94 protein-coding genes and 2 tRNA genes are annotated in these 94,789 nt (G+C 32.2%); 28 read left to right on the forward strand and 68 right to left on the reverse strand.

Going from position 1 to position 94,789, the window contains the following annotated elements:
* The first annotated feature begins 217 nt into the window (after positions 1-217).
* From thrS to rplT, 4 genes are all read left to right on the forward strand, one after another.
* Positions 218-2,155: a threonine--tRNA ligase gene (gene thrS / locus ACXAFS_RS14415; protein ID WP_475307830.1), complete on the forward strand. Its 1,938-nt coding sequence runs from the start codon at positions 218-220 to the stop codon at positions 2,153-2,155.
* Between the two features lie 36 nt (positions 2,156-2,191).
* Positions 2,192-2,743: a translation initiation factor IF-3 gene (gene infC, locus ACXAFS_RS14420; RefSeq protein ID WP_138434731.1), complete on the forward strand. Its 552-nt coding sequence runs from the start codon at positions 2,192-2,194 to the stop codon at positions 2,741-2,743.
* 66 nt (positions 2,744-2,809) lie between these two features.
* Positions 2,810-3,007, forward strand: a complete 198-nt coding sequence (gene rpmI, locus ACXAFS_RS14425) for a 50S ribosomal protein L35 (protein WP_431110892.1) — start codon at positions 2,810-2,812, stop codon at positions 3,005-3,007.
* 104 nt (positions 3,008-3,111) lie between these two features.
* Positions 3,112-3,456 carry a 50S ribosomal protein L20 gene (gene rplT / locus ACXAFS_RS14430; RefSeq protein WP_475307832.1) on the forward strand — a complete coding sequence of 115 codons (345 nt, stop codon included), beginning with the start codon at positions 3,112-3,114 and terminating at the stop codon, positions 3,454-3,456.
* Positions 3,457-3,537: 81 nt separating this feature from the next.
* Here rplT and ACXAFS_RS14435 read toward each other — a convergent pair whose 3' ends face one another.
* From ACXAFS_RS14435 to tgt, 11 genes are all read right to left on the reverse strand, one after another.
* Positions 3,538-3,960 (reverse strand): secondary thiamine-phosphate synthase enzyme YjbQ, encoded by a 423-nt coding sequence (locus tag ACXAFS_RS14435; protein WP_475307833.1) that lies wholly within the window; start codon positions 3,958-3,960, stop codon positions 3,538-3,540.
* A gap of 6 nt (positions 3,961-3,966) precedes the next feature.
* On the reverse strand, positions 3,967-4,245 hold the full coding sequence (locus tag ACXAFS_RS14440; RefSeq protein WP_475307834.1) for an EF-hand domain-containing protein: 279 nt from the start codon (positions 4,243-4,245) through the stop codon (positions 3,967-3,969).
* Between the two features lie 56 nt (positions 4,246-4,301).
* Positions 4,302-5,486, reverse strand: a complete 1,185-nt coding sequence (locus tag ACXAFS_RS14445; protein WP_475307950.1) for an asparagine synthetase B — start codon at positions 5,484-5,486, stop codon at positions 4,302-4,304.
* Positions 5,487-5,632: 146 nt separating this feature from the next.
* The gene (locus tag ACXAFS_RS14450) at positions 5,633-6,358 is read right to left on the reverse strand and encodes a sulfotransferase-like domain-containing protein (protein WP_475307836.1); all 726 of its coding nucleotides are present in this window, start codon (positions 6,356-6,358) and stop codon (positions 5,633-5,635) included.
* A complete protein-coding gene (locus ACXAFS_RS14455; RefSeq protein ID WP_475307837.1) occupies positions 6,351-7,268 on the reverse strand; it encodes an aminotransferase class IV in 918 nt (305 codons plus the stop codon). The genes ACXAFS_RS14450 and ACXAFS_RS14455 overlap by 8 nt, the downstream gene beginning before the upstream one ends.
* Before the next feature lie 61 nt (positions 7,269-7,329).
* Positions 7,330-8,364 carry an AI-2E family transporter gene (locus ACXAFS_RS14460; protein WP_475307838.1) on the reverse strand — a complete coding sequence of 345 codons (1,035 nt, stop codon included), beginning with the start codon at positions 8,362-8,364 and terminating at the stop codon, positions 7,330-7,332.
* Positions 8,365-8,436: 72 nt separating this feature from the next.
* Positions 8,437-9,966: a replicative DNA helicase gene (dnaB, locus tag ACXAFS_RS14465; RefSeq protein ID WP_475307840.1), complete on the reverse strand. Its 1,530-nt coding sequence runs from the start codon at positions 9,964-9,966 to the stop codon at positions 8,437-8,439.
* A 169-nt stretch (positions 9,967-10,135) separates the two neighbouring features.
* Positions 10,136-11,089 (reverse strand): acetyl-CoA carboxylase carboxyltransferase subunit alpha, encoded by a 954-nt coding sequence (locus ACXAFS_RS14470; RefSeq protein WP_475307841.1) that lies wholly within the window; start codon positions 11,087-11,089, stop codon positions 10,136-10,138.
* A 49-nt stretch (positions 11,090-11,138) separates the two neighbouring features.
* Positions 11,139-12,047 (reverse strand): DMT family transporter, encoded by a 909-nt coding sequence (locus tag ACXAFS_RS14475; RefSeq protein WP_475307842.1) that lies wholly within the window; start codon positions 12,045-12,047, stop codon positions 11,139-11,141.
* A complete protein-coding gene (locus ACXAFS_RS14480) occupies positions 12,034-13,110 on the reverse strand; it encodes an LptF/LptG family permease (protein ID WP_475307844.1) in 1,077 nt (358 codons plus the stop codon). The genes ACXAFS_RS14475 and ACXAFS_RS14480 overlap by 14 nt, the downstream gene beginning before the upstream one ends.
* Before the next feature lie 3 nt (positions 13,111-13,113).
* Positions 13,114-14,244, reverse strand: a complete 1,131-nt coding sequence (gene tgt, locus ACXAFS_RS14485; protein WP_475307846.1) for a tRNA guanosine(34) transglycosylase Tgt — start codon at positions 14,242-14,244, stop codon at positions 13,114-13,116.
* 166 nt (positions 14,245-14,410) lie between these two features.
* Between tgt and ACXAFS_RS14490 the strand changes: the two genes are divergently transcribed.
* The 3 genes from ACXAFS_RS14490 (at position 14,411) to ACXAFS_RS14500 (ending at position 16,880) form a co-directional block, all read left to right on the forward strand.
* Positions 14,411-15,256: a transketolase gene (locus tag ACXAFS_RS14490; RefSeq protein ID WP_475307848.1), complete on the forward strand. Its 846-nt coding sequence runs from the start codon at positions 14,411-14,413 to the stop codon at positions 15,254-15,256.
* 19 nt (positions 15,257-15,275) lie between these two features.
* On the forward strand, positions 15,276-16,229 hold the full coding sequence (locus ACXAFS_RS14495) for a transketolase family protein (RefSeq protein WP_475307849.1): 954 nt from the start codon (positions 15,276-15,278) through the stop codon (positions 16,227-16,229).
* Between the two features lie 63 nt (positions 16,230-16,292).
* Positions 16,293-16,880, forward strand: a complete 588-nt coding sequence (locus tag ACXAFS_RS14500; RefSeq protein ID WP_475307951.1) for an outer membrane beta-barrel protein — start codon at positions 16,293-16,295, stop codon at positions 16,878-16,880.
* An 84-nt stretch (positions 16,881-16,964) separates the two neighbouring features.
* Here the strand turns inward: ACXAFS_RS14500 and ACXAFS_RS14505 are convergent, their stop codons facing one another.
* Positions 16,965-18,005, reverse strand: a complete 1,041-nt coding sequence (locus ACXAFS_RS14505; protein WP_475307851.1) for an FKBP-type peptidyl-prolyl cis-trans isomerase — start codon at positions 18,003-18,005, stop codon at positions 16,965-16,967.
* Between the two features lie 133 nt (positions 18,006-18,138).
* Between ACXAFS_RS14505 and ACXAFS_RS14510 the strand changes: the two genes are divergently transcribed.
* The 3 genes from ACXAFS_RS14510 to ACXAFS_RS14520 are packed head-to-tail and all read left to right on the forward strand — an operon-like array spanning position 18,139 to position 19,647.
* On the forward strand, positions 18,139-18,513 hold the full coding sequence (locus ACXAFS_RS14510; RefSeq protein ID WP_475307852.1) for an RNA-binding S4 domain-containing protein: 375 nt from the start codon (positions 18,139-18,141) through the stop codon (positions 18,511-18,513).
* Positions 18,500-19,090, forward strand: a complete 591-nt coding sequence (locus tag ACXAFS_RS14515) for a methyltransferase domain-containing protein (protein ID WP_475307853.1) — start codon at positions 18,500-18,502, stop codon at positions 19,088-19,090. The genes ACXAFS_RS14510 and ACXAFS_RS14515 overlap by 14 nt, the downstream gene beginning before the upstream one ends.
* Before the next feature lie 53 nt (positions 19,091-19,143).
* A complete protein-coding gene (locus ACXAFS_RS14520; protein ID WP_475307854.1) occupies positions 19,144-19,647 on the forward strand; it encodes a phosphoribosyltransferase family protein in 504 nt (167 codons plus the stop codon).
* Here the strand turns inward: ACXAFS_RS14520 and ACXAFS_RS14525 are convergent.
* Positions 19,639-20,160, reverse strand: a complete 522-nt coding sequence (locus ACXAFS_RS14525) for a shikimate kinase (protein ID WP_475307856.1) — start codon at positions 20,158-20,160, stop codon at positions 19,639-19,641. The two genes, ACXAFS_RS14520 and ACXAFS_RS14525, sit on opposite strands and share 9 nt — an antisense overlap.
* Positions 20,161-20,291: 131 nt before the next feature.
* Between ACXAFS_RS14525 and ACXAFS_RS14530 the strand changes: the two genes are divergently transcribed.
* The 6 genes from ACXAFS_RS14530 to ACXAFS_RS14555 all read left to right on the forward strand — a co-directional run bounded on the left by ACXAFS_RS14530 (position 20,292) and on the right by ACXAFS_RS14555 (position 24,336).
* Positions 20,292-20,364 (forward strand) — tRNA-Lys (locus ACXAFS_RS14530).
* 52 nt (positions 20,365-20,416) lie between these two features.
* Positions 20,417-20,501: transfer RNA gene (locus ACXAFS_RS14535), tRNA-Leu, on the forward strand.
* A gap of 141 nt (positions 20,502-20,642) precedes the next feature.
* Positions 20,643-21,545, forward strand: coding sequence for a MerR family transcriptional regulator (locus ACXAFS_RS14540; protein WP_475307857.1), 903 nt, complete (start codon positions 20,643-20,645; stop codon positions 21,543-21,545).
* On the forward strand, positions 21,545-22,999 hold the full coding sequence (locus ACXAFS_RS14545; RefSeq protein ID WP_475307858.1) for a phytoene desaturase family protein: 1,455 nt from the start codon (positions 21,545-21,547) through the stop codon (positions 22,997-22,999). The genes ACXAFS_RS14540 and ACXAFS_RS14545 overlap by 1 nt, the downstream gene beginning before the upstream one ends.
* Before the next feature lie 32 nt (positions 23,000-23,031).
* A complete protein-coding gene (locus ACXAFS_RS14550) occupies positions 23,032-23,871 on the forward strand; it encodes a phytoene/squalene synthase family protein (protein ID WP_475307860.1) in 840 nt (279 codons plus the stop codon).
* A gap of 18 nt (positions 23,872-23,889) precedes the next feature.
* Positions 23,890-24,336 (forward strand): sterol desaturase family protein, encoded by a 447-nt coding sequence (locus tag ACXAFS_RS14555; protein WP_475307861.1) that lies wholly within the window; start codon positions 23,890-23,892, stop codon positions 24,334-24,336.
* On the opposite strand, the gene ACXAFS_RS14560 is transcribed toward ACXAFS_RS14555, so the two are convergent.
* The 7 genes from ACXAFS_RS14560 to ACXAFS_RS14590 form a co-directional block, all read right to left on the reverse strand.
* A complete protein-coding gene (locus tag ACXAFS_RS14560) occupies positions 24,337-24,810 on the reverse strand; it encodes a TlpA family protein disulfide reductase (protein WP_475307863.1) in 474 nt (157 codons plus the stop codon).
* Between the two features lie 101 nt (positions 24,811-24,911).
* On the reverse strand, positions 24,912-25,583 hold the full coding sequence (locus ACXAFS_RS14565; protein ID WP_475307864.1) for a Crp/Fnr family transcriptional regulator: 672 nt from the start codon (positions 25,581-25,583) through the stop codon (positions 24,912-24,914).
* A 127-nt stretch (positions 25,584-25,710) separates the two neighbouring features.
* Positions 25,711-27,978 (reverse strand): aconitate hydratase, encoded by a 2,268-nt coding sequence (locus tag ACXAFS_RS14570; RefSeq protein ID WP_475307865.1) that lies wholly within the window; start codon positions 27,976-27,978, stop codon positions 25,711-25,713.
* 249 nt (positions 27,979-28,227) lie between these two features.
* Positions 28,228-29,181, reverse strand: coding sequence for an AAA family ATPase (locus tag ACXAFS_RS14575; protein WP_475307867.1), 954 nt, complete (start codon positions 29,179-29,181; stop codon positions 28,228-28,230).
* Positions 29,182-29,184: 3 nt separating this feature from the next.
* A complete protein-coding gene (locus tag ACXAFS_RS14580; protein WP_475307868.1) occupies positions 29,185-30,648 on the reverse strand; it encodes a peptidylprolyl isomerase in 1,464 nt (487 codons plus the stop codon).
* Positions 30,596-31,447 carry a peptidyl-prolyl cis-trans isomerase gene (locus ACXAFS_RS14585; protein ID WP_475307869.1) on the reverse strand — a complete coding sequence of 284 codons (852 nt, stop codon included), beginning with the start codon at positions 31,445-31,447 and terminating at the stop codon, positions 30,596-30,598. The genes ACXAFS_RS14580 and ACXAFS_RS14585 overlap by 53 nt, the downstream gene beginning before the upstream one ends.
* 6 nt (positions 31,448-31,453) lie before the next feature.
* Positions 31,454-33,400, reverse strand: coding sequence for a peptidylprolyl isomerase (locus ACXAFS_RS14590; RefSeq protein WP_475307871.1), 1,947 nt, complete (start codon positions 33,398-33,400; stop codon positions 31,454-31,456).
* A gap of 236 nt (positions 33,401-33,636) precedes the next feature.
* On the opposite strand from ACXAFS_RS14590, the gene ACXAFS_RS14595 reads away from it, so the two are divergent.
* Positions 33,637-34,092, forward strand: coding sequence for an SRPBCC family protein (locus ACXAFS_RS14595; protein WP_475307872.1), 456 nt, complete (start codon positions 33,637-33,639; stop codon positions 34,090-34,092).
* Positions 34,085-34,324 (forward strand): hypothetical protein, encoded by a 240-nt coding sequence (locus tag ACXAFS_RS14600; protein ID WP_475307873.1) that lies wholly within the window; start codon positions 34,085-34,087, stop codon positions 34,322-34,324. The genes ACXAFS_RS14595 and ACXAFS_RS14600 overlap by 8 nt, the downstream gene beginning before the upstream one ends.
* A gap of 47 nt (positions 34,325-34,371) precedes the next feature.
* Here ACXAFS_RS14600 and ACXAFS_RS14605 read toward each other — a convergent pair whose 3' ends face one another.
* A complete protein-coding gene (locus ACXAFS_RS14605) occupies positions 34,372-35,511 on the reverse strand; it encodes a lycopene cyclase family protein (RefSeq protein ID WP_475307875.1) in 1,140 nt (379 codons plus the stop codon).
* A gap of 90 nt (positions 35,512-35,601) precedes the next feature.
* Positions 35,602-36,534 carry a peptidylprolyl isomerase gene (locus tag ACXAFS_RS14610; protein ID WP_475307876.1) on the reverse strand — a complete coding sequence of 311 codons (933 nt, stop codon included), beginning with the start codon at positions 36,532-36,534 and terminating at the stop codon, positions 35,602-35,604.
* 149 nt (positions 36,535-36,683) lie between these two features.
* On the opposite strand from ACXAFS_RS14610, the gene ACXAFS_RS14615 reads away from it, so the two are divergent.
* Positions 36,684-37,109 (forward strand): hypothetical protein, encoded by a 426-nt coding sequence (locus tag ACXAFS_RS14615; RefSeq protein WP_475307878.1) that lies wholly within the window; start codon positions 36,684-36,686, stop codon positions 37,107-37,109.
* Between the two features lie 20 nt (positions 37,110-37,129).
* Here the strand turns inward: ACXAFS_RS14615 and ACXAFS_RS14620 are convergent, their stop codons facing one another.
* From ACXAFS_RS14620 to recQ, 9 genes are all read right to left on the reverse strand, one after another.
* Positions 37,130-37,513: a VOC family protein gene (locus ACXAFS_RS14620; protein WP_475307879.1), complete on the reverse strand. Its 384-nt coding sequence runs from the start codon at positions 37,511-37,513 to the stop codon at positions 37,130-37,132.
* Positions 37,514-37,882 (reverse strand): DUF1428 domain-containing protein, encoded by a 369-nt coding sequence (locus tag ACXAFS_RS14625; protein WP_475307880.1) that lies wholly within the window; start codon positions 37,880-37,882, stop codon positions 37,514-37,516. It lies immediately after the preceding gene.
* Positions 37,883-37,916: 34 nt separating this feature from the next.
* On the reverse strand, positions 37,917-38,618 hold the full coding sequence (locus tag ACXAFS_RS14630; RefSeq protein ID WP_475307882.1) for a hypothetical protein: 702 nt from the start codon (positions 38,616-38,618) through the stop codon (positions 37,917-37,919).
* Positions 38,619-38,748: 130 nt separating this feature from the next.
* On the reverse strand, positions 38,749-39,144 hold the full coding sequence (locus ACXAFS_RS14635; RefSeq protein ID WP_475307883.1) for a HEAT repeat domain-containing protein: 396 nt from the start codon (positions 39,142-39,144) through the stop codon (positions 38,749-38,751).
* 547 nt (positions 39,145-39,691) lie between these two features.
* Positions 39,692-40,249: a hypothetical protein gene (locus ACXAFS_RS14640; RefSeq protein WP_475307884.1), complete on the reverse strand. Its 558-nt coding sequence runs from the start codon at positions 40,247-40,249 to the stop codon at positions 39,692-39,694.
* Positions 40,250-40,414: 165 nt separating this feature from the next.
* The gene (locus tag ACXAFS_RS14645; protein WP_475307886.1) at positions 40,415-41,032 is read right to left on the reverse strand and encodes a hypothetical protein; all 618 of its coding nucleotides are present in this window, start codon (positions 41,030-41,032) and stop codon (positions 40,415-40,417) included.
* A gap of 164 nt (positions 41,033-41,196) precedes the next feature.
* On the reverse strand, positions 41,197-41,898 hold the full coding sequence (locus tag ACXAFS_RS14650; RefSeq protein ID WP_475307887.1) for a hypothetical protein: 702 nt from the start codon (positions 41,896-41,898) through the stop codon (positions 41,197-41,199).
* 170 nt (positions 41,899-42,068) lie between these two features.
* Entirely contained in the window at positions 42,069-43,658 is a 1,590-nt protein-coding gene (locus tag ACXAFS_RS14655) for an HAD-IB family phosphatase (protein ID WP_475307888.1), read from the reverse strand.
* A gap of 168 nt (positions 43,659-43,826) precedes the next feature.
* A complete protein-coding gene (gene recQ, locus ACXAFS_RS14660) occupies positions 43,827-46,028 on the reverse strand; it encodes a DNA helicase RecQ (RefSeq protein ID WP_475307890.1) in 2,202 nt (733 codons plus the stop codon).
* A 216-nt stretch (positions 46,029-46,244) separates the two neighbouring features.
* Between recQ and ACXAFS_RS14665 the strand changes: the two genes are divergently transcribed.
* The 4 genes from ACXAFS_RS14665 (at position 46,245) to lptB (ending at position 49,188) form a co-directional block, all read left to right on the forward strand.
* Entirely contained in the window at positions 46,245-47,210 is a 966-nt protein-coding gene (locus ACXAFS_RS14665; RefSeq protein ID WP_475307891.1) for a KpsF/GutQ family sugar-phosphate isomerase, read from the forward strand.
* The gene (gene tatC, locus ACXAFS_RS14670; RefSeq protein WP_475307892.1) at positions 47,210-48,034 is read left to right on the forward strand and encodes a twin-arginine translocase subunit TatC; all 825 of its coding nucleotides are present in this window, start codon (positions 47,210-47,212) and stop codon (positions 48,032-48,034) included. Before ACXAFS_RS14665 ends, tatC begins: the two co-directional genes overlap by 1 nt.
* Entirely contained in the window at positions 48,027-48,374 is a 348-nt protein-coding gene (locus ACXAFS_RS14675; RefSeq protein ID WP_475307894.1) for a carboxymuconolactone decarboxylase family protein, read from the forward strand. Before tatC ends, ACXAFS_RS14675 begins: the two co-directional genes overlap by 8 nt.
* A 73-nt stretch (positions 48,375-48,447) precedes the next feature.
* Positions 48,448-49,188, forward strand: a complete 741-nt coding sequence (lptB, locus tag ACXAFS_RS14680; RefSeq protein WP_475307895.1) for an LPS export ABC transporter ATP-binding protein — start codon at positions 48,448-48,450, stop codon at positions 49,186-49,188.
* Between the two features lies 1 nt (position 49,189).
* Here the strand turns inward: lptB and ACXAFS_RS14685 are convergent, their stop codons facing one another.
* From ACXAFS_RS14685 to ACXAFS_RS14695, 3 genes are read right to left on the reverse strand one after another with little or no spacing between them, the layout of a single operon-like run.
* Complete coding sequence (locus tag ACXAFS_RS14685; RefSeq protein ID WP_475307897.1) at positions 49,190-49,501, reverse strand: hypothetical protein; 312 nt, start codon at positions 49,499-49,501, stop codon at positions 49,190-49,192.
* The gene (locus ACXAFS_RS14690) at positions 49,498-50,307 is read right to left on the reverse strand and encodes a TerC family protein (RefSeq protein ID WP_475307898.1); all 810 of its coding nucleotides are present in this window, start codon (positions 50,305-50,307) and stop codon (positions 49,498-49,500) included. Before ACXAFS_RS14690 ends, ACXAFS_RS14685 begins: the two co-directional genes overlap by 4 nt.
* 20 nt (positions 50,308-50,327) lie before the next feature.
* Positions 50,328-51,086 carry a CDP-alcohol phosphatidyltransferase family protein gene (locus tag ACXAFS_RS14695; RefSeq protein WP_475307900.1) on the reverse strand — a complete coding sequence of 253 codons (759 nt, stop codon included), beginning with the start codon at positions 51,084-51,086 and terminating at the stop codon, positions 50,328-50,330.
* Between the two features lie 143 nt (positions 51,087-51,229).
* Here ACXAFS_RS14695 and ACXAFS_RS14700 point away from each other — a divergent pair, with 143 nt between their 5' ends.
* Both ACXAFS_RS14700 and ACXAFS_RS14705 read left to right on the forward strand, forming a co-directional pair.
* Complete coding sequence (locus ACXAFS_RS14700) at positions 51,230-52,300, forward strand: putative type IX sorting system protein PorV2 (RefSeq protein ID WP_475307901.1); 1,071 nt, start codon at positions 51,230-51,232, stop codon at positions 52,298-52,300.
* Positions 52,301-52,313: 13 nt separating this feature from the next.
* Complete coding sequence (locus ACXAFS_RS14705; protein WP_475307903.1) at positions 52,314-53,477, forward strand: lipoprotein N-acyltransferase Lnb domain-containing protein; 1,164 nt, start codon at positions 52,314-52,316, stop codon at positions 53,475-53,477.
* A gap of 2 nt (positions 53,478-53,479) precedes the next feature.
* Here the strand turns inward: ACXAFS_RS14705 and ACXAFS_RS14710 are convergent, their stop codons facing one another.
* The 34 genes from ACXAFS_RS14710 to ACXAFS_RS14875 all read right to left on the reverse strand — a co-directional run bounded on the left by ACXAFS_RS14710 (position 53,480) and on the right by ACXAFS_RS14875 (position 91,111).
* Positions 53,480-54,874: a sugar transferase gene (locus tag ACXAFS_RS14710; protein WP_475307904.1), complete on the reverse strand. Its 1,395-nt coding sequence runs from the start codon at positions 54,872-54,874 to the stop codon at positions 53,480-53,482.
* Between the two features lie 54 nt (positions 54,875-54,928).
* A complete protein-coding gene (locus ACXAFS_RS14715) occupies positions 54,929-55,939 on the reverse strand; it encodes a glycosyltransferase family 4 protein (RefSeq protein WP_475307906.1) in 1,011 nt (336 codons plus the stop codon).
* A complete protein-coding gene (locus ACXAFS_RS14720; RefSeq protein WP_475307907.1) occupies positions 55,899-57,254 on the reverse strand; it encodes an O-antigen ligase family protein in 1,356 nt (451 codons plus the stop codon). Before ACXAFS_RS14720 ends, ACXAFS_RS14715 begins: the two co-directional genes overlap by 41 nt.
* A gap of 61 nt (positions 57,255-57,315) precedes the next feature.
* Complete coding sequence (locus tag ACXAFS_RS14725) at positions 57,316-58,056, reverse strand: transglutaminase-like domain-containing protein (RefSeq protein WP_475307908.1); 741 nt, start codon at positions 58,054-58,056, stop codon at positions 57,316-57,318.
* A 190-nt stretch (positions 58,057-58,246) separates the two neighbouring features.
* Positions 58,247-59,377, reverse strand: coding sequence for a glycosyltransferase (locus ACXAFS_RS14730; protein ID WP_475307910.1), 1,131 nt, complete (start codon positions 59,375-59,377; stop codon positions 58,247-58,249).
* On the reverse strand, positions 59,374-60,477 hold the full coding sequence (locus tag ACXAFS_RS14735) for a glycosyltransferase family 4 protein (protein ID WP_475307911.1): 1,104 nt from the start codon (positions 60,475-60,477) through the stop codon (positions 59,374-59,376). The genes ACXAFS_RS14730 and ACXAFS_RS14735 overlap by 4 nt, the downstream gene beginning before the upstream one ends.
* Complete coding sequence (locus ACXAFS_RS14740; protein ID WP_475307912.1) at positions 60,477-61,802, reverse strand: glycosyltransferase family 2 protein; 1,326 nt, start codon at positions 61,800-61,802, stop codon at positions 60,477-60,479. Before ACXAFS_RS14740 ends, ACXAFS_RS14735 begins: the two co-directional genes overlap by 1 nt.
* Positions 61,803-61,809: 7 nt before the next feature.
* Complete coding sequence (locus ACXAFS_RS14745) at positions 61,810-62,628, reverse strand: FkbM family methyltransferase (RefSeq protein ID WP_475307914.1); 819 nt, start codon at positions 62,626-62,628, stop codon at positions 61,810-61,812.
* A gap of 41 nt (positions 62,629-62,669) precedes the next feature.
* Entirely contained in the window at positions 62,670-63,407 is a 738-nt protein-coding gene (locus ACXAFS_RS14750) for a class I SAM-dependent methyltransferase (protein ID WP_475307915.1), read from the reverse strand.
* A gap of 44 nt (positions 63,408-63,451) precedes the next feature.
* Complete coding sequence (locus tag ACXAFS_RS14755) at positions 63,452-64,648, reverse strand: glycosyltransferase family 4 protein (RefSeq protein ID WP_475307916.1); 1,197 nt, start codon at positions 64,646-64,648, stop codon at positions 63,452-63,454.
* Positions 64,642-65,814, reverse strand: a complete 1,173-nt coding sequence (locus ACXAFS_RS14760; protein WP_475307918.1) for a glycosyltransferase family 4 protein — start codon at positions 65,812-65,814, stop codon at positions 64,642-64,644. Before ACXAFS_RS14760 ends, ACXAFS_RS14755 begins: the two co-directional genes overlap by 7 nt.
* Before the next feature lie 9 nt (positions 65,815-65,823).
* Positions 65,824-66,714 (reverse strand): hypothetical protein, encoded by an 891-nt coding sequence (locus ACXAFS_RS14765; protein ID WP_475307919.1) that lies wholly within the window; start codon positions 66,712-66,714, stop codon positions 65,824-65,826.
* Between the two features lie 3 nt (positions 66,715-66,717).
* Positions 66,718-68,145 carry an MBOAT family O-acyltransferase gene (locus tag ACXAFS_RS14770; RefSeq protein ID WP_475307920.1) on the reverse strand — a complete coding sequence of 476 codons (1,428 nt, stop codon included), beginning with the start codon at positions 68,143-68,145 and terminating at the stop codon, positions 66,718-66,720.
* An 11-nt stretch (positions 68,146-68,156) separates the two neighbouring features.
* A complete protein-coding gene (locus ACXAFS_RS14775; RefSeq protein WP_475307921.1) occupies positions 68,157-69,011 on the reverse strand; it encodes a sulfotransferase family protein in 855 nt (284 codons plus the stop codon).
* Positions 69,001-70,101, reverse strand: coding sequence for a glycosyltransferase family 4 protein (locus ACXAFS_RS14780; RefSeq protein WP_475307923.1), 1,101 nt, complete (start codon positions 70,099-70,101; stop codon positions 69,001-69,003). Before ACXAFS_RS14780 ends, ACXAFS_RS14775 begins: the two co-directional genes overlap by 11 nt.
* Positions 70,094-70,681, reverse strand: coding sequence for a serine acetyltransferase (locus ACXAFS_RS14785; RefSeq protein ID WP_475307924.1), 588 nt, complete (start codon positions 70,679-70,681; stop codon positions 70,094-70,096). The genes ACXAFS_RS14780 and ACXAFS_RS14785 overlap by 8 nt, the downstream gene beginning before the upstream one ends.
* A gap of 6 nt (positions 70,682-70,687) precedes the next feature.
* Positions 70,688-71,674, reverse strand: coding sequence for a glycosyltransferase family 2 protein (locus ACXAFS_RS14790; protein WP_475307925.1), 987 nt, complete (start codon positions 71,672-71,674; stop codon positions 70,688-70,690).
* A complete protein-coding gene (locus ACXAFS_RS14795; protein ID WP_475307926.1) occupies positions 71,671-73,062 on the reverse strand; it encodes an asparagine synthase-related protein in 1,392 nt (463 codons plus the stop codon). Before ACXAFS_RS14795 ends, ACXAFS_RS14790 begins: the two co-directional genes overlap by 4 nt.
* 84 nt (positions 73,063-73,146) lie before the next feature.
* On the reverse strand, positions 73,147-74,970 hold the full coding sequence (gene asnB / locus ACXAFS_RS14800) for an asparagine synthase (glutamine-hydrolyzing) (protein ID WP_475307928.1): 1,824 nt from the start codon (positions 74,968-74,970) through the stop codon (positions 73,147-73,149).
* 3 nt (positions 74,971-74,973) lie between these two features.
* On the reverse strand, positions 74,974-75,723 hold the full coding sequence (locus ACXAFS_RS14805; RefSeq protein ID WP_475307929.1) for a methyltransferase domain-containing protein: 750 nt from the start codon (positions 75,721-75,723) through the stop codon (positions 74,974-74,976).
* 28 nt (positions 75,724-75,751) lie between these two features.
* A complete protein-coding gene (locus ACXAFS_RS14810) occupies positions 75,752-76,666 on the reverse strand; it encodes a glycosyltransferase family 2 protein (protein ID WP_475307930.1) in 915 nt (304 codons plus the stop codon).
* A gap of 37 nt (positions 76,667-76,703) precedes the next feature.
* The gene (locus tag ACXAFS_RS14815) at positions 76,704-77,711 is read right to left on the reverse strand and encodes a glycosyltransferase (RefSeq protein WP_475307932.1); all 1,008 of its coding nucleotides are present in this window, start codon (positions 77,709-77,711) and stop codon (positions 76,704-76,706) included.
* 12 nt (positions 77,712-77,723) lie between these two features.
* On the reverse strand, positions 77,724-78,737 hold the full coding sequence (locus tag ACXAFS_RS14820; RefSeq protein WP_475307933.1) for a glycosyltransferase family 2 protein: 1,014 nt from the start codon (positions 78,735-78,737) through the stop codon (positions 77,724-77,726).
* A 69-nt stretch (positions 78,738-78,806) separates the two neighbouring features.
* On the reverse strand, positions 78,807-79,550 hold the full coding sequence (locus tag ACXAFS_RS14825) for a dTDP-4-amino-4,6-dideoxyglucose formyltransferase (RefSeq protein ID WP_475307934.1): 744 nt from the start codon (positions 79,548-79,550) through the stop codon (positions 78,807-78,809).
* A complete protein-coding gene (locus ACXAFS_RS14830; protein WP_475307935.1) occupies positions 79,543-80,616 on the reverse strand; it encodes a DegT/DnrJ/EryC1/StrS family aminotransferase in 1,074 nt (357 codons plus the stop codon). Before ACXAFS_RS14830 ends, ACXAFS_RS14825 begins: the two co-directional genes overlap by 8 nt.
* 49 nt (positions 80,617-80,665) lie before the next feature.
* Positions 80,666-81,895 carry a TDP-N-acetylfucosamine:lipid II N-acetylfucosaminyltransferase family protein gene (locus ACXAFS_RS14835; protein WP_475307937.1) on the reverse strand — a complete coding sequence of 410 codons (1,230 nt, stop codon included), beginning with the start codon at positions 81,893-81,895 and terminating at the stop codon, positions 80,666-80,668.
* Positions 81,895-82,680, reverse strand: a complete 786-nt coding sequence (locus ACXAFS_RS14840; protein ID WP_475307938.1) for a sulfotransferase domain-containing protein — start codon at positions 82,678-82,680, stop codon at positions 81,895-81,897. The genes ACXAFS_RS14835 and ACXAFS_RS14840 overlap by 1 nt, the downstream gene beginning before the upstream one ends.
* A gap of 5 nt (positions 82,681-82,685) precedes the next feature.
* The gene (locus tag ACXAFS_RS14845) at positions 82,686-83,975 is read right to left on the reverse strand and encodes an ABC transporter ATP-binding protein (RefSeq protein WP_475307939.1); all 1,290 of its coding nucleotides are present in this window, start codon (positions 83,973-83,975) and stop codon (positions 82,686-82,688) included.
* 4 nt (positions 83,976-83,979) lie between these two features.
* Complete coding sequence (locus tag ACXAFS_RS14850) at positions 83,980-84,846, reverse strand: ABC transporter permease (protein WP_475307941.1); 867 nt, start codon at positions 84,844-84,846, stop codon at positions 83,980-83,982.
* Positions 84,847-84,925: 79 nt separating this feature from the next.
* Entirely contained in the window at positions 84,926-85,903 is a 978-nt protein-coding gene (locus ACXAFS_RS14855; protein WP_475307952.1) for an SDR family oxidoreductase, read from the reverse strand.
* Positions 85,904-85,925: 22 nt separating this feature from the next.
* A complete protein-coding gene (locus ACXAFS_RS14860; protein ID WP_475307942.1) occupies positions 85,926-87,221 on the reverse strand; it encodes a nucleotide sugar dehydrogenase in 1,296 nt (431 codons plus the stop codon).
* On the reverse strand, positions 87,218-87,808 hold the full coding sequence (locus tag ACXAFS_RS14865) for a sugar transferase (RefSeq protein WP_475307943.1): 591 nt from the start codon (positions 87,806-87,808) through the stop codon (positions 87,218-87,220). The genes ACXAFS_RS14860 and ACXAFS_RS14865 overlap by 4 nt, the downstream gene beginning before the upstream one ends.
* 19 nt (positions 87,809-87,827) lie before the next feature.
* Positions 87,828-90,311 carry an exopolysaccharide transport family protein gene (locus tag ACXAFS_RS14870; protein WP_475307944.1) on the reverse strand — a complete coding sequence of 828 codons (2,484 nt, stop codon included), beginning with the start codon at positions 90,309-90,311 and terminating at the stop codon, positions 87,828-87,830.
* Positions 90,308-91,111, reverse strand: coding sequence for a polysaccharide biosynthesis/export family protein (locus ACXAFS_RS14875; RefSeq protein WP_475307946.1), 804 nt, complete (start codon positions 91,109-91,111; stop codon positions 90,308-90,310). The genes ACXAFS_RS14870 and ACXAFS_RS14875 overlap by 4 nt, the downstream gene beginning before the upstream one ends.
* A 102-nt stretch (positions 91,112-91,213) precedes the next feature.
* Between ACXAFS_RS14875 and ACXAFS_RS14880 the strand changes: the two genes are divergently transcribed.
* From ACXAFS_RS14880 to ACXAFS_RS14890, 3 genes are all read left to right on the forward strand, one after another.
* Positions 91,214-93,076: an ABC-F family ATP-binding cassette domain-containing protein gene (locus ACXAFS_RS14880; RefSeq protein ID WP_475307947.1), complete on the forward strand. Its 1,863-nt coding sequence runs from the start codon at positions 91,214-91,216 to the stop codon at positions 93,074-93,076.
* 83 nt (positions 93,077-93,159) lie between these two features.
* Positions 93,160-93,924: an O-methyltransferase gene (locus ACXAFS_RS14885; RefSeq protein WP_475307948.1), complete on the forward strand. Its 765-nt coding sequence runs from the start codon at positions 93,160-93,162 to the stop codon at positions 93,922-93,924.
* 88 nt (positions 93,925-94,012) lie between these two features.
* On the forward strand, positions 94,013-94,699 hold the full coding sequence (locus ACXAFS_RS14890) for an ABC transporter ATP-binding protein (RefSeq protein ID WP_138434655.1): 687 nt from the start codon (positions 94,013-94,015) through the stop codon (positions 94,697-94,699).
* The last annotated feature ends 90 nt before the right edge of the window (positions 94,700-94,789 follow it).

The following is a 94,789-nucleotide window of genomic DNA, read 5'->3' on the forward strand; positions in this document are numbered from 1 at the left end:
AATGAACATACCCAAACTCGTCGCATTGTGTCCGTTTAGGGGCTGCAAATATAAAACCCTTTTACTTACAACCAAATACTTTTTAACCTTTTATTGAAGAAATTTTTAATGAACTATATTTCAACATATTACATCAAGTTTAATTTTATTAAAAACTTCACTTTGTCCTTTATATATATAGGTATATCTTTGTGGGCTAAATTCATATAAATAAATAATGATTAAAATTACTCTACCTGATGGTTCGGTTAGATCTTTTGATAAAGATGTAACTCCTTATGAAGTGGCTGTAGATATTAGCGAAGGTTTTGCGCGTAATGTTATTTCAGCAAAATTCAATAATAATATTGTTGAAACCACCACTCCATTAACCACTGATGGTAGTCTTACTCTATATACATGGAGAGATGATGAAGGCAAGAAAGCTTTTTGGCATTCATCAGCCCATGTTTTGGCACAAGCGCTAGAAGAACTTTACCCTAATGTAAAACTTTGGGTTGGGCCAGCTATTGACAATGGATTTTATTACGATGTAGATCTAGGTGAGGATTCAATTTCAGAAAAAGATTTTAAGAGCATTGAAAATAAAATAATAGAAATAGCTCGCGGTAAACATGATTTTAAAATGCGTAACGTTTCTAAAGCTGAAGCTATTTCTTATTATAAAGGTAAAAATGAATATAAAGTTGATTTAATCGAAAACCTTGAAGACGGCTCTATAAGTTTCTGTGATCACTCTAGTTTTACAGATTTGTGTCGTGGTGGACATATTCCCAATACTGGTATCATTAAGGCTGTGAAAATATTAAGTGTTGCTGGTGCTTATTATAAAGGTGATGAAAACGAAAAACAATTAACTAGAGTTTATGGTATTTCGTTTCCAAAACAAAAAGAATTAACCGAATACCTTCACTTATTAGAAGAAGCAAAGAAAAGAGATCATAGAAAACTTGGAAAAGAACTAGAACTTTTCACTTTTTCTCAAAAAGTCGGTCAAGGTCTTCCACTATGGCTTCCTAAGGGTGCTGCTTTACGTGAAAGATTAGAAAACTTTCTAAAGGCTGCTCAGAAAAAAGCTGGTTATGAAATGGTCGTTACACCTCATATTGGCAATAAAGACTTATACGTAACTTCAGGTCATTTTGCTAAATATGGCGAAGATAGTTTTCAGCCCATAAACACTCCTGCTGAAGGTGAAGAATTTCTATTAAAACCAATGAATTGCCCACATCATTGTGAGATTTATAATAATAGACCTTATTCATATAAGGAATTACCTAAAAGATTCGCTGAATTTGGCACAGTATATAGATATGAACAAAGTGGTGAGCTTCATGGTTTAACTCGTGTAAGAGGATTTACCCAAGATGATGCACATATTTTTTGTACGCCAGATCAACTAGATGCTGAATTTAAAGAAGTTATAGATTTGGTTCTATATGTATTTGGCTCTTTGGGATTTGAAAACTTTACTGCTCAAGTATCATTAAGGGATCCTGAGAAACCTGAAAAATACATTGGTAGTGAAGAAAACTGGGAAAAAGCTGAACAAGCCATCTTAAATGCGGCTAAGGACAAAGGCCTAAATTATGTAGTAGAAACAGGTGAGGCTGCCTTTTATGGTCCAAAACTAGACTTTATGGTTAAAGATGCATTAGGTCGTCAATGGCAACTGGGTACTATACAAGTGGATTATAACCTCCCCGAGCGTTTTGACTTAACGTATAAGGGTAGCGATAACGAGCTACATAGACCAGTAATGATACATAGAGCGCCATTTGGTAGTATGGAAAGATTTGTCGCTATTTTGCTAGAACATACAGGTGGAAATTTCCCTCTTTGGCTTATGCCAGAGCAGGTTATGATACTGTCTGTAAGCGAGAAATATGAAAAATACGCCGAAAAAGTTTTAAATTTGCTAGAAAATAACGAAATTCGCGCCCTCGTAGACAATAGAAATGAAACTGTAGGAAAGAAAATTAGAGAAGCAGAAATGCAAAAATTTCCTTACATTATAGTTGTTGGCGAGCAAGAACAAAATGATAATACTATTACTGTTAGACAACATGGAGGGGAAGATCTTGGCACAATAAGTGTTAGTGAATTTTCCGAAATGATTAATAAGAAAATAAAGGAAAGCCTAAAAAGCTTTTAAATAATAAAGTTTAATTAAAAAATATAAGCCATAGCAATACGTAGAAACAGAAGGAGTTACAACAGACGAGAAGCCCAAGAGGACAAACATCGTATAAATTCTAAAATTAGAACCGAAGAAGTTCGAGTTGTAGGAGAAAATGTCGAAGTAGGCATTTACCCTATCAAAAAAGCATTATCCATGGCTGACGAACAAGGATTAGATCTTGTTGAGATTTCGCCAAATGCAAATCCTCCTGTTTGTAAGATTATGGATTATAAAAAGTTTCTTTACGAACAAAAGAAACGTGAAAAGGCTTTAAAAGCAAAAGCTTCTAAAGTTGTTGTAAAAGAAATTCGTTTTGGTCCTCAAACAGATGATCATGATTATGAATTTAAAAAGAAGCATGCTATAAAGTTCTTACAAGATGGAGCAAAGCTAAAAGCCTTTGTATTCTTTAAAGGACGATCAATAGTATTTAAGGAGCAAGGACAAATCTTATTATTAAGATTAGCGCAGGATCTTGAAGAGTATGGTAAAGTAGAGCAAATGCCTAAACTTGAAGGTAAGCGGATGATTATGTTCATTGCACCCAAAAAAGTAAAATAAAATACAACCTTAGCAATAGCTTTGGTGGATAAAATAAGCGAAACGTAAAATTAAAACTAGGACAAAATGCCTAAAATGAAAACAAAATCGAGTGCTAAGAAACGTTTCAAACTAACTGGCACTGGTAAGATTAAAAGAAAGCACGCTTTTAAGAGTCACATCTTAACAAAGAAGTCTAAAAAGCGTAAGCTTGCGTTAACTCATGATACAGTAGTACATAAGGCTGACGAAGATAATATTAAAACAATGTTACGTTTAAAGTAACAACGTTTTAATCGGTTAAAACAATTTATAAACCCTGGAGTTAGGCAAAATTATTTAGCAAGTACCACTATTTGGTCGCCTACTACAAAAAACAATTAAAAGAAATGCCAAGATCAGTAAATTCAGTTGCAAAGAGAGCTAGAAGAAAAAAGGTTCTTAAGCAAGCAAAAGGATACTGGGGAAGACGTAAAAACGTCTGGACAGTAGCAAAAAATGCGGTTGACAAAGCGATGCAATATTCGTATAGAGACCGTAGAAACAAAAAAAGAACATTCCGCGCGTTATGGATTATGCGTATTAATGCAGGTGCAAGACAACACGGAATGAGCTATTCTAAGTTTATGGGTAAACTTAAAGCTAACAATATCGAATTGAACCGTAAGGTTCTTGCAGATTTAGCGATGAACCACCCAGATGCTTTTGAAGCAATAGTAAACAAAGTAAAGTAAGGCTTTTAGCCAAATTAATAACAACATTTCGCTTAAAAAAATCCGACTCTCACGAGTCGGATTTTTTGTTTGTCTATTATTCTAATTTCCAAAGGCGGTTATTACCAATTCCCTTCCTGAAGCATAATCTCTATGTTCACAAAGGTAAATGCCTTGCCAAATGCCCATGTTTAGTTTACCATTGGTAATTGGTATTTGTACTGAATTTCCCATCAAAGATGCTTTTATGTGTGCTGGCATATCGTCTGGTCCTTCAAAGGTGTGTTTATAATACGGCTGATTTTCGGGTACCATTTTATTAATATGGCTTTCAAAATCTAATCTTACTGTTTTGTCTGCATTTTCATTAATGGTTAAACTTGCGGAAGTATGCTTAATAAAAACTTGTAGTTGTCCTATTCTTATCTCTTCTATTTCAGGAATTACATTTATTACTTTCGAAGTAATGAGATGAAACCCTCTTGGGTAGGCTTCTAGTCTGATTTCTTTTTGAAAGAATTTCATTGGATTTTATTTTGAACCATTTGAAATTTCGTCAATTGCAAACTTGAATTCTGTCCAATCTATCAACTCATCTCCATCTTTATCATAACCCTCAATGAGCTTTGATGACACAATTCCTCTTAGAAAACCACTTATCTCTGCTTGCTTCAACAATGTTTTAATCTCATTTTTTGACAATTTTCCATCTCCATCTTCATCAAAAAAAGCAAATGCTTCTTCTGGTGTTTTAAAGTGATTTGTTATTAGAATCTGAATCTTATTAAGTATTTGTTCTTTTGTAGACATTTTAAATCTTTTTGAAAATTGATTATCGTTAACTTGGATTAATAAATAAATTAGAATTACGTCTTCTGCTTCTTCTTCTTAGCAGCAGGAAAAAGTACATTATTTAATATCAACCTATAACCAGGTGATGTTGGGTGTAAATCGAGTTCTGTTTTAGGGTCTCCTACTCTATGGGTATAATCTTCTGGGTCGTGGCCTCCGTAGAATGTAAAAAATCCTTTACCCTTAATTCCGTGAATGTATTTTGCTTCACCATTAGTTCTATTTTCTCCCATCACTAATACGTTAGATTTTATTTCATCTCTTGTAAAAGATGTCGTTTGTCCCATAAAACCTTTTACTAAAGATGTGTGATTTTGTGTTAGCATCGTAGGAATAGGATCCCATTTTGCTGAATATTCCATTAACGAAAAATAATCAGTTTTAAAAGGTATTTGACGTTTTGATGTCATATCTATGGAAGAAAACTCATAAACGTTAGGACTTCTTTCTAGCACATAGTCCTTAAACGCAAAGGTTTTTGAGTAATCTATTTTATTCTGATATCCTGGATCGCTTCCATCGCCATCAAACATAGGTTCGCAAATATCTACACCTTCTGCTGACAAAGCTATATCAAAGCTATCGGTTGCAGAACACATTGCAAACATAAAACCTCCGCCTACAACGTAATCTCTAATCTTTAAGGCAACGGCTAATTTTGCTTCTGACACCTTATCATAACCTAGTTTTTCTGCTAACTCTTCGGCATTTCTCTTTTCTTCAATATACCAAGCTGCAGAACGGTAGGTTCTGTAAAATTTCCCATACTGACCTGTAAAATCTTCGTGATGTAAGTGCAGCCAATCATACAATAACAATTCGTCATTCAAAACTTCTTCATCGTAAATAGTTTCATAAGGAATTTCAGCATAGGTTAAGACCATAGTTACCGCATCATCCCAAGGTTGCTTTCCATAAGGTGTATAGACTGCAATCTTCGGTGCCTTTTCTAACACAACAGCTTCTTGATTTACTGCAGGACTTGCTATTTCATCCAAGATTTCTTTTGCTTTGGTGTCTGAAATCACTTCAAAAGATACACCTCTTATCTGACATTCGCGCTGAATGATTTCTGCATCAGGTAACAAAAATGAACCTCCTCTATAGTTCAAAAGCCAATTTACTTTGAGTTCGCGCTCCAACGTCCAATAGGTAACTCCATAAGCTTTGAGATGATTTTCTTGAGACTCGGCATCCATTGGAATTAATATATATGAAGCGTATGCATTAACACTGAGAAACAGTGCAATTAATATGAAAGTTAATTTTTTCAAGTTCATAGATTTAAAACGAAATATAACCAATTTTTAGTCTTTCTAGTCTTATTTTATCATTCTTTTAAGAGCTAAATTGTGTACTCCATCAGACGATTATAGTGAGGTAAACATTGGTCTAAGAGCGCATTTAGATGTGTTGGAAAAGCTTCTGTTTTGGGTTTATATTTTTGAAATCCACTCGATTTATGAACGTTTTGATACCAATAATCTGCCCAAACACCATCTTCTTCTCGTTTTTGTGGTTTCCAGGATAACATTGATTTTTCGAATGGAATGTCTGCAAATTCGCATAACTTCCTTAGTGTATCTTCAGGATTTTGAAGGACCTGTTTAGAATTTATAACCTTGAAAGGAATGTTTTGACTTTCAAAATAATTTAAAAGATTTATATGAAGTTGATAACCTACATCATCAATTGTAGGATTATGAATCACTTTATCAAAGGATGGTAACATATCTACAGGATCTCTGGTTAAAATAATATTGATGGTATCTTTCATAAAAGAACGATCTATATCTAAAAGATGATGCGTCATTTGTTTGAAAAATAAGACTGGCTTTTCAGTATTATTCAACATCATTTCTACCACCTTTTCTCCATCAGATTCCATTGTATTTATAATCTCGTCTGCACCTGGATGGTAAGTATTTGCTTCAGGATGATGCTTTAAATAGTAAGCATAAAGTGGTTCATCAAACACTTTTGTATCCTTACGTTGTGCAAAAGAATACATCAGTGCCGTGGATATATTTCTTGGTCCAGACCACAGACATATACGCTTTATATTATCCATTGGCTACTGTTTTTTGGATTAACTTTTCATACAAATCGCTAAGTTTTCTAGTCATTTTTCCATACTTACCCTCTCCTATTTGTCGACCATCGATTTTTGTAACAGGCGTTAAACCGCCGAAAGTTCCTGTAACAAAAGCCTCGTCTGCTCCATAAACATCAAACAAAGAAAAATCTTTTTCAAAGCAAGGTATATTATTGGCATTGCAAACGTCTATAACCTTAGCTCTGGTAATGCCATTCATACAATACTTGCTTGTAGATGTCCATACTTCGCCATTTTTAATCATAAAAAAATTAGTAGCATTACAAGTGGCTACAAATCCATTAATATCTAGCATTAAAGCTTCATCAGCACCTGCTTCAATCGCCTGAATGAGTGCCTGAACTTCGTGAAGCTTACTATGGCAATTTAACCTTGGGTCTAGATAATCTGGCGAACCTCTTCTAATGGTACTTGTAAATAAAGTAATTCCTTTCTCTTTAGATACTTTTGAAGCTTTTTTATACTCAGGAATAATCACCACATTTGGTCCAGAAATAGTTAATCTTGGATCTTGAGATGGTGTTTTTTTAATGCCACGCGTTACCATAATCCTAACGTGCACGTCATCTTTCATACTATTAGCATTAAGTGTGTCCCAAACTTTTTGGGTTAACTCTTTTTTAGTAAATGGTAATACCATACCAACCGTTTTTGCAGATTGCCACAAACGATTAAAATGATCTTCAATAAATACCAGAACGCCGTCGTGTAAGCGTAAAGCTTCCCACACACCATCACCTACTAAATAACCACTATCAAAAACAGAAATTTTAGCTTCGTTTCTCGGGAAGAGCTCTTCATTAATGGAAATAAGTATAGTATCATTTCTAGAATCTTCTTGTGCATTGTGCGTACCGTGAACCATAATTTTTAGTTTATGGTATGAAGATACTTAAAAATTACAACGCTAAAAACGCTTAAAAACCTTAATCTAATTTTGTCTCATTGCCAGAAAGAAGACTCGCAATGACCTTAGTACTAGGGAATTGTTCTAAGATAATCTTTATAAAAACAGTTATAGGAATAGCCATTATAAGCCCTGGAATTCCCCAAAGAAATCCCCAAAACATCAACATAACTAAAACTGCAATGATATTTATTGAAAAAGATTTTCCCATAAAAATTGGTTCTAAAATGGCACCAAAAACAACTTGAACCATTGTAATGGAAACTATAAAAAAGAGTAATGTACTTGTTGGTTCTAATTCTACAAATGCGAAAATTGAAAGCAGAATTACTGAAATAAAAGAACCTACCATTTGTACAAAGTTTATGGCAAAGGCAAACAAGCCCCAAAAAATTGGAAAACTCACATCAAAAAACACACACATTAAGCCAGTAAACAATCCTGTTAAGGCACTAACCAAAAATTTCACTTTTATAAATTTAATCAAGTCCTTTTCAATCTTCATAAAAGCTTTTACAGAAGTGTGTTTTTGTTTTAACAATGTGTTATTAAGCAGATTATGCACATTGATAGACTCACCTAACCAAAGTACAACAAAGAACGCTGTCATTAATAATGTGGTAAAAAAGGTTCGTAAAAAACCGAATGTAGAGCCTAAATTTTCTTTTTCAAAAAACTGTGCTAGTATATTTTTATCTTGTTCAAATTCAATGCCGAAACTATTAGATAAATAGACTTTTAAATCTGCAATCTTCTCTTCAGCCTTTGGAAAAAAATCTGATTTAGTTGCCAAAATTTCCTTACTAGATAACTGTATCAATTCTACACCCAAATAGACACAGGCAGATACCAAAAGCAGAACAACTATTATGCTTAAAAATTTTGGAACTTTTCTTCTTCCTAATTGACGCATTAGCGGTAAAAATAATAACGCAATGAACATCGAAAATATCAATGGAATAAATATAAAAGAAAGCACTTTAAGCAAATAAAATACTAATGGTATAACGATGATTAACAACAGAATATTAGTTGTACGTCTTTGATCTAACATGAGGCAATTTCTTCTTAAATAGCGAAGCGTAAATATAGGTTAAAAAAGAGGCTTAATACTTATAAAATGATGTTAAAAAGGAACTCCATCATCTTCTGGATCATCAAACGCATCACTTGCAGATGGAAAACTATCTGGCTTAAAGGTATCGTCATTAGCAGCCGCATTTAACTTAGATTGAAACTCGAAAGGTGTATCAAAATCATCCAAGTTATCAAACTTACCAAGATGACCAATAAACTTAAGTCTTATATTTTCTAAACCACCATTTCTGTGCTTAGCTACAATAAATTCTCCCTGACCCTCAGTTGGCGAGCGCTCTTCATCATCCCACTCATCAATTTTATAATATTCTGGTCTGTAGATAAACGATACAATATCTGCGTCTTGCTCAATTGCTCCAGATTCACGTAAATCTGATAATAAAGGTCTTTTACTTCCACCACGTGTCTCAACAGCACGCGATAACTGAGACAATGCAATTACAGGAACATTAAGTTCTTTTGCCAATGCTTTGAGGTTACGAGAAATCATCGAAATTTCTTGCTCACGATTACCTCCTTTTTGACTACCACCAGCTGTCATTAACTGCAGATAATCTATCATTATCATTTTAATACCGTACTGCGATGCTAGACGACGTGCCTTTGCTCTTAAATCGAAGATTGATAAAGAAGGTGTGTCATCTATATATAATGGTGCCTTTTCTAAGGTTTTTACTTTAACGTTTAGTTGTTCCCATTCGTGTTTTTCTAACTTACCTGTTCTCAATTTTTCTGAAGACAATCCGGTTTCACTAGATATTAAACGTGTGATTAACTGCACAGAAGACATCTCTAAAGAAAAGAAAGCTACAGGTGTATTAAAATCTACTGCTATATTACGCGCCATGGTCAGCGTTAAGGCCGTTTTTCCCATACCAGGACGAGCAGCAACAATAATTAAATCACTTGGTTGCCAACCTGAAGTTAATTTATCTAACTTATCAAAACCAGTAGGTATTCCACTTAAACCTTCCTTGTTTGATATCTCCTCAATCTTCTTTTTTGCTTGAATTACTAAGCTCTGTGCTGTCTCTGTCGACTTTTTAACGTTACCTTGAGTAACTTCATAGAGTTTAGCTTCTGCATTATCCAAAAGGTCAAAAACATCTTTAGTTTCGTCATAGGCTTCTTCAATAATTTCGTTAGAAATCTTGATTAAACTACGTTGAATATATTTTTGAAGTATGATACGTGCATGAAACTCAATATGTGCAGATGATGACACACGTTGGGTTAATGAAATGAGGTAAAAATCGCCACCGACCAAATCTAATTTTTCATCTTTCTTTAACTGAGACGAAACGGTTAATAAGTCAATAGGCTCACTGTTTTCAAATAATTTGAAAATAGCTTCGAAGATATATTTATGAGCATCTTTATAAAAAGCATCTGGACTTAAAATATCAATAACCTCATCAACACCTTTTTTGTCAATCATCATTGCACCAAGCACAACTTCCTCTAAATCAATTGCTTGAGGTGGTATTTTACCTTTCTCTAAGCTTATGATTGTGCTTTTATCGACTTTGTAACCTTGTATTGGGTTGGGTTGTTTCATAAGTAACAAAAGTAGTTAAATAGTGCTGACGAACTATGACTAATGTCAGCTTCAATCTTAACAGTTCTTCAACAATTTAACTGTTAATAACTTGATTATATTGTTAATAGCGCCAAAAAAAACCGAAGATTCAACTTCAGTTTTTTTTAGTTGCTTATGTTTGTTGGTATTAGTCTTTATAGACTCCCATTTCATCGTATTTTGCCATACGTTGTTTTACTAATTCTTTTGGTGATAAGTTTTTAAGTTCATCATAAGACTTTACAATAGCATCTCTCACTGCAAAGAATGTTTTTTCTCTATCTGTATGTGCTCCACCAAGTGGTTCTTTAATAATTTGGTCTACAAGTTTCATACGCTTCATATCCTTAGCAGTTAGCTTTAAGGCTTCAGCTGCCTGTTCTTTATACTCCCAACTTCTCCATAAAATTGAAGAACACGATTCTGGTGAAATTACAGAGTACCAAGTATTTTCTAGCATCATTACCTTATCACCTACTCCAATTCCTAAAGCTCCACCAGAAGCTCCTTCACCTATAATAATTGTTATAATAGGGACTTTTAAACGAGACATTTCTAATATGTTTCTTGCGATAGCTTCACCTTGCCCTCTTTCTTCAGCTTCTAAACCTGGATAAGCACCAGGAGTATCTATTAAGGTAACCACAGGAATTCCGAACTTTTCAGCAGATTTCATAAGACGTAGCGCCTTACGATAACCTTCTGGATTAGACATTCCGAAGTTTCTATATTGTCTGGTTTTGGTATTGTAACCTTTTTGTTGACCTATAAACATATAGGTTTGGTCACCTATCTTACCCAAACCACCAATCATGGCCTTATCATCCTTAACATTTCTATCACCATGTAATTCTAAAAAAGAATCTCCACAAAGCGCTTTGATATGATCTAAAGTGTAAGGTCGGTTTGGGTGACGAGACAACTGAACACGTTGCCAGGCCGATAGATTTTTATAGATTTCTTTTTTGGTTTCAGCGAGTTTTTTTTCAATCTGCTTACAGGTTTCTGTAACATCTACATCGCTCTCTTTCCCGATAATTTGACATTTATCAAGTTGCTCTTCTAGTTCTTTTATGGGTAATTCAAACTCTAAATATTCCATACAATTTGAAGTTAGATTTTAGTTAGTTAAGTTTACAAATATACAAACTTCAATTGTTAACAGGCATCTTTTTTCGTTTTCGAGCTTTAATGTTTTTTAATATAGCATCTAAGAGTACTGTTACTATTATTAGAGCGGCACCAAGATAAAACTGAGACGACATCTGTTCGGTTTCAGGAAAAAGAAATAGTGCTAATAATATGCCATAAATCGGCTCTAAGTTATACGTTAATATTACAGTAAAAGGGCTAATGTACCTCATTACTTCTACAGCTCCAATAAATGCATATGCTGTACAAACTGAAGCGAGAATAAAAATATAAATCCAGTCCATTTTAGAAAGTGTGAAAAAACTCTCATTAAAATGAATGCCAGAAAAATGTATAAATAGACTCAAAAACAAAACACCACTTATAAACTCATAAAATGAGATAACCGTTGCGTTGTATCTCTCTATAAAGCGTCCATTAACAACAGCAAACAAAGTCGAAAAAAGTGCAGATAGTAAACCTAATATAATACCGTTGATATATTTTAGTTCGCTACTAGTAATTAAAAACACACCTAGAACTACTATCAATCCAAAACCTATTTCATAAACTAAAATGCGTCTTTTAAAAAAAATAGGTTCTATGAAAGAAGCGAAAAAAGCACCTGAAGAAAACATAGCCAATGCAATTGAGATATTTGATTGCTTTATAGATTCAAAAAAAGTAATCCAATGTAACGCTATAATGACTCCAGCTACAGAAAATTTAAGAATGGTTTTTCTACTTACCCTTATATTAAGTTTTATGATTTTTATATAGATAAACATTAGTACAGTAGCAATTGCCATTCTGTACCACACAATTGCGGTTGCACCTGTGGATATTTCTTTACCAAGTATTGCTGTAAAACCAGCTATAAAAACCAGAAAATGTAAATGAAGATAATCCTTTAATCTAGCGTTTGGCATTCTGCAGAAGGTATACAGCTAAAATACCAAATATAAAGTTAGGAAACCACACAGCTATTACAGGTGAAAAATGTGATTGCTCAGCCATAACACCAAAAATCTTATCAAAAAAAACATAAATCATTGCAATAGCAATACCAAAAGCTAGGTTAACTCCCATACCACCTCTACGTTTTACTGATGATACAGCAACTGCTATAATTGTTAATATGAAAATTGAAACAGGTAAACTCCATTTTTTTAATTTAACCACTTCATATCTACCTATATTTTTTGATCCTTTCTTTTTTTCTGACTCGATAAATCTTAGAAGTTCTCCATAAGATTTTGTTTCGGCTGCATACTCTAAAGGAGTTAAATCTTCAAGTTCAAAAGAAAAAACGGTGTCCTTTCTCCTTACTTTTTCTATAGTTTCAATACCGTTTTCAAAAGTTCGTTTTATATAGGTTGTTAATCTATAACTACTATCCTTCTCGATAAATCTGATATTATCAGCAAAGATTTTATACTTTAATTCATTGCCCTCAAAATGCTCATAGGTAAAGTTACTTCCTGTCTTACTCTTTGGCGAAAAACTACTAACATAAATGTAATCGTTATCACTAATTTGCTGATATACGTCTCTTGTTTCTTGTATTTTTTTATGCTTTTTAAGGTATTTATACTTAAACTCGTTAAATCCTTGGCTGGCAATTGGTGCCAAATACATCCCTAAAAACAATGCTACACCTGAAACAATAGTGGCACCTATTAAATACGGTCTTAAAAATCTAGAAAATGAAACACCAGAACTAAGAAAGGCAACTATCTCTGTATTATTAGCCAACTTGGAAGTAAACCAAATAACAGACAAAAAAAGAAAAAGAGGAAATAACAAATTCGCAAAATAAACCGTAAAATCTACGTAGTACGCTGTAACTTCACCAAACGGTGCTTTGTTTTCCAAAATTTTACCAACCTTTTCTGCTAAATCTACTGTAATACCAATAGGGATAAACAGTAACAACATCATTAAAAATGTTAACAAATAACGCTTTAGTATGTACCAATCTAGGATTTTCACTTACTATAATCTTTTATCCATTTGTTTAACCATTTTTCCTTTCCATGCTTTAAAATCACCCTCTATAATATGCTTTCTTGCTTCTCTTACCAACCATAAATAAAAGCCTAAATTATGAATAGTAGCTATTTGCTTTCCTAATAATTCATTTACAGAGAATAAATGTTTTAGATATGCCTTACTGTACTCAGTATCTACGAAGGTAATTCCCATTTCATCAATTGGCGAAAAATCCTCAGCCCATTTTTTATTTTTAATATTAATTGTACCATGTGCAGTAAATAGCATACCATTTCTGGCATTTCTTGTAGGCATTACACAATCAAACATATCTACACCTAACGCAATATTTTCTAAAATATTGATTGGTGTACCAACTCCCATCAAATAACGAGGCTTATCCTCTGGTAAGATATCACAAACTACTTCGGTCATCGCATACATTTCTTCTGCCGGTTCACCTACCGATAAACCACCTATTGCATTTCCTTGTGCTCCAGCATTTGCAATATATTCTGCTGATTGAATTCTTAGATCTTTGTATGTACTTCCTTGCACTATTGGAAAAAATGTTTGCTCGTAGCCATACTTAAAAGGTACTTTATCCAGATGTGTTAGACATCGTTCTAACCAACGATGCGTCATATGCATAGATCGTTTAGCATAATTATAATCACATGGATAAGGTGTACATTCATCAAAAGCCATTATAATATCAGCACCTATAGATCGTTGAATCTCCATTACATTTTCTGGAGTAAATACATGGTAGCTACCATCAATATGGGATTTAAACTTTACACCTTCTTCTTTAATCTTTCTATTTGCAGATAAAGAATACACTTGGTAACCTCCGGAATCAGTTAAAATATTTCTATCCCAATTCATAAACTTATGCAGTCCTCCTGCCTGTTCTAAAATAGGTGTTTTCGGTCGTAGGTATAAATGGTAGGTATTACCTAAAATTATATCTGGATTAATATCATTTTTTAATTCGCGCTGATGTACACCTTTAACTGTACCCACAGTTCCTACAGGCATAAATATTGGTGTTTCAATTGCTCCATGATCTGTTGTAATAACACCAGCTCTTGCCTTAGTTTCTTTATCTTTTGATAAGCGATTAAATTTCATAAATATAAGTCTGGTGGCAAATATAAATAACTCAAATACATTGGCATCTTAATTAAATTCAAAAATTGTTAGCAATTCATTAAAATCGTTAATAAGTGGCTCTATTCAACTTTTGAATGCGACTTGTAAAAAGTTATTTTTGCAGCATTAATTTAAGCTAAAAAATATGTCTAATATTCAACAATTAGAAGATTTAACTACTCAAGTTCGTAGAGATATTCTACGTATGGTACACAAGGTAAATTCTGGCCATCCAGGCGGATCATTAGGTTGCGCAGAATTTTTCGTATGCCTTTATAAAGAAATAATGGAAACCAAAGAAGATTTTGATATGGATGGCATTGGTGAAGATTTATTTTTCCTATCCAATGGTCATATCTCACCAGTTTATTACAGTGTACTTGCAAGAGCAGGATATTTTCCTATTGAAGAATTAAACACGTTTAGATTAATAGACTCCAGATTACAAGGTCACCCAACAACTCATGAAGGTTTACCAGGTATAAGAATTGCATCTGGTTCTTTGGGTCAAGGTATGTCTGTTGCTATTGGTGCTGCAGAAACAAAAAAATTAAACAACGACAACCATATTGTTTATAGTCTTCATGGCGATGGAGAATTACAAGAAGGACAAAACTGGGAAGCAATTATGTATGCTGCCGGAAACAAAGTAGATAATCTTATAGCAACTGTAGATCTTAATGGTCAACAAATTGATGGTTCTACAGATAATGTTTTACCAATGGGTAACATTAAAGCCAAATTTGAAGCTTTTGGTTGGGAGGTTGTAGAAATTGAAGATGGTAATAATATTGAAGCCATTTTAGAAGGTATGGCAACGGCCAAATCACTTTCTGGAAAAGGCAAACCTATTTGTGTTTTACTAAAAACAGTAATGGGTAATGGTGTAGACTTCATGATGCATACACATGCATGGCATGGCAAGGCACCAAATGACGAGCAATTAGCAAATGGATTAGCTCAAAACGCAGAAACTTTAGGAGACTATTAATCAGCAATCAAAACAAAGAATGAAAACATATACAAACACAGGAAATAAAGATACACGCTCTGGTTTTGGAGCTGGTTTAACAGAGTTAGGGCAAACAAATGAAAACGTTGTTGCACTTTGTGCTGATCTAACAGGATCTCTTAAAATGGATGAATTTAAAGCCAATCATCCAGAACGATTTTTTCAAGTAGGTATTGCAGAAGCTAATATGATTGGTATGGCTGCAGGTATGACAATTGGTGGTAAAATTCCGTTTACAGGCACCTTCGCTAACTTTTCTACTGGTAGAGTTTATGACCAAATTCGTCAAAGTGTTGCTTACTCTCATAAAAATGTAAAGATATGTGCTTCACATGCTGGTGTTACATTGGGTGAAGATGGAGCTACACATCAAATTCTAGAAGATATAGGATTAATGAAAATGTTACCAGGAATGACTGTAATTAACACTTGTGATTACAACCAGACTAAAGCAGCAACTCTGGCTATAGCAAAACATCATGGTCCTGTATATTTAAGATTTGGTCGTCCTAAAGTACCTAATTTTACACCAGAAAATGGTGAGTTTGAAATTGGGAAAGCTGTAAAACTTATCGACGGAAACGATGTTACCATAGTAGCAACAGGTCACCTGGTTTGGGAAGCTTTAGAAGCTGCAAAAGCACTCAATGAAAATGGTATTACTGCAGAAGTTATAAATATTCATACTATCAAACCATTAGACGATAAAGCTATTTTAGAATCCGTAGCTAAAACAGGTTGCATTGTTACTGCCGAAGAACACAACTACTTAGGTGGTCTTGGTGAAAGTGTTGCAAGAGTTCTAGCTCAACACAACCCTACTCCTCAAGAATTTGTTGCAACTAAAGATACCTTTGGTGAGTCCGGTACTCCTTCTCAACTTATGGATAAGTATGGATTAAATAGTTCTGCTATCCAAGAAGCAGTGAAAAAAGTCCTAAAAAGAAAATAACTTCATTTTGGCAACGTTTTTGATATTAGATACCTAATCTTAAAAACGAACATTATGAAAAATTTGAAAAAAACAGCATTTTTTGCTGTAGTTCTGGCATTTATTGGTTTTAGTGCTAATGCTCAAAAAGGAAGCGCCTTTGGATTTAAAGGTGGTTTAAATTATAGTGCCAACGGAGATTATTTTGAATCTATTGGTGATAATGCTAAAAATCCTGATCGAAATATTGGCTATCATATTGGGTTATTTGGTAAAATTGGAGACCAACTATACTTTAGACCAGAATTAGTTTATACAGCTACTAAAAGCGATTATGATAGTAATGCCTTCAATGTTAAAAAAATCGATGCACCACTTTTAGTTGGTATTAAAGTTTTAGGGCCAGTTAGTGTCTTTGGAGGCCCATCTTTACAATACATACTAGATACTGATTTTGAAGGTATTGATATTAACAATGTTGAAGATGACTTTTCTGTGGGTCTTAACTTTGGCATTGGACTCAATTTTAATAAAATTGGAATAGATCTCAGATACGAGCGTGGCTTTAATGATAATGAGGCTACATTCATTAATAATAACATTACAACAGATTTGAGCAGGATAGACACGAGACCAGATCAATTGATACTTAGTCTTTCAATAGCCATTTAAATAAGAAATTACTTTTACATCCAATTAAAAAAAGCCGCTAATTAGCGGCTTTTTGTTGTTTTATTATTGTCTGGTTAGGAAAAATTACCCTTCCTCTTCTTCGTTATAATTCACAGCAATATCCTCTTGCAAATAATCTGCAACACCATTATTATCAGAATCTACTACCTTCACGGTATTAATTGTAATGATTCCGTTGGCTTCTGATCTGCTCACTTCATATTCACCTTCTTCTAGGACAGGCTCTTCTTCATTGATATTTGTATCTACTGTATAGGTAATTGACATCAATTCATCAATAGTATTAACTCCATCATTATCATCATCTACATCTACATAGTTAGGTGCTGAGTCTTCATCTGTATCATCTTCTAGAACGTCAAAGTTAACATCTAAGTCTTCAATATAAGATGGTATACCATCACCGTCGTGATCAACTTCTTCGTATTGCAGCAATTCAAACTTAAAAATTAAATTGGAATAAGAAGTTAACGTACCAGAAGCAGTACCTGAGAAATAAGCTAAACCTGAAGGCAAAAACATCATTCCTAAACCATAGTTATTATACTCTACTATACCGTTATTTAAAGCGAAATCACTAGAAGTTGAAAATTGAGGCAAAATCAATTGCCAACCTCTAATCACACCACCAGAAAACCCAACACCTTGCATTAAAAGTTCAACCGGAGTTACAACATTGTCAAAAGTCTCACCAGATTCAACTAATAAACCTTCATATCTTACTCTAACCTGATCTGTAAACCTTGGCGAATCACCACCACCTTGATTTAATCGTAAAACATAAAAATCGTAATCGGTTTCTTCATATGTAGTATTATGCGTCTCTACGGCATCTATTAATAGAGTATGGTCAGCAGGTACAACACCATCCTCCCCTAGTTCTGTAATAATAATATCTGTATACTTATGATTTGTACCAGAAAGAAAAAAACCTGAGTTATAATAATGTGTAGACAGGTAATCTATTAGTGAATCACTATCGGCAATTTGTTGTTCTCCTCTATCTCTCACCTCTACATCAGGTACACTAACATCATCATCTTTACAAGAGATAAATGTAACTGACACTAAAAGAAAGTAAAGTATATATTTTATTGAATTCATAATGTAATTATTATTTTGATAAAATTAACCACAAACCTTATCAAGTGTTCATTATTGCATTTATATGTGGCGCAAGATACATTAAATTAATATTTTTATGCCAAAACCTTAACGTAGATTTTAGTTAAAATATATGCGAATAGACAAATATCTTTGGTGTGTACGTTATTATAAAACTCGAAGCATAGCAACCCAAGCTTGTAAAAAAGGACAGGTAAAACTAAATGGCACTGTAGCAAAGCCATCTAGAGAGGTTTACCCAACTGATGAAATAGAATTAAGAAAAGATCAGATTAGCTATAAATTAATAGTTAATGATCTACCCCCAAACCGTGTAGGTGCAAAACTTGTAGACATATATAGAACAGATACTACTCCAAAAGAAGCTTTTGCAGCTAAAGAGCTCTTAAAATACAGTAAAGATTACTACCGTAAAAAAGGAACAGGAAGACCAACTAAAAAAGATAGACGAGATATAGATAACTTTTATGACGATGGAGAAGAATAAGTTTGACAGAGCATATTGGGAACACAGATACGAAGAGAATAAAACTGGTTGGAACATTGGTTACGCATCACCTCCAATAAAAGAATATATTGAGCAATTAGCAGATAAATCCGTAACTATCTTAATACCAGGTGCTGGTAATAGTTATGAAGCCGAGCTATTATGGAACAACGAATTTTCTAACACTTTTATTTTAGATATTGCTAAACAACCGTTAATGAATTTAAAAAACAGAGTTGAAAATTTTCCTAGTGACCAATTACTCCATCAGGATTTTTTTGAACTCAACAAAAAGTTCGATCTTATTATTGAGCAAACTTTTTTCTGCGCACTAAATCCTGATTTAAGGAATCAATATGTAGAAAAAATGTACCAACTATTAAAACCTAATGGCAAACTAGTTGGTTTGCTTTTTGATTTTCCATTAATAGAATCCGGTCCACCTTTTGGCGGAAGTGTTGAAGAATATAAATCCATCTTTAGCAAATACTTTAAAATTAACACACTAGAACGCGCAACAAATTCAATAAAAGAAAGACAAGGTAAAGAACTGTTTTTTATCTTTGAACGACTTTAATTTAATCATTAATTGATTCTTTGCATTTCTAATCAAAACTTAAACGGCACACTATGGCACTTACTAAAAATACCATTCTAAGTCATAAGGAAATTGAGCATAAGATAAGACGTATTGCTTACCAGATTTATGAAAGTAATGTAAACGAATCGGAAATTGTAATTGCTGGTATTGAAAGTAATGGTTACACCTTAGCCAAAAAAATTAAATTACAACTCGATAAGATTTCTGATATTGATTCTACGCTTTGCAAGGTTACTGTTGACAAAAATGAACCAACTAACCCAATTAAAACATCTATAAAGACTGAAGACTATACAAATAAGTCTATTGTCTTAATTGACGATGTTTTAAACTCTGGCAGTACATTAATTTATGGCATTAAGCATTTTTTAGATGTCCCATTAAAGCAATTTAAAACTGCTGTATTAGTAAACCGAAATCATAAAAAATTCCCAGTAAAAGCGGATTTTAAGGGTATTTCCTTATCCACTTCATTATTTGAACATGTACATGTGAACCTTTCTAAGCAACCTTACGAAGCCTACTTAGATTAAAGACATAAGAATTTCTTCAACTATATCTTTTTTAGATTTATTGTCAGCAACAATTATGTTTGTGGCTTGGTTATAATACTGAGTGCGCTCAAAAAGATGTTTGCCTATAAATTCTAGAAGTTCTTCCTCTTTTTTTAAATGACTAATTAATGGTCTATTCTCCTTTTCTTTAAATAATCGTTCGGTAAGAATTGGTAAAGACAATTTTAAATAAAATAAACAAACTTTAGATTCATTTAAAAGAACGTTTAGATTATTTCCATAACAAGGTGTTCCGCCACCTAAAGCTAAAACAATATTATTTTTTGAACTTAAAATATCATTTAAATAGAATGCCTCCTTCTTTCTAAAATAAATCTCACCCTTAGTCTTAAATAACTCACTAATCGTGGTACTTTCTTTACTGGAAATATACTCATCTAAGTCTAAAAAATTGTAATTCAATACAGTAGCTAAATTCTTACCAATTGTAGACTTACCAGAACCCATATATCCCATTAAAACAACTATCATAAGACTTAAATAATTAAAAATTAGGCACCAAACTTAATCAAAATAAAAAAACAAAAATTTAAATAAAAAAAGTATTGTTTTATTAATTAAACCTTTTATATTTGCACCCTCATTTAAGAGAACATCTTAATGACCGGGTAGCTCAGTTGGTAGAGCATCTCCCTTTTAAGGAGAGGGTCCTGGGTTCGAGCCCCAGCCCGGTCACAAAAGTTAAGCTATAATGCTTAACTTTTTTTTTATATTTACTTTTCATTTTGCGCACGTGGCGGAATTGGTAGACGCGCTGGCTTGAGGGGCCAGTGACCGTTTAGGTCGTGGAAGTTCGAGTCTTCTCGTGCGCACAACTTCACTTTATACTTCTAATTTGTTAATTGTTTTTTAGGCACTTCAGCTATTAACAATAATTTTTTACTTAATTTTTGTTAATTCTGATTAAACTATCAGTTTAAATCTTATTTTTGTTTAAACATTTTTAATAAAAAATGAACAATATTAAAAGTCAATTCAGTATTAAAGACTTAGAAAATCTTACAGGAATTAAAGCGCACACTATTAGAATATGGGAAAAGCGCTATAATTTGTTACAACCAAAACGTACTGATACCAATATAAGATATTACGATTTGGCAAGCTTTCAAAAGCTACTAAATGTAAGTTATTTAAATAACAATGGATATAAGATTTCTAAAATTGCAACACTTGCTGAAGAACAGATTCCCGTATTGGTTAGAGAGATTGCTGCAGAGAGTAATTTAGAAAGTCATGCTATCAATGCATTTAAACTATCTATGTTAAATTTTGACCAGGCATTATTTTATAAAACTTATAATTCACTTTTAACCGAAAAAGATTTTGAAACAGTTTTCTATGATATTTTCATTCCACTGTTAACCGAAATAGGCTTACTATGGCAAACTGATACAATTACGCCAGCTCACGAGCATTTTTTAACATCATTGATACGTCAAAAGATACTGATAAACACGGAAAAAGCACAATCCAAACAATTAAACAAATCTAATAAAACGTTTGTGCTTTATTTACCTGAAAATGAAATCCACGAATTAGGTTTACTGTTCATCAATCATCAGCTAGTTAGTAAAGGTTATCAATCTATTTTGTTAGGAATGAGTGTCCCGTTAGAAAGTTTAGCCGACCTTAAAAATTATTACGAAGAGCTTGTTTATGTTTCATATTTTACTGTAAAGCCTGAAAAAAACGATATAGAGCAATACATTGAGGATTTTGACAAATTATTGATTAAAGACTCAAATACAAAACTTTGGATTTTAGGTCAAATGCTGAACGCCTTAGACTTAGATAAATTACCTAAAGGCGTATCAGCATTTAAAAGTATAAAATCCTTAACAACAAGCCTCGAGTAATGAGTAAAACAATATCTATAATAGGTTCAGGTTTTTCTTCGCTATCAGCATCATGCTATTTAGCAAAAGCCGGTTATGACGTATCTATTTTTGAAAAAAATGACACTGTAGGCGGAAGAGCAAGACAACTTATTAAGGATGGTTTTACTTTCGACATCGGACCAAGTTGGTATTGGATGCCAGATATTTTTGAAAAGTTTTTTAACGATTTTGGTAAAAGCACAAACGATTATTATGCGCTTGATAAATTAAGTCCTGCTTATAAAATTTTCTTTTCAGATGAAGTCATAACAATAGGTGATCATATGGATCAAATCTGTGAAGAATTTGAACGTATTGAATCTGGGAGTTCCAAACCACTCCGCAAATTCATTGCTCAAGCACAAGACCATTACGATATAGCAATTAACAAGGTGGTTTTAAAACCAGGAATTTCACCATTTGAATTGGTAACAAAAGATACTGTAACAAGAGTTGATCGTTTTTTTAAAACAATAAGCTCGGAGGTTAGGAAAAATTTTAAAAATCCTAAGCTTATTTCAACTTTAGAATTTCCAGTTTTGTTTTTGGGTGCAAAGCCGAGTCAGACACCTTCTTTTTATAGTTTCATGAATTTTGCAGACTTTGGTTTAGGCACATGGCACCCTAAAGGAGGTATGTACGAGATTATCAAAGCCATGAAAAGCCTAGCAGAAAGTTTAGGAGTTAAAATAAACACTAACAGTACTATTGAAAAGATAAATGTTGAAAATGGGAAAACGAGGGGTATAACAGCTAATGGTAATTTCATAGCATCAGACATTGTACTGAGTGGTGCTGATTACCATCATTCTGAAACTTTATTAGATAAAAGCTACAGACAATACTCTGAGAATTATTGGGAGAAACGCACTTTCGCGCCTTCTTCTCTACTCTTCTATGTAGGTTTCAATAAAAAATTAAAAGATATAGAACATCATAATTTATTCTTTGATACTGACTTTGAAAATCATGCAGAAGATATTTATGATGACCCTAAATGGCCTGAAAATCCATTATTTTATGTTAACTTCCCTTCGGTTACAGATAAAAGTATGGCACCAGATGGTTGCGAAACAGGTTTTTTTCTTATACCAATTGCTCCTGGACTAGAGGACACACCACAATTAAGAGAGCAATATTTTGATATAATCATTAATCGTTTTGAGAACCTAACACATCAAAAGGTAAAAGAGAGTATCCTATTTAAAGAATCATTTTGTGTAAAGGATTTTATCCGCGAATACAATTCATATAAAGGTAATGCCTATGGCATGGCAAATACCTTAAGACAAACTGCATTTTTAAGACCAAAGTTAAAAAGCAAAAAAGTAGATGGATTATACTTTACAGGACAATTAACAGTTCCTGGTCCTGGTGTACCACCATCTCTAATATCAGGAAAATTAGTTTCAGAACTAATCCAAAAAAAATGAAGTTTAACCGCTAAGAAAAAGACATTATTATCATGAAATCAATTTTTGACAACGTTTCTAAAAGCTGTAGTAAGCTCGTTACCAATGCTTACAGCACTTCATTCTCTATGGCGACAAAAATGCTATCTGACAGTATTAGACAAGATATTTATAATATATATGGATTTGTTCGTTTTGCTGATGAAATAGTAGACTCATTTCATGATTATGATAAAGAAAAACTCTTTAATAATTTTGAAGCTGATTTAGAAGCTGCCTTAACAGATAAAATTAGCTTAAACCCGATCCTAAACTCTTTTCAGGAGACGTACCATAAATACAACATAGACAAACACTTAGTAGACGCATTTATGAGTAGTATGCGATTAGATTTGCATAAAAAAGACTATCTCACTGAAGATGAATATAAAGCCTACATATATGGCTCTGCAGATGTTGTAGGTTTAATGTGTTTAAAAGTTTTTGTTAAAGGTGATAACGAGAAATATGAAGACTTAAAAGATTCTGCTATGAGCTTAGGTTCAGCGTTTCAAAAGGTTAATTTTTTAAGAGATTTAAAAGCAGATTTTGAAGATTTGAGCCGAACATACTTCCCAAACACAGATTTAAACCATTTAGATGAAGCTTCTAAAAAATCAATAATAGATGATATTGAGAGCGATTTTTCTAAGGGTTTACAAGGTATAAAACGCTTACCTTTAGAAGCTCGTTTTGGTGTATTTATGGCCTATCGTTATTACAACAAGTTATTACAAAAGCTTAAGAATACACCTGCTTTAGAAATAAAGTCTGCGAGAATACGAGTACCAAACTATAAAAAAATTGAGTTACTGACTCGTAGTTACGTAAAATATCATTTAAATTTATTATAACCTATAACCCAAAAAATTATGCAAACTGTTTATTGGATTTTAATCTTCTTAGGAACATTTTTTATAATGGAGTTTAATGCTTGGTTTACCCATAAGTATATTATGCACGGATTTTTATGGAGTTTACACAAAGACCACCATCACAAAGACCACGATAGTTGGTTTGAGCGCAATGATGTCTTCTTCATATTTTATGCAGTAGTAAGCATGGTATGTTTTTATTTATGGAATTACGAAGATATATGGTACACCTTACCTATTGGTTTAGGTATTTTGTTTTATGGTATCGCGTACTTCGTAGTACATGATATATTTATTCACCAACGATTTAAATGGCTAAGAAATATTGACAATAAATATGCGAGAGGTGTTAGACGTGCCCACAAAATACACCACAAACATCTAGGAAAAGATCATGGCGAAAACTTTGGAATGCTAATAGTACCGTTTAAATATTTTAAATAATTACTCTTTTAGTAGTTGGTCTAATTGGCTTCTAACATTAGCACTGTTCCAATCCACAGCACCAGATTCGTCAATTACAATTTCACCTTTTTTATTAATAATAAAGGTTCTGGGAATTGATTTTGTTTTTAATTCCTCAGGATTATTGTTTAATGGATTAAAAACTTCAAACGTATAGTTTTCTTTTGCCTTAAAACTTTTAACAACATCAAAACTGTCGTTGGTAACAAAGAGAAAATTCACTTCATCTTTATAATCATCATACAATGCTTGAAGACTCGGCATCTCTGCTATACATGGTGGGCACCATGTAGCCCAAAAGTTCACAAGTACAACTTCACCTTTAGTAGATTGAAAATCTATGGTTGTATTATTATCTGACCGTAACTTCCAATCATTGTAAGCTACTTCAACTCTTTCATCACTATCTATAAGTGTTGATTGATTTATATAACTTAAACCTTTATGTAGCAAAACTTGAATAGGTTGCCTTGTTTGTGGAATTATCAATAGCAAAATTATCACTAAAAAGATAATGTTGCTTTTTTTAAAACGTCTTTTCATTATCCACAAAGTTAAGCTGAAGTACTGAAAATTCTAATTTGTCGACGGTTAAAATCAATAACATCTGCTTCTTTAAGTTCGTTCATTAAGATATTTAATGTCGGACGAGAAATACCTATTAATGATGCAATATCCTTTTGAGTATACGGATGATTGATGACATGGTCTCCTGTTTTTTCACAATCGTATCCATAATCTGTGCATAATTCGTTTAAAAATTCGAGCAATCTTGTTTTTGAATCTTTAAATAATAATAATTGAAGCCTTCTTTCTAGCTTTTTAAATTTAAAGCCTATAAACTTATAGATTCTCAAACTAAATGTCTTATTATCTCGCATTAAATCGTGCATGGTATCAACACCTACAGGACAGATAGATGTATTATTGTCTAAGGATTGTGCAAACTCTTCTCGCTTTCTTTCACCTAAAATTGCTTTTTCTCCAAACAATTCTCCTTTTGTTAATATAGCTTTTACTACCTCATTTCCACTTTCAGTATAATATCCTATTTTAACTTTACCATTTTCTATCAAATAAACCTTATTAGATGTATCATCTTGAAAATAGATATAATCTTCTTTTCCATATTGATCAAAGGTGTGACATGCTTTATATTGCTTGAATTTGTGTGGGCAAAGAAGTTTAAATAGATTAACATCTTCAAAAAACCAGAAAGCTTTCATAACAGGATAGTTTTAATTGAGTTTAACAGTAAAGTCGTATAATCCTATAACACCTTTCATTATAGAATAAAAAAACTCTCAGCTAACAACTGAGAGTTTTCAATTTATCTATTAAGGTTTAAACTTGTTAAGCGTTTTGTTTCTTAATTAAATTAAGTGCAGAACCTTCTTTATACCATTCAATTTGTGCATTATTATAAGTGTGGTTTAAAGCAATAACATCCTTAGAACCATCTGCGTGCACAACCTCAACATGTAATTGTTTGTCTGGTGCAAACTCGTTTAAATCTAAGAAGTTAAATGTATCATCCTCTTGAATTAAATCATAGTCTGACTCATTAGCAAAAGTAAGACCTAACATACCTTGTTTCTTAAGATTTGTTTCGTGGATACGAGCAAAAGACTTTACAATTACAGCAGCAACACCTAAATGTCTAGGCTGCATCGCAGCATGCTCTCTAGAAGATCCTTCACCGTAATTATGGTCTCCTACAACCACAGACCAAATACCATTCTTCTTGTATTCTCTCTGTGTGTCAGGAACTCCACCAAACTCACCTGTCAATTGATTCTTAACAAAGTTAGTCTTTTTGTTAAAAGCATTTACAGCTCCTATTAGCGTATTATTAGCAATGTTATCTAAATGACCTCTAAAACGCAACCAAGGACCAGCCATAGAAATATGGTCGGTAGTACATTTACCGAATGCCTTAATCAATAATTTAGCACCTGTAATAGAATCACCAATAGGCTCAAAAGGTGTTAATAATTGTAATCTTTCAGAATCTGGCTTCACAGTAACTTCTACTCCGCTTCCATCCGCAACAGGCTCTAAGTATCCGTTTTCTTTTACATCAAAACCTTTAGGTGGTAATTCCCATCCTGTTGGCTCATCTAACATTACTTCTTCTCCATTCTCATTGATTAAAGTATCAGTCATTGGATTGAAATCTAATCGACCTGCAATAGCAACAGCAGCTACCATTTCTGGAGATGCAACGAAAGCATGTGTATTTGGATTGCCATCTGCACGTTTAGCAAAGTTTCTATTAAATGAGTGAACTATACTATTCTTAGGTGCATTCTTAGGATCACTATATCTAGCCCATTGCCCAATACACGGACCACATGCATTAGTAAATATCTTAGCGTCTAATTTTTCAAAAACTTCAAGAATTCCATCACGCTCAGCAGTGTAACGCACTTGTTCAGAACCTGGGTTAATACCAAATTCTGCTTTAGTTTTTAATCCTTTGTCTAGAGCTTGTTGTGCAATTGAAGATGCTCTTGATAAATCTTCATAAGACGAGTTAGTACAAGAACCTATAAGTCCCCATTCTACCTCTAAAGGCCATTCATTTGCTGTAGCTTTTTCAGTCATTTCTTTACCAGCTGGAGTCGATAAATCTGGAGTAAAAGGACCATTTAATAATGGACTTAACTCAGAAAGATTAATATCAATAACCTGATCAAAATACTGCTCAGGATTTGCATATACCTCAGCATCAGCAGTAAGATATTCTTTAATCTTATTAGCTTCGTCAGCTACATCTGCTCTATCTGTAGCACGTAAGTAACGTTCCATAGAATCATCATATCCAAAAGTAGATGTTGTAGCACCTATCTCTGCACCCATGTTACAAATAGTTCCTTTACCTGTACAAGACATAGATAAAGCACCAGGACCGAAATATTCAACGATAGCACCAGTACCACCTTTAACAGTTAATATTTCTGCTACTTTAAGAATAACATCTTTTGGTGCTGTCCATCCAGAGAGTTTTCCTGTTAATCTTACACCAATTAATTTTGGAAATTTAAGCTCCCAAGCCATACCTGCCATAACATCTACAGCATCTGCACCACCTACACCAATAGCAACCATACCAAGTCCACCAGCATTAACTGTGTGCGAGTCTGTACCAATCATCATACCACCAGGAAAAGCATAATTTTCCAATACAACTTGATGTATGATACCTGCACCTGGTTTCCAGAAACCAATACCATATTTATTAGATACAGATTCTAAGAAATTAAATACCTCACTACTAGTGTCATTTGCATGTTTTAAATCTGTAGCTGCACCGTCTTTTGCTTGAATTAAGTGGTCACAATGTACAGTCGTTGGAACTGCAACTTTTGGCTTACCTGCTTGCATAAACTGAAGTAATGCCATTTGTGCAGTTGCATCTTGACAAGCTACTCTATCTGGGGCAAAATCTACATAATCCTTACCTCTAGTAAACGCTTTTGTAGGTTTTCCATCCCAAAGATGAGCGTATAATATTTTTTCTGAAAGTGTTAATGGTTTTCCAACAATCTCTCTTGCCGCATCTACGCGATCTGTCATGTTAGCATAAACCTTTTTTATCATATCAATGTCAAAAGCCATAAAGTATATTTAAAGGTTGATAATTATTTTATTTAAAGTGTCACAAAATTACAAAATAGTAGTCATTTTTAAAAATATGTAAAGAAATCCTCAAAACACTGAAAATAAATCACGAAAAGTTATTTTTTACGTATATTATTCTAAATATTAACAGCTTAATTGTTGTTTGTTTAAAAAATTAACAATTAGGCTTATTTAGAATAATTCTGAATTTATTAGGCTAGTGAGGTGTTTTAAAAAAAGAAGAAATTAAAAAAGACTCTCAATGATTTTTTCATCACTTACACCCTCTGCTTCTGCTTTGTAATTTTTAATAATTCTATGTCTTAAAATACCAATAGCTACAGCTTGAATATCTTCAATGTCTGGAGAAAACTTCCCTTTTGTAGCTGCATGCGTTTTAGCTGCTAGAATTAAATTTTGGGATGCGCGAGGACCTGCTCCCCAATCTACAAACTCTTTTACGATATCAGCGGCAGTGTCTTCATTTGGTCTAGTCTTAGCGACTAAAGAAACAGCGTATTCAATAACATTATCAGCTACAGGAATACGACGTATTACGTTTTGAAAGTCTATAATTTCCTGAGCAGAAAACAAAGCATTAACAGTAGTTTGGATATCTGTAGTTGTTGCTTTTACAACCTCAACCTCTTCTTTAAAAGATGGGTATTGCAATCTGATTGCAAACATAAATCGGTCTAACTGTGCTTCTGGCAAAGGATACGTACCTTCTTGCTCTATTGGGTTTTGTGTTGCTAACACAAAGTATGGTAAGCTTAATTTGTATTGATGACCTGCAACTGTTACAGCACGCTCTTGCATAGCTTCTAAAAGTGCAGCTTGCGTTTTTGGTGGTGTTCTGTTAATCTCGTCCGCTAAAATAATATTAGCAAAGATTGGCCCTTTAATGAATTTAAAACGTCGATCTTCATCTAAAATTTCACTACCAAGTATATCACTAGGCATTAAATCTGGTGTAAACTGAATACGTTTAAAATCTAAACCAAGTGTTTGTGCAATGGTATTAACCATTAAGGTTTTTGCTAAACCAGGCACACCTATTAATAATGAATGTCCACCAGAGAAAATAGATATTAAAATTTGGTCTACAACATCTTCCTGACCAATAATCACTTTAGCTATTTCCTGCTTTAGTGATTTGTATTTATTTACGAAGTTTTCGATTACAGCAACATCAGACATAGACTATTGAATTTTTAACCAATTACTCTGATACTCACAGTCTCTATATTCGCCGTTAATCTTTACATAGGTTTGTTCAATCACTTCTTTCTGCCATTTTTCGATTGCTCTTACTTGTTTATCCTGTAGTGCTAATTCTTTAATCTTCAAATAATCTCTTGCAAAATCTGCCTCGTGATCGTCTATACGGTCAGTTACAGTCATTATTTTGAACTTAATATTATTTATACGGTCTTCATCTTGAATCACTTCACTTACCTCACCATCTTTCAAACCTTGTATTTGGGTATACATTTCTGTATCCATTTTTGTCAACTCAAAATTAAAATCTTGAGTTGTTGGATTTGTTAAACGACCACCTTCAAACTTAGTTTCTTCTTCGTCACTAAATTCTAAAGCCGCATCTGCAAAAGACAGTTTACCACTAACTATTAAGTCTCTTACTTTTTCAATTTTTTCTTGTGCTTTTTCAATAGTTTCAGGTGTTAGCTCTGGTCGTAGTAAGATATGTCTAACCTGATATTCTTGACCTCTAATTTTTTCTAGATAAATGATGTGGAATCCAAAATCTGTCTCAAATGGTTCAGAGATTTCTCCTTCTTGTAGATTAAAGGCAACATCTCTGAATTCTTTTACCATTCTAGGTTGTTTTCTGTTCATAGCTGGTAATAAACCACCATTATTTTTAGACCCAGAATCTTCTGAATAAAAAAGCGCTTTGGTAGCAAACTTAGCACCATTTTCTTCTACATCTTTCTTAAATCCCTTAAGCCTATCTATTACAGCTTGTTTTGCTTCTTCAGTTACTTCTGGCACTACAACAATTTGAGCCACTTTTAACTCTGTACCAAAAGTTGGTCTTTCATCTTTTGGGATTTCATTAAAAAACGTTCTAACTTCTTCTGGTGTTACCTCAACTTCACCAATAACTTTTTTTCGCATTTCCTGTTCGAGATAACCATTTTTGTTAATCTCATACATCTCATCTCTTAAAGCCTGTTCAGAATCTTTTTTGTAGTATTTTATTAACCAATCCATATCTTGTCTAGATTGCGCTAGAATACCTTCTATCTGCTGATCAACAAGTGATTTGATATATAACTCATTAACCATAATACTATCTTGAATAGCTTGGTGCGCATATAACTTTTTCTCTAAAAGAAGTCCAAAAAGTTCGCAACGCGTTACTCCACTCAAATCGGCTCCTTGCGCTTCTAACTGAGCAATTTCACGATCTAAATCAGATTCTAAAACGACATAGTCACCAACAACGGCCGCTACACCATCTGCTTTTATTCTAGTAGTATTAACTACCGAGTCTTTTGCTTTTTCCTTAACAGTCTTAACCTCATCAGGAATTATCTCTTGTGCACCAATAGTGCCAACATACAGAAAACAACAAAGACTTAAAGCCTTAGTTATAGATTTGAAATTTATTGTTCTTAATTGCATCTTTTGAAATATCATTTTCTAGTTGTTTAATAAGCTCTAGTTTACGCTTATTAATTACAATTTGTTTTATTGATTTATTGACGTACTCTAATGGTGCATAATCATTCTGCAAACGTATGTCATTAACGTGCATCAAATATAGGTTTATTGAATCTTTGAGCTGTAAGAAATTAGATTTTTTTAACAGTTGGTCTTTACTTTCTTGAGTTACTACAGGAACTTTGTCTACCACCTGACTAAATTTAACCCAAATAGAGTCATTAAGAGAAAACGACTTAAACTGCATAGATATTGAATCTAAGTAACGTTTATCCTTAGCCTCATATCGTCTGAACCTTTTCTTAATTGTATCTAAATCTATTGGGTTGAGCGGAAGACTAATATATCGTAATTGTAGTAAATCATCATTAAGCTTGAATGACTCCTTATTAGCTTCATAAAAAACCTCTGCTTCATCTGCATTAACTAAAGTGTCTATATTCTTTTTCACCAAAGCTTCTAAATAGGCTTTAGTATATAAATCACTTTTATACTGGTTTACTAGTTTAGAAAACTCTTTTTGTTTTTCTTCGGATAGATTAAGTAACGCTCCATCCATTAACAACAGTTGTCTTGCCCAACGGTTTATATAACCGTTAACGATTACTATACTATCTTCCTTACTTGTACCTTCAGGAACTAAATCTTCAATATCTTCTTTGTATAAATATGTCTCATTAACTCTTGCAATAGGCTCTCTATCATCCGCCTTTTTAAAAAAATCGCAGCTGAAAGAAAACAAACAAACAGTTAATATAAAGAACGCTTTTTTCAAGAAAATTTATTGATTATTGATTTTTGCTTTTACTCTTTCTAGAGCCTTTTCGTTAACCTCAACTTTAAAACGCTCATGAAGAACATTAATCCAATTAGCCTCAATTTCTGCCTGGTAATCGTTAATAACATTACCCTTAGCCTCATCTAGCGTTTTGTTTCCAGCTGGCAATACAGACTTAATATCTATAACATGAAACGCTTCATTGTGCTTATATATTTCTGATACACCTTGTTCTATTTTAAGATTAGCCGGAAGCTTAGGATTGTTTGCATTAAAAACACCTTTGGTAAATATGATGTTTTTCTGAGAGTCTGTGTCTAACACTTTTCTAATATCTTCCTCAGACTTCCCCTTTTTCATCATCTTTAAGGCTTTTTTTGCAGCGTCCTCGTTTGCAGCAGTTGCTATTACTACATCAACTCTATCATCCCATTGGTATTTAGCTTTGTGCTTTTGATAATATGCTTCTAAACCAACAGAATCTTTTGATGCTTTGTTCCAGATTTCTTTCTCCATTAAATCAAACAACAATAATCCATCTCTATATTCCTTTAGGATATTTGCAAAGTCTTCATTCTCTGACTCTAGGTTATCTTCTCTGTACTGTAGAATTGATTTTTCAAAAAACTTATCAAATTCTTTATCTATAATTACAGAAAAATCACCCTTTTTATTAGCGTAAGCACGCTGAGCAGACATAAGATGACGACCAAACTCGTTGTAGGTAAATGATCGGTTACCAATTGTAAAGACTGTCTTATCCGTTTCAAATTCTTCTGGCAATCTCCAAGAGCGTGTAAAATAATTACCGTCTAAAAGTGTTTCAAAATATCCTTTAGCTTCAGGATTGTATGAAATTTGGTAACGCTTTTTTAACTCATCTACCATTGATTCATTAATGAGCTGAGACCTAGAATCTCTTTTAACTTTCGACTCTATTGCTGGTTTTAGTTCTTCAAAAGATTGGATTGGCTTAAGCTCTATACGCTTTACAATATGCCAACCATATTCTGACTTAAAAGGCTTACTAACATCACCATCGTTTGGTAAAGCAAAGGCTTCATCTTCAAAAATTGTTGAACTTAACTGACCACTTTTAAAAGGCGATAACTTACCACCATTTCTTGCAGAACTTTTATCATCTGAGAATTGCTTCGCCAAAGACTCAAACTTTTCACCTTGTTGTAATTTTTTATAAATATCATTGATGCGCTCCTCTGGATCTAAAAGCGAATCTTTTTGCTGTAAGGCAATCATTATATGAGCAGCAGTAATAGTCCCTCTGGAAGGACGCTTATCGTTAACCTTTACAACATGGTAACCAAACTGTGTTCTAAACGGCATTGAGATTTCTCCCTTTGGAGTATTGTAAGCCGCTGTTTCAAAATCGTAAACCATTTTAAATGCAGAGAAGTAACCCAAATCCTCAAGAAAGATAGTTTGTCCGTTATGCACATCAGCTTTTACAGCATCAAAACCTTCTTTTAGCACACGCTCTCTTAACTTTAAAACCTGATTGTAGACTCCCAAAGTATCTTTTACATTACCATCTAAACGTACCAATACATGCGACGCGTTAACATCAAAACTATTACGCTCGTACGCCTCTTTTACTAAAGCATCTGTAACTTTATTTTCAGCAAGATAATTTTTTGTCAATTGCTTCTTGTACCTCAAAAACTCTCGTTGATACTTGGTATCCTCATCTAGTTTAAGACGTTTTGCTTCTTTGAGCTTTAGTTGGTATTCAGTAAACAACTTTAAATAGCCATCAACATCTTTTTGACTTTCATCTTTTACTAAATCTAAATTCTTATTGTAAACTCTTAAAAATTCTGAAGTCATTACAGGTTCACCATCTACTTTTAGCAACACTTCATCTTTTTCTTGAGCAAACGATACATTTAGTGCTAGTAAAACTAAGAGCAAGCATTTAAATCTAGGTTTCATGTTTATTAAATTTTCTTCGTTAAATTTTCACATTTACATTATATAAATGCCTCAATTTAGAGGTTGAGCAAAAATAACATAAATCACTTATTTTACAAGTTATAGCAATATCTTAATTTATTAATATCAACTGTTCGAAAAAAGTTGATTACATCTTGTAAATAGGTAGAAACGTCGATAAATTAAACTTAGTATTACTGCTTTTATCTATCTTTAAAATTATTGTAAGATTCTAGATGAAATATACAACTGAAATTATCATTGAAAAACCTTTAGAGGAAGTAGCAAAAAAAATGGACTCTGCTGAGAACATGAAACATTGGCAAGAAGGTTTAATTAGTGCCGAACATATTTCTGGTACACCAGGTGAATTTGGTGCTAAAATGAAACTAAACTACGATTTTGGAAAACGTAAAATGGAACTCATTGAAACCATTACCAAACAAGACTTCCCAAAAGAATTTCATGCTACATATACTACCAAAGGAGTTAGAAATATTCAGCAAAATTACTTTGAAAGCACACCTGAAGGCCACACAAAGTGGATAAGCAAAAATGAGTTTCAACCAACTAACTTTATGATGAATGCCATGCTCTTTTTAATGCCAGGCGCTTTTAAGAAACAGACTAAGAAATACATGACCAATTTTAAAAACTTTGCCGAAAAAGGTACTTCTGTTTCTAATGCGTAAATTAAAATTGATATGGGATTTTAGAGGTCCTGCAAGTAAAAAAACTGCCGAACATCATTTGATACACCTTAAAGAGTATATTATGATGAATAACTTAGATATTACTATAACTGGTGTCGATATTATAAGCGAAATGCACCATATAGCGTTTATAGTGGTTGATGAGTCAGAAATGAAACCACTTAGAGATGCACTAAAACCACATAGAGGACAAGTTTATTCAGATACCTAGATAATCTTAGACTTTTAGATTGATTAGATTATTAAAATTCTATAGAGTTAAAATAGGCGTTTAAAAAAGGCTTGAATAAATCGTTTTGGAGGTACAGACAGAATAATCTTTAAATCTTCTATCCATGTAGATTCTTCATCAAGAAACTTAAAGATAGTCTTTACATCTGCTTTTTTAAACATGGACGCAAACAAGGCTACACCTTCTTCATTATGATTGGCCAACACATCTAAAAAGATTAAATCATAAAACCAAAATTTTGATTTAATGTTAAATGCAAAAAGATAACTTTCTTGCTTTAAAAACATTATAAGTTCTTTAGTTTTTTTTGACGTATTTCTAAAGGTATATCCAGTACTTGCTTTAGTCCAACCACCAGCTGTGCCTATATTTAAAATATGCCTAGAATTTAATTCTGAAAATTTAAAAGAGGTCATCGGTATAGACCCTTTTTCTTTTTCTACAACTTTATAATTGGTAATGTTTTTTTTCTTTAAATAATCAACTATAGCATTCTCATAATCATCAAGTTGCAATAAATCTTTAGAAAATAAGGTGTATTCAAATAATGCAGTTTTTTTATCTACTGGCAACACGTACATAAAACGTGTATTGCCGTTTTGAGGCACTGTAAAATCCATAAAAATTGCTGTAGAATCATCAAAAACAGCATCTTCAGTTTTCACAAACCAGCCAACAAAATGTTGCTGAAGTACAGGATACTTTTTTTGATTAACATACAGATTTGCATCAAGTATACTATTAAAAAGTTTAGAAGCCACATAGCTCCCGTTAATGGTTATGATTTGTACGCAATCATTAAGCTCAGTGAAATTGACAACTTCATCATTTATAAAAGTAATATTGTCTTTTTTTTCAATTTTTTGCCAAAGTGAATTATAAAAATCTTCACTTCGTATCATTTTATATTGATATGGTACTATTTCTATTTCCTCTTTATAATTATCACTTCCAAAATAGATTTTAGACCAGGTTTTGGTAAGTATATTATCCCATTCTCCTTCACCATTTTCCCAAAAGCACCAAGTTCTATCGTTACCTTTTTGCTTTTCTTTATCAATAATCAAAATCGATTTATCATCAAAAAAAGTATCTGAAGCCATACGATAAGCCAACATAAGACCTGAAGCACCTGCACCCAAAATGATGTAATCGTAGTTTGTCATTTTAAAAAATTGAAAACGCTAAGTTAATAAACATAAAAAAGTCCCACTATTTAAGTGAGACTTTTAATTATTTAAAATCTGAAATACGTCTTATTTCGTATCCATTAATTCAACATCAAAAACCAATGTAGCGTTTGGTGGAATTACACCTCCTGCACCAGCAGCACCATATCCTAAGTCGCTAGGAATTACCAAACGAGCCTTATCACCAACACTTAATAAACAGATACCTTCGTCCCAACCAGGAATAACCTGACCAACACCAACTTGAAAATCTAAAGGAGAATTTCTCTTGTATGAGGAATCGAACACAGTACCATCTGCCAACTGACCTTTGTAGTGTACAGATACCATATTGCCTTTTTCAGCTTTTTTACCATTACCTTTTTGAATGATCTTGTAACGCAATCCTGAAGCAGTTTCTTCAAAACCTGCAGCTAACTTGTCTAACTCTGCTCTTGCAGCTTCACGCTCTGCAGCAATACGTTTTTCGCGCTCACCTTCAAAAGTTCTAAATGCTTCAATAGCATTAAATTTTTCAGCAGCATCACCTACTCTTACAATCTCTAAGCTTTCTATTTTATCACCTTGCGCTACAGCGTCAACAACATCTTGTCCTTCTACTACATTGCCAAAAACGGTATGCTTACCATCTAACCAAGGGGTTTCAACATGCGTAATGAAGAACTGGCTACCGTTAGTACCAGGACCAGCATTTGCCATAGATAGTTTACCTGGCGCATCGTGTTTTAAATCTGGATGAATTTCGTCATCAAATTTATAACCAGGATTTCCTGTACCAGTACCTAATGGACAACCTCCTTGAATCATAAAATCTGGAATAACTCTATGAAAGTTTAAACCATCATAGTAAGGTGTGCCTTGAGGTTTTGCAGAGTTTTCTAAGTTACCTTCTGCTAAAGCCACAAAGTTACCTACTGTTCCTGGTGTTTTTTCGAATTCTAAATTGACTAAGATTTCACCTTTTGAGGTGTTGAATTTTGCGTATAATCCGTCTTGCATTGTTTTTTCTTTTGTTTAAGGCTGCAAAGATACGAAGTAAAGTTGGAAGTGTGAAGTGTGAAGTGTGAAGTGTGAAGTGTGAAGTTGGAAGTGTTATGTCAAATTTGGGATTTAAATAATTAAACCTAGTTTTGCCAAAATTTAATTTTATGGGTTTTTCACTTTCTAAACTATTTAATAAAACTGAAACTACCAAAGATACTATTGATGCTATTATTGCTTCTGTAGAACATGAGGCTTATGGTGTTTCTGAAAGTAATGTCCTTTTTTCTGGACTTAACGAATTGGGTGGCTATTTCTTTTTTCAGACTATAATTGTAGGTACACTAAATGTTAAATGTAAAAATGGCGCTACACTTACATTCAAAGGAAAGAATTTTGAATTATCCCTAAACTCGGATTCTCTAGAGTTTGAATCTCATCATACCGAAGTAAAAGGACGTTATGTTACTAATATTGATTTTCAGATTGAAGAAAGTGATATTAAAAAATTGCAAAACGCTACTTTATCTGAAATTATATTGAAGGTTAAAAAGCACGAGCTTTTGTTTACGAAGTACAACTCTGAGAAGTAGTCTGAACTTCGATAGGCATTTTAGACATCGTTATTAACCTCTATCCAATAGCCATCTGGATCTTGAAAGTAAACTTGTTTTACACCATCGTTTCTTATGTAGTCTTTGTTAGGTGTATCTTTCCAGTCGGAATACTCAATATTTAGTGTTTCTAAATGGTTTACAAATTCCTTAAAACCTGTTGTTGCTAATGCAAAATGCACGGCTTTATTGGTCTTTATTTCTGCATTAGGTCTCGGAATTAAATGCAGCTGTGTACTGTCTGTGAGTTGAAGCCATCTGGTTTTAGAGTTTGAGGCTGTATTTTTTATTTCCTTTAATTGAAATACCTCTTGATAAAACGCTACGGAATGATTGACGTCTTTTACTGAAAGTGCAATATGATTGAAAGAGAATGCATTCATCTAAACAAGGGATTTAAAACCACCATACAACATTCTACTGGCATCGAAAATTAATTTTTCAGGCTTGATTAAAGGTGCTACCAACGTTGTCATTCTTGGGTCTTTTGGTACCATTTGGTTTGCCATGTCTCGTACTTCTTTTGAAGGAAACACAACCCAACCGAATACAATATCTTCATCTTCTTTGGCATTTATGGCTTCTGTAAAGGATTTAGTGCCTTCCAAGTGCATATCGTCGCCAACAAATTCGTGATAGGCTATGGCTCCGTATTCTTTCCAGATTGCTGCAACTTGCTGTGCTACCTTTTGGTATTCATCTATATGAATCTTTGGTATAGGAAATACGAAACCATCGATGTAGTTTTTCATAGTTTTTATTTTAATGAGTTAGTAAAATTTGTCACTAACACGTACACATACTAACAGTTACTGTTTTTAATTGGTTATGCTCTTTTAAAAGTTCTAAGATTTTGGAATTTCTTTCTTTACAAATGTTTTGAATTTGTTCCTCATAAAATTCATCATTCTCATTATCACTATTTAATTCGGACTCCTTCTCTTTTATCTTAGACTCAGCATCTTTAATTATGTGTGTAATCTTATCTTGTATTTCTTTAGAAATATTATCTGTTGTATGAATAAACGTATCGTAGGTGCACATTTCGTCAAAGTCTGAATAGCTTGCAATTGGTTTTGAGTTCATCCAAACTTGATCATTAGCTTCATAATCTCCTACAATTTGGATTGCGTAAGATGCTGTAATTAAATCGATAATCTCTACTGTTTTAATTTCATCTATTTTAATTTCTACAGGATTAATTAACTTGTAAAGTGTTATTTCTTGATAAGGATACTCTAAGCGTTCTGTATAATAGCCATATTCACCAGGTTCGTATGTAAATTGATTGAACAAAAAAGATTTAGGGTCGTTTTCAAGTTGTTGTTTGTATTGGAGCGTATTATTACTGTGAGCAATGTATTTATAGCCAGTTATTTGCTGTCCACCTTTTAGTTCTATTGTAAACTTTGCGTGTACACCATTGTATTCTGCAAAAGCAAAAATTGGAAATACACTAATTATTAATATTAGGATGAGTTTTTTCATTTTGGATTTAAAATTGTTGCCATTCGTATACTTAAAAAACATAACTAACTCAGATAGGGAACAACACTAGATTGTGACTAGGGTTTCAGCTGCTATGAATAACATACATCTTAAGTTTACAAAATATTTACTAATCAAATATTTTATTGAATTCATCTTCATTTATCAAACCCAAATTCAGTAAAGTCATTGAGTAATATGGTTCATATTTTTTAATATCCGTTTTGCTTTTCAGCTTTTCGAGTAAAGGCAATAACCTCTCATTTTCTTTAAAGTTAGTCAATCGTTTTAATCCAGCCATCACAACTCCAGAGTCATTGTCATTCAGAATAGCGTATTCGAGTATTTCAAAAGCTTTCTGGTTTCCAGTATCTCCAAGTATCATTATATCCTTGATTCTGCTGTCAGCATTCTTAGATTTGAACTTTTCCAAACCAGTTAATTCAGGCTTTTTAGTATTCAAACCTGTTTTGCTTGGTGCAGTCTCTGTATTCTTAATTCCAAAAATTTTTTTCAGTATACTCATATCACTTGATTTTAAAAATAATTATAATTAAAGGAAATAAAGTCAGAATCAATAAATTCCCTATTCCTGGGGAAAAGTCCTGAATCGGAAATGATAATGAAAATATTGCTCCAAAAAAATAAAGCATTGAGACAACTAAATTCAAAATCAGAAGTGTATTTCTCAAAATAGTTTTTTTGGTGAGCTGAAATCCTATTGTAAAAACGAGAATTGGTAGATAAAAGAAAAGCAGGTCAAATTCTTTAAAAACAAAATTTGGTCTCCAATGTAATTCCTCCGTTTCATATTGATGCCCAAAAGAGTAAGAGTAGGGAACGACTAAAATCAGAAATACGATAATATTTAAAATGCAAACAGTTTTGTTTTTCTTTATGTAATTCCAGATTTTGTTTGTCATTTCATATTATAGCAACGGTCTCGGCTATGATTTCGTTGCGGAAAAATCCGCAGGATTCTTTCCGCCGTAGCCGAAAGATAGCAAATTTGCGTTGAATTCCGATAAGGAATTCAACCGCAATGAATTATAGCCATTGTTGTGCGTTCGTTTTTATTTATAATACTTAATCAAATCATCATCTTTAGTGTCGTGTTTTTCATATATGATTTGACCTAAAGAATCATCAGAAATATATGATATCCATTTAAACCTACATTTGTTACACATGTAAAGTTTCGGCATGTAATAATTATCATTTATGACTCCTATTTCTTTTAAATTTTTGACTTCTGGGCATTTGTTAAATTGTGAAAGAAGTTGGCATTTACAGTCTGAATTTTCTGTTTCTTTTACTTCTTGATATTCAATATCTTGAATCAACTTTATAAGTTGTCCAGTCAGTAATCTTTTATTTACCTTAACGTAAAGCTTTCCATTAATTGGCAGATTTTCAAATCTACTTCGATATGATTCAATAACTGAGTAAATTTCACCAAAGTCAAATCGTTCTTTTTTATATTCTTCATGAATAAAATTATTGAAGTTGTATTTTAATTCTGCCCATTTCTTGGATTGTTCAATCATTTCCATCTTATTGAATGCAATCCAATCGTAAATCAAAAATTGATTCAAGTTGATTTTAATTTTATCTAAGAATAGGTTCTTCAAAGCTTATTTGGGGTTTATGTAAATGACGCACAACGGTCTCGGCTATGAGTAGTTGCGTGGTTTAGCGGTTAATTTTGCAAGTACACACCAAACTGAAAATCCGCGAGGATTTTCAGAAGTAGGTGAAAACAAGCAATTACTTATAGCCATTGTTGGGCGTAGTTTTTATTCTTTTAATTGTATTACTATTCCACCAAATCTAGCTTCTTCTGCATAATATTCTTTTCCATTAATATAGCACGATTCAGATTCATATTTTTCTTTTTGTTCCGTTCCGGCATAGTATCCTTGACATCCATATCCGCCCATTTCTGTGTTAAAAAACTCAACAATTCTACCATTTAAATCAGCAGTTTTTGAATAACACTTTCCGCAAATTGATTTCGGGTATCTTTGTTGAAATCCTCTTTCTGTACCACAGTTTGGGCAAAACTGTTTAAACTTAATGGATTCATTACGTTTAAACTTATTTGATTCGTCCATATCAGCACGAATAAGAAAATTGTCCCAGTCAATTATTTTCCAGTATTCGTCATTGTCAAACTCCATTTTTTTCCTTAACTCATTAGTCTTGGTAATAATTAAAGGTTCTAATTCAGAGATGCGAGAATCAATATTTTTGATTCTAAAAGGCGAATATTTCAAATACCATTTATTCTCTTTTGTAATAAATTCCCAAAACTCATTAGATGAATTAAAATCCTTAACATCTAAATCAAAGTCTGAATCGACTCCTTTATCTGAGTTTTTATTCAAGCCAAAAAGTTTAGATATAAAATTCATTTAGATTTTTGTTTTCAAATTACGCCCAACGGTCTCGTATAACCGTCAGTTACGGGTTAATATGCGTTAATTTTCGGTTTAGAACTGACGTTAGCAATTCCGAGTGGATTCGGACGTAGTCGAATCCGCCGTAATTGCGGTTATACATTGTTGTATGCCGTTTTTTATTTATAATAATAATACCAGTTACTGTCATAATTCGTGTCAAAATTCTCTTTACTATCCAAAAAAACAGAATAAAAATCTTTCTTAAAATATCCAAATTCGTCATACTTTTTCAATATGTCAAAATATAGTTCGTTCCATTTTTTATGTAATTCAGAATCTTGATATTTCTTTAGTTGCTCATCTGTATATAAAAAGATTGTTGCACTATTAAATCTTCTATTAATCATCCATATTTCAGGATTATTTATTTCTGATTTCAGTTTTTTAATTTCTTCATCAGGTATGTTTTTGTTGGCCTCATCTTTTGCAATCGTTTCAAAGTCTGAGAAATAAACAAATAAATTGTTTGTTTTATAAGTCAGTCCAAGAAGTTTTTTAATCCAATTCGGCTTGTTTTTTAATTCATAATTTGAAATTATTTCTCCAAATTTTTTCGCAATTTCATTTTGTTTGGTTTTGTCAAAATTATAAGTCCGATTGTCCATAAATTTCCCTTTGTCTTTTGCGTATTCTAGACATACTTGTATTCGAGGTTGAGATTTATTTTTATGGATATGGTCAAATATTATATTTAGAGTTTTGACTTCATATTTTTGGTCAATCCATTTAGCAAGTGGTTCAAATTCTTCTTTTATTTTTGAAATCCCTTGCTTTATTTTCTTGGTTGATTTATAATCTTTGTCAGAGGTAAATATCATTTTTCTTTAGTGCGAAATGCTTTTCTCAAATGGCATACAACGGTCTCGGCTATGAGTAGTTGCGTGGTTTAGCACTTAACTTAGCAAGTACACACCAAACTGAAAATCCGCGAGGATTTTCAGAAGTAGGCGAGAACAAGCAATTACTTATAGCCATTGTTGTGAGCAGTTTAAACAAATTTTAAAATTTCAGTCATATTATTCAACTTAGGAATAAAATCCAACCACCTTACATTGTCATAAGCGTTTACATAGGAAGGATTGACACATAGGGTTCTGGCACCAGATTCATATGCCCAAATGTCATTAATTGAATTACCTACAAATAATACTTCATAAGGCGAAATGTTTTCTTTACGAATGATATCTTTTATATATGTTGCTTTCCCTTTAAAGTCATAATTAGTGCCTATTATATCTGCAAGAGAACCAGACCTGTCGAAATAAAAATTATTTGCTGAAATTCCTCTAAAATAAGAAGCTAAATCTCCAATTTTTAATTTTATAAGCTCTTCTATTGAACCAGAAAGTATATAAATTTTTATGTTTTTTTTACTTAAAGTTTCTACCAAGTCTTTTAGACCTGGAATTAAAGAAATTTTATTTGACACTTCGTGTAATTGGTCTATATGCAAAGATTTCTCTTTAAATTTTTGCAAGGTAATTTGGCACCATTCACTATGGCTTATTTCATTTCTTATGAATTGTTTGTGATATTTCCCACATTCTTTAGAACTATAACCTAGATGATTCCATATCAGTTCCCACGTTGTTTCATTTCTTTTGGATTCTGTTAAAGTACCATCAAAGTCTAATACAACAACTTTTGTTTCCAAAGATTCAGGTAAATTTCTGACTTTATTCCTTACAGTTTTTCTTTTATAATTGTGATAGTATTCAATTAAATTTGAAGCAAAATCGTCTTCAGTTTTAATATTTGATGTTATATCTTCAAAACTACATTTCAAGGATGTGCAAAGTTTTTTTAAGTCTTCTTTATTTATTGTGTTAAATTCTTTGTAGTCAAAATCTGTGTTTTGAAGATTGAATCTTTCAAGATTACAAAGGGTTTTATAAGGAATGCCTGTTTCTCTTGAAATAGTAGTCAGTTTTTGACCTTGATTTGTTCTTCTTTTATAAAAAAGTTTAAATGGATTTATGTAATATGTTTGCGGTATTTTTTCTAGCAATTGTCTTTGCTCATCTATTAACGATTTTAACAAACCAGATAATTGTATTTTCAGCCAATCAATAATTTCATTGGTATATTGAAATTCTCTTACAAAATTGTTTTTCTTTTCACTTAAAATTTCATCAATCAAGTAAAAAATATTGATGTTGTCGATTGATTTGTATTTAATGTCTTTGTTTTTCCGATTATTAGTAAATAATCTATATTCAGAATAAACATTTTTATCAATAAAGATGAAGATTGGGATGTTTTTCGATTTGGCTCTTAAATATTCTTTTTTCGTAATAGAATTATACTTAATTATTTGTTTTTGGCGTGTTTTTTTATTGATAACTCCTTCACTCGGTGGTGACCCATATCTACCTCCAATTATTAAGGTAAAAATAGTTGCTTTTTCAACTTCATTATAGCAAGCAACATCTACGTTTTTATACCAATCGAATGAAATAGAACCTCGTTCAAATAATATTGGTTCCATATGATTCTCTTCAAAGTAATTTTTTAATTGCTCCCTTGTATCTTTTAAATCGACATATGTTGAACTAATAAAGACTCTTGTTTTTGCCATAATTGAGTAGAATTAAATAATTCTTAAAATGCTTTTTTATTGGAATATCACTTTTATTCTTAGAGTTTCATAAAATTGCTCACAACTAGTTATATGAGTACAAAAATTCCCTTTATCACACAAAATTCATGGGATAAAAGGAACTTTGTTCATTTACAAAATGTATATTTAATTCGCTACTTCGCTAATAAACTTAATGCGATACAAGCGTAATTCTTCATCGTCATAGTCACCATCAAACTCTTCAATAGCATCAGAGATTTTATCGCTTTCAGAGTCCATAAAATAGTCGTGGATTTCTTCTTGCTGATCTTCGTCTAATAAATCATCGATATAGTAACTAATATTTAGTTTAGTACCAGAATATACGATAGATTCCATTTCTTTAATAAATTCTGGCATTTCCATACCTTTTGCAGAGGCAATGTCATCTAATGGTAATTTTCTATCCACATTTTGGATAATATAAAGCTTAAGTGCAGAGTTAGAACCTGTGGATTTTACGACCATATCGTCTGGTCTGGTAATATCATTTTCTTCTACATAGTCTGCTATAAGATTTACAAAATCTTTACCATACTTTTTGGCCTTACTTTCTCCTACTCCATGTACATTAGACAGTTCTTCTATATTAATAGGATATTTTAATGCCATATCTTCTAAGGAAGGGTCTTGGAAAATAACAAATGGTGGCACACCAAGCTTCTTAGCATTACGCTTACGCAAATCTTTAAGCATCTTCATTAACTGCTCGTCTGCAACTGCTCCACCACCTTTAGAGTTAGTTATAATACCATCGTTAGATTCTTCATCGTACACATGGTCTTCTGCCATCATAAACGACTGAGGACTCTTTAAAAAGTCTTTACCTTCATCGCTAAGCCGCAAAACACCATAGGTTTCAATATCTTTCTTTAAAAGACCTGCAACAATCACTTGACGAATAAGCGCCATCCAAAAACGATCTTCCTTGTCTTTACCAATACCAAAAAACGGTTGCGTATCCGTTTTATGAGAAGAAATTAAGGCGTTAGATTTACCAATTATTACTTGTACCAAATCTTTGGCTTTGTACTTTTCATTGGTCTTATCAACTGTATCTAACAATATTTTTACCTCATCTTGAGCTTCTACCTGCTTTTTAGGATTACGAACATTGTCGTCCATATCTCCACCTTCACCAGTCTCATTATCAAACTCTTCACCAAAATAGTGCAAAATAAATTTTCGTCTAGACATGGAAGTCTCTGCAAATGCGACAACTTCTTGCAACAAAGCATGACCAATTTCTTGTTCGGCAACAGGCTTACCAGACATAAATTTTTCTAGCTTTTCTATATCTTTATAAGCATAGAATGCCAAACAGTGACCTTCGCCTCCATCGCGTCCTGCTCTGCCTGTTTCTTGGTAATAGCTTTCGATACTTTTTGGTATATCGTGATGAATAACAAAGCGCACATCTGGCTTGTCTATTCCCATACCAAAAGCTATGGTTGCCACAACCACATCTGTATCTTCCATGAGGAACATATCTTGATGCTTTACTCTGGTTTTAGCATCTAAACCTGCATGATATGGCACAGCTTTTATACCATTAACCTGAAGTACTTGTGCCAACTCCTCTACACGCTTTCTACTTAAACAGTAAACAATACCAGACTTGCCTTCGTTTTGCTTAATAAAACGAATGATATCGGCATCTACATTTTTAGTCTTAGGACGTACTTCGTAAAATAAGTTTGGTCTGTTAAAGGATGCTTTGAAAGTAACAGCATCTGTCATGCCTAAACTTTTCAGGATATCTTCCTGTACTTTAGGTGTTGCTGTTGCTGTAAGTCCAACAATCGGAATATCGTCACCAATGCGTTTTATAATATGACGCAGATTTCTATATTCTGGTCTAAAATCGTGTCCCCATTCACTAATACAATGTGCCTCGTCCACAGCCATAAATGAGATTTTCTGAGACTTCAAAAAATCTACATATTCTTCTTTGGTTAACGATTCTGGCGCTACGTATAATAGTTTTGTGACACCATTAATAATATCATCTTTTACACGTTTAACTTCAGTTTTATTTAATGACGAATTTAAAACGTGTGCAACTCCTTCATTTTCAGATACTGCACGTATAGCATCTACCTGGTTTTTCATTAGAGCAATAAGAGGAGATACCACTATTGCTGTACCCTCTTTTATTAAAGCTGGTAACTGATAACAAAGTGATTTTCCGCCACCTGTTGGCATAATAACAAACGTGTTATTACCTTCTACTACATTTTTAATAACTTCTTCTTGTAGACCCTTAAACCCAGAAAAACCAAAGTATTTTTTTAGTGAGGAGTGTAAGTCAATTTCTGCAATACTCATTAATCCCTTTTCGTATTTATTTCTTCTTTAAAAAACTAAACTCTACTACAAATATAACATCTAGAACTTAGCTTTGCATCTGTAATTACGTTGTTGAGTACTTGTAATTTTTTCAAAGTGATTTGGGAATATTTGAATGAAAAAATTCACGTACTTTTGCATAACCTTAAAGATAACAAAATCTTTATATCTAAAAAACACATTAAAAAATTAGTTTTGAACACTGTGTCATCCATTTTAAACACTGCCAAAAGTACTATAGCCTTAGAAAGTAAGGCTATTGGGAATTTGTCAGATTTACTTACAGACGATTTTGCCAATGCTGTAGAACTCATCTATAATTCTAAAGGACGAGTTATTATTACTGGTATTGGTAAAAGTGCCATAATTGCTAACAAAATTGTTGCGACTTTAAATTCCACAGGAACACCTGCTGTATTTATGCATGCTGCAGATGCAATACATGGTGATCTAGGGTTGATTTTAAAAGACGATGTAGTTATTTGTATTTCTAAGAGCGGAAACACTCCTGAAATTAAAGTTTTGGTGCCGCTTATAAAGAATGCCAAAAATAAAATGATTGCTATTACTGGCAATGAAGCGTCGTTTTTAGGACAACAGGCAGACTACGTTTTAAATACTTATGTTGAGCAAGAGGCTTGCCCTAATAATTTGGCTCCTACCACAAGCACTACTGCACAACTTGTTATGGGTGATGCTTTGGCGATTTGTTTATTAGAATTGAGAGGATTCTCAAGCAAGGATTTTGCAAAATATCATCCTGGTGGTGCCTTAGGCAAACGTTTATATTTAAGAGTTAATGATTTATCATCTCTAAACCAAAAACCAGAAGTACATTTAGACGCTAGTCTTAAAGAAGTGATTGTTGAGATTACCGAAAAAATGCTGGGAGTTACAGCTGTTGTAGAAAATGATAACATTGTTGGTATTATTACAGATGGCGATTTACGTCGTATGCTAAGTAAGAGTGATGATATCACAAACCTTACCGCTAGAGATATAATGAGCACCAACCCAAGACGTATTGCTGAAGACGCTATGGCTGTAGATGCTAAAGAATTGATGGAAGAATTTGGTATTTCACAGTTATTGGTTGAGCATGATGGTAAATACGCTGGAGTTGTTCACTTACATGATTTAATAAAAGAAGGCATCATATAATGGCGAAGAAGAGTGTAGACGAAATGTCTTTTCTAGACCATCTTGAAGATTTAAGATGGCATTTAATTAGAGCAACCTTAGGCGTAGTTATTGCTGCTACACTTGCTTTTATATTCAAAAAGTTCATTTTTGATGTTATCATTTTTGGGCCTACTCAAATGAATTTCCCAACGTATGAAGGCTTGTGTAAAATGTCACAATTCTTGGGTATTGAAGACACTACTTTTTGTGCCGATAAATTTCCGTTTATTATTCAAAACAGAACGGTTGCTGGTCAATTTTCAGCACATATCTGGACATCGATTTACGCAGGTTTCATTGTAGCCTTTCCATATGTATTATATCAATTGTGGAGTTTTATAAGTCCTGGATTAAAACCAAACGAGCGTAAAAACTCAAGAGGATTTATAGTTGTGGCTTCATTTTTATTTTTCCTTGGTGTCTTATTTGGTTATTATATCATTACACCTTTATCGATTAACTTTTTAGCTAACTATCAGATTAGTGAGCAGATTTCTAATGAGTTTGATATTAGCTCTGTAATCGCCATTGTAAGGTCCTCTTCATTGGCATCTGGTTTTGTGTTTGAGTTACCAATTATTATCTACTTTTTAACGAAAGTTGGCTTGGTAACACCTCAATTTTTGAGAAAATACAGAAAGTATGCGTTGGTACTTGTACTTATATTATCTGCCATAATTACTCCACCAGATATTGCAAGTCAGGTGATTGTGGCTATTCCTATTTTAGTATTATACCAAGCAAGTATTTATATTTCTGCTATCGTAGTTAGAAACCAAAATAGAAAAAGAAAACATGTCTGATATTGTAAAAGAATTTAATGAGTATCGTTCTAAAATGAACGATAAGATCTTAGCTGATAATAATAAAATCGTAAAACGTATTTTTAATCTAGATACTAATGCCTTTGCAGAGGGTGCTTTAGATAAAAAAACTAAAGAATTACTTGGTTTGGTAGCTTCAACTGTATTACGTTGCGATGATTGTGTTAAATATCATTTAGAGTCTTCATATAATGAAGGATTAACAAAAGCCGAAGTTAGTGAAGCACTTGGTATCGCTACTTTGATTGGTGGTACTATTGTAATTCCACATTTAAGAAGAGCGCATGAATATTGGGAAGCTCTAGAAAATCAAGGTTAAACTTTTTATAAATATAGACTTAAGATAATGGGTTATATATGAATTTGTTATTTTTAGCGTTCTTAGAAATAGTATGAAGTTACGCGCAGAAAATTTAATGAAGTCCTATAGCGGACGAAAAGTTGTAAAAGACGTTTCTCTTGAAGTTAATCAAGGTGAGATTGTAGGTTTGCTTGGCCCAAATGGTGCTGGTAAAACGACTTCATTCTATATGATTGTTGGCATCATTAAACCTAATGGTGGAAACATTTATCTAGATAATACTGACATTACAAAATATCCAATGTACAAGCGTGCCCAAAATGGTATTGGATATTTAGCACAAGAAGCTTCTGTCTTTAGAAAATTAAGTATTGAAGATAATATTTTGAGTGTACTTCAGCTTACCAAATTGAGTAAAAAAGAACAACACGAAAAAATGGAATCTTTGATAGAGGAGTTTGGTCTAGGTCATATTAGAACCAATCGTGGTGATTTACTATCTGGTGGTGAGCGTCGTCGTACAGAAATTGCACGTGCACTTGCTACCGATCCTAACTTTATATTATTAGATGAGCCTTTTGCTGGTGTAGATCCTGTTGCTGTAGAGGATATTCAGCGTATTGTTGCTAAACTTACCAAAAAGAATATTGGTATTCTTATTACAGACCATAATGTACAAGAAACACTTGCCATTACAGACAGAACCTACCTTATGTTTGAAGGTGGCATTTTAAAAGCTGGTAAACCAGAAGAACTTGCCAGTGATGAAATGGTACGTAAAGTTTACCTTGGTCAAAACTTTGAACTTCGTAAAAAGAAATTAGAATTTTAGTTTAAGACAACCTCTTTAACTTTCTTCTTACTCTTTTTAAGCCCAAAATACCCAAGTACACTACTGCAGATTGAATAAATAAATTTACAATCCAGTATACTGCTCTTACAGACAAACTTTCGTTAACATAAAATGGTAAACCTCTGTGTATGCCACTTATGGGTAAACTAAAAATCGCAATAATTGGATTTGTTACTGAGGTTAAATCACTTTTACTTTTAGTTAATTGCACATCCAAAAAGACAATTAAAAATTGAATCACCATTAGGGTAAAAAAAACGATGAGAAACGGTCTAAGCTTTAGTTTTTTCATTTTTCTGTGATTTCTTGTTTTATTAATTTTTTCTGATAACGTCCTTGTACAATATCCACAACAACCAATACTGCAATTACAAAATAGAATGTTGTTTTACTCATTGGTACAATCTCATTTCCAAAGATTTTAAGGTGTGCTAAATGACCTCCTTCGGTAACTAGCATAATACCCACAATAAATAAAATAAATAATCCTAATACCTCATACATTCTATTCTTTGCAAGGAAAACTGAAATTTTATCTGCAAGTAACAGCATTAAAAGACCACTTGCTACAATAGCTACAGCCATAACAATAAAGGCTGTTGTTGAGTTTTCAATATCACTAGTTAAACCAATGGCTGCCAATATAGAATCGAAAGAGAAAACCAAATTCATTATTACAATACTTACCACAGCAGCATTAGCAGACTTACTTCGTTTGGTATCACCATTTCCTTCAATATCGTGCTCTAAATCTGAAGTAGAAATCATATGCCAAATCTCCTTAATTGCTGTATAGATAATAAATCCACCTCCAGCTAACACAATTATGCTATGTCCATTAAACGCAAAGTCTAAAACATCTTCAATATGACCCGTTAAAAATGAGAATGGCTCTTGAAAATATTCAATCACTGAAACCAGTACAAATAGCAGAACAATTCTTAACACAATAGCTATTAATATACCTACTTTTCGAACTCGTTTTTGTTCACTTACAGGTGCTTTTTTAGACTCTAAGGAAATATATAATAGGTTATCAAATCCTAGTACAGCCTGAAGCATTACTAGCATTAAAAGGGTAAAAATAACTTCTGCCATTTTTTAATATGTTGTGTTTATTAGTTTATGTTCTTTTTATCGATTAAGGACAAAATAATATAGAGAATGATAATGATAGGTATTGCAGCAAAGTGCAATACTACTAGCATCACCAAACTTATAATTAAAAAGATATATCGTATTGCGTTATTCTTAAAACTCCAATCTTTAAATTTTAACGCAAACAATTTTATATTAGAATTTAGGAGATAGCAACTTATAAGTGTCAAACCAATTAAAAACCACTTGTTAATAATGATGGTATTCATCAAATCATTATTCTGATATTCTAAAATAAGTGGTAACGATAGGATTAGTAAAGTATTAGCTGGTACTGGTAACCCTTTAAAATAGGTTTGCTGGTCTTCATCTAAATTAAACTTGGCTAATCTATATGCTGATGCTAATGGTATAAACAACCCAATTAGAGGTAATACAGACATTTTAAAACCTTGCCAGTGGAAGATAGAATTCCAACTATCAGAATAAGCAGCATAATTTGGACTATCTACAGTAAGAGATATTAATTTAAACATTATAACTCCTGGCACTACTCCACTTGTCACCAAATCCGCTAATGAATCTAACTGTATACCCAAAGGGCTCTGCACGTTAAGCTTTCTTGCTAAAAGGCCATCAAAAAAATCGAAAAAGATCCCTAAAAACACAAAAAAAGCAGCTACAATAAAATTACCGTGTACTGCAAATATTAGAGCGATACATCCTGAAAATAAATTAAGAAGTGTAACTATATTAGGAATGTGTCGCTTAAAACTCATGAATATAATTTTTGTAAAAATATAAAAGTATTTGAGCTTAGCTTATTATTTTTTTCAAATTGTGGATATTGTTAAACAATAAGAAGGTCTTTTTAAAGTTAAATACATAGAAAAATTGTGCATCTTTGTAAAAAACTTTGCTGTTGAAAAATTACATCGTAATTCTCTTAACACTTGTTACCTCTATCGCTTTTGCGCAATCTACCAGGAAGTATTCTAATGAATTTATGAATATTGGTGTAGATGCTGCTGCTTTAGGGATGAGCAATGCCGTAGTTTCTCAAACTTCGGATGTTAATTCTGGTTATTGGAATCCGGCTGGATTAGTACATCTTGAAGATAACCAACTTGCTTTAATGCACTCTAACTATTTTGCCAACATTGCTAACTACAATTATATTGGTTATGGTATGCCTTTAGATGATCGTAGTGCTGTTGGTATTTCGCTTATAAGATTTGGCGTTGACGATATTTTAGATACCACCCAATTAATTGATGATGAAGGTAACATCAACTACGACAGAATAAGTACTTTTTCTACAGCAGACTATGGATTAACCTTCTCGTATGCCAGAAAATTACCTTTAGACGGATTAAATTTTGGCGTAAATGCTAAAGTAATTAGACGAATTATTGGTGATTTTGCATCATCTTGGGGATTTGGCTTGGATGCTGGCATTCAATTTGAAAATGATTCTGGTTGGAAGTTTGGACTTATGGCTAGAGATATTACAACTACCTACAACACTTGGTCTATTGATGAAGAAAAATTTGAACAAATTAGTGGTGCTGTTGAAGGTCAAAACCAAGAATTACCAGAAACCACAGAAATTACGATTCCAAAATTAGAAATTGGAATGTCTAAAAAATGGATTTTCAACTATGATTATTCCTTATTAGCAGCCGCAAATCTTAATGTACGCTTTGAGGAAAATAATGATATTATCTCCACGTCATTTGCAAGTATAAATCCAGCATTAGGCTTTGAGTTTGGATATACAGATTTGGTTTTTCTAAGAGGTGGAGTTGGTAATTTTCAGAATGAAAGACAAATAGATAATTCTGAAGATTTAACCTTTCAGCCTAATTTCGGTGTTGGTTTTAAATACAAAGGTATTCAACTTGATTACGCTTTTACAGATATTGGAGACCAAAGTGCTGCGCTGTATTCCAATGTTTTTTCATTGAAAATAGATTTTAGTATTTTTAGATAGTTAAGCTCAACAAATGAAAATAAAACTATCGCTTTTAGCATTTTTCTTTCTTTCGATTTCCTTTGCATTTCAAATTCAGTTATCTCAAGATACTGAAGTTTCGGTTTTAACTTTTGGGCCCGGTAAAAGTTTAAATGATGCATTTGGGCATAATGCCTTCAGAGTTAATGATAAAACAAAAGGAATCGATATCGTATATGGTTACGGTCAGTATGACTTTGATGCCCCAAACTTTTATCTAAAATTTGCAAGAGGTAAACTTAACTACCTCATAAGCAGACATTTTTTTGGTGATATTTTCAACTACTATTCAAGACAAAACAGAACGATTGAGGAACAGGTTTTAAATCTATCTATAGAGCAAAAACAAAAGCTCTTCAATTATTTAGAAAACAACTACAAACCTGAAAACAGAAAATATCTCTACGACTTTTTCTATGATAATTGTGCCACCAAAATTAGAGATGTCTTATCAACGGTTAGCGACAATACTATAAGTTTTGAAAAGCCAACTAATTTTGAACAAAAAACATTTAGAGCACTTATTTATGAGCATGTTGACAAGAATTCTTGGGGAAGCTTAGGAATAGACATTGCTTTAGGTTCTGTTGTGGATAGAGAAGCTTCGGCTAATGAGTATATGTTTTTACCTAAATATATTAACTCATTTTTCAAGGTTTCTAAAATAAATGGAAGTAGTGATTTGGTGAAGTCGTCCTCAACACTTTATGAAACACGAAATAAAAGTGTGTCATCAAATTTTCTATTTAGCCCTTTAGTACTGCTTGGTTTAATTGCTTCTTTTATTCTTTACATCACTTATAAAGATTATAAGAAACAGAAGAGAACGAAGTGGTTAGACATTACTCTTTTTTCTTTAACTGGAATAGTAGGTATTCTTTTATTATTCTTATGGTTTGGCACCGATCATACCGCAACTTGGCAAAATTATAATCTGCTTTGGGCTTTTCCTTTAAATATTTTTGCAATAAAACAGCTACTAAAGAATGATGTTAAGAATTGGGTAAAAAGTTATCTTAAATTTTTAATTATAATGCTTTGTCTTATGACTCTACACTGGACTATTGGTGTACAGGTTTTTGCAATTGCATTGACACCTCTTCTTATAGCATTGGCAGTACGATATATCTATTTGGTAAAGTTCTTTAAGAATTAAGTTTACTGACCTCTGTAATATAAAATTGTACTCAGTGTTTTTATAGCAATATTAAAGTCTAGAAACACACTTCTGTGTTTTATATAATACAAATCGTATTGTAGTTTTGTGAGACTATCATCAATTGAAGAACCATATCTCGTCTTTACTTGAGCCCAACCTGTTAGTCCTGGTTTAATGATATGTCGCGTTTCATAAAACGGTATAATTCTCGCTAATTCATTAACAAAAAACGGACGCTCAGGCCTTGGCCCAATAACGCTCATATCACCTTTTAAGACATTATAAAATTGAGGGATCTCATCTAAACGCGACCTTCTTAAAAATTTACCGAACTTAGTAATACGCTTATCATCCTTCTTTGCCCACTTAACACCATCTTTCTCTGCATTCACTACCATAGTTCTAAGTTTGATGATTTCAAAAGGTTTTCCATTTCGCCCAATACGCTCTTGTATATAAAATAATGGGCCTTTATTACCTAAAAGATTTCCTAAAAGTATAAATGGTAAAATTAAAGCACCTATCGTTAACCCAATAATTGCTAATAGAATATCAAAAGCTCTTTGGAAAAATATATAGAGTTTGTTCTCATTACTTCTACTAAAAGGAAAGTATTTATAAAAATCTTTACCTACAAATTGAATAGGAACTCTGTGTAATAACTCTTCATATACCTGCGTATATTCTCTTATTTTAAAGCCTCTCTCTAACAACATCATTAGATCGTGATAGACCTCAGCGATTATAGCTTCAGAATTAAAACTAGCCACAAGTACTTCTGATATTCTTTCTTTCTCGATAACATTCAAAAAATCTTTGGCTTGAAATTCTTTTAGTCCCTTAAATTTTACAGACTCAGGAGTAGATGCTTCACTATTAATAAAACCAACAATTTTATAGTTAGGATCTGAAGTATTGAGCGCTCTAACCAAACCATCAATATTAGAAATTTCTCCAACTAGAAGTACGCGTTTATAAAATCTTGGCGATTCTATAAGATTAATATATACTAAACGCCAAAGTAAAATTGATACAATTATCGCCAAATAAAAATATACAATCTGTATACGCTCTTCAGGTAAGTAAGGCGATAAAAAAGGTGTTAAAAGATAAAATAGCACAACGGTTGATGTCGTGATTACAATATTCCTAAACGTTGAGTCTAGCTTACTGGCTTTCTGTAAATCATAAAGTTCGAAAATAGTACCGAAAATTATAAGATATATTGCAAGCAAAATTAGGGAGACTATATTCTCACCATCGAAACGTAAATATTCAAACTTTGGATACAGATTTAAAAAATAAACAGCCAGAAATACCATCACCAAATCCATGATTCGTAATAGAATCTTTCGTTCTGATACCTCGAAGTGGATGCCTTTTTTATGTGTCATAGTTGGTTAGCTACGCCGTAAATATAGTAACATCAATTGATTTTTATCTTCATATTAAGACAAAAGCTTTTCCCATTTTACTTTTACTTCTTTCCAATCGAACTTTTCTACTTTTTTACGTGCGTTAAACACTAATTTGTTTTTAAGGTTTTGGTCTTCTTGTAGTTTTATTATAGCATTTACCATTGCATCTACATCATTTGGCGGTACTAAAAGACCATCTTCATTATGAGAAATTAAATAAGGTAAACCACCTACCTCAGTTGATACAACTGGTAAACCTAAAGCCATTGCTTCAATAACGCTAACTGGTGTATTATCAAAATTAGTTGTGTTAATGAAAATATTGTAATTTTTTGAAAGCTCTATCCATTCTTTTTTTGATAGTTTACCCGTAAACTTTACATTAAGGTCTAATTGTTTAATTAATTGTTTGACTTCCTTTAGACTACCATCACTATCTGGGCCAACCATACATAATTCTGCATTATATCCTTTTTTGATAAGATTATCTAATATTAAAACTGCTAAGGTTGGATTATAAATTTTAGAAAAAGATCTTAACCAAAATAATTTAATAATTTCCACATCTCGATTAAAAAACTCAAAATCAGACACTTTAATAGTATTTGGTATATATTCTACATTCTGGTATCCATAGTTTTTAAACGTCACTTTTAAGAAGTTTGAAGGTGACACCAACTTGTAAGCATTATCAAAAACCATCTTACTTAACTTTGGGTTCTGTATCAACCGCTTCTCTAGATTTCCGCCATGTAGAATTGGGATATAATTTACTTTTAATATTCTACATAATTGACTTACTAAAAAAGCATAATAAAAATTTAGCGTGCTATAGGTGTCTATAATTACATAATCAATTCTATTCTTATGCTTAACACATGAATATAACATATCCAAGATTCTTCTTATTTTATTGTTATAACTTGAAGCATAAAATAATTGACGACTATCACTTTCTAATAATGGTCCAAGCACACCTATTGAAGATATATTGGATTTTTTACTCTTTAAGTTGTTTCCTATGTATAGGATTGTTTTCATATGTTACATTTAATAACGCTAGAGCATAAATAAATGCTGGAGCTGCAAGCCGTATTGATGAGTGATTAATGGTGGCAAACCAAAACCCTAGAAAAGCATAAAATAGATAATTTCTTTTATTCCGTGACCTGTAATCTAAAGGTTTAAACAAAAGAATAATTAATATTACCACTCCAAACATTCCATGTTCAGCCAACAACCTACTCACCTCACTATGGGAGGTTACACCTTGACCTTCAATTTCAATTCTTTCATCTTTAGCTCTACTAGATCCAATACCAAAAAAAGGATTAGAAATGAACCCTGATATTTCTTTTTCAAATAACTCTCCTCTTCCTGTAGTAATATCTGCTTTTTCTCGTCCTAAATGATCTTTATTTTCATAACGTAAATCTATATAACCATCAGTTTGATTAGAACTAATTAACCATGTAAAAACCATACTAAATGCAAAAACCACAGATAACATCAATATATTATTTTTCTTCCTTTTAGTAACAACGGAATAATACATTACTAAAAAAGCTACAATAGTTATTAATGCTGTTACTACTCCTCCTCTACTAAAAGTAACCACTGCTCTAAAACTTATAGCTGAAAAAATAACAATGTTTAGAATTTTTAAACCTTTAGATGGAGATTTTGCAAATAATCTTACTGCAATAATTAACATTCCCAATCCTAATATTGTAGATACTTGATTGGCTCCCCAACCACCAGAAGCAGATCTATTAGATCCAGTACCAGATAAAACATCCTTTACACTAGGATTATAAAAAAATATATAGATAGTATGGGATATTATTGGTAGTACAGTATAAAGCAAAAGAGTATGTAGTTGCTTAATCGATATTTTTTTATCATAACAAAATAATGCCGCAACACCCAAACAAACTGGACCACTCAATACAAATGCAATATTTGTTCTAAAATTAGCATCAAAACTCAATGTGGTTGAAGCAACAAATATTGAGGGAATTAATAATAATATATATATAAAATAAGGATAAGCTTTACCTGATATACCTTTGTAAAACATACCCATAATCATAAATATAACTACAAGATACTTACCAGCTTCATAAGATATTGCACCTCTTGTCATACGCAGTAATACCTCAGCACCAACAAAGTATGAACAAGCCTTTAAAACTTCATATATTTTTAAATGACTTGGAGATGTTATTATTCTATAAAGAAAGTAAAAAAGAGCAGCAAAAAAATATAGTTTAGCCAATCCTTCATTGAAATAAATGATTATTCCTATAAATAAATGAAAAGCTACCGCAACTACGTATGTTATATTGGTTTTCAAAAAAAATATTTGGCAATAGAGTTAATCTAATAAAAATTAACCCAAACTTAATAATTTAAGCTTAAGAAACTATTTTTTTATAATCATCTAATGGAAAACTATAATAATAACTTTTACCAATAACAAATATCAAAAAGTGAGAAACAAAGACTGGTACTATAGGTTTGGTATACCTTAAAACAGAATCGTAGGTTTTATTAGAATAATTACAGATCAAAAATGGAATTGTATCTGGGTTTAAATAATTTCGTCTTACATTATTCTCAACCAAAGGTTTGCTTTGATTAAAAGTCTCAAAACTGAAATCTTTTTTAATTCTAATTAATTGATACAACTCTATTACAGATAATGGTTCTTTACTTTTATTGTAAAACAATAAACAACTAGAAATATCCATTAAAATCCATTTTTGTAAGGTTTCGCTGTAAATTTCATTGAAAGAATGACCACCATATTCTTTATTAAACGGTGCTCTTGTCGTTCCCCATTCTCTAACCTTTATACCATTAATAACACAAAAATTATTAAATATCTGGGTTAAATCACTACAAACTCCTCCTTTACCTTCTAACATTATTCGGAGTGCTCTATCAGAGGGTTCACTTAGACCTGGCCCACCTTTAATGTTATCTTGTAGCCAAAGGCATATCACTTTAGCTATTTCAAAATCACTAGATGGTTTTCCATCCTTGAAAATTTCTTCATTAATTTGTTTAAAGTTATTAGGGATATCTTTACTTAAATTAATTTGGTTATAAGCAATTCCTTCAATTTCTTCGAGATTAGAGTTCTTTGATAGCAATTTGAATCTCGTTAAGTATAAAAAAGGATGACGCTTAATAAGCCATGACACTTTTTTAAAAATCATTCAATTAATTTAACATTTTTCAATTTAAGATAAATACTTTTATATTCTAACAGACAGCTAATTAACAGTTTATATTTTGCAAAAACAAACAAATTGTTATTAATAAAAAGTAAATTCTTACTTTTTACACTTCTATTATATCGCTAAATATTCTTTTGTTGTAATGGCTATAAGTGAATTTCGATAAATCTCCTCTATTATAATTTATCATTTGATGGAACTCTTCACTTGATAAATCTATGATATTGTGTATTGATTTCACAATACTTTCAACAGATATTACATCTAAAAGAAAACCATTTTTATTATCTAGAATATAGTTATCAATTGAAGATATGTTAGATACAATAGGTATACACCCAAAATTCATCGCTTCTGCAATAACCTTTGGAAATCCTTCAGAAGCTGATGGCAAAATTATGCTATGAGACCTAACGTAAACCTCTTGTACTTCCTTACGTGATAAAAATCCATAAAACTTAAACTCTAAACCTGTTTCTTTAGCTTTTTTAGTATAATATTCTCTTTGCTTACCATCACCAACAATATGAACAATTCTCACTTTATGCTTTGCTGTTTGCGGTAAACTTATAAAAGAATCTATAATTAAATCCAAACCTTTTTCTTTCTCTAATCTACCAACAAAGCAAAACTCTAATTTATCGTCTTTAGTTTTTGTGGATATTATTTCTTCACCTCTTATTAACTCAGATTCTGTAATACAAGGATTTTCAAACGTTAGACATTGCTTTGGTTGATTTTGCCAAGCACCATTAATGGTTACAATTCTTTTTTGATTTTTTAGTAACCATCTTTGAAAAGCATAAGATACTGGTGGATTTTTTTGTTTCCAGTTACCTGCATATTTAAACCAACCTTTTTTAGAGCTAAATAAAATTAAATAAGGTATTACAAAAACACCTATTCCTGTTGGTGCTCTAAATTGAAATACATCTGCTTTCTTTATAGATTGTCTTATAATGTTAATTACTTTAGGTGCACTTAGTATTATATTAAATTTATCTTTTAATCGTTTTCCTCCAACTGCAGGAAGCGCAATGAATGTAATTTTATTAGAAGTGTATGGTAAACTGCTGGATGGTGGAACAGCGTCATGCAACATCGCTACATGGATAATATGATCAAAATTATTAACCAAATTATTAATTTCAGTTACAGTAGAACCCAAACCAACTATATGCCCATTACCATCTCTATAATGCTCTGTATGTGATATTATGGTTAGAGTTTTCATTCTAATAACTTTATGTAATCTTTAATTATATACGACCAGTCATGTTGTTTTGACCAACTTACTGCACCTTTATAAAAAATGTTCTTATTCTCTAGAATATGCTTTACACTTTGCAAAAACTGTAATGAATCCTTATGATCTACTAAAATCCCTGAAGAGTTTTGATCTATAGCATCTTCAATACCACATCCTTTAGAACCTATAGCTGGTATTCCTAAGGTATTTGCTTCTAATATTGCTATACCAAAGCCTTCTACATCACCTGTAGGACTCTCAGAGCTTAGCATCACAAAAATATCTGCACCACTCAATGCTTGCTTTAATTGTTCATTATCTAGACTTCCATGGAAGGTAACATAGTTATCTACATTTAATTTTTCAGCCTTTTTGAGAAACTCATCTGCCTCAGTAGGTATGCCAATACAATGATAGTGCAATTCCGGAAACTCATTTGTGAGTTTTGGCAAATGCTTAATAACATTGAGCTGTCCTTTTCTAGAACTTACTCTTCCAACCGTTATTAAAACAGGATTTCCTTTAAGAGGTTTGGAATTAGTACTTTCTACCTCCCAATCTTTTATATCTATTCCATTAGGTATTATATGTACACCTATACTTAATGAACTTATCAATTCTTTAGTATAGTTTGAAACTGCAACAACCTCATCAAACTGTTTTAAAGCAATATTGACAGATTTGCGCAATAAAAAGGGCTTAAAATTGACTTCGGTACCATGAATAACTGCAATGGTTTTTACTTTTGAAAATTTAGAAATCAAACCTACATTCCATAACGAAAACTTTCCTGTTGCAATTACAAAAGAAATATTTTTCATCATTCTGTAAGTGGAAACTATACGGTTAATGTACATTCTTATTCTAAATGAATAACGCTTTATCCTTATAACTTTGAACGGTAAACCTTTATCAAATTCAATCTCATCATCACCTGTTAAAGAACGTTGATCTGCAATAACACTAACATCATAGCCTTGCATTGATATGTTGTATGCTAGATTATAGGCATGATTACCTATACCACCAGGTTGTGGCGGAAATTCTGATGTTACTATTAGTATCTTTTTTTGTTTACCAGTCATCAAGGTGATTCTATTAATGGTCCTTCCTTAATTTTTTTACTAGCAAGACTCCAAGATTTAAGTACTTGGTAAAAAACCAATGGTAGAATTATAATGGTTAAAACGAGTCCTAAAACATTTAATAATTTATTTTTTTTGAATTGATAAGGAAAAATTGAGATTGGAATAGTACGTAAGAGAGCATATTTTGATGCCTTCTTTCCAAAATATCGTCTGTAGTAATATAAAACACTTGGTATTGGTCTAGCAGCAAAAAAGTTAGAAGGTCTAAAGGCGTCCCAACTTCCCATTTCTCTTAATCCTCCAGAATTAGCTTTAACGTCTATGCAAGATGCAAAAGGATTAGATACACTTTTAATGCCTTCTAAATAAACTCGAGTTCCAAATTCCCCATCACCCATACGTTGCTTCTCAAACTGCCTATCAAATAATCCAACAGCTGAAAAAACATCTTTGTACAGTAGTGCATTACCTGTAGCGAATTGAGTTGCTACAGAAAAATACGATCGTTCTTTAGGTATTTGTTGACCTTCTGGGTAAAACACACCAGCAGAGACTTTAGCATTAAAAAAATCTAAACACTTTAAATGAGAGCTTATCCAATCTGGTTCTATACGTACGTCATCTTCTGATAATGCAATAAATTCACCTTTTGCGCATTTTATAGCTGTGTTTCTAGCCAACCATAATGCCTTCTCCTTTTGTCTCACTAAATTAATATCTAGTTGGTAATCATCATAAAAGGAAGCATCAAAAGGCTCTGACTGATCTACAATTATAACCTCAAAGTTTTTATAATCTTGAGCTTCTAAATCATTAAGAATATTTGCCAAATGATTATATCGGTTTAATGTTGGTATAACCACACTTACTTTAAGATTCTGTGCTATTAATGGAGCCTTATATTTTGCATAATTAGGATATTGAATAATATCGTCGCCAATAGATACCCTCTTAATATGTTTTGTACTCAAGAATGCTTTTATCTCTTTAAAAGGGTTACATAATAACAAGAGTCTTAATAAAAACACATAATAAACCCATGCCTGATTGAAATATTTTCTAATAAAGTGATAATTATCTTCTAATGGAATCTCATTAAAATTATTATATGTTTCAACTGACCCAATATAACCTTTATTAATAGCTTGCCAAGATAAGTCATAGTCTCTGGCAAGTGATGATTTAAATTCACTATCTACTTCTAAATGCTTTATAACCTCATCTGGCAAAGCTTCTGCTCTTGGAAAAACTGAATAATTATCCTTTTTATAAAGTTGAAAATAATGTGTGGGTTGCAAATATTTTAAAAAAGTAAATAACATTTTTAAATTAATTTAAAACACAGTAAACGTTAGGTGGTAGCTTTTTGTCTTCTGAATAAGGATTTAATTTCTCATCAAGAACTGTATAATTATTTTCTCTAAAAAAATCAATGATTCTTATATCATTATTGGTCTCAACGATATATATAGGGTTATACTTTTTTAATGTATGAATACTACCTTTTAGAATATCATATTCAATTCCATCTACATCAATTTTTATTAAATCACATTTAAGATCATTTTCATTGATATAATCATCTATGCGTATCATTTGTACAGTGTCACTTTGCTGATTTTCGTTTTCGGGAATCACATTTGATGTAGAGTCATTTAAGAAAAGTTGTACTGATTTATTTTCATTTCCTACAGCCACATTGACTAATTCTACAATATTACCAACATTGTTTACTTCTACTGACTTACTAAGGGATTTAAACACATCTATACTTGGTTCAAAAGCAATTACCTTACCTCTTTTACATACTGTTTGCGACCACACCAAACTTAGGTACCCAAAATTAGCACCTACATCTAATATTGTAATATCATCTAAATTTTCTCTTCGCTTTCTTAGTAGTGTAATAGAATTACACAACATGGTATTCTCAATACCTTTTACTAAAGCATTAGAAGCTTCTTTTATAGAGGCTACAAACTTAAAATCAACATTATAGTCTAAATATGCTCTTTTGATTCTTACTTTTCGCTCTTTGTACACTCCATCTTTACGCAAAATAAAATCTCTTAACCACTTTAAGCTTTTAGATTTGCCTATACGGTTACGCAAAGGCTTCGGTATTTTTTTATAAAGATATACTAACATATACAGCTAATTGGTTTGGCTACTTTATTTACTAAATTCTACTACTTATACCCTATAGCAATTAAGTGCGCTGTTTTTTGAGAGGTGTTCTCAACGCCTTTAGATTCTATTCGGTTAATTATATTAGAGGCTATGGTTTTTATAATGCCTATTGGATTACTTAGCTTAAAACTCTTTAACCCTCTGACTCTATGCTTTCCTGTTTTAACAGCATAGTGTACATCAACATCTTTAAAATATTTTTTTAACAGATTTTCTAATTCTTGTCTTGTATAATGCCTTACATGGTCTGGATTACTGCCTGGTCCTTCATTTTTAATGTAATCGCCATTTGGTGTTGTAAAATAAGCCCAACCTCCTTCACGAATAACTTTAGCTATATTTTCTACAAACTTTTCGTCTTCTAGCACATGCTCAATCACTTCAATAGATACTACAGCATCATAGGAAGCGTCTGGCAAAGTGGACTTAGTCATATCTTGTATAACCACATCCTTAATATTGCTTCTTCTCTTCCTAATATTATTAAGTATGTCTGATGTAAATCCAAGATTTAATTCCTCTCTCGTACCTTCTTCTTGTGGTACGTCTAAAAGAGTTATTTCTGCTGGTAAGCATATGGTATATGGCGAGTTTCTACCGCCAACATCTAAAACAGAAACCTGTTTAGACTTAAATTTACTTTGCTTTAATAACCGTTTTATATCCTGACGAACAGTTACCAAATGAGTTGTCATTATAGGAAACGTTAACCAACGGAAAAATTCATATTTTGTCATTATTATTCAATAAAATTAACGCACTATTAAAGTAAAATTAATTATCAACTACTATAAAAATCAACAAATTCTTTTTGCTGCTTTTGCAGATTAAAATCAATCTTAACTCTATATATTGCGTTTTGTTTTATGCTTCGTTTTTTTTCGTCTGATAAATCTATAACATATAGTATTTTTTCAGCTAATAATTTAGGTTTTCTTTTTGTTACCACCCAACCTGTCTTCTCATTTAATACATTTTCGCTTAAACCTTCGGCATTAGACACTATACACATAAGACCTAAAGCTTGAGCTTCTAATACCGAATTACAAAATCCTTCTTGTATACTATACTGTAAATAAATAGAATTATTTAATACTTCTTCTCTCAATGCTTCCTGAGTTAACTTTCCTGCAAATGTAATATTATCTATTATTCCTAGTTGATGTGCAGTATAAACCAAACGTTCTTTCTCCTCTCCATCACCAATAATTGTATAATGAAAATCTAATCCCTTTTCTTTGAGAATAGCTAATGCTTGTAATGTATATTCCAAACCTTTTTTCCAATGTAATCTCGCCACAGTTACTAATCTAGTTTCCTTTTTTGCTTCTGGCTCTCTATGAATTTGAAAAAAATCTGTATCTATAGCAGGAGTTATTACTTCAACATTGTCTGAATTTATATTTTCTTGCATTAAGTCGCTTTTCATTTCTTGAGATAATACATGGTATTTTACGTCTTTCTTAAACAAGATATTATAACAACCAGGATGTTTTAATGGAGATAAATACAGGTCAAAGCCCCTAAAACTTACAGCCATTTTAGCATTTATTGCTGTTGCAACATTTTCGCGTTGTACAGCGAGCATTCCAAAACCAAAATGTAACCAATCTACATGCTCTGTGAAAAAAAATTGATTAATTATAACCTGTCTTATGCTTTTAAAAAAGGGAATACCATCTTTACTATTTTGATGAAAAAATCTTAAGCTTTTAGTAGGGTGAACAAATAGCGATTTAATAATTACCAAAAGACTATACCAAATTGTTAGTAGCTTTCCTTGATTGAAATTGTAGCCTGATACAACTTTGCAACCATAATCCTCATCATTCTCATTTTTATAATCTACAAAGAGTACTACTTTAAAACCATTTTTTTGCAACCCTTTTATTTTATTCCTAAAAAAAGTTTCAGAATATTTGGGTACTGTAGATAGTACTAAACCAATAGTAATTGCCTTTTTTTTATCTGCTAACATTGCAATACATTTTGATATAACACTTGCATATCCTTAACCATATGCTGCTGCGTATGATTTTCTTTTATAGAGTCTAATGCATTACGCTTTATACTATCAATCTCTTTTTGAGATAAACCAGCAATTATTTTAATCTTATTAACCATGGTCTCTACATCTCTCACTTTTGTAACAAAACCATTAATACCATCCTTAATTACTTCTTCCATACCACCACAATCTGTTGTTAAAACTAGTGTGCCATTAATCATAGCCTCTAATACAACATTAGCAATTCCTTCTTCAACACTTGGTAGCAATAACAAATCTGACTGTTGCATAAGACTCTGCACCTCATCATAGGGTAACTTATTAACTAAATCTACTTCTTCAGACAACCCTAAATCATATATATGATATTGGCATTCTATTGAGTTTGAAGCACCAACAATGGTATATTTAAATTTAAAATTATTATCCTTTAAGGCTTTACATGCATCTAAAGCAAAAGTGTATCCTTTTTTCCAGTGTGCTCGTCCAATGGATATAATTTGAAATGTCTTATTAGGTATTCTTGGTAGTGGCTCATTACCTTTTGGAGACAAGCCGCTATATACTACCTTTATCTTATTATTAGAAGCATTATACCTTTCAGCCTCATTGGCAATAGCTTTAGACACTGCATGAAAACCATCTACTTTAGGGAAATTTTCTCGGTACATCTTAGCCAAATGTTTATTAGCTAAAGGAGAATAATTTATATGTGCACCACGTAGGCTTACCACCAATTTAATTCCAAAATCTTGTACCCACATCCAATTATCTAATCCTTTTACCCATTGCAAATGAAAAATATCTGGTTTGTGCCATAAGACAGGATAGGTTTTCACTCTATCTAGTAATACATTTTTTGACTGGGTCTTTAAAATACCATCAAGCTTTTTTTTGTCTTTATACTTAAACAAAGTAAGTAATATGGTATACTTAATTAAATAAAAGAATTTGTAGAGTTTGGTATTCTTATATGCAAATACAGTAACATCTCCACTGTAGCGTTTTTTAGATTTTAAAAAACCAAACACATAGACTTTACATGCATCTTGAGACAAACCATCAATTAACCGTTCTATAAAAGTGGTACTAGGTACATCACCTGAGTATATGGCTATTTTGGGTTTGTGCTTCATTAACTTACTTTAAAAACTTTCTTGAAAATCCTTGGCAAATGCTAGGCTAGTAACATACCTTCCATTACTATTTACATGTATATCATCATAAAATAAAGCTTCATTCTTCAATAAATCACTATGATTAATAATGGTAAGATCTTTAACAGTAGTTTTTACCTTTTTCGCTTTCATTGGAGAAAAATAACAAATCAATCTAATATTGTGCGACTCGCACAAAGCTTTTATTTTTTTAAAATACGTATTCTTGAATCCTATAGTAATAGATTCAAAATTTTGAATTTGTTTTGGTTCAACTTGTGTGTTAGGATATGTATAATTACCTCTTTCATCAAAACGATTTCTTTTTTTGGGTTTTACCAAAGCCATTAATGAAGGGTATAATATCTCTACATTGTAATACGAAACGCCGAACATAGGTATATATTCGGAATAGTGAATTATTTTAGAACTGTGACTGGAAAAGCCTTCAAAATAATCAGAAACATAGCTTTCATTTATATATGGCAAAAAACGATAATCATTATCACTTATGTCCTTATTTTTAGAGTCAAAACCATAAGCACTAGGTGCTAAAATTACTGCTTTGGCTGATTTTCCTTGTTGTAAAAAATGCTGCAACATCACATATTGCGTTCCTAAAGCGGTATCATCCATGGCTAAATTAAGTCCATTGATTTTAAGTACAGAATCAATAGTCTTAGTATTTAATGTTGTTAATCCAGTACTAGCCCCTAAAATGATATAATCAAACTCCTTTTCTTTTATATCATTGATCAAAAAAGAAGGCTTGTAAAATGAAGATTGCCGCAAAGACCATAGGCTACAAGCAGACAATACTATTGACAAGGTTATGAAAACCATTAGTATTACACTTGTTTTTTTTAGAAATAATTTCATTTATTAAAATTGAAAATATATAAACTCAGCAGGATTCTTAAACACTCCCATAAAGCTAATAACTAAAGCTATAAAAACAACTGTAGCATAGTTTAATTGTACTTCTTTCTTGTTTTTTTGAATCGCTATAAACTCAAATATGAAAAGTAATATAATACTGAACAAAATAATAGCACTAAATAGCATCATTTTACTTGTCTTAAAGAAAATAAAATCATTGCCTTGCTTAAAACTAAAAACATCGTAAATGTATTGAAGCGCTATTGTAATATTATCTGCTCTAAAAAATACCCAAGCTATGGCAACTAGTATAAATGTAATTAAAATATTAGGTATTTGATTATAAGACACTTTAGTAGATTGGGTATATTTTCTATTTCTATTTAAAAGCAACAAAGGCATAAACAATAAGGCATGTAGTCCTCCCCAAGCAATAAATGTCCAATTGGCACCATGCCAAAAACCACTGACTAAAAATACTATAAAGACGTTTCGCACTTTGCTCCACTTATGACCTCTTGAACCTCCAAGAGGTATGTAGAGATAATCTCTAAACCATGTAGATAAAGAAATATGCCAACGTCTCCAGAACTCTGCAATATCTCTAGAAAAATAAGGGAAGGAAAAATTAGTCATTAAAGAAAATCCAAAAAGCCTAGCAACACCAATTGCTATATCTGAATAACCTGAGAAATCACCATAAATTTGAAATCCAAAGAGTATTGCGCCCAAAGCTAATTCAAGTGAAGAAAAACTGGCAGAGCCTGAAAAAATTTCATTTACAAAAAAAGCACAATTATCTGCAATCACCACCTTCTTAAAGAGTCCCCAAACAATGAGGTAAACACCACTCATTGCAAAATCTGCATTGAACTTTCGCTGAACACTAAACTGAGGCAATAATTTGGTTGCACGCTCTATTGGTCCTGCTACCAATTGAGGAAAAAAGGACACAAAAGCAGCAAACTGAATAAAACTAGATGTTGGCTTTAGTTTCTTTTTATAAACATCAATGGTGTAACTCAGTGTTTGAAATGTGTAAAATGATATGCCTACAGGTAAAATAATGCTGAGTGTAGAAACCTGTATATCTATTCCAAATAGTTTCCATGCATCTACCCAACTTTCTATAAAAAAATTAAAATATTTAAAAAAAGCCAACAACCCTAAGTTAAAAACCAGACTCGCTAAAAGCAGTCCCTTTCTCTTCTTTTGGTTAGTTGCTACAACTAACTGTTTTGCCACAAAAAAATCTACAACTGTACTTAATGCAATTAATATTAAAAATCTATAATCCCACCATGCATAAAACACATAGCTTGCAATAACGATGAGTATATTTTGAAGTTGAAGTGAACGTTTAGTAACAAACCAGTATAATACAAATACTATTGGTAAAAAACATAAGAAATCAATAGAGTTGAACAGCATAATTACTAAAGTTAATTTCTTCTTTTATAAAGGTCTGTTTTAAAAATATCTAGCATTTTGCTAATAGCTGAAAGCTCAAGTTCAGAAAACTTATCATTATACTGCTCTTTGCTATATGTATAACTTTTAGGATGTGTTTTTGATGAAGGTCTCTTGTAGTACTGTTCTAAATTATCAACAACTTTTAAATTAAGATCTGCACAAAGGCTATGAAACATTTCAGTACTTTTAGTTAAGTCCTCGTACCTAACAACTTTAATTACTTTAGAGTAAGCTTTAAATAATTCAATCGGAATTACATTTTCAATACACCAGCGCAAAGTTAAAAGCTCAACTTCTGTTAAATGATCTATACTTCTTATATCGTAATTATATGTTTTTAAAATAAGCTGTACCAATTCATCTTGTTTAGAAAAATGAGACAAGTCATACAACCAAGGAAACTTTACTTGTTGCTGAGAGCGAATAACATCATAAGGGTTTCTAATAATATGTACCACAGGAATACCAAAAGTCTCATATAAGTACTTAGCTGATAGGTTAAAACGTACAAACTTAATTATAAACTTTTTGGGTATAAAAGGCCATAAATGCAATTTTAATTTCCTGTTGCTATTTTGGGCAATCCAATTACAATCTATTCTGTTTTTAAAAAGTTGATTTAAATAGTCATAAGCTTCAATAGAATTGTTCTTGTCTTTCAACCATTTATCACACAACAAATAACCTTTCTTTGTACGTGTTTCTTGTTCGGGTTCAAATAACATTCTATAACGAAAAGGTTGGGCTAAAGTTTCGCTCAACCAACTAGTACCACTCCTGGCACTACCCACAACGATGACATGCTTATTAAATCTACGCATCATTAATAATCTTTTCGTATAATTTTTCGTGAGCAGTTATAAATCTATGCATATTAAAATGTGTTTCACAATAGTTACGCAAATCCATTCCTAATTTAACTCGCTCTTGCTTATCCATCTTAATAAATCGACTAATTTTTAATGCCAGGTCTTCAGCATCTGCAGGCTTAAATAATAATTCTTTAAAATCTTTTAAAACATAATTAATTCCTGTGACATCTGATCCTAAGACGGGAACTGCCATACTCATAGCCTCTACAAGTGCCATAGGCATCCCTTCTTTTCTACCTTCATTTAAGGTAGGAATTACATACAAATCTGCTGATTTAAAGTAAGGTCTTACATCTAACTTTTTTCCAAGGAAGTGTACCTGTTCTTGCAATCCTAATGATTCTGTTAGCGCTTTCATTTTTATACCATAATCATTATCACAGTCACCCAAAATAGTTAACTTAACCTCTGGATTACTTAAACTACAAACAGCATTAATCAATATCTCAACACCTTTTACAGGCACTAAATTTGCAACAGTAATGATATGAAAACCAGAGGATTCTCTTGGAATAATCTCATCAACTTGATTTGGGCTGTAGTAAATCGTGTCTAGCCCTAAGGGAATTAAAGCCTGATGCCTCTTTTTTGGAAAATAACTACGCATTTCATCATTTATAGTCACTATGAAATTAGCAAGGTAGCTTTTAATATGCCAATGCTTTGTACTAAATCCCATAGCTTTTTTTGTGTACACCCACTTAACGCCAGCCAACTTTGCTGCCATAGCTTCTGTCCAATCACTGCTCCATTGCCAGGAATGTATGATATCATATTGGTTGTTTTTATAAAACTTAGAAATCTTCCAAATTCTATACATTAAACTATGGTAAGGTCTATAGTTTGTTTTGGTTTCAAAAATATGTATGGGCAAACCAAGAGACTCTACTACTGGAAAAAATGAGCCTTCATTGCTACCACAAGCTATTTCAATATCAAACTTAGTTTTATCCAAACCGTTTACTAAATCGTAAACAACTTTTCCGCTACCTGCAGTATTAAAATTAGAAATGGTAAAAAGCAGTCTTATTTTTTTAGCCATCTTCTAAGGTTCTAATAATTTTTGCTGGATTACCCGCAACAACACTATTCGGTGGTACATCTTTTACCACTACCGAACCAGCTCCGATAATAACATTATCACCTATTGTAATGTCACCAATTATGACAGCATTTGCACCAACAGTAACATTATTGCCAATAATTGGCAATCGTTGATTATCGTTATTTTTATTTCCTATTGTTAGACTATTACGAAACTGAAAGTTACTACCAATAGATTGGGCATTAATAACTGTGGCATAAGGATGATAACACATTAAACCTCCAGCTATTTTAGTATTTCCAAAAATTTTGCATGGTATGTCTTTTACAAATAAATGCTTCCAGTAATATCTTGGTTTATTTATTCTCCAAAAAAAGATAAAAGCAAAATCTGGATAGTACATCATTAAGTGACCAAACTGCTTCTTTATAGATTTAGTCTGTACTTTACTACCTCTAACTTTAAGCGTTTGGACTATATCCTCTTGTATTAAGACACTATTAGACACATATCTATTGAACAGTTTATTAATCAATAGCTTTCTAAAGAGATGTTTTAAATAAATAAGTGGCTTCAATAAAAGTTATTTTATATGCTTTTTTACTATGTATGGTACTACATAATATCCATACACCTTCCTTAATGTTTCTAATGGCAATATAACCAATATTGATAAAAAAAGCTTTATTGCAGTAGGAATGGTAACATCTTTTAAATCTTCAAATAATTGATATTTTAATGACTTTCTATTAGACAAACCTTTGGTAAAAACTAATTGTCTTCCCATAGATTGAAACAACTGACTAAACAATAAACTTCTAAACCTTTTTGGAGTTGGGTGTTCTAAATAAAATGGTAAGTGTTCTTTAACCAATCGTGGCCAGATCATAAAAGCTCTTGGAATACGTCGTTTTGTTTGTTCTATCGTAGAGTCTGAATGTTTAAAGTATAAGTAAACGTAAGTGTCAAGAAATGCTATACGCTGTGTTAAACCTAATTTTACATCTAATGCTGTATCTTCATTATTCTTAATAGATTCGTTATACAGACCTATAGCATCAAAGACCGTTTTACGATATAAAAATGCTGGTGGACCTACTACTATTTTTAAGTTAGAAAACCACTTCAATCCCCAATAAGGTGCATCTTTAATACTAATTTCACCTGTTTCATCAGTAGGTTTTGGTGTTTCGGCAATTCCCTTATCGGATTTTACCATTTTTCCAAAAGCTGCTACTACATCTGGGTGTTTATCTAAAATAGAGATTAACCGATTTAGAGCATTTGGATAAATTTCATCATCAACATCAAAAACGTAAACATAATCACCTAATGCGGCTTTAATTCCCATATTACGTGCTGGTGCTGCTCCTTGCTTAGGTTGATGCAATAATCTTACACGACTGTCCTTAGCCACAAACACTTCGATATTTTTTGAGGTATCATCCTTAGAGTTATTATCTACATAGATAATTTCAAAATCGTTGAGTTGTTGATTAATAATAGAATTATAGGACTTCTCAATAAACTCAGCACCATTATATACAGGAATTACAACAGATAACTTCATACTTTTTCTTTGAGAAAATGTTTGTGCCAAAGCGACATTGTTAATAACATTGAGATTGGTGTAGAATAATACACTGTATCTGTATTTTTAAATTTTGAATAAAATTTACTTATTAGTTCTTTAGGTATAAAGCTATTAAAATCTGAATTAAATAAATAGCTCTGTAACTGCTCATCGTTTTCTGATCCCAATAATTGTAATTCAAAATTACGTTGTATGTATGGGTTACCAACCATAGCATTAAATTCGCGCTTTAATTTACTATAAATCCTATATGGTAAGTTATAAGGCATCTTGTTGTATTGATAGTTATTTAGATTAAATGGCTTTTGCTCATGCCAAGTAATACGCGCTAATTTTTTGTTTTGTTTAATATGTGCAATTTGCAACTTTCTATCTGCTAAAAACGCTTCAGGAATTGTACAAATAAATTCCATCATTCTATCATCATAGTATGGTAGCTTAATAGGATTCGCCTTTTCAAAAACACACAGATTTGTAGTAGTCCAGCGATGTGCCCATTGTGAGGTTTTAAAAGCTCTAACTTTGGCACTAACATTATCAATTTTTATTTTAGAAAGTGATGATTCTATTCTAGAAATTAGGTAAGACTTAAAATCCCCTTTTAAATGCCATGCTTCCCAAAGGGCTTCGGCAAATTCTAAACCTCCAGGTTTAAGCATTTTTTTTAGGAGCAGTTCTGTTAACTCTGAGTCTTTTGTATGTTCTGGCGCTCCTCTATCAAAAAGTACATCTCCCCAATGTCCTAAATAAAAAACGCCTTTCATTTGCTTAAGCTCTTCTAAAACTCCCATTTGCCTTGGATGCGTAAACTCAGAAAAGCATCTATTGGATAAGGCTAAATCATCTATACTATCCCACAAATAACTTTTTGGAATTTTAAAGGCATCAAAGGTAAAATTACAGACTTTAGCAATTTGTTTGCTTATCTTATGTTCTGGATAACCGCCTGGAAAATAATAACTATAAGAATGTACAGGGTTTTTTAAATCACTAAGAACTAGCGCCTGACTTCTACTATCTATTCCACCAGATAATGGTAAAATAACAGGATTATCAGCTATTAAATCTTTAGTAATATCTGTAAATAGAGTAACATATTCGTCTAATGCTTGTTGAAAGTTTATATCTCTAGGTGAATAGTGCCAATGAAACCAAGGTTCACTTTTAACTAAATAATCATTTTCGTCAAAAGTGTGTTTAGATCCAGGCCTTAAACAGACCTCATCTTTATAATAAGTATCATCATCTAAAAAAAAACCTGTAGCAGCAAAAACACATATTGCCTCATAGTGAATTTGATGAGGCTTTTGCATTTTAGCATAGCTGTGTCTAGTTGGTAAGATTGGAGTTTCTAATACTTTCATAATAGTAACGCTAATATACTAAATGCAACTAGTCTAGCACATTGAAAAGTAAGTTATATTAAATGATATTTAACTTAAGCTTAGTTAGTTTGTTCCATGTATAATCCACCACTTCTGCCAAGCATAGATATGCCATACTCCCCAAGCATTATTATGCTTTTTATCGAAAAAATCATTGATGTAATCTCTCACTGCTTTAACATTTATAATATCGTCACCATAAAATGGTTTTTCGAATACTACGTCTAAAACATCTTGTTTTAAATGTTGGTGCATCCAATCTTCTAGTGGTACCGAAAAACCCATCTTCTTTTTGTTAATTAAAGATTCTGGCACCTCATTAGCCAACAAAACCTTAAGATCTTTCTTTAAATCTTGTTTACTCTGTAATTGACCTTTCTGTTTCCAAGCCAAAGTAATAACGCTTTTATATAAAAAAGGCACTCTAACTTCTAAACTATGAGCCATACTGGCACGATCTACCTTTATTAAGACACGTTGCATATGCGCATAAAACTCATTAAAACGTAGTTGATGTAAAAGCTTGTTTTTGTTGTTGTTAAATTTATAAAGCTGTTTAAGCTGCGAAGAAAATGATGTTTTAGGAACAATTCTATTGAGTTTATCCGCTGGAATTTTTAAATGCTTATTGATTATAAAATCATTTAAGGTTTTAAAGTATGGAGCCCAAGTATTTGTTAACCCAAGTTTATTAGTTACTTGCGCTATAGGTTTTCTAATAACATAAGGCAACTTAAACCACCAACGCTTTTGTAAAACATCCAACATTCTAGGATAACCAAAAAACAACTCATCACCACCATCACCAGATAGCATTACAGTATGCTTTTTTTTGGCTTCTTTAGAAATGACATACGTCGGAATACTTGAAAAATCACCAAATGGTTCAGAAAACGCTTTAAAATGATTATCAATTTCTGATAACAAATCTGATTCTTCAACTGCAACGATATGTTGTTTTAATTCTAAATGTTCTGCATAAGATTTTGCAATATCACTCTCATTATATTTTGGATTATCAACTTTTAAGGTAAAAGCTTCAATAGATGGAATTTCTTTTTTGGCATAAGCACTAATAAGCGGACTATCTATACCTCCACTTAAAAATGTTGCTAGAGGCACATCACTAACCAACTGTTTGGCTACAGCAGTTTTTATAGTCTTAGAAAGGTTAGATTTTGCTTCGTAATCATAAGACTGTTCTTTGCTAAAATCTGTAATTATTGTTTTACTAACCGACTTATCCTTCTTAATTTCTACTAGTTCCCCAGGATTTACCTGAAAAATACCATCGTAAATGGTATTTGGAGATTGCATATAACCAAAACCAAAATAAGATTTCACCATTTGAGGCAATAATCTCAAGGTTTTACAAAACCAAGGATGTGTATATACCTGGTTAAATTGTGATGCCATCACAACACCCTCAGAAGTTATACCATAAAACAAAGGTTTAATACCTGCAAAATCTCTAGTAAGGAATAAGCAATCCTGTTCTGCATCAATAATTGCAATGGAAAACATACCATTTAGCACATTTATAGTCTCTTTTACTCCCAATACATCTAGCAAATGTATAAGAACTTCAGTATCTGAATTCGATTTTAAATTGGTAAGTTTATAGGACTCTGCTAGATCTTTATAATTGTATATTTCACCATTAAACACTACATGATAGCGTCCTCTTGGACTTTGTTTTGGCTGATTGCCATTTGGAGATGTATCTAAAATAGCTAAACGATTAAACCCAAGTTGAAAACCAGCATCACTAACAATATCCGAATAGTCTGGTCCTCTCTGCTTAGATAAATCTAAAATGGATTTAAATATATCTTTTTTGGTAATCTGTCCTTCGTTAAAGGTAAACTCTCCTACAAATCCACACATAAATTATTGTTTTTCAAAAATGGCAACTATAGCTGAAGAGAAATATTTTGAAGGATGTTTTTTTAACCAATCGTTTGCAAAATACTTAAATATTAAACGGTGCCCTTTGAATATGAGTTTTTGCAAAAAATTATTTTTTTGATGTACACCTAGAGGAAATCCACCATAATAATCTAAATGAAGAATCGATAGATTATGACGCTTCGCAAAGTCCTTAAACACCTTTAAACGCATACACTTTAAATTATGAACCTTTAAATTTTTAATATCTACCATGTATTTATAAAGCTTTACATAGCCTTTCATATTAGGTATCATAACCATTAATCGTCCATTGTCATTCATATAATCAACATGAAGATCTAGTATATGGTCGTAATCTTTAAAATGCTCTATGAAGCCATTAGACATTACATAATCGTATCGCTCTACTGGTTTATAGGTAGTGAAGTCCTTTTGAAGGATGTCATATTCGTTAACATCCATTACTTTAAAAGATCCTTCTATTTGCGTAGTATCAGAATTGTAATCTAAGCAAGTAGGTCTTAATTGGTATTTACTGGACAGATAAGCCAAATATCGACCAGGAAAACCACCAATCTCTATAAAACGTTTTGATTTACTGTTAGGACGAATAAAAATTTCCCACAACTTGTCATAATACGAACACACGGTAGTAATGTGTTTTCTATCTGTATGATTATGATTATAATAGGTTTCCCAATATGCTTTTGAAGTGAGCTTTTCTGACATAGTCGAAATTTATAAATAAATTACGGAGTTACCTATTGAATATTTCGTATTTAATGAACAAATAAAGCAACTTTAATCCACCTCTTAGTGAATGTGTAAAAACTTGTATAAAAAACAACAACTTTTTAATTAAGCCTTTACAATGGTTTTCTAATAATTGCTTATAACGTTTCCAAGATTGTTTCTCAATTAACTTTAAATCTGCTTTTGTAAAGAAATCTTTTCCCCATCCAAGTAATGCTGTATTTAAGGAATTATAACGTTGATATTGTTCTAATGGATTATTAGTTACAATGAGCGACGTATTAGCATCGTGTTTTCTTACACAAGCCAAAACAGTATCTAAACTATAAAACGGATAATAATAGGCTACTCGTCTCCAAAACTCCCAATCTTCAAAAATTTTAAAATCGGTATTAAAAAAGCCTACTTTATCAAAAACTTCACGTCTTACAACAGGAGTAATCATAGACATTCGGTTTTTCAACAACAAATCCTTAAAGACTTTACCATGATTACCTACTTGTTTTATAACACGTCCAGAACGTTGCCCTTTTTGGTTAACATACTCTATATGCCCAGTTACTAAACCCACTTCTGGATGTGATTTAAATATAGGAACCTGCTGCTCTAACTTTTCTGGCAACCATATATCGTCATCATCATTAAAAGCTATGAGTTTACCTTGACTTACAGTTACACCATAATTACGACTGCCATTACTTCCTTTTTTAAATTGCTCTGGCCTTACAACATATTTAATCCTAGAATCTCGCTTAGTATAATCTTGGAGTATTTCTGCTGTATTGTCCGTACAACCATCATCAACTATAATACATTCCCAATTTGTATAGGTCTGTGCTATAATACTATCTATAGCCTCACCAATATATTGTGCTCTATTAAAGGTTGGAATAATTACAGAAACTAAAACTGAATCCATGAATTTTGTTAAAGAATATGTTTCACAAAAATAAAGCTTATGGTAACCACTTTTTAATTAAAGAGACATTATCAAAATATGCATTTTGGTGAAAACATAAATAATAAAGCTTCCTAAAATAATTAAGACCTATTTCTTTTTGTTCATAGTTGCCAAATAAGCGTCTGTATATATTTTTAAAAAAACCTCGCTTTAGTTGACTCTTTATATGATTAGCGTAAAAACCACGATTTATCTTATTTTTATTAGACAATACATCTCTATAAGCAATAATGACAAAATTTGAATGAGACATCGCTTTTCTTAAACGCGACAAATACTTAAGGTTTAGACGACCATCTGTCATAAAATGTTTAAAATTTAATCTATCATCATACCATATATCATATCCTAATAATTGTAATGCATAGCAGTATTCTGTATCACCTCCAGAACTAAGAGCATCACCTTTTCTACAACTTAAAATATGCTCGAAACCTAAATCTATGAGTTCTTGCCAATGTGCTTTACGTATTACCATTCCGGCACCATAAAGATACTCTGCTTCATTGGTAACATTTCCAGAATTTTTGGCTTGAGGTCCTACAGCATAATAATGGGCATACTTATCAAACCAATCTGGTTTTTCTTTTTCAAAAACAGCTTCACTACAACCACCTAGAGCACCTATATTTTGATGTTCTTCCATAATATCAAAAGCGGTTTGTATATAGGTATCACATAACCAATTATCATCATCGCAAATAAGCATGTAGCTATATTTTGCCTTGCTGTAACCTAGGGCTTGAGCATAAGATTTACCTGGTGTTTTTTCTGTATAAGAGGTATAAGTTATTAATGAGTTAACACCATGCAATTGCCACCAGTTATCAGCAAAAGTTTTTGTATGGTCTGTAGATGCGTTATCTACTAAAATAATCTCACAAGGGACTGTATGTTTTTGCGCAACAAGATGCTCTAATGTACTTACAAGTCTTTGTTTGCCATTGTAGGTGCAAATAATAACAGAAATTCCGGTTAAAATATGATTTGGTTTAGAAGACATTTGGGCAGTACATTATTTAAGATGACTCGATTGCATTTGTAAATATAGTTGTTGTTTTTTATAAATCTTGCCTAGAATATATTTTCTAATCTTAGTACTTTTTCCGAGTAACTCTACAGCATAAATTTTTAAAAATTGAAATCTGGAAATATCTTTAAAATAAGATGGTTTGAATATATGTCTTAGAGGAAACCCATTGTAATTAAATGATAATGGTCGTTTTATAAGCATATTAAAGATTAATTTTTTGTAATAAGTCATTAAGTGTGCATCATCACCTTTATTTTCTTTTAATACCTCATAAACCGAAAGCAACGCTTTTTCCATAGCTTTTAGGTAAGACTTACTTTTGTATGAGTTTGCAATACCATCCTCAGTGAGGTGCCTGTAATAATTATCTAATTGCTTTGAACCAACAGCTAAATCTGGATTATATAATAATGCTTTACAGTGTAGTTCCCAATCTTGCCACGCTCTTAGTGTTTCATTCCATTGACCACATTTTATAAAAAACTGTCTATTCCACATTACACCAGCTGTTTGCCAAGGCATATCAATATTAAAAAACCGAATTAAAAATTCTTCATTGCTTCTTGTAGAGCCAATAGTATTCCAAACTTTATTGGTATCTCCTATAACTTTTGTGAAGACAGCAGACTCAACCACCAACATATCTAAAGATCTAGAATCTATAGAAGTAATACGTTGCTCTAAAGCAAAAGGCATTAACACGTCATCAGAATCTAAAAAGATAAGATAGGTTCCTGTGCTTTTTACAAATCCAAAGTTTCTGGCTCCATTACCACCTGACTGATGATTATTAGGCCTTTGGTAGTATTTAACTCTATGGTCTTTAGCGCAATAGGCATCTAATAATACTTTTGTAGTATCTGTACTCCCATCATCTACAACAATACATTCCCAATGTGTATATGTTTGCGCTAAAACAGCATCTAATGTCTCACCCAATAAATGTGCACGATTATAGGTTGGGATAATTATGGAAACAAGTGCTTGTTTAGGCATAAGAATAATTTATAGTACAACACTAGGGAAACTATAATTACTGCAAAGATAATTTAATACCAAAGCAGATTAGTTTTCAATAGATAAATTAATACTTAAATAAATCTTCTTTTGTGTTTCTGGGTCTATGAAATATGCATTTTTGAAATTACCGTGAGTGAGCGCACGTATTCTATTTACAAATTCTGATACATTCATTTTTTCATCACTCTTAATATGACATAATTCTTTGAAATCAGACTTAAAAAACAAATTCCCTTCATTCTCAGGAAAAATTATCTTGTACGAACCTTCTATAATACTTTTAATATTCTTCTCTAGTATTTCTAGTTCTTTAGCTACTATCTTAGCATATAAACTTTCTGAAGTATCTGTGATTTCTTTATCTACAAATTCTCTTGAAATAATAGGACCATGGTCTAGATGTTCATCTATCTCGTGTATTGTTGCACCTGTAGGAAGATTATTTATAATTGCGAATACCTGTGGATACCAACCTCTATTTATGGGATTATAACCTGGATGAATATTAATACATTTTACCTTATTAACAAGCCTTTTAGGAAAAAGCTGTTTACAGTGAATAGAAAAAACTAAATCATAGGTATTAATAATCTCTGTAATTACATTGTCTTCTTTTAAATTGATTACTTTTATTTCTATATCATCATTTAATACAAACTCGTTTATATCCGAAAAGGGGCTAATTGCAAATGTCCAGTTTACACTAAAATAATCATTTTTAGTAAGCAGATTAAGAAATTGACTGCACATATATTGATTATCTGATATGATTAAAATATTCTTATACATACTCTTTAATGATATTTATTATTTGTTGCTGTTGGTCATTTTGAAGGCCTACATACAAAGGCAAACATAATATTCTTGATGCTATACTCTTAGATATTTCGCAAAGACTTTCATTTACATAAGGAAGTGTATCCAAACTTGGATAAAAATAACGTCTTGGCATAATGCCGTTATCCTCTAATTCACTTTTAACTTTTAGAAGCATGGCTTCAGTATCAAAAATAATTGGATAATAGCAATAATTCCATTTTGTATGTTCTCTTATCTTAAGCAATTGTAGTTTAGCATTCTTAAAAGCTGTATTATAAGCATCAACAATAGCTCTCCTTTTGTTTAATATCTCATTAAAATGTGGCAATACTGCTAAACCCATAGCAGCTTGTAATTCGCTCATCTTAGCATTTATACCTAAGCCGTGAAATGCCTCAGAACCATCATGTCCAAAATTATGATGATGATAAAGATTATGGTGTAAATCTTCGTCTTTGGTGATTATTGCTCCTCCTTCTCCTGTATGAAATAATTTAGTTGCATGAAAACTACAGGTACTTATATCTCCAAAACTAAATATTGATCTATCTTTATACGTTACGCCAAAACAATGTGCTGCATCATAAATAACCGCTAAATTGTACTTAGATGCTATTGCTTCAATAACCTCTACATTGCATGGATTACCAAAAACATGGGTTGCCATTATAGCAGAAGTTTTATCGGATATTGCTTCCTCTATTTTTGTTTCGTCTATTGTTAAATAATCTGGATGAATATCAACAAAAACAGGCTTACAGCCTTCCCAAACTATACTACTAGTGGTTGCTACATAGCTAAAAGGAGCCGTTATTATTTCACCTTTTAACTGTAATGTTTTAATAGCTATCTGTAAGGGAAGTGTACCATTGGTCGTTAGTGTTAAATGCTCAATATTTAAATATTCTTTTAATCTCTTTTCTAATTCTAAAACTAAAACACCTCTATTGGTAATCCAACCGGTTTCCCAAACACGACTTAAGATGGATTCATATTCTTTTTGAGGTGGTAAAAATGTTCTAGTTACATTGATCATTCAAATGCCTATTTAGGTTTAATAATTATAAAAATACAGTAATAAGAAATTAGTCATCAGCAATAAACTTACTTAATGTTAAAGTTAACTTACTCAGCTTTTCCATAACAGTATTATGACCATATAATGATTTTATCTTATTTATATTGTACTTGCTTTTGTTTTCACTAAAAGCATCATTAATTGTGTTATTATTTATCTCATCAGAGCGATAAATGTTTAGTCCTTCTTTTCTAAATTCTTTATAGATTGGGCTTTTATCATTGATAAAAACTTTGGCACCTTTAGAAACCATTACCATAACATTACCGAGTGCCTGTTGCCTTCTGTGGTTAAAAATGGCTATACTACAACTTGCTAGCAGACTATTATACTGTTCTAAAGGTATAAAATCTAAAATAGGGACAAAATGCTCTTTAAGATATGTTCTCCCTTTTTCTAAGACAAATGCTCTGTAAGTATTATCACCATAGCTTAATGGTACAATTACTTTTCTTTTACCTAAATTTACTTTGGATAGCTTTATAAAAACTTCTAAATGGTTATTTGTTGAACTAGCAGAATTACCAACCAAGATATTTGACGAATCTTCGTTTACTTTTGCATCTATTCCTCTTGAAAAATTTTCTAAACTATTATAAGTAAAAGGCAAATAACTAAGTCTTGGATTCATCTTTTTCACCAATTCCATTTCAGATCTTAAAATAGGAGCTACAAAGTCTATTTTTTTAACTGCTTGATAAAACTGCTTGGGATGGTTTTCTCTTAGAACGCTAAACAACCCACTATTAACTCCTTCTAATCTTTTGTATGAAATGTTAGCAAGCAACTTATAAACAAATGGGTATCTAATTATTTTTTCAACAAAAAGTAACTTTTTACTTTTTAGTCTATTTTCATAAGCTTTGGTTTGCTTCTCAAAAAGATTTTGATAAAAAGGTTTCCAGTTATTATATAAATCATAACCAAAAATAAACCAGACAAAGGTGTAGGACTTATCTAAACTATTTATAAGCTCCCATTTGGCCTGATTTAAAGCATGTACCGCAACTACTTTTATGTTATCACTCTCTAGAATACTTTTTATGGTCTCTACATAGGAGACTCTATCATATTTTACAGTAATAACTTTCTTTGAGGTAACATATTTTAATTCATTGATATTTGTTGAGACTACAACATACTTATGGCAGAAAATTGTATCCGAATCAAACAAACCTATAGCTCCATCTATAAATTTTTCGTCATCAAAAACATGTAATATGTGTTCTTTTGCCACTAGTTAGTTTTAAATGAAAATTTACTTTCTAGCTCTTCAGCCTTTTTTGAACAAATATCTGTTATAATTTGATAGTTCTTTTCGCCAAAAAAAGCCTTTATATCTACATTAGTATTTCCTCTAGGTTGGAAATCTTTATCTAATAAATGAATAATAGAATTTTTCTTTTTTAGTTTCAATTTATGGCATAATTTATCTATAAAATCAACTTTATTATTCATAAACAGTTCATAGCTAACAAACAAACATTTATCATTAGAAATATATTTGTCTTGAGAATAAACATCTAACCATATAGAAGCAAGTCTTTTTATATAATCTTTTCCGTCAACAAAAATATACTGCCAGTTATGGTTTATACTGTTGATATCAACATCATCCATATCTCCTCTTATCTCTAATCTATTCAATATGGATCTGATAACATCAAAAGGATTTCTATAAATAAACACATACTTATCTAGGTGGAAAAACTTTTCAACATGGTTGATTATTAAAGACGCAGTAGGTTCTTTAATTATTTGTTTTGAAAAATCTTCTGGGTAATTAAATATATGTTCAACAAAATCAAGTTTATTATCTTTTATGTCTTGTAAATATGGGTTCCATAACATTTCAGTATCCAAAGTTACTGAATATCCCAATCTATGAGCTAATAAACCAGCTATGACAGAAGTTCCAGATTTCTGCATACCAAATACCCAAATTGCTTTTTTATTAGGTTTAGGCTTCTTATTAGAAGAAAATAATTTTTTTTTTAACCTGTTCAGTATTTTATTAGACATATCCATTATACAGGTTTAAATTCTCCTGGTAATATGGCATAACTACCTGGTCTATTAACAATACCTTCTTTCCAAATTTTACCAGGTAAAACTTGCACCAACTCAGCATTTTCGATTGTATCAAATTGGTCATCCCTTTTGACACCTATTCCTGTTTGTACTCGAAGATTATATAAACCTGCTCTAATATAAAGATTAGGTATTACTAAAACTATTTCATTTTTAATTTCAAAATTAGATAAATCACTCGCCATTTCATCACTCAAATAACTTAAAACAATTTGTCCTTGTTCATCTTTAAAGTTAATCCCAATAAAAAACTTTTGGTAATCAATATCTTTATCATTCTTTTGAAATTGCATTTTAATTCTCAATTGTTCTCCAGAAATTATCTGCTCAATTTCATTATTATTTTCATTAAGTAATTTTATATCTGTAAGTTTAATTTTTCCATTACCAAATCTATCTACTCTCTCGCTTAAATTAATCTTTGGTTTTTTCTTGTCTTTAGATAAATAGAAATCTACTGCATCATCTGTACTGCCTCTAAAAGCCATTTTGCCATGCTCTAAAACTATAGCTCTGGTACATAAACTCTTAACTGCAGCCATATTATGACTTACAAATAAAACCGTTCTGCCATCTCCTTTAGAAATGTCTTGCATTTTGCCAATAGCTTTTTTCTGAAATTCTGCATCACCAACGGCTAACACCTCATCTACCACTAAGATATCAGGCTCTAAAAATGCAGCTACGGCAAATGCTAAGCGTACACGCATACCAGAACTGTAACGCTTTACTGGTGTATCTATATAACGCTCACAACCAGAAAACTCTATAATCTCTCGCTCTTTGGTTTTAATCTCTGCTTTGGTCATACCCAAAATTGCTCCATTGAGATAAATGTTCTCTTTTCCGGTAAGCTCAGGATGAAATCCTGTACCTACTTCTAATAATGATGCTATGCGACCTTTAGTTTTTATTTGACCTGTTGTTGGGCTAGTGACACGAGATAATATTTTAAGCAAGGTAGATTTTCCTGCTCCATTCTTACCTATAATACCCAGAACCTCCCCTTGTTTAACTTCAAAATTAATATCCTTAATTGCCCAAACGTAGTCACTTTCTGCAGCCTTGCTTCTATCATTTGTGTCACCAATTTGTAAATACGGATCTTCTTTACCTCGTATTTTATAGAACCAACGCTTTAGGTCATGACTGAGCGTTCCTGTGCCTACAAGACCAAGTCTGTATTGTTTACTTATATGTTCTACTTTTAAAATGACGTTAGACATAGCTCTAAACGGTATCTATAAACGATTTTTCGGTTCTATTAAATATAATTAGTCCTACTAAAAATACAATAACACTAACACTTAAGGTGTATACAAAACGATTAAGATTAAAATCTCCTATATCTAAAAGCATATGCCTAAATCCTTCAATAATTTGTGTTACTGGATTATACTCAACAATACTAGCAACCAAAGGAGGAAACTTAGCTTTAGCCTCTGACATTGGATATGGCACTGCAGAAAGGTACATGAGTAATTGAACAGCAAAGTTTAATAATACTGTGACGTCTCTATATTTGGTGGTTAAGGACGAAAAAATCATACCCAATCCTAAACCAAACATGCCCATAATTATAACGTAAACAGGAAATAATAATATATAACTGTTTATGCCTACTGCGAAGCCAGACGATTTGTAATACAAAAAGAAGCCAAAAAATATGAGTAATTGAATACCAAATTTTAAAAGATTTGATATCGTAACAGACATTGGTAATATAACACGAGGAAAATAGACCTTGCCAAAGATATTTTGGTTTTTAGTAAAAGTATTTGAGGTGTTTGTAAGGCAGTCTCTAAAATAATTCCATGCTGTAATACCAGCTAAATTGAATAAAAATGGTGGAATGCCACCCGTTTTTATATCTCCAAGATTATTAAAAACTAATGTAAAAATTACCGAAGTGAATAAAGGCTGAATAAGATACCAAAGTGGACCTAGAATTGTTTGCTTGTAAAGTGTAACGATGTCTCGTTTTACAAACAACAACAACAAGTCTCTATAACGCCAAATTTCCTTAAAATTGAAGTCGATGAGTTTTCTCTTTGCAGAGATGGTATAGAGCCACTCATCTTCTTTGTAATTAGACAAATTTACGTGTTTTAATTAGTCACGCTAATATACTATTTATTCGGAATTTTGTTGGTACAGTAAGAAAGTATTTCTTCTGTTAATTAAAGTAGTCCCAAGTAATTTTTAGACCTTCTTTAACCGTATATTGAGGTTTATAACCTAGTAGCTTTTCTGCCTTAGAAATATTGGCTAAAGAATCTCTAACATCTCCTTGTCTTGGTGGTCCGTAAACAGCTTGTAAATCTGAATCAGCAGCAACTCTTAAGGAATCCCACAAATAATTTACTGAAATACGCTCACCACATGCCACATTAAATACTTCGTTAGCTGCTTCTTTTGGTGCAAAGAACCCTCTAATGTTAGCCTGTACTGCATTATCTACAAAAGTAAAATCTCTGGTTTGCTCACCATCTCCATTTATTTTAGAAGGCTTATTATCTTTTAAAGCCTGCATAAATAATGGAATTACAGCTGCATAAGCACCATTAGGACTTTGCTTTGGACCAAATACATTAAAATATCGTAGACCTATAACATCCGTACCGTAAGTTTTTCCAAAAACATCAGCATATAATTCATTGACATATTTGGTTACTGCATAAGGTGATAAAGGCTTCCCTATATTATCTTCAACTTTTGGCAACGCTTTACTATCTCCATAAGTAGAACTCGAAGCTGCATACATCATACGCTTAACGGTTGGACTTTCTTTTAAGGCAATAAGCATATTTAAAAACCCAGAGATGTTAACTTCATTAGATGTTGCTGGATCGTTAATAGAACGTGGCACAGAACCCAAAGCTGCCTGATGCGTCACATAGTCTATACCTTCCATTGCTTTTTTACAAGTATCTAAGTCTCTTATATCTCCTTCTAACAGTTCAAAAGAAGGGTTATCCATAAACTCAGTTAAGTTCTCACGATAACCATTAGAAAAGTTATCTAAAACCCTGACTTTCTTAGCTCCATATTTTAACAAATATTCTACAATATTAGAGCCTATAAAACCAGCTCCACCCGTAACTAAAAAGCTGAGTTGAGATAGGTCTTCGGTATGGTATTGATTTGCGTACATCATATAGATTTGAGGTTAATTTTTATAAACGTGCATCAACAGTATCTTGAGGTAACAATGATTTTACATCAAAAATGACACATTTATCTGATTTTAGATTATCTAGAGATAACTCTAAGAACTCTTTGTGAGAAACCGCTAGTATTATAGCATCATAACCTTGCTTTAACTCAGACATTGACGACTTTAAATCCAAATTATATTCGTGCTTTACTTCTTCTGCAGAAGCCCATGGATCATAAACATCTACATTAACATGGTAAGACTTTAATTCTTCAATAATATCTATAACTCTAGAATTTCTGATGTCTGGGCAGTTTTCTTTAAAAGTAATTCCTAATACAAGTGCATTAGATCCTTTTATAGTTGCTCCTTTGTTAATCATCATTTTAACAGTCTCAGTAGCTACATAGCTTCCCATACTATCATTCATCTTACGACCTGCTAAAATAATCTCTGGATTGTAACCAGACTCAATAGCCTTCTGTGCTAAATAGTAAGGATCTACACCAATACAATGACCGCCAACTAAACCTGGTGAGAATTTTAAGAAATTCCACTTGGTACCAGCAGCTTCTAATACGGCTTTGGTATCAATGTCTAAAAGTCTAAAAATCTTAGACAACTCATTAACAAAAGCAATATTAATATCTCTTTGAGAGTTCTCAATAACCTTAGCAGCTTCAGCGACTTTTATTGAAGGAGCAAGATGTGTTCCTGCCGTTATAACCTTTTTATATAGCTGATCTATTTTCTCAGCAATCTCTGGTGTTGAGCCTGAGGTTACTTTTAAAATCTTAGTAACTGTATGTTTTTTATCGCCTGGATTGATACGTTCTGGAGAGTAGCCTGCATAAAAGTCTTTGTTAAACGTAAGGCCTGAAACTTTTTCTAATACAGGAATACATATATCTTCTGTAGCGCCAGGATAAACTGTTGATTCGTAAACAACTATATCATTATGTTTTAGAACCTTACCAACAGTTTCACTTGCTTTAATTAGTGGTGTAAACACTGGTCTTTTAAGCGCGTCAGTTGGTGTTGGTACAGTAACAATATATACATTTGCTACTGAGAGTGCGTCTACACTATCTGTGATATACAATCCATTATTTGCATTTAAATCTGTAGTTAAAACAGATTTAAGATTATCATTATCGACTTCTAGTGTTTTATCTACACCTAAATTTAACTCATTGATTCGCTGTTTGTTTATATCAAAACCAACAACGAAAAATTGCTTTGCAAATTCTACAGCAAGTGGTAAACCAACATAACCTAATCCAATAATTGCAATTTTATCTTCAGAATGTATCATCTGTTAAGAATGGATTTAAAAATGAGTTTCAAATCTAAAGAAAAACTGTAATTCATAACGTAGTTTTTGTTGATTTTCACTTTATCTACCCAAATAATCGTTCTATTGTAATGTTCAGGGTCTTTTTGCCGTTCTAATACCTTTTCTTCATCTCTATATTTTAGAGTAGCCTCTCCTGTTACACCTGGTTTAACTAGCAATACAATTCGATCATCACCTACTAATTCATCTGCAAAACCCTGAATATCAGGACGAGGTCCCACAAAACTCATATCACCCTTTAGTACATTAAACAATTGAGGTAACTCGTCTAATTTGGTTTTCCTTAGAAATTTACCAAATGATGTTGCACTTTTGTCTAAATGACCCAATCGATGTATACCTTCTTTAAGGGTTCTTATCTTATAGATTTTAAAAAGTTTACCATGCTGTCCTACTCTTTTTTGAGAAAAAACACCGTATTTTTTAGTATCTATACTAGCAATAATTACAAAAAGAACAATTGGAATAAATAAAATTGGTAATAATAATAAAACTAACAGAATATCGAATATTCGCTTTATCCTTAGTTGTCTTTTGGTAATCAAAATCTTATTCTTACAGAGTTTAGAGACGTCTCAAGAAATTCTTTGCTCTCCTTAAGAAAGACTGTTTATCCTTTTCGTGATATGCATTTCCGTAAACACCGTAGCCATAACCATAACCGTATCCATAACCGTAGCCGTAGCCGTAATTATGATTTGTTTTGTGTTTATAAAAGTTAAGAACAAAACTAATATTCTTTACCTCTCCTCTACGATACTTTGCGTTAATAAGTGCTAGCATACCTTTTTTAGTATAATCTAATCGTACCATAAATAGAGTAGCATCCGCATATTGTGTCAATTCTAATGCATCAGTCACTAAGCCCAAAGGTGGAGTATCTAAAACAATCATATCGTAATCTTTCCTTAGCTTTTCCATTAAAACCTTCATGTTATCGCTCATCAGTAATTCTGAAGGATTTGGAGGAATTGGACCAGATAATATTATATCAAGGTTGTCAATATGTGTTTTGACAATAACATCTTCAATAGTACTTTCACCAATTAGACAATTAACAATTCCCTTATCGTTAGTAATATTAAAATCATCAAAAATCTTTGGCTTTCTTAAGTCCAATCCTAATAAAATGGTTTTCTTACCAGATAAAGCATAGACAGTTGCCATATTAATAGAGCAGAACGTTTTACCTTCACCACTAACTGAAGAGGTTATCATTAATGTTTTACCTTCTTCCTTATCTAGCTTTTTATAAAAAAACTGCAGACTAGATCTTATCGCTCTAAATGACTCTGCAACAGCAGATTTAGGCTTTTCAAATACTATTAAATTATTTTTGTATTTATATTTTCCTATAAGCCCTAATATTGGAATATTAGATAATTGTTCGACCTCATCAGATCCATGCAAAGTGTTATCTAAAAGGTATGAGACAAAAATTAATGATAATGGTAAAAATAATCCCATCATTAATCCCATCATGTAGTTAAGAGACTTATTTGGCCCTATTCTATGTCCTCCAATATCTTTAGCCTCATCAATTACTGTAATATCAGAAATATTAGCCGCTTTTACAATTGCAGCTTCACTCCTTTTAGCCATATAAATATCATAAGCTTCTTGGCTAATATCTAATTTTCGCTGAATTTTCAGATACTCCTGTTGGTCTTGAGGTAAGTCTAGTAAACTAGCTTCAAATCTGGCAATATTTTGATTTATCTTAGATAATTGAATACCGATTGTTCTTTTAGTAGCATTAATGGTTTCTATAAGGACTTTTTTCTCTGAATTAATTCTGCGATCTATATCTTTAAATAAGCCTGAACCTTCTTTTGTAGTATATTCTAAATTTTGCCGTTCTGTCGCTAACTCTATTATTTTGGTTACACTTTTCAGTATGTTTCCTTCAGTGATTCCAAATGCCGTAGGAGCAGTAATCTGTGTATAGTTTTTCTTTGTATTGAGGTACTCCTCTAAATTATCTAAATAGTCTAATTTTAGTTCTTCTGCTTCTTTAGCTATTTCATATTCCCTTAATTGTGCTGATTTTTGAGCTATCTCTTCAGTAACATCAAAGACTTTGTTGTTACGTCTAAACTCATTCATTTCATCTGTATAATCTTTCAAATCAGAATTCACTCCAGAGAGGCTACTATCTATAAACCTAATTGTATTAGTTGCATACAAATTTTTTCTTTCGAGTTCTGTTTTACTAAGTATAGCAGTAGTGGCATTAAGATAATCTACAATTTTCGCTTTATTATTACCTGCTAATTGTAAAGTTAAAACAGGTGAATTAGTAGAATATGGCGAAACGATTATACCGTTTTTATATCTGTCTACCAGAGCATCAAAATTTAAAAACCTGATAAAATACTCATCTCCCTTCTTTATAGCAGAGGGATTAACTACTGTAAGCTTACCATTAAAATAAGGTAGTGTAATTTCTTCACCTACATTAAACTTTTGAGAATGTGCACCTGTAGGAACATTAACCCTTGTAAATGTCTTATCACTATAAATTTGCCCTTGTCGTGAAGAGACCTCAAATTCTGAAAACAACTCAAATTGGTTGTTATCGATAAAACGAATACCCAAAGGATAGCCCATTACCTGAGGTTTATCTTTATGTATGCTTAAACTAAAAGGAGCATCTTTATAAATATCTTCTTTTCTGTATTTACCTTCTACTAAATACTCCATGTAGTATTGAAGAGAGTCAACAACCTTCTCATTATGAGTTCTTGTTTTTAAAGCTGTTATTATTTTACTCATTTTACCAGAAACTCCACCCCAATTAAATGAAATACTAGTGTTAGCAGTAAAAAATGGATTTTGGTCGTTTTCTATTGAGATAAGTGAACCTAATTTATAAACATTTGGTTTTCTCGCATTTATAAAGTAGGCTATTACAATAGCTACACCAACACACATAAGAACAAACTTCCATAAGTTTAGAACTTTAAAAAGATAGCCTCTAAAATCAAATGATATACTACCAGAATCTCCATGCTCAAAATCCTTAATATGAATATCCTCCTTGCTCATATCCTAGTAAATAGTAATGTGGTTGTAGTTAATATAGTCACGACAGTTAAAATTGTACTTAAGGTTTCTACAGCCGTTTTGCCTGTTCCTAAAGATTTTTGCTTCAATGGCTCTACGTAAATGATATCATTAGGCTGAATATAGTAATAAGGCGAATTCATTACATTTCTATCTGTAAGATCTAAAGTGTGTATTTCTTGACCGTAAGGATACTGTCTAATAATTTTTACTGCCTTTTTATTTCCTGTAACAGGAATTTCACCAACATTAGCTATTGCTTCAAATATATTCACCCTATCCTGAAACAAAACATTGGTACCTGGACTACCTACCTCGCCATTAGCTGTATACCTAAACCCAGCTAATTTAACCGTAACGAATATATTAGCAGTCTCTTTAAATTGATCTTCAAGAAGTTTTTCTTTTATCATCTGCTCTATCTCCTCATAAGTATAACTAAGAACATTAATATCACCTAGAGAAGGTATTCTAATATTACCATGTAAATTAACCGTAAATCCATCAAAATAGGCTCGTTCTTGACTGCTTGTTGCATTTGGCACTCCTTCACCAACCGGATTAAAAATTTCTACATTATCCTGATCTAATACCTTAATACGAATTGTTAATATATCATTAATCTGTACGCGATAAGGTTTCTGTACCTCAGACAGATTGTATGGTATAGTATCATTAGTGCTATTTTCCTTATTTTGAAGATAAACAGTGTCTTTGTGAGGAATACAAGATGAAATAAAATTACAGCCTAGGACTATAATCAAAAGCTTTATGCTTCTCATGGGTATTAATAGATGTTTACAGACAAATATAATGTATCAATACCAATAACAAAACTATTAGGTTTCTTTTTGGTTTATTTCGTTCTTTGTAAAAAAATTGGCGTGAATTACCTCAACGTAGAAAACATTTCAAAGTCTTATGGAGAACTAGTACTTTTCCAAGATTTATCGTTCAGCATACACAAAGACCAAAAGATTGCTTTTGTTGCTAAAAATGGAAGCGGAAAAACCTCTATTCTCAATATTCTGTCAGGAAAAGACACACCAGATGAAGGGCAAGTTGTTGTTAGAAAAGGACTACGCTTGGCTTTTTTGGACCAAGAACCAGATTTAGACAGTAAACTTACTATTGAAGAAACCATTTTTGCTTCAGACATTCCTATCTTAAAAGTTATTGAAGCCTACGAAAAAGCACTTAAAAATCCTGAAGACACTGAAGCCTATCAACTCGCATTTGAGGCTATGGATAGAAACAATGCGTGGGAGTTTGAGACACAATACCAACAAATTCTATCACAATTAAAACTAGATGATTTAAGCTCAAAAGTTAGTGTACTCTCTGGTGGTCAACGTAAACGCTTGGCACTTGCCCAAGCGTTATTAAGCAAACCAGACATATTAATCTTAGATGAGCCTACGAACCATCTCGATTTAGAAATGATAGAATGGTTAGAGGATTACTTTGCAAAAACCCAACAAACCCTTTTTATGGTAACGCACGACCGTTACTTTTTAGAGCGTGTGTGTAACGAAATTATCGAGCTAGACCACGGACAGCTATACACATACAAAGGCAATTATTCCTACTATCTTGAGAAGAAAGAAGCTCGCATAGAAAACGAAGTAACAGAAGTTGGAAAGGCTAAGCAACTCTACAAGAAAGAACTCGATTGGATGCGTCGCCAACCAAAAGCACGTACCACAAAGTCTAAAAGTAGAATCGACGACTTTTTTGAAATAAAAAAGAAAGCGCACCAACGTAGAAAAGACCATCAAGTACAGCTAGAAATTAATATGGAACGCCTTGGCAGTAAAATCATTGAGTTTCATAATGTATCCAAAGCATTTAAAGACAAGAAAATTCTTGATGGATTTGATTACACTTTTAAAAAAGGCGAACGCATTGGCATTATTGGTAAAAACGGCACAGGTAAATCAACATTTCTAAACCTTCTTACTGGAAGTCTTAATGCTGATGGCGGAAAAATAGTTATTGGTGAAACCGTAAAAATAGGCTATTACACGCAAGGTGGAATCACAGTAAAACCAGAGCAAAAAGTTATTGATATCATCAGACAATATGGTGATTATATTCCATTAGCTAAAGGCAGACAAATAAGTGCACAACAACTTTTAGAACGCTTCCTTTTTGACAGAAAAAAACAATACGATTTTGTTGAAAAACTAAGTGGTGGCGAACAAAAACGCCTGTACTTATGTACGGTTTTAATTCAGAATCCAAATGTTTTAATTCTAGATGAGCCAACTAATGATTTAGATATTGTAACACTCAATGTACTCGAAGATTTCTTGATGGATTTCCCAGGTGTGCTTTTAGTGGTATCACACGACCGTTATTTTATGGATAAAATTGTAGACCATCTTTTTGTATTTAGAGGTGAAGGTATCATTGAAGATTTTCCAGGAAATTACTCAGACTTTAGAGCTTACGATAGTAGTCAACCAAAACAAGTAGAAAGCACAGAGAAAGCAAATAACACTGAAGCAGTTAAGCAAAACGAAGCTGCAAAACTATCGTACAACGAACAAAAAGAATACAAAAATTTAGAATCGAAAATTCGCTCGTTAGAGTTAGACAAAAAAGCTATGGAAGCCAAGTTTAATAATCCAGATTTATCTCAAGACGATATCAACAAACTTTCAGCAGAATTGCAAGTCATCATTGATACTATTGAAGAAAAAGAACTACGTTGGTTTGAATTGGCAGAACGATTGGAAGAATAAAGATTTCTCGCAAAGGCTCAGAGACGCAAAGATGTACTGTTAACTTAGCGGCTTAGCGCCTTTGCGAGAACAGAATTGAAAAAATGTACCAAATAAAACAATACATAAAATTCCTTTTAAAATCCACCAATCAACATGGTGTGCACTCGCCTTTTGTATATGATTTCGTAACAAAATGTCTTTATGATAAAACTAATTATACCAACTACAGCAAAATTACTGAATACAGAAATGCACTTTTACGAAACAATGATGTAATTGAAATTACTGATTTTGGTTCAGGTTCTCGTAAATTTAAATCTAACAAAAGATTAACATCACAAATTGTGCATATATCTAGCACACCTTTAAAACGTACAAAACTATTTTTCAGATTAGCTCTACATCTTAAACCTAAAAACAGTTTAGAACTAGGCACTAATTTAGGTATAGTAACTCATGCTATTTCTTTAGGAAATCCTGAAGGAAATATTACAAGTATTGAGGGTTGTCCTAATATTTCAATTTATACGAAAATTCAATTAGCGAGAACAAACAATATCAATATTAGTACAGGGGAATTTGAAAAGGTGATTCCCAATTTAAAAGAAAAATCTTTTGATCTAATTTTTTTTGATGGACATCACAACAAAGAAGCAACCATCAAATATTTTGAATCACTTTTACCTAAAGCTCACAACGATTCCATTTTCGTTTTTGACGACATCTATTGGTCTAAAGAAATGACCGAAGCTTGGGAATACATTAAGTCTTATAATGCTGTTACAGTCACTGTAGATTGTTTCCATTTAGGCTTTGTATTCTTTAGAAAAGAGCAAGCTAAAGAACATTTTAGAATTAGATTGTAACAAGCCGACAACTTTAACGTCTTATTGACAAACTGATTTTTAAATTCTTTATCTTGCAGAGGATTTAAGCAACCAATAGAATTTTTATATGAGCGACAACGTCATTGAGATTAGAGGCATTATAAGAGATTTTAAATTAGGACAAGAAACCGTTCACGTTCTAAAAGGTATAGATTTAGACATAAAACGAGGTGAATATGTTGCCATTATGGGACCATCTGGTTCTGGTAAATCTACTTTAATGAATCTACTCGGTTGCTTAGACACACCAACTGCTGGCTCTTATAATCTTAATGGCAAAGACGTTAGTCAAATGACAGACGATGAGCTTGCAGACATTAGAAATACTGAAATAGGTTTCGTTTTTCAAACCTTTAATCTATTACCAAGAACTACAGCTTTAGAAAACGTTGCTTTACCAATGGTTTATGCAGGTGCTTCTAAAAAAGAACGTGTGGATAGAGCTTCTGAAGTATTAACTGATGTTGGTTTGGCCGATCGTATGGATCATAAACCTAATCAGCTATCTGGTGGACAAAGACAACGTGTTGCTGTAGGTCGCGCTCTTGTAAACAAACCTTCTATCATCTTAGCCGATGAGCCTACAGGTAACTTAGACTCAAAAACTTCTTTGGAGATTATGGAGTTGTTTGACCAAATCCATGCTTCTGGAAACACGGTAATTATGGTAACACATGAAGAAGATATTGCTGCCCACGCCAAACGTGTTATTCGTTTACGTGACGGTATGATTGAGAGCGATACTTATAATTAGTGATTAGTGATTAGTGATTAGTGATTAGTGATTAGTGATTAGTGATTAGTGATTAGTGATTAGTGATTAGTGATTAGTGATTAGTGATTA

It is taken from the genome of Winogradskyella sp. ABM4_392, from assembly GCF_056160445.1.

What these genes read in the sequence shown, in the direction of transcription:
- thrS (WP_475307830.1), top strand. Translation starts at nt 218, where the DNA reads ATGATTAAAATTACTCTACCTGATGGTTCGGTTAGATCTTTTGATAAA.
- rpmI (WP_431110892.1), top strand. Translation starts at nt 2,810, where the DNA reads ATGCCTAAAATGAAAACAAAATCGAGTGCTAAGAAACGTTTCAAACTA.
- rplT (WP_475307832.1), top strand. Translation starts at nt 3,112, where the DNA reads ATGCCAAGATCAGTAAATTCAGTTGCAAAGAGAGCTAGAAGAAAAAAG.
- ACXAFS_RS14435 (WP_475307833.1), bottom strand. Translation starts at nt 3,960, where the DNA reads ATGAAATTCTTTCAAAAAGAAATCAGACTAGAAGCCTACCCAAGAGGG.
- ACXAFS_RS14440 (WP_475307834.1), bottom strand. Translation starts at nt 4,245, where the DNA reads ATGTCTACAAAAGAACAAATACTTAATAAGATTCAGATTCTAATAACA.
- ACXAFS_RS14445 (WP_475307950.1), bottom strand. Translation starts at nt 5,486, where the DNA reads ATGGATGCCGAGTCTCAAGAAAATCATCTCAAAGCTTATGGAGTTACC.
- ACXAFS_RS14450 (WP_475307836.1), bottom strand. Translation starts at nt 6,358, where the DNA reads ATGGATAATATAAAGCGTATATGTCTGTGGTCTGGACCAAGAAATATA.
- ACXAFS_RS14455 (WP_475307837.1), bottom strand. Translation starts at nt 7,268, where the DNA reads ATGGTTCACGGTACGCACAATGCACAAGAAGATTCTAGAAATGATACT.
- ACXAFS_RS14460 (WP_475307838.1), bottom strand. Translation starts at nt 8,364, where the DNA reads ATGTTAGATCAAAGACGTACAACTAATATTCTGTTGTTAATCATCGTT.
- dnaB (WP_475307840.1), bottom strand. Translation starts at nt 9,966, where the DNA reads ATGAAACAACCCAACCCAATACAAGGTTACAAAGTCGATAAAAGCACA.
- ACXAFS_RS14470 (WP_475307841.1), bottom strand. Translation starts at nt 11,089, where the DNA reads ATGGAATATTTAGAGTTTGAATTACCCATAAAAGAACTAGAAGAGCAA.
- ACXAFS_RS14475 (WP_475307842.1), bottom strand. Translation starts at nt 12,047, where the DNA reads ATGCCAAACGCTAGATTAAAGGATTATCTTCATTTACATTTTCTGGTT.
- tgt (WP_475307846.1), bottom strand. Translation starts at nt 14,244, where the DNA reads ATGAAATTTAATCGCTTATCAAAAGATAAAGAAACTAAGGCAAGAGCT.
- ACXAFS_RS14490 (WP_475307848.1), top strand. Translation starts at nt 14,411, where the DNA reads ATGTCTAATATTCAACAATTAGAAGATTTAACTACTCAAGTTCGTAGA.
- ACXAFS_RS14495 (WP_475307849.1), top strand. Translation starts at nt 15,276, where the DNA reads ATGAAAACATATACAAACACAGGAAATAAAGATACACGCTCTGGTTTT.
- ACXAFS_RS14505 (WP_475307851.1), bottom strand. Translation starts at nt 18,005, where the DNA reads ATGAATTCAATAAAATATATACTTTACTTTCTTTTAGTGTCAGTTACA.
- ACXAFS_RS14510 (WP_475307852.1), top strand. Translation starts at nt 18,139, where the DNA reads ATGCGAATAGACAAATATCTTTGGTGTGTACGTTATTATAAAACTCGA.
- ACXAFS_RS14515 (WP_475307853.1), top strand. Translation starts at nt 18,500, where the DNA reads ATGGAGAAGAATAAGTTTGACAGAGCATATTGGGAACACAGATACGAA.
- ACXAFS_RS14520 (WP_475307854.1), top strand. Translation starts at nt 19,144, where the DNA reads ATGGCACTTACTAAAAATACCATTCTAAGTCATAAGGAAATTGAGCAT.
- ACXAFS_RS14525 (WP_475307856.1), bottom strand. Translation starts at nt 20,160, where the DNA reads ATGATAGTTGTTTTAATGGGATATATGGGTTCTGGTAAGTCTACAATT.
- ACXAFS_RS14540 (WP_475307857.1), top strand. Translation starts at nt 20,643, where the DNA reads ATGAACAATATTAAAAGTCAATTCAGTATTAAAGACTTAGAAAATCTT.
- ACXAFS_RS14545 (WP_475307858.1), top strand. Translation starts at nt 21,545, where the DNA reads ATGAGTAAAACAATATCTATAATAGGTTCAGGTTTTTCTTCGCTATCA.
- ACXAFS_RS14550 (WP_475307860.1), top strand. Translation starts at nt 23,032, where the DNA reads ATGAAATCAATTTTTGACAACGTTTCTAAAAGCTGTAGTAAGCTCGTT.
- ACXAFS_RS14555 (WP_475307861.1), top strand. Translation starts at nt 23,890, where the DNA reads ATGCAAACTGTTTATTGGATTTTAATCTTCTTAGGAACATTTTTTATA.
- ACXAFS_RS14565 (WP_475307864.1), bottom strand. Translation starts at nt 25,583, where the DNA reads ATGAAAGCTTTCTGGTTTTTTGAAGATGTTAATCTATTTAAACTTCTT.
- ACXAFS_RS14570 (WP_475307865.1), bottom strand. Translation starts at nt 27,978, where the DNA reads ATGGCTTTTGACATTGATATGATAAAAAAGGTTTATGCTAACATGACA.
- ACXAFS_RS14575 (WP_475307867.1), bottom strand. Translation starts at nt 29,181, where the DNA reads ATGTCTGATGTTGCTGTAATCGAAAACTTCGTAAATAAATACAAATCA.
- ACXAFS_RS14580 (WP_475307868.1), bottom strand. Translation starts at nt 30,648, where the DNA reads ATGATATTTCAAAAGATGCAATTAAGAACAATAAATTTCAAATCTATA.
- ACXAFS_RS14590 (WP_475307871.1), bottom strand. Translation starts at nt 33,400, where the DNA reads ATGAAACCTAGATTTAAATGCTTGCTCTTAGTTTTACTAGCACTAAAT.
- ACXAFS_RS14595 (WP_475307872.1), top strand. Translation starts at nt 33,637, where the DNA reads ATGAAATATACAACTGAAATTATCATTGAAAAACCTTTAGAGGAAGTA.
- ACXAFS_RS14600 (WP_475307873.1), top strand. Translation starts at nt 34,085, where the DNA reads ATGCGTAAATTAAAATTGATATGGGATTTTAGAGGTCCTGCAAGTAAA.
- ACXAFS_RS14605 (WP_475307875.1), bottom strand. Translation starts at nt 35,511, where the DNA reads ATGACAAACTACGATTACATCATTTTGGGTGCAGGTGCTTCAGGTCTT.
- ACXAFS_RS14610 (WP_475307876.1), bottom strand. Translation starts at nt 36,534, where the DNA reads ATGCAAGACGGATTATACGCAAAATTCAACACCTCAAAAGGTGAAATC.
- ACXAFS_RS14615 (WP_475307878.1), top strand. Translation starts at nt 36,684, where the DNA reads ATGGGTTTTTCACTTTCTAAACTATTTAATAAAACTGAAACTACCAAA.
- ACXAFS_RS14620 (WP_475307879.1), bottom strand. Translation starts at nt 37,513, where the DNA reads ATGAATGCATTCTCTTTCAATCATATTGCACTTTCAGTAAAAGACGTC.
- ACXAFS_RS14625 (WP_475307880.1), bottom strand. Translation starts at nt 37,882, where the DNA reads ATGAAAAACTACATCGATGGTTTCGTATTTCCTATACCAAAGATTCAT.
- ACXAFS_RS14630 (WP_475307882.1), bottom strand. Translation starts at nt 38,618, where the DNA reads ATGAAAAAACTCATCCTAATATTAATAATTAGTGTATTTCCAATTTTT.
- ACXAFS_RS14635 (WP_475307883.1), bottom strand. Translation starts at nt 39,144, where the DNA reads ATGAGTATACTGAAAAAAATTTTTGGAATTAAGAATACAGAGACTGCA.
- ACXAFS_RS14645 (WP_475307886.1), bottom strand. Translation starts at nt 41,032, where the DNA reads ATGAATTTTATATCTAAACTTTTTGGCTTGAATAAAAACTCAGATAAA.
- ACXAFS_RS14650 (WP_475307887.1), bottom strand. Translation starts at nt 41,898, where the DNA reads ATGATATTTACCTCTGACAAAGATTATAAATCAACCAAGAAAATAAAG.
- ACXAFS_RS14655 (WP_475307888.1), bottom strand. Translation starts at nt 43,658, where the DNA reads ATGGCAAAAACAAGAGTCTTTATTAGTTCAACATATGTCGATTTAAAA.
- recQ (WP_475307890.1), bottom strand. Translation starts at nt 46,028, where the DNA reads ATGAGTATTGCAGAAATTGACTTACACTCCTCACTAAAAAAATACTTT.
- tatC (WP_475307892.1), top strand. Translation starts at nt 47,210, where the DNA reads ATGGCGAAGAAGAGTGTAGACGAAATGTCTTTTCTAGACCATCTTGAA.
- ACXAFS_RS14675 (WP_475307894.1), top strand. Translation starts at nt 48,027, where the DNA reads ATGTCTGATATTGTAAAAGAATTTAATGAGTATCGTTCTAAAATGAAC.
- lptB (WP_475307895.1), top strand. Translation starts at nt 48,448, where the DNA reads ATGAAGTTACGCGCAGAAAATTTAATGAAGTCCTATAGCGGACGAAAA.
- ACXAFS_RS14685 (WP_475307897.1), bottom strand. Translation starts at nt 49,501, where the DNA reads ATGAAAAAACTAAAGCTTAGACCGTTTCTCATCGTTTTTTTTACCCTA.
- ACXAFS_RS14690 (WP_475307898.1), bottom strand. Translation starts at nt 50,307, where the DNA reads ATGGCAGAAGTTATTTTTACCCTTTTAATGCTAGTAATGCTTCAGGCT.
- ACXAFS_RS14695 (WP_475307900.1), bottom strand. Translation starts at nt 51,086, where the DNA reads ATGAGTTTTAAGCGACACATTCCTAATATAGTTACACTTCTTAATTTA.
- ACXAFS_RS14705 (WP_475307903.1), top strand. Translation starts at nt 52,314, where the DNA reads ATGAAAATAAAACTATCGCTTTTAGCATTTTTCTTTCTTTCGATTTCC.
- ACXAFS_RS14710 (WP_475307904.1), bottom strand. Translation starts at nt 54,874, where the DNA reads ATGACACATAAAAAAGGCATCCACTTCGAGGTATCAGAACGAAAGATT.
- ACXAFS_RS14715 (WP_475307906.1), bottom strand. Translation starts at nt 55,939, where the DNA reads ATGAAAACAATCCTATACATAGGAAACAACTTAAAGAGTAAAAAATCC.
- ACXAFS_RS14730 (WP_475307910.1), bottom strand. Translation starts at nt 59,377, where the DNA reads ATGAAAACTCTAACCATAATATCACATACAGAGCATTATAGAGATGGT.
- ACXAFS_RS14735 (WP_475307911.1), bottom strand. Translation starts at nt 60,477, where the DNA reads ATGACTGGTAAACAAAAAAAGATACTAATAGTAACATCAGAATTTCCG.
- ACXAFS_RS14740 (WP_475307912.1), bottom strand. Translation starts at nt 61,802, where the DNA reads ATGTTATTTACTTTTTTAAAATATTTGCAACCCACACATTATTTTCAA.
- ACXAFS_RS14745 (WP_475307914.1), bottom strand. Translation starts at nt 62,628, where the DNA reads ATGTTAGTATATCTTTATAAAAAAATACCGAAGCCTTTGCGTAACCGT.
- ACXAFS_RS14750 (WP_475307915.1), bottom strand. Translation starts at nt 63,407, where the DNA reads ATGACAAAATATGAATTTTTCCGTTGGTTAACGTTTCCTATAATGACA.
- ACXAFS_RS14755 (WP_475307916.1), bottom strand. Translation starts at nt 64,648, where the DNA reads ATGTTAGCAGATAAAAAAAAGGCAATTACTATTGGTTTAGTACTATCT.
- ACXAFS_RS14760 (WP_475307918.1), bottom strand. Translation starts at nt 65,814, where the DNA reads ATGAAGCACAAACCCAAAATAGCCATATACTCAGGTGATGTACCTAGT.
- ACXAFS_RS14765 (WP_475307919.1), bottom strand. Translation starts at nt 66,714, where the DNA reads ATGAAATTATTTCTAAAAAAAACAAGTGTAATACTAATGGTTTTCATA.
- ACXAFS_RS14770 (WP_475307920.1), bottom strand. Translation starts at nt 68,145, where the DNA reads ATGCTGTTCAACTCTATTGATTTCTTATGTTTTTTACCAATAGTATTT.
- ACXAFS_RS14775 (WP_475307921.1), bottom strand. Translation starts at nt 69,011, where the DNA reads ATGATGCGTAGATTTAATAAGCATGTCATCGTTGTGGGTAGTGCCAGG.
- ACXAFS_RS14780 (WP_475307923.1), bottom strand. Translation starts at nt 70,101, where the DNA reads ATGGCTAAAAAAATAAGACTGCTTTTTACCATTTCTAATTTTAATACT.
- ACXAFS_RS14790 (WP_475307925.1), bottom strand. Translation starts at nt 71,674, where the DNA reads ATGAAGTTATCTGTTGTAATTCCTGTATATAATGGTGCTGAGTTTATT.
- ACXAFS_RS14795 (WP_475307926.1), bottom strand. Translation starts at nt 73,062, where the DNA reads ATGAAAGTATTAGAAACTCCAATCTTACCAACTAGACACAGCTATGCT.
- asnB (WP_475307928.1), bottom strand. Translation starts at nt 74,970, where the DNA reads ATGTGTGGATTTGTAGGAGAGTTTACCTTTAACGAAGGACAGATTACC.
- ACXAFS_RS14805 (WP_475307929.1), bottom strand. Translation starts at nt 75,723, where the DNA reads ATGTCAGAAAAGCTCACTTCAAAAGCATATTGGGAAACCTATTATAAT.
- ACXAFS_RS14810 (WP_475307930.1), bottom strand. Translation starts at nt 76,666, where the DNA reads ATGGATTCAGTTTTAGTTTCTGTAATTATTCCAACCTTTAATAGAGCA.
- ACXAFS_RS14815 (WP_475307932.1), bottom strand. Translation starts at nt 77,711, where the DNA reads ATGTCTTCTAAACCAAATCATATTTTAACCGGAATTTCTGTTATTATT.
- ACXAFS_RS14820 (WP_475307933.1), bottom strand. Translation starts at nt 78,737, where the DNA reads ATGCCTAAACAAGCACTTGTTTCCATAATTATCCCAACCTATAATCGT.
- ACXAFS_RS14825 (WP_475307934.1), bottom strand. Translation starts at nt 79,550, where the DNA reads ATGTATAAGAATATTTTAATCATATCAGATAATCAATATATGTGCAGT.
- ACXAFS_RS14830 (WP_475307935.1), bottom strand. Translation starts at nt 80,616, where the DNA reads ATGATCAATGTAACTAGAACATTTTTACCACCTCAAAAAGAATATGAA.
- ACXAFS_RS14840 (WP_475307938.1), bottom strand. Translation starts at nt 82,680, where the DNA reads ATGTCTAATAAAATACTGAACAGGTTAAAAAAAAAATTATTTTCTTCT.
- ACXAFS_RS14845 (WP_475307939.1), bottom strand. Translation starts at nt 83,975, where the DNA reads ATGTCTAACGTCATTTTAAAAGTAGAACATATAAGTAAACAATACAGA.
- ACXAFS_RS14855 (WP_475307952.1), bottom strand. Translation starts at nt 85,903, where the DNA reads ATGTACGCAAATCAATACCATACCGAAGACCTATCTCAACTCAGCTTT.
- ACXAFS_RS14860 (WP_475307942.1), bottom strand. Translation starts at nt 87,221, where the DNA reads ATGATACATTCTGAAGATAAAATTGCAATTATTGGATTAGGTTATGTT.
- ACXAFS_RS14870 (WP_475307944.1), bottom strand. Translation starts at nt 90,311, where the DNA reads ATGAGCAAGGAGGATATTCATATTAAGGATTTTGAGCATGGAGATTCT.
- ACXAFS_RS14875 (WP_475307946.1), bottom strand. Translation starts at nt 91,111, where the DNA reads ATGAGAAGCATAAAGCTTTTGATTATAGTCCTAGGCTGTAATTTTATT.
- ACXAFS_RS14885 (WP_475307948.1), top strand. Translation starts at nt 93,160, where the DNA reads ATGTACCAAATAAAACAATACATAAAATTCCTTTTAAAATCCACCAAT.
- ACXAFS_RS14890 (WP_138434655.1), top strand. Translation starts at nt 94,013, where the DNA reads ATGAGCGACAACGTCATTGAGATTAGAGGCATTATAAGAGATTTTAAA.